A 112,274-nucleotide genomic window follows, 5' to 3' on the forward strand; every position below is an offset into this window, starting at 1 on the left:
CCTATCTGCCACGCGAAGACGTACGCGATGCCTTTGTTTCACCCGGCAACTCGTCTCTGGCTAAACTCGCTGCCGGGGCCGTGGTTGGCACCTCGTCGCTGCGCCGCCGCGCACAACTGCTGAACCGCCGCCCTGATCTGAAAGTGGTGGAGTTCCGCGGCAACGTGCAGACACGGCTGAAAAAACTGGGCGATGGCGTTGCGGATTGTACCTTCCTTGCCATGGCCGGCCTGAACCGGCTGGGCATGAAGGATGTTCCCGCCACTGCCGTAAGTGTCGAAGATATGTTGCCCGCCGTTGCACAGGGTGCCATCGGTATTGAACGTCGTGGCGATGACAGTGCCACCGCTGAACTGCTGGCTGCTCTCCACCACGCAGAAACCGGCCAGCGCTTGGCGGCAGAACGTGCGTTCCTGGCGGCACTGGATGGGTCCTGCGAAACGCCCATCGCAGCATTGGCTGAATTGGACGGCTCCACCCTGCGGCTACGTGGCGAAGTTCTGCGCCCGGACGGAAGCGAATCCATCGCAGCGGATGAGACATGTGCAGTTGAAGATGGTGCTGCACTGGGTCGCGAGATGGCTGCAAACCTGCTGAAACGCGCTGGTGAGGGCTTCTTTGACTGGCGTTGATCAGCTCAAAAGCAAACACAACATATTGAAAAAAGGGAGCGACGACGCCGCTCCCTTTTTTGTTCCTCTACCCTTCGACTGGCTCAAACTTACCACGGAAGAAGCGCAGGTATTCAGGCTCGTAGGTGAACTTCAGGCCTTTGATCTCGCTCGCCTGCTTCATCACGCGTTCAACACTTTCGGCGACCACATCCATATGGGCCTGCGTGTAGACTCGTCTTGGCAGGGTCAGACGCACCAGCTCCAGTTTAGGCATGAAGTTTTCACCAGTTTCCTTGCTACGCCCAGCTGACACAGCACCACGCTCCATCACCCGAACACCTGCATCAACATACAGGGCTGCGGCCAAGGCCTGAGCCGGGAACTGATCTTGCGGGATATGCGGCAGGATTGCCCGCGCATCCAGGAACACCGCATGGCCGCCAATGGGGTTCACAATTGGCACCCCCATCATCTTGAGCTTGTTGCCCAGGTATTCAACCTGACCAACCCGCGCCGAAATGTGATCATCCTGTACGCTTTCGGTGATGCCGATCGCCAGCGCCTCCATATCGCGGCCGGCCATGCCGCCGTAGGTGTGCAGCCCCTCATAGACCACAACAAGGTTACAGGCCTTCTCGTAGATGCTGTCATCGTTCATTGCCAAGAAACCACCGATGTTGACCAAAGCGTCTTTCTTGGACGACATGGTCGCCGCATCGGTCAGATCACACAGCTCATAGACAATTTCGCGGATCGATTTGTCGCGATACCCATCTTCGCGCTGCTGAATGAAAAAGGCGTTTTCAGCGACGCGGGTCATATCGTGCACCAACAGGACATTGTTCGCATCACACCAAGCGCGAACCTCTTTCAGGTTGGCCATCGAAATAGGTTGGCCACCGGCCATGTTCACACAGGTGGCAATACAGACATAGGGGATCTTATCTGCGCCAACCTCTTTGGCCAGCGCCTCTAGCTTGGCGATATCTACGTTCCCCTTGAACGGGTAGTCAGACGCTGGATCATGGGCCTCATCCACGATCACATCGACAAAGGTTGCCCCGGCCAGTTCTTGATGCAGGCGTGTCGTGGTGAAGTACATATTGCCCGGCACATAGTTTCCGTCCGCGATCAGGATCTGTGACAGAATATTTTCTGCCCCACGGCCCTGATGGGTTGGTACTGTGTATTTGTAGGAATAGTATTCCTCGACGGCATCGCGCATTTTGTAGAAGTTGGCACTGCCGGCATAGGCCTCGTCCCCTGCCATCATGCCAGCCCACTGACGGTCCGACATCGCACCGCAACCGGAATCGGTCAGCAGGTCGATATAGACATCCTCGGACGGTAGAAGAAAGGTATTGTATCCCGCCTCCACAATCGCCGCTTGGCGCTCAGACTCAGTGGTCATTTTCAGGGGCTCGACCATTTTGATTTTATAAGGTTCGGCCCAGCTACGGTTTTGCAAAGTCATTTTATGGCTCCAGTTTCAACGTCACATGAGTGGGTATCGTGGAGCCTCGAGGAGGTGTGCCACGGATAACCCGTGGCATTTCATCCCTCCGGCGCATGGTGCGCTTGAGTGGCCAAGTAAAACGCTAGCGGCGGATTTTCTAACGCACAAGCGCCTGCAAACACGGCCGGACGAAATGTCGCAATCATCCGCACTGGCCATTTAACATGTTATGTTAAAACACCAATTCCTCTCGGCTCGACGAACTGATCCGCAAATCAAATCTATTGGAGTGATTGACCACTCCACTGCAGCCAGCTTTCCGGGCTGCCTCTAAACACGTTCACATCCACATCGCCTTCAACACCTGGCACCCTGCCAGTGCCGCTGTATTGCCAGAAGTTCCAAGAGGCTCCGGGGTAGACTTGGGCTGGATGACCGGCAACAGAGCGCAACCAAAATTCTGTTCCCGGCAACCGGCCGATCCCGGTATCCTGATAGAAATCCACGGTAGTATAAACAACCGGGCGACGCCCGTAGTGGGCCTCCAACATGCTCAGAAACAGCGTCGCTTCGCGCCGGATATGTGAACCGTCTGGGCGTTTGGTGCAGGTCGGAGAATGCGGGGTCCATTCCATGTCCAGCACATGCGGCAGCGCGTTTGCTTCGCGCGGCACATGTTTGATAAACCAGCGCGCCTGTTGTGCGGCGGGACGGCAAAAGTAGAAATAATGATAGGCCCCACGGGGCACCCCAGCTTGGCGCGAGGCGCGCCAGTAACTATCGAACTTTGGATCTGCCACATCACCGCCTTCAGTCGCTTTGATGTAGGCAAAGGACACCCCGGCTGACCTGGCCTGCCGCCAGTTGATGTCACCCTGCCAACGCGATACGTCGATACCATGGATTGGATAGGATGTTGGCTTGCGCCGTTCCCAGTCATAGGGATCACTGTCTCCGAACCGGGGATAGGTCACCAATTGAGCGACAGCCGTACCTGTCGAGGCAGGCACAGCCTGCACCAGTTCAGGTTCAACCCTGCGACCACAGCTGACCAGAATTGACACGGCTACAATCAGATAAATAACTTTACGCATAAACCTGCCTTACCAAAGCGACACCAAAACGGAGCACTAGGTCCAACATAGCTCGGACTGGGAGATCGCTTAGTTTTTTGATGACTATCGGCGGGGTTTCGCTCTCAATCAGTATGTTAGCGCCCTGCCTAAAAGGCCACCGCCTCTTGCTGTGCAGAAATGCGTTTGCGTACCAATTCTATATGGATGCGAGCATTGTAGGCCGTTTGCCGGTACAGAGGTGGCAGACGGACCTGTGCAAGCCTTTCATCCAGTTCAACCAAACGCTGGTCCATCTCTACCAACAAGGACAAATCCGGAGCCTGAGCCAGGTCATCCTCGATCTGTTTGATTTCTGGGTAGTGTTGCAACACCCGCCAACGCATTAAAAACGCATAGAGCGAAGGCACGGCCCGCAGCATTGGAAGCAACAGGAACAGAATAGGCAACATGAGCAGGAACAACCGATTGACCTGCGCCGCCATCCAGTAGGGCAACCAGTCATGCCAAGTCGAGGGGCCATTCAAGATCAATTGGCGCGCTGCATTGTTCACGGACAGGCCTGTCCCTTCGACTGAGGGAAACTGACCTTGGTCCGTGATAATGTCCCGAGCGCTGTGCAACTCGATAGCTGCCATGGTCAATCGATTGACCAAGGCCGGGTGCAGGCCATCGCTGATCGCCAAGCGAGCCTCAAGCGCCAGTAACTGGCGCGGCACAGGGGGGACCACAGGCTTCAGGGAAATCGCGCCGGTCGGCACTGTCACTGTATTGGCATAATTCAGGCGTCGAGATATTGCCTCGCTATAGTCCAGCGGCAACAAACGTATCCTGTGATCTGCATAGGCTGCCACCAGATATGGGGCGTCAATTGGTGCAACAAAAACAGCGACATCAATGGTGCCCTTTATCAGCGCCGAAACGGCATCGCTGTAGCCCATATCAAAATGCTGGTTCAATGACGGGCGCAAACCAACCGCCGTTTGAAAGTCATCAAAGGCGGCCGCAGTGCCAGATCCAAGCCGCCCACTGCTGATGCGCAGATCTGACCACAATGCTGGATTGGCCGGGACTTCGATATCCTGCCGGGTCAGGAACACCATCGGTTCAAAGAAAATAGCACCGATGGCTTCAGTGCTTTGCCCTTGCACCCCAATACCACCCTGAAGAAATGCCGCATCAACCTGTGTGGTTTCGATCAGGCCCGCATTCTCGGCAGACCCGGCGGTGTCGACAACAACAAGATCAATCCCATCACGGGCCAAAATGGCACGGTAGCGCCCTGCTAACTGATGATAGGCCCCTCCAGAGGGACCTGCTGCCAATGTCATGACAATCGGCGGATGTAGACGAAACAGCATCACAACAGATCCGGTTAGGATAGCCGCAACCCCCAAAAGGGCCCAAAACCGGGTGTTGTTCAGCCGCTTCAGCATCTGCTGCTTCTTATATCCACTTGGCCAGAGGTGGCAGACTCATCAGCACGGCATTGGCGTCATGGCCTGTTTCAAGGCCGAATTTGGTTCCCCGGTCATAGACCAGATTATATTCAGCATAGAGCCCACGATGCACCAGCTGGGCCTCTTTGTCGGCGTCCGACCAATTCTGCACCCGGCGCTTTTCCACCAAGGGGACAAAAGCGGGGAGGAATGCACGGCCGATGTCTTGTGTCAGGGCAAAATCCTGTGCCCAGTCGCCACTGTTGCGGTCATCCATAAAGATGCCGCCAACACCACGGGCGCGATTGCGATGCGGTATATAGAAGTACTCGTCCGCCCAGGCTTTCAACTCCGGATAAAGACGCTCGCCATGCGGATCCAAATGCTCTTTTTGCTGGCCGTGGAAATGCGCCGTGTCTTCGTCATATTCGATGCAGGGGTTCAGGTCCGACCCACCGCCAAACCACCAGGCATGCGGCGTCCAGAACATCCGAGTGTTCATATGTACGGCTGGCGCATGCGGGTTCTGCATGTGCGCCACCAAAGAAATACCCGAGGCCCAGAACCGTGGGTCGTCTTTCATCCCTGGAATGCCTTTGCGGGCTGCCATCGCATTTTGCGCCCGTTCGCCCAGTGTACCGTAAACTTCAGAGACATTGACGCCGACCTTTTCGAACACCCGACCGCCCCGCATCACGCTCATCAGGCCTCCGCCAGCGTCTGACCCGTCATCTGAGGTACGTGTGGTTTCAGACACCTCAAACCGGCCCGGCGTCTGGTCGGACAAAGGCCCGTCAGCATGGCTGTCTTCCAGCCCCTCAAACGCCGCTACGATTTGATCGCGCAATGTACGGAACCACGCGGCAGCCTGGGCTTTTTCGGTCTTCATTTCGCTACTCATAGAAAGTTCTTTCAATTAAGCTGCCAGTTGAACTTACCCGGCTAGTGCACAGGCGCATCCACTGGATCCAGCAAAGTGCGACCACCATCAAGCGTCACAATTTGCCCGGTCATAAAACTTGAGGCCTCAGACGCCAAAAACTGGGCCGTTTCGGTCAGTTCGGTTGGCGAAGCGATACGCCCCAACGGTGTGTGGTCTTCGATATCTTCACGATAGGAACGGTTGTCACGCAGGACGGCCTTTAACGAGGCACTCATCACCGAGCCAAAGGCGATGCTGTTGACCCGGATCCGATGTGGCGCCATCGCCACCGACAGGGATCGTGTCATCTGGTCCATCGCAGCCGAGGACACGGAATAGGCCATCAGTTCCGGGTGGGTCCGGCGGGCTGCAATTGATGACAGGTTGACGATAGACCCAAGCGGGCCCTGCGACTCGCGGCCTTCCCCCTGCTTAATCATCCGTTTCGCCACCTGCTGCGACAGCCGCAAGGTTGGCAGCAAGTTCTCAGTCAACAACATATGGGTAGAATCATCTTCTGGATCCAGCGGATCGCTGGTCACCACCTGACGGGCTCCGTTGACCAGAATATCAATCTGATCAAAGGCATCAATGGTGGCTGACAACAGATTGGCAATGGTCAATCGTTCTCGCAGATCGCCGGCAAAATACCGTGTGCTGCTGTCTTCGGGCTGGCTGCCCAATTCGCGGATCAGGCCTGCCTCATCCGCATCGGCAAACATTACGTTCGCTCCTGCAGCCGCAAACTGTTTACCGATGGCCAAACCAATACCATTGGCAGCGCCGGTCACGATGGCTGTTTTGCCGGAAATGGAAAAAGACATATACAGCCTCCGTCAGGATCATTCAGGCGGCAGGTTAGACCGCATTTGTCAGCTTGGAAACAGCCGCGTAACCCGCGCTACCGGCGTTGACGTTTTGGCCGGAAGGCATGCAACACCTTGAAACGGTTATCCCCCGCAATTTCCGAGACCTGTACAAACAGCTCCCCAAGGATTGTCTCATAAGGCAGGTGCCGGTTTGCTACTAGCCACAGGCTCCCCGAGGGCGACAACACCCGCGCAGCGGTTGCAATAAAGGCCTGCCCAAGCGAGGGCTCGGCGCTACGGCCAGTATGAAACGGCGGGTTCATGATCACACCATCCAACAGATGCGGAGGCTTCCACTGACGCGCGTCGGCCCAATGGAATTCAGCGCGCGGGTCGCTGACGTTACGCTGGGCACAGGCCAGTGATGTGTGGTCCGCTTCTATCAAATGCAGTTTTTCGATGACGTCATCACGCTGCAGCAGTTGCGCTGAGAGATATCCCCAGCCAGCACCAAGATCCGCCAGAGTGCGGCCAAGCTTTGTCGGCAGCGCTTCAGCCAGCAAGCGAGAAGCCGGATCAATGCCATCCGCCGAAAACACACCCGGAGCGGTGGCATAGCCATCGACGCTGGCAAATTCATCGACGTGCCAATCGGCAAAAACCTGCCCATCAGCCTCTACCCAGAACACTTTACCATGCGCCTTTGAGATCGGAGAAGACGGTTCGGTCAGCTTGCGCGCTGCTTTGAGCACCGAATCTATGCCATCGGTTTTGGCTCCATCGATCAAAACCGGACCAGAACTTAAGGCCACAGCCTGCGCAATCAAGTGCCGCGCCAGTGCCTTAGCCCGAGGCAAGAACACTATCGCGGCTGCGATTTCTGTGTCAGCTTCCAGGGCAGCAACACAGTCGTAACCACGGGCGACAAAAATATCGTGATCCGGGCGCATAGGCTGCACCACCAGTACTTGTTCGCGAGGTAGCACCGACAGGTCGTGTTCCTCGCGCGGATGAAACACTGAGATCTTGCCACTTTCTGGCACGGCAAAGCCACCTGACTCGATAGCCAGGGAAAGACGGATGGACATCAGAGGAGCCTCTTATTCTTCTTTTTCCATGGTGCATTGCAGCGGATGCTGCTGCCGGCGCGCAAAATCCATTACCTGACCAACTTTGGTTTCGGCAATTTCATGGCTGTAAACACCAACCACTGCCAGGCCCTTTTTGTGGACGATCAACATGATTTCAAACGCCTCGGCATGGGTCATGCCAAAGAAACGTTCCAGAACCATCACCACAAATTCCATCGGCGTATAGTCGTCATTCAACAACAACACCTTATATCGTGGAGGGCGTTGGGTCTTTGGTTTGGTCTTGGTGAGGACTCCGGTATCTGTAGAGTCATCCGACTGGTCTGACATGATATGGGGCAACAGTGTCATTAGCGGTTCAATCCGGGTCAGGCATGGGAATTCTTCACTGGCATATATAGCCTCTATCTCAGCGAGGAAAAGAGAAAGCGAGCAATACAATGGCACGCACTTTAACGACTATCGGGTTTGATGCCGATGATACCCTTTGGCACAACGAGCGTTTTTTCCGGATTACGCAGCAAAGATTTGCCGAATTGCTGGAAGATCACACGCCTTTAGACATGGACCCTGAGCTATTGAGCGAACGGCTTTTGGCTGCCGAAAAACGCAATCTTGGACGCTATGGGTATGGCGTCAAAGGATTCACCCTGTCGATGATCGAAACCGCCATCGAAGTCACTGATGCAAGGGTTCCGGCCAGTGTAATTCACGAATTGATTGAGGCAGGGCAGATGATGCTGTCTTTTCCAATCGAACTTCTTCCCCATGCCCGTGACGCAGTGACGGCGGTGGCGAGCAGTCATCGGGTGATCCTGGTGACCAAAGGTGACCTACTGGACCAGGAACGCAAACTGGCGCAATCGGGCCTGGGTGATCTGTTCTCCGCGGTTGAAATCGTGTCGGAGAAAACACCCGAAGCATACAATGAGATATTTCAGCGCCACGGTGACGGCGCAAGTCGGGCGATGATGGTCGGGAACTCCATGAGATCAGATGTGATGCCCGTGTTGGCGGCGGGGGGCTGGGGCACCTATGTGCCGCATGGTCTGACCTGGGAGATAGAACAGGCATCCGCTCCCGAAGGCGACCCGCGATATCGGGAAATTGTTGATCTATCTGAATTGGCCAATCTTGTGGACCAAATTGGATGAAAGCCTCAGGGACAGATTGACATCAGGTGACCAACCCTTCTTTCTGCGCTTTGGACAGATCATACATCTAAACTAGCCGGAGACCCCGATGCCACATGCCGAAGTTAAATACTCCTCAGATCTCGACATTGATACTCAGGCGATCCTGACCAAGATTGAAGCTGTCATTTTAGAACACGATGATGGTGCCGGCGACTGCAAGGGACGTGGCTACCCCACCAGTGAATACCAGTACACGCATATTGATATCTCGGTTTCAGTATTGTCGAAACCACATCGCGACGCAGCCTTCTCCAACGCACTGCTTGCAGATCTGGAACACAGCATCAAAGCCCTGATCCCAATGGCCTGCGAGTTCTCCCTTGGACTGCACTATATTACCCCGTTTTATATCACGGGTAGCCACCGCCCCTGAGAATGGGGAGCATGATTCTTGTGGCACAGAAACACCAGTTGGGCGGTAAAATGCCCAAAATTGCGGTAACACTTATTTAATGCTTCCCCCATGTAGCGGCCACATTGGTTAGCACCCACCAGATATTGCCTGTTCAAGCATTCTCATCACCAGCCCCCAAAAAGCATTAGTTTCTTCCGAAGCCCCTTTGTGCTAGCTTTGCGTTAGGTAAAAAAGTCAGCCGGACAACCGGCGGCATGAGGCAGACATGGCAAAATTCGCGCAGGTTCGGTGCATCTTTCCGGCCCGTTTGGGCTTGGGAATTCTGACAGCTTTCTGGCTGTGTATTCTGGTGCCGATGGCGGCCAGTACCGCCCCATATGCGGCATTGGTGATGGATGCGCGCACTGGCGAGGTTCTACACTCTCGCAACGCTGATACCCGCCTTCACCCTGCATCCCTGACCAAAATGATGACGCTCTATATCGTTTTTGAAGCGGTGCGGAACGGTGAAATATCTTTGGACACCAAGGTCAAGATCAGTCGCAACGCCGCGTCTGAACCCCCTTCTAAGCTGGGCTTGCGTACCGGTCAGACGATCGCACTGCGCTATCTCATCAGGGCAGCAGCCGTGAAATCCGCAAATGATGCCGCCACTGCACTGGGCGAAGCCATTTCGGGGTCCGAGGCTGCTTTTGCACGCCGCATGACCCGCACAGCAAAATCACTGGGCATGACACGTACCACCTTTCGCAATGCCCATGGGTTGACCCAATCCGGGCACATGTCGACCGCCCGTGACATGACAACGCTGGGGCGACATATTCTGTATGACTACCCCGAATACTATAACCTGTTCTCTCGCCGCTCGACTGATGCCGGAGTAAAGCAGGTGAACAATACCAATCGACGCTTACTGGCAGCCTACCGTGGCGCCGATGGCATCAAAACCGGCTATACCAATGCTGCTGGGTTTAACTTGGTCGCCTCTGCCAAGCGCGGTAACGAACGCATCATCGCAACAGTGTTTGGCGGCAAATCCACCGCCTCACGCAATGCCAAAGTTGCCGATCTTCTTGATCTAGGGTTTCGCAGGGCACCGTCGCAGGCACGATTGCGCCGCCCCGGCCTGCCGCAATATGTCGGCAATATCGAAGCCCCTGTCGCCGCCAGTGCAGCCGGTTCGGGTAAGACTGTCAGACCCAACGGGTTAGTCACCACCAGCCTTCGCCCCAAAACCCGCCCTGCGGCCAACAGTGACGAAACCGTTCTACGCCTGGCCGAGGCCGAAATCCCTCCGGAACCCAGCGCAGATCCTGCAGCTGCAAGTCCGGTTGAAACAGATCAAAACTTGCTGCGTACAAGCATTCAGGCCGCTTTGGCTGAAGCGGAAGAAAACCCTGTAACTGAAGCTTTGGCAGAAGCACTCCAGATCGAAACAGCCACACTAACTGAAACAACCACAGAACAGGTGGTTGCAGCGGTGGCCGCGGCACCACAGCCTGCGGTTTATACCGGATTGCGGCCTACAGCGCGCCCCGCCAACCTTAGGACAACTCCGGTGGCAGCGGCGGATCCAGTTGTTGTGACTCGCTTGTCCACCTCAGGAGGACGTCACTGGGGCATCAATGTTGGTCGTTTCAACACCCGGTATCAGGCAGAAAAAGTACTTCTGCGGACTGCACTGGCTGAAATGGAGACGCTGGATGGCAGTCTGCGCAAGGTGGCCCAGTCTAATCGTGGGTTTGAAGCAAACTTCCTCGGCATGACGCAGGAAGGCGCAGATCTGGCTTGTCGCCGTCTCAGTGCCCGCAACGTGGCCTGCACCCCCATCGGGCCATCCTGACCGCACAAACTCCCGGTGCGTGCAAGCACGCACCCTACACAGATTCAGAGGTTGTTGACCATGTTGGCTGATGCTGGGGTATGTCCCGGTATCTACGCCCTCGCGCGCCCGGCGCCACAATCTATTTCGTAGTTTGCCTGGCGCAGCGCGGTTCAACTCTTTTGATTGACGAAATTGACGCCCTGCGCGCCGCTGTTGGCCTGACCCGTCGCCAGCACTCCTTCCATGTTGATGCCTGGGTGGTGCTACCTGATCACATGCGATGCATCTGGACATTACCCGCTGGGGACTGCGATTTTTCGACACGCTGGCGCCAGATCAAAACCCGGTTCTCACGTGCTGTACCGCGCCAGATCACCAGCGCAAGCCAACTGGCGCGACGCGAACGCGGTATCTGGCAACGCCGATTCTGGGAGCACCACGTCCGCAACCCGCCGGACTATTGGCAACATATGGACATTTGCCGTGACGCTCCGGTCAATCTTGGTCTCGTCGAGAAGAGTGCCGACTGGCCTTATTCATCCTTTCGCATCTGACCGTGTAGGGTGTGTGCTTGCACGCACCTTTGATGTCTCAAAAAGGCTCAAGGCTTGGGATGATCATCCCATTCATCACTGAGTATCCTTTGTGAATCACCTTCCGGATCATCATATTGATTGCTGCGCACGGTATATAGAAAACCAAGCAACCCCAGCCCCCCCAGAACCAGCGAAATCGGGATCAAATAAAACAAAACTTGCATGTGCTTACCTCAACCGAAGGGCATTCAGGGACACTGTAATTGATGAGGTCGACATCGCCAAGGCGGCGATCAGCGGCGTTGCCAAGCCTGCCACCGCCAGCGGCACTGCAATCACGTTATACAAGGTGGCCAAGCGGAAGTTTTCACGAATGCGCTTGGTGGCACGGTGTGCAACATCACAGGCCTCTGCTATCGGGGTCAGATCCTGGCCCAACAGCACTATGTCCGACGCAACGCGCGCAGCGTCCAATGCCGAGGCAGGTGAGATCGACACATGCGCAGCCGCTAACGCAGCGGTATCGTTCAGACCGTCACCAACCATCAGCACCTTGTGGCCTTGCTCGGACAAGACCTTGATCCGCTCGACTTTATCTTCCGGCAGAGCTTCACCAACCCAATTGGTAATCCCCAAACGCGCCGCTAAAATCTGAACAGCCCCTTTAGAATCACCTGACACCAGTTGAACCTGTTTACCAGCGCCCAGCAGTGCCTGTACTGCCGCCTCTGCTCCGGGACGCAACGCATCGGTAAACATAAAGCCCTGCGGGTATTCATCACCGATATCCAACCACGCCGCAGTTACATCGCTCTGCTGCGCCCCAACCCAAGCCGCGCGGCCCAAACGAACGCGAGAGCCACGAAACGAACCTTCGGTGCCATAGCCTGGCACCTCGTGAATATCGCTGACCGCTGCAGCAGTTATGCCAGCCTCACCTGCAGCCTGCGCCAGAGACTTTGACAACGGATGCGCCGATGCTTCGGCCAGAGCCAGCGCAATCTCCAGATCGGCTCGCTTGAAATCTGCCAGATTGGTCAATTGCGGTGTTCCAGCTGTCAGCGTACCAGTTTTATCGAACACCACTGTGTCCACCTGTGCCAAACGTTCCAGTGCAGTGGCATGTTTGATCAACATCCCCTTGCGAAACAACCGCCCCGAGGCCGCTGTGGTCACCGCAGGCACCGCCAGTCCCAGCGCACAGGGGCAAGTGATGATCAGTACCGCCGCAGCAATGTTCAGCGCCGTGCGCAGATCCCAAGAGTACAGATACCAGCCAGCAAAGCTGAGCGCCGACAGGATATGCACCCCCGGCGCATACAGTTTCGCTGCATTATCCGCCAAAGACGTATAGCGCGACCGACCGCTCTCAGCGATCGCCACCAAATCGCCCATCCGGTGGAGTGATGTATCTTCACCCACTGTCGTGACCCGAATGGTCAACGGCCCGGTCAGGTTGACCTCACCTGCCGAAACCCCCTGCCCCTGCTCAGCAAACACCGGCAAGGTTTCCCCGGTCAGCAGCGAACGATCCAGCTCAGATTGTCCCGAAACCACCTCACCATCTACAGGCATACGGCCGCCAGGGCGGACCAGGATCAGATCACCAATCGACAGTTCACCAACGGAAACTTCGCTTTCAACACCATCACTCAGGCGAATGGCACGGGGAACCTCCAACGCCGCCAGTTCCTCGGCGGCAGATCGCGCCACAGCGCGGGTGCGAAAGTCCAGATAGCGCCCAGCCAGCAAGAAAAAGGTCAGGGTCAGGGCCGCATCGAAATAGGCGTGTTCCCCCGACAGCGTAGTCTCCCACAGCGAGGTGACCAAGGCCAGCACCAACGCCAGCACAATTGGCACATCCATGTTCAGCCGACGCACCCGCAAGGCACTCCAGGCGCTTTTGAAAAATGGCTGCGCGGAGAATGCAATGGTTGGCAGGGTGATCGCGGCAGATATCCAATGGAACATGTCACGGGTGGCATCCGTCGCCCCGGCCCAGACAGAAACCGACAGCAACATCACGTTCATCGAGGCAAAACCGGCAACGGCCAACCGCATCAGCAAATCACGGCCTGCCTTGTCACCCTGGGTTGCCGTTAACGTGCCGAGATCCAGCTCATGCGCCTCATAGCCCAAATCACCCAACACCGGGATTAAATCGGCGGCGCGCACGTCAGGCTCCGCCTCAATCATTGCCCGCTTCAGGGTCAAGTTGACCCGCGCCGAAGTTACTCCGGGCGTAGCATTCAAACCCCGTTCCACAGCAGAAATACAGGCCTGGCAGTGAATACCAGGAAGTGACAGCGCCAGCCGGGACGACGTGGGTGCCTCGTCAACTGCATCTCGCGGAACCGCCAGGCAACCCGGGCAGGCCGCCGCAGAGGGGCGGATTTGAGCCGTCATCGTGACTTACCCTTTCACATGCAGGACAACCCGCTGGGTAAACTCGGTCCCGTTTTTGGCACGGGCCACCATGCGAATGTTCCAGTTTCCTGCCCCCAGTTGAACCGGTGCCACATAGGCCTTGCCGTCAAATTGGAATTCTGGGTTCTGATCATCCTTTACATGGGTGGCCCGGCCCAAAGTCGCGCTCAGCTTGACGACCTCAACTGGATTGCCTTGCGCATCAGTGATCTCCAGCTTGACCAGATCATCTGTAGCTGAGGCATAGACGGACCAGCCCAGCGCCTGCTGGGCGGTTCGACGGAGATCAAATTCCTGACTGGCAACATATGAATTGCCCACCTCCAGCCCCGGAAAGGTTCTGACCGCGTTCACAGCCAGCGTGATGTTGACCCCGATGATCACTGCAAAGGCACCTCCAAAGACCATCAGAGCATGTTTGCCGGTGAATTCACGTTGAGGTTTAGGCGTCGTCATCACTCAGTTTTCCTTACCGTTGAAGGTGGTATCGCGATAAGCGCGCTCACCATTGGCATTGTCCTCGACCCAGATCCGGAACGGAATCGCACTGCTGGTCGATGGCACTGTCCCTTTTGGACTGATCACATAAACGCGTTGCAGGTGCGCGGCGTTTGCAGGGACCGGGACCGACGCATAAGGCGTGCCTTCCAACTGCACCCGCAACGTCGCGTCGCCTGTAACGGATAGCTGGAACTGGCGTTCTTCACCATGCTTGTTGCGCAGTCGTACGTCATAAGTATTCCGGACCGAGCCATCCGACAACACAACATATGTCGGGTTACGTACAGGCGCGACCGTCAGCTCAATATCTGGACGAATGAACAGGGCAAACACCAATCCAAACCCGACCAACAACCACATCACGGTATACATGATAGTGCGCGGTCGTAGGATGTGTTTCCAGATATTGCGGGGCTCCTGCCCAACCCGACCATCAGTTTCATCGCTGACCGCCATATAGTCGATCAACCCACGTGGCTTGCCGATCTTGGCCATCATATCATCGCAGGCGTCGATACACAGGGCACAGGTTATACATTCCATCTGCTGACCGTCGCGGATATCGATCCCCACAGGACACACATTGACACAGGCCATGCAGTCAATGCAGTCACCCTGAGGCTCTGCGGCCTGATCTGCGGTTTTGCGCAGCTTGCCACGCGGTTCGCCGCGCCACTCACGATAGCCAACGACCAGTGTGTCTTCGTCCATCATTGCCGCCTGAATGCGCGGCCATGGACAGGCGTAAATACAGATTTGTTCGCGGGCGAAGCCCCCAAAGAAAAACGTCGTAAGTGTCAAAACCGCCATCGTGGTATATGCGATTGGATGCGCATTGCCGGTTATCAGATCAACCAACAGCGTTGGCGCATCTGCAAAATAGAACACCCAAGCCCCGCCGGTGGCCAAACCAATCAACAACCAGCTTACCCATTTGGTTAGTCGCAACCGCACCTTGCGAAAGTCCAGTTTCTTCTGGTGATGCAGGCGCAGGCGCGCATTGCGGTCGCCCTCTATCCATCGCTCCACCAGTATATAGAGATCAGTCCAAACTGTCTGCGGGCAAGCATAGCCGCACCAAACCCGACCCAAAGCCGAGGTGAACAGAAACAATCCCAAACCAGCCATAATCAGCAGGCCCGCGACGAAATAAAATTCGTGCGGCCAGATTTCGATCCAGAAAAAGTAAAAGCGCCGGTTGGCCAAATCCAGGAGTACTGCTTGATCCGGAAGGCTTGGTCCGCGATCCCAACGGATCCAGGGGGTCAAGTAATAGATCCCCAGCGTCACGGCCATAATAATCCACTTAAGATTGCGGAAAGGGCCCGACACCCGTTTCGGAAAGATTGGCTCCCTAGCTTGGTATAGGCTGGGGGCTGGATTGGAATCGCTCACGGAATCACTCCGGTTGTTGGCATGCTGCCAGCCTTGTCCCAGAAGCAGTTCACGTCAACTTTGACGTGGATCAAAAACTGCATCACAAACACATGTTTATGAGCTCATGTTCTTTTGGCGCCGTAACCATTGAACAAAGCTCCGCGCAGAGGGGCGCAACACTCCTGGACGGATCACAATATGATATCCACGTTGGTCCGTTTCACAAAACAGCTCCACCAATCGTCCAGATTTAAGATCATCCTCAACAAAATGCCGCACCGTCACCACCACCCCCTGCCCGGACCTCACCCCATCCAACAACAAATTCCCGGGCACCTGCACCCGGCTGACCCAACCTGAGGGGCTCACGCCATAAGATTCCAGCCAGTTGGTAGATTCAGTCGTGCCCAACTCATCCAACCAAGGGTAATTGACTAAATCTGCAGGCGTTCTGCCTTCCTTGACCGGCACCAACCCAGGCGCGGCAACGATGACCATTGGCGAGGCCAACAACATTTCCACGTCATGACCTGGCCAGCCCCCCTGCCCATACCGAATGGCTATATCAACCCCACCAGGGGTTAGTGCGACCAGCTCTGGTGAGGGATCCAGCATCAAATTAATTTCGGGGTGCAAGGCGCGAAACCCAGGCAGGCGCGGCATCAACCAAGACGCCGCGAACGAAGATGTGCAAGAAATATGCAGTGGCCGGTTGGCGTCAGCCCCCTTTAAGTCCTGAACAGCCGCACCAATTGCACCAAAGCCGAGATCCAGAGCACGGGCCAGCTGTTCGCCCTTTTCGGTCAGGGACAAAGCGCGCCCCGAGCGATCTAGCAACCCAACGCCCAGATGGGCCTCCAGTGCTCTAAGGTGCTGACTGATGGCAGCATGGCTTACATTAAGCGCAGCACCGGCAAGTTTAACATTTCCGGCCTCTGAAAAGGCTGCAAACGCCCGAAGCGATGCCATTGGGGGGATATCACGCCAGTTCATCTGTAAGCTGTCCTTACATTATGCCATTCGTATTGAGTCGCATTTTCCGCTCAAAATATCAACAGTAAGGACAGGATCACCCAAACAGAGGACATCACGATGCTGAATATTTTTGCCAACACATTCCGGATCGCCACTGGCCTGGAGCAGGCTCACACGCAGAGCAGACCCTTTGCAGACGAAAAACCGCAGGAAGCCTGGCTGCCTGAGGGGCACTGGTGGCGGCGCTCCGATCGCAACCTTAGCTCTGCGGAACACCGGTCAAAGGAAACCAAACGGCACGCAACACGCGAAACCAGACCAGATCCGCAGGATGTTTGAGAAAAAAGCGTCGGCCTTCCAGGAAACGCGCGAACAGATCGGAAAGCCGACGCTTAGCCCAAACCACTTGCGAACAAGCGAAATGGGTATTTTTGACACCCCCCAGACCGTCAAGGGGGATGGCCGCCCCAGGAAGTGTCGTTGCAGTTATTAAATCACCAATTTGTCCAGCCTTATTTGATCCGGATCAAACACCGAACAAAGTTTGACCCTTTGCCCCCAGAAACTACCCTTTTACTGAACAGGGGCTGGAGGACGGGGAGTGGAGGAGCAACACATTGAGCGCAAAACCCTGAACCAGGCCGAAATTGGCGCTGTGGCGCACCTCTATCGGGGCGAAGTCTATCGCAGCACCATTTGGCGCACCCGACTCGACACCACCACCAATTGGGCAGTCGTAACACTGGGCGTGGCGCTGTCGATCACCTTTTCTTCCCCCAATGCATCACCTCTCCCTCTGATCTTGGTCGGTATTCTGATTATTTTCTTCCTGCTGCTCGAAGCCCGGCGCTATCGCTATTTCAACGTTTTCCGCGCACGCGCACGCTGGTTGGAGCGTCACTTTTACGCACCACTGCTGTATGACGGCGACCTGCATATGGAGGAAAACTGGCAGAAAGTACTGGCAGAAGACTACCTGCGGCCAGAATACCACGTCAGCTATATGACCTCGGTAGGGCGGCGGATCCGGCACAACTACCTATGGATCCTGCTCATCCAGTCACTCGCCTATGCGGGAAAGCTGGTGGTGCACCCGACCCCTATCACCTCACTCCTGCAAGGCGTAGAGCGAGCCGATGTTGGCCCACTGCCGGGTGAACTGGTAATAGGCGTTGGTGTGATCTACGTGGTGACCTGGAGCAGCATCGCCTTGTGGAGTGGATGGAGCGACGCAGCCCGCGCTGAAGTCCGCCACTCAAATTCTTACATGGGATAGACAGTGGCGCCCTAGCAAGCGTTCGCATGCTTAGGGACCTCTTGAATCAGGTACTCCACAAAGGCACGCACCTTGGGCTGCACAATACGGTGATAGGGCTGCACCAGATAGATGTCTTGCACCTGTCGCGGCAACGATGGCATCGCATCCTCAACCTCTCCACTCATTAACGCATCTTGCGACAGGTAGTCAGGCAGGTAAGCAATCCCAAGTCCGGCAATGGCAGCGTCCAACTGGCACTGCCCATCATTTATGCACAATCCGCCTTTGGCACGCACCTGCCGCAACTCGCCATTTGGCGCTTCCAGTTTCCACACACACCGACTGGAGATATTGGAGGCATGGATAAGGTTGAAGTCCGTCAGTTGATTGATAGTTTTAGGGCGCCCTCGCTGGGCGAGGTATTCAGGGCTCGCCAGCAGGCGCATCCGGGTTTCTGTCAATTTCCGTGCTCGCAGACTGCTATCTTCCAGCGGCCCAACCCGAATTGCCAGATCAAACCCTTCGGACACCAGCTCCACCCGGCGTTGGCACAGGACGACATCCAATGTCACCTGTGGATATAGATTTAGGAATTCCGGAAGCAGTTCCGAAAGGTGTTTGACGCCAAAATCCGTCGCACAGGTGACCCGCAACAACCCAGCTGGTTCGCTTTGCATGGCCGAGACCAGCGCATCTGCTTCACCTGCGTCGTTCAGCACGCGGCGAGCCCGATCATAATAGGCCATCCCAATGTCGGTTGGCCCGACCCTGCGAGTGGTCCGGTTCAGCAACCGAGCACCCAATCTGTTTTCCAGACTGGAAACGTGTTTGGAAATTGCAGATTTGGAGAGGCCCATTTTATGGGCCGCATCCGTGAACCCACCCTGGTCCACTACCTCAGCAAAAGCTTCCATTTCAGTCAGTCTGTCCATTCACAACTCCTGTGCTTGCAGGATGCATTTGTGTCCGAGGGGCAACGATTTCAATCGAAACTAATAAAATTGTTTGACAATTTATATAGATTTCGAATCGACACATTTGGTGAGTGAGAAACGGCGATCCTCCGCCGATCCAAAGGCAAAACGCAGCGCCAGGGCGCTGCGTTTTCCTTGGCTATGATCTACATCAAAGCCCCTTGTTTTGTTGACCGAAGCAATCAAGCCAGATCTGGCTGTCTCACCCTACTCGCCACCACCCAACTGGTGGACATAAGCTGTAACAGCGCGAATCTGCCATTCGGTCAGGCGTGTGTTCCAGGCTGGCATCACACCATAACGTGCGTTACTCACGGTCTCTGTCAGTGTTTCGTGATCACCGCCATACAACCACAGTGCATCTGCCAGATTTGGCGCACCCTGATCCCGATCACCAGTGCCGTCTTCAGCATGGCAGGATGAACAGTTGTCTTCAAAAACAACCGCGCCATCAGCCACTTTGGATGCATCCACCGGATCACCGGACAAAGACATGACAAAGTTCACAACCTGATCGATCTCTTCCTTCTCCAGAAGCTCATCGCGGCCAAAGGCAGGCATTTCTGAATAGCGGGTCTCGTCATTATCATCGCTACGAATACCGTGGGTGACAGTTGTATGGATCGCCTCCATATCACCGCCCCACAACCAGCTATCATCCAAGAGGTTCGGGTACCCCTTGGCGCCAGCCGCACCAGAACCATGACACTGGGCGCACCAGGTCATGAACACTGCGTTACCCGCTGATGAAGCATAGGCATTTAGCTCGGCATCACTGGTGATCGCAGTCAACTCAACCGAAGCCAACTTGGCGTTGATCGCCGCATTGGATTCTTCAACCGCTGCAATCTCAGCCGCGACATTGGCGCGTGTTGACCAGCCCAGCATACCAGTTGTGGCTTGGTTGATCATCGGCCAGGCCGGATAGGCAATCGTATAGCCGATACCCCAGATGATGGTCAGATAGAGGCACCACAACCACCAGCGTGGCATTGGGTTATCGAACTCTTCGATCCCATCCCACACGTGACCGGTGGTATTCGGATCGCCCTCGAACTTTTTAGATTTTTTTGTCATGTCCTCGCCTCCTTGGATGCGGCGGGTGTGTCTACGCCCGACTGGGGCGCAGGTGCGTCAACGTGGCGAAACGGGATATTGGCAACGTCCTGATAGACCTTTGTACTGCCAGGGCGAAACGCCCAGAGGACAACAGTCACAAAGACAACAAACAGGAACAATAACATCCAGCTATCTGCGAATTCCCGAAGGAGAGTATAGATTTCCATGTTCCCCTCCCTTAGCGGCTTGCAACAGGGGTGAAGGTCGAGAAATCAACCAATGTCCCCAGCATCTGCAAATACGCCACCAGCGCGTCCATTTCGGTCAATTGCGGCTGACCGTCAAAGTTGCGCACACTCACTTTGTCACCATAGCGTTCGAGTAGACCATCATAGTCACTGTCCGGATCGGCCTGAGCCCTAAAGTCAGCCTGCGCACTGGCGATCATCTCATCTGTGTAAGGAACACCCACCATTGCGTTAGTAGCGATAAGATCAGCGACATATTTGCCATCAATCACGGTGCGCTCCAAGAAGCCGTATTTTGGCATCACAGACTCCGGCACCACAGACTGCGGGTCACGCAGGTGATCTGCCTGCCACTCATCCGAGTAACGTCCCCCAACCCGAGCCAAGTCCGGTCCGGTCCGTTTTGAACCCCACTGATGCGGGTGGTCGTACTTGGACTCTGCGGCCAGTGAGTAGTGACCATAGCGTTCCACTTCGTCACGCATTGGGCGAATCATCTGGCTGTGGCAGGTGTAACACCCTTCACGGACATAGATATCCCGCCCTGTCAGCTCCAGCGGAGTGTAGGGGCGCATGCCCTCTACATCTTCGATGGTGTTTTCCAGCCAGAACAGTGGTGCAATCTGCACCAGACCGCCGATGGACACGACCAGCAAGCTGCAAACCAGCAGCAGGGTCGCGTTGGTCTCGAGGACCTTGTGTTTGTCGAGAAATGACATTGTTTCAGTCCTCCTTATTCAGCTGGAACCGCGACGGTAAGGCTGGCCTCTTTGGCCGGCGCCCGACGAACGGTCATCCACAGGTTGTAACACATGACCACAGCACCAGAGAGGAACAGAAGCCCGCCCAATCCACGCACGATGTTCATAGGAGTTTTGGCAGCAACGGTGTCAGCGAACGAGTTCACCAGGAAGCCGTTGGCATCTACTTCACGCCACATCAGGCCTTCCATGATACCAGTGACCCACATCGACGCGGCGTACAGAACGATACCGATCGTGGCGAGCCAAAAGTGCCAGGACACTAGGCTAAGGCTATACAGACGCTCACGCTTCCACAGAACCGGAACCAGATAATACAGCGCACCAAAGGTGATCATACCGTTCCAGCCCAAAGCGCCGGAATGCACGTGGCCAATGGTCCAGTCAGTGTAATGGCTCAGCGCGTTGACGGCGCGGATCGACATCATTGGACCTTCAAAGGTCGACATACCGTAGAAGCCAAGCGAGATAACCATCATCCGGATCACCGGATCGGTACGCAGCTTGTCCCATGCACCAGACAGGGTCATCAGACCGTTGATCATACCGCCCCAAGAGGGCATCCACAGCACAATCGAGAACACCATGCCCAGCGTTGTCGCCCAGTCAGGCAGCGCTGTGTAGTGCAGGTGGTGAGGGCCAGCCCAGATGTACAGGAAGATCAGCGCCCAGAAGTGGATGATCGACAGCTTGTACGAGAAAACCGGGCGTTCCGCCTGTTTCGGGATGAAGTAGTACATCATGCCCAGGAAACCAGCGGTCAGGAAGAAGCCAACAGCGTTGTGGCCATACCACCACTGAACCATCGCATCCTGCACACCCGAGAAGACCTGTACCGACTTGGAACCCCAGATCGAAACCGGGATCGACAGGTTGTTGACCACGTGCAGCATGGCAACGGTGATGATAAAGGCAAGATAGAACCAGTTGGCCACATAGATGTGCGGCTCTTTGCGCTTAATCAACGTTCCCAGGAATACAGCCAGATAGGCTAACCACACTACGGTCAACCAGATGTCCACGTACCATTCGGGTTCAGCATATTCTTTAGATTGGGTGCCGCCCAGCAGATAGCCGGTCGCCGCCAGAACGATGAACAGCTGATAGCCCCAGAAGACAAACCATGCTGTGTTGCCCCCCCAAAGGCGCGCGGCGCAGGTGCGCTGCACCACATAGAACGACGTGGCGATCAACGCGTTGCCACCAAAGGCAAAGATCACCGCAGAGGTATGCAGCGGGCGCAGGCGCCCAAAGTTTGCATAGCCTTCTGCCCATTCAAAATTCAGCCCGGGAAAGGCCAATTGAAAGGCAATAAAAACACCAGCCAAAAACCCGACAACGCCCCAAAAGGCGGTCGCGATTACGCCTGCGCGCACCACACTGTCAAAATATTCGTTGGCAACTGCCCCAGCCGCCACCTGCGGCTCGTCAGTTTGGCGAAGAGTGTGGAGAAACAGCCCGGCAGACACGACCATGATAATGATCGCATGAACCAAATAAGCCATATCTCGCGCATAGTTGGTTGCAAGCATTGCAAATAGCACAACCAAACCAAGCACTATCAGCTTGATATAATTAGACATCTTATGTCCCTTTACCTTGTCCCGCGCGATTCTTGTGCCGCGCCAGACGGTTTTAACTGAGCGCTTGATGCAAAATGAAAGGACCTCGTGCTTTGATCTGCATCAAGACATAATGCCTCTAACTATGTGAAGCCTCACACAGAAAGCAATTAGTGCGACCAATTTGAGGTCACACATTCTGCAAGTGAGGTGGAAATGTCCTATAAATCTTTGCTCACCGTTTTGACCGAGGCCAAAACATCCACTGCGCCTCTGGCTCAGGTCTCTGCTCTGGCCGAACGGTTCAACGGGCACGCCGAAGCGCTTTGTCTAGGTGTCGACCGAACCCAGACCGGATACTACTACGCCGGAGCCAACGCTCTGGTGTTGCAAGAGTCCCTGGCCCGCGCCAAAGAAGAAGCCTCCGCCGTTCAAGCCTATGCCAGTGATGTACTGGAAAAGGCCGGTGTGACATGGTCAGCGGAATCCGGCGTCGCACAAATCGCTGACTTAGGTCGGCATGTTGCGCAGCGGGCGCGGTTTTCAGATCTTGTCGTGCTGGGCAAACCCTATGGTCGCGATCGAAATGTCGAAGCCGAGCCCATCGTCGAGGCTGCCCTGTTTGAAGGCCATGCACCCGTTTTGGTGGTCCCGGACGAGATCAACGTGGTTACACAGCCAAAAACTGTCACTGTAGCCTGGAACGAAAGTGTTGAGGCACTGACCGCAATTCGCAAAGCCATGCCCTTCCTGACAGGTGCAGATCTGGTACGGGTGGTGGTGATTGATCCACCAACACACGGGCCTGAACGCTCCGATCCGGGTGGATTGCTAAGCCAGATGCTGTCGCGGCACGGGGTCTCTTGCGAGATTGATGTATTAAGCAAAACCCTAAGCCGGGTCTCCGATGTGCTGAACCGCCACGCCACCGACACCGGATCAGAAATGATTGTGATGGGCGCCTATGGTCACTCTCGCTTTCGCGAAGCAATTCTCGGAGGCGCCACCCGCAACATGCTGGAACAGGCCAAGGTTCCAGTCTTTATGGCGCACTAAAATTTGGCGTAGGGTGTGTGCTTGCACGCACCCATACTTAAAAAGTCCCAAACGGGTCAGAACCTGCGGCCAGTCATGCCGTCGGGATGGTCGGTTAGAAACTTCAGGACAATAGGTGGTAAACGGCTCGGTCCAACGATGCACGTCACTGCACGTTCCAGTGGCTGCACCGCCCCCTTGCTCAATCGATTTGCCTCCGTCTTGGCAGCAGAGGTCGCGCTCTCAACTTCACGCAGATGAAACACCAGAAAGTGACGAATACGGCATGTGTCCATGTGGATCTCCCTCCCTCTGTTGCACCATAGATTCACAGATCATTTGGTTATGGAAACCATAGCCAAAACTCACCACCGCCCTCCCTGTTTTGTACGAACGTGAATTCGCCAAGGAACTGGTGATGATCCAGACCGGTGATGGCACTGATCTGGAGGGGGAGGGATGATGGTCAAAGATACTCGAGGCCGCTTTGCCGACAATCCAGCTTGGGGTCAAATTCAAGGCGGTGATACCCTGACCAGTATTGCGCCAGACTATCAGGAAAGCTGACTGAGTTGCCACAGTCCAGCACAAGGCAGCGACTGGATTCATACGCAGGCTTATCAGGTCTTATCTGAAGCTCGGTGAAACCGAACCGTGGGGGCCGCGCAGATGATTTACACTGCGGGCCCCACGTTTTTGCTATGACCTTACAAAATGCATACCCTGAAACTCTGCTCTAAACGCCGCGACCTCATTGGCCAGTGTTTCCGGTTCAGATGACCGCAGTGCTTGGGCCACCAAAGACGCCAGTGTCGCAGCGTGTTCTGATGTTACCCCACGACGCACCAATTCCGGCGTACCAATCCTCAGCCCGTTCATATCCCCTGCCACCTCGGTGATTGGCAGACCAATACCACAGGCCAAGAATCCCGCCTTACGCAGCTTCTTCGAAGCCCTCTGTCCGCCACCAAATTGTGCAGCTTCTAGTGCAAACTGATGTGACTGAGTTCCCCCGTGAGCTGCCGCAAAGATTGGTAGATCCAACGCTGCCATCTCTTGGGCCAGGGCTTGCGACAGATTTATCATCGCCTGAGCGTATCCCTCTCCGTGCTCGATCCAATCCAGCATGGTCAATGCCAGCGCCGCTGACTTCGCCGCATCAAAGTTTGCCGTCATGCCGGGAAATGCGATGGCATCCAGCTTTTGGGCAATCTCAGCGTCGTTGCTCACAATCAACCCGCCAGCAGGGCCGCCCAGACTTTTGTAAGTGCTCATCGTCATCATATGGGCGCCTTGGTCCAGAGGATTGGCCCAAGCGCCACCAGCAATGATGCCGCATTGATGCGCGGCGTCAAATAGCACCTTAGCGCCCACCTCGTCGGCGATCTGCCGCACCTCTGCGACCGGATGTGGAAACAGGTTCAGGCTGCCGCCAATGGTGATCAGCTTGGGGCGCACCCGCAGTGCCAGATCACGCAATGCGTCCAGATCAACGGTATAGCCATCCGCATTCACCGGTGCCGGGTGGCTTTGCACCCCGTACAAACCCGCACAGCCATCGCCGTGGTGAGTCACATGCCCACCAATTGCAGCTGGCGGCGCGATGATGCTGTCGCCGGGTTGGGTCAACGCCATAAAGCCATAGAGGTTCGCCAATGCGCCAGATCCCACCCGGATTTCGGCATAGCGCGCGTTGAACACCTGCGCCGCCAATTCCGCTGCGATCACTTCAATTTCTTCAATCGCCTCCAGCCCCATCTCGTATTTATCTCCGGGATAGCCGAGCGACGGACGGCTGCCGAGTCCCTGTGCCAGTACAGCTTCGGCCGCTGGATTCATCACATTGGTGGCCGGGTTCAGATTGAAACACTCACGGTCATGGATTTGGGTGTTGCGGGCGATCAGCGCGCCGACCTTTGCTGCGATCTGATCCGAAGAGGCAGCCGCAGTGCGCATTGCCAGCTCTTGTACTCGGGTTTCACACTGGGCAGGCACCCAATCACGTGGGGCAAGATGTATCATAGTAGCCTCCAATTTGGCACATAGGTTTATCTAACCCCACTCAACACCCCAAGCCCCCTTGCCAGCAAATCAGTTTTGCGAAAAAATAGGCTTAGAAAAACTAAGGCTAAGCTCATGCCCGTCTCTCCTCCCAGACCTAAGCAACTACCCATGACTGCGCTGCGCGCCTTTGAAACAGCAGCCCGGCTGGGCGGCTTTGCTGCCGCTGCACAAGAGTTGGGCATTAGTCCCGGTGCCGTGTCCGCCCATGTGAAAACACTGGAAGATAGCCTGCGTGCGCCACTCTTTCTGCGCAGCGCCAAAGGCGTCACACTGACGGCGCTAGGGGCGCGGGTGCTACCCGATTTCACCTCAGCGTTCGATCAGATGGGACAGGCCATGCAACTATTGCACAGCGAGGCCGCGCCGCAGGTTGTCCATATTGCTGCCCTGCCCGCCGTCGCCCAATTCTGGTTGTCGCCACGATTGCCTGCCCTGCGTGCAGCAGCGCCGGACATCGAAATCTCCATCACTGCAATGGAAATGCCGCCCAACTTAAAACGTGCGCCCTATGACTTGTGCCTGTTCTATGATGCCGCGCTAGGCGAAGAGGTCGCCCAAGATGGGATAACGCCGGTCTGCGCTCCTTCCTTTGCCGACCAGCTGCGCAGTCCCGCCGACCTGCAGCATGTCCCATGCCTGTCTGACAGTAGCTGGTCTAAGGATTGGGATCACTGGCTGCAGGCTGCCTGCCCCGACACCGCGATCACCCCGCGTGGACCAGAGTTTTCACTGTATGCCTTGGCGGTTGAGGAGACGGTAAATGGAGCGGGAGTGTTGATTGGCCATACAGCACTCATTGAGCGTCAGTTGAACAGTGGCGCGCTGGTTGCGCCATTCGAAACCGTGGTTTCGCTCCCACTTAGTTTGCGCCTATGGAGCCCTCGCCGCCATCGGCGCGGCAGCCCAGCCGGACAGGTGGCGCGCTGGCTAACTGGGGCTGGCCGTGTCCCCGATCTCTAGATCAGGAACCCGCCATCAGTGTCATCCCCAGCTTCTTCCATCAGCCGTGTCATATCTGGCACTGTAACATGACGCTTGCCTTGCAACTGAATGACGCCATCACGTTTTAGCGCCGACACCTGGCGGCTGACGGTCTCAAGGGTCAGACCCAAATAGTCGGCCATCGCCTCGCGGGTGAGAGGCAGGTCAAAAACCGTAGACACGCTGTTATTGTCAGGCGTCGTATTGCGGCGAGCAATAATGGACAAAAGGCTGGCGATTTTTTCGCGCGCGGTTTTACGCCCCAGCACCAACATCCATTCGCGGGCGGCGTCCAGCTCATCCAGCGTCATTTCCAACAACCGGTGTGCAATGTGCGGTGTCTTGCTCATCAACTCTTCGAACGGCTTTTTGCGGAAACAGCACATGACCACATCAGTTGTGGCCACAACATTATAGGCAGCCCCGTCACGTCCTGGCCGACCAACAAAATCGCTGGGCAGCAGTAGCCCCACCATCTGGGTCCGGCCGTCCTCCATGGTTTGGGTCAGGGTTGCAACCCCCGACACCACGGATCCGACAAAGCCCATTTTATCGCCGGACCAGATTACGGTCTGGCCCGCCTCATAGGTGCGGTAATATTTGATCGCGTCCAGCTCGACGAGCTCATCAGCGTTGCAGCGTGCGCAGACAGCGCGGTGACGGATTGGGCAATCACCGCATTTGCCTGCTGTAAAGTTTGGGGTATTCATCATCGGTCCCAATTGATCTGGGTCAAAGTTAGTCCTGTCGGACTTGAAGTAGATTATCCAAATGACACAGAAATCACAATTGGCCAAGCTCGGTTTATTCGATGCCAAAGTGCCGCGGTACACCAGCTACCCAACCTCACCTCATTTCAGCAACGATGTCGGGCCGGATCGATTTTCCGATTGGATTTCAACGATTAAGCCCAATAGCTCAATCTCGTTGTACATACATGTGCCGTTCTGCCGCAGACTTTGCTGGTTCTGCGCCTGCCGCACACAAGGCACCCAAAGTGATTCTCCGGTGCGCGCCTATCTAGAGGTGCTGAAAGCCGAGATCAAAATGTTGGGGCATATCCTTCCCGAAGGCGTAAAGCTTTCCCGCCTGCACTGGGGTGGTGGCACCCCGACCCTGCTGGCGCCAGATATGATGACGCAATTGGCCGGGTCCATTGCCGAGATCGCTCCGTTTGCCCCGGATGCTGAATTTTCAGTTGAGATCGATCCCAACGAGATCGACGAGGCCCGTCTTGATGCGCTGGCCGCCGCAGGCATGAATCGTGCGTCAATTGGGGTTCAGGATTTTGACGACGAGATACAAAAGACCATTGGCCGGATCCAAAGCTATGACATCACCCGCGACGCGGTTGAGATGATCCGAGCCCGGGGCATCACCAGCCTGAACGCTGATATTCTTTACGGCTTGCCGCACCAGTCACAACAACGGATGACAGAAAGTGTACAAAAGCTGCTGTCACTCAACCCAGACCGGGTGGCGCTATATGGCTACGCGCATGTTCCGTGGATGGCCAAACGCCAGCAGATGATCCCCTCCGAGGCCCTGCCCACACCGCAGGAACGGCTGGACCTCTATGATACCGCCCGCAAGCTGTTTCTTTGGGATAACTATGCAGAAATTGGCATCGACCATTTTGCCACTCAGACAGATGGCCTGACCGTTGCTCAGCAAACCGGCCAACTCAAACGCAATTTTCAGGGCTACACTGATGATCAGTCAGAAGTTCTTATCGGGTTGGGTGCCTCGTCTATTTCTCGCTTTCCGCAGGGCTACGCTCAGAACGCCTCTGCCACGTCGGCCCATACAAAGGCGATTCGTGCGGGCACGTTCTCGACGAGTCGCGGCCATACATTCCGAGGTGAAGACCGCCTACGCGCGCGACTGATCGAGGTCCTAATGTGTGATTTTCGGATCAACTCAGCAGAGATCCTGGCTGATTTCGACATCACACCAGCGGCGTTGCATCAGCTATACACAGACGCCACCAATCGCTTCCCCGAGATGCTGCAAATCTCGTCTCAGGGACTATACATCCCTGAAAAAGCCAGACCGCTCACGCGGATGATTGCCCGCAGTTTTGATGCTTACGATCTCAGCAAGACTGGACACTCTTCGGCGATCTGATGATTTTAAACTATTAACGTAACTAAGCCCGGCCAACACTCGGCCGGGCAGATCCTGTCACCTTGCCGCAGTCAGCAATGTACGCGTGTACTCATGCTTAGGGTTGGCAAAGACATCCTCGGCCATGCCAGTCTCCACCACATCGCCTTGCTTCATCACCATCACTTTGTGCGACATCGCCCGCACCACGTTCAAATCATGCGAGATAAACAGATAGGCCAGCCCATGGCGCCGCTGCAGGTCCCGCAGCAAATCAACGATCTGTACTTGCACAGTCATATCCAGCGCAGACGTCGGCTCATCCAGAACCACGAGCTTGGGTCGCAGCACCATCGCGCGGGCAATGGCTATGCGCTGACGTTGACCACCTGAAAACTCATGTGGGTATCGATCCATCGCAATCGGATCCAAACCCACCTCTGTCATGATATCTGCAACCAAATCACGTGGATCACGGTCTGGCTCGATTTTATGTATCCCCACACCCTCAGCAATGATCTGGGCGCAGGTCATCCGTGGCGACAACGATCCAAACGGATCTTGAAATACGATCTGCATGTCCTTGCGAAGCTGCCGCAAATCTTTGGTCGAGTACTTGCGCAGATCGTCACCGTGAAAGCTCACTCCACCCTCAGAGGCGATCAATCGCATAATGGCCAATGCCATTGTTGTCTTGCCCGAGCCACTTTCGCCGACAATGCCCAATGTTTCGCCAGCCCGAACGGAGATCGACGAGGCGTTGACCGCCTTGATGTAACCAACTGTCCGCTTAAAAAACCCGCGTTGAATGGGGAACCAAACTTTCAACTCGTCGGTCCGGATCAGTTCCTGAGCTTTTTCGGGCACCGGCTCCGGATGGCCAGAAGGTTCGGCCGCCAGCAACATCTGGGTGTAAGGGTGTTGTGGGTTACCAAAAATCTCAGCCGTTGGGCCGGCCTCCACGATCTCGCCATCCTTCATCACGCAGACCTTATCGGCGATGCGGCGCACGATGTTCAGATCATGGGTAATGAACAACAACCCCATGCCTTCGCTGGCTTTCAAGTCGCCCAGCAGGTCCAGGATCTGAGCTTGGATCGTCACATCCAGCGCTGTGGTTGGTTCGTCGGCGATCAACACGTCTGGCTTGTTGGCCAACGCCATCGCAATCATCACACGCTGACGTTGTCCGCCAGATAGCTGATGTGGATAGGCCCCAAGCCGATCCTCGGCATCCCGGATGCCAACCTTTGCCAATAGTTCCAGGATCAGCGCCCGCGCCGCCGCGCCCGCCAAACCCTGATGCAACGCAATAGACTCGGCCAGCTGCTTTTCGATCGTATGCAGAGGGTTCAACGAGGTCATCGGTTCCTGAAAAATAAAGCTGATGTCATTGCCACGCACCTCCATCAACCGCTGGTCATCAGCGCCAATCATTTCCTGACCGTCGTAGAGAACAGATCCCTCAACAGAGGCACTGTCACCCAGCAACGAAACCGTCGACAAAGCTGTGACAGATTTTCCTGAGCCACTTTCCCCAACCAGCGCCACGGTTTCACCACGATCAACTGTAAAGGAAACACCTTTGACCGCCATCGATGACTTGCCGTCCTGGCGGAATGAAACACGCAGGTCGTTCACTTGTAAAAGCGCGCTCATGAGAAGGTCTTTCTGGGATCAAATGCATCGCGCACGCCTTCGAAAATGAAGACCAGCAGCGACAGCATGATGGCAAAGGTGACAAACGCAGTGAACGCCAGCCAGGGCGCCTCAAGGTTCTGTTTCGCCTGCAGGGTCAACTCACCCAGTGATGGCGCAGACGCAGGCAGACCAAATCCTAGGAAATCCAGCCCTGCCAGCGTGCCAATGGTACCGGTGATAATGAAGGGCATAAAGGTCAGCGTTGCCACCATCGCGTTTGGCAGCATGTGCCGGAACATAATGGTCACGTTGCTTACCCCGAGCGCCTTGGCAGCCCGGACGTATTCCAGATTTCGAGCCCGCAGAAATTCAGCGCGCACCACGCCCACAAGGCCCATCCATCCGAACAAGATCATCAACCCAACAAGCAACCAAAAGCTGCGACCAAGAATGGCAAACAGGATAATGATCACATAGAGTTGCGGTGTTCCTGACCAAATTTCGATAATCCGCTGGAACACCAAATCGGTCCAGCCGCCAAAGTAGCCCTGTATTGCGCCAGCCAGAATGCCAATCACGCTGGAGACGCCGGTGACGATCAGGGTGAATAAGATCGACAACCGGAACCCATGGATCACCCGCGCCAGTACATCGCGCTTGGTATCGTCAGTCCCCAACCAGTTCTGTGAATTGGGTGGCAGAGGCGCAGCCCCGGGGCGGTCTACGGTCGTGTTGTAGGAATAGGGAATGAGTGGCCACAGGGTCCAGCCTTTGTCAAACCCTTCCGCTTGGTAACTGCCTGCGCCTATCTCTTCAATGATACCCTCGGGATCATCAAAACAGTCTTGGATCCCGCCCGATACGATCAGGCATTCAACTTCGGGATCACGATAGATAGCTTCTGTCTGAAAATCGCCACCAAAGGCGGTTTCAGGATAGAAGTTGAACACCGGCGCAAATATTTCGCCGCGATAGCTCACCAGAATCGGTTTGTCGTTGGCAATAAACTCGGCAAAAAGGGTGAGGCCAAACAGCACTGAAAAGATGATCAGCGACCAGAATGCACGTCCATTACGGCGAAAATTGCGCCAACGGCGTTGGTTAAGCGGAGACATAGCCATCTGTTATCCCTCCCGCTTTTCAAAGTCGATGCGCGGATCAACCAGCACATACATCAGATCGGAAATAATCCCTACAACCAGTCCCAAAATGCCAAAGACAAACAATGTGCCAAAAATCACCGGGTAATCACGGGCAACGGCGGCCTCAAAGCCCATACGCCCAAGGCCATCGAGCGAGAAAATGGTTTCGATAATAATCGATCCACCAAAAAAGACGCTGACAAACACCGCAGGGAAACCGGCAATCACAATAAGCATCGCGTTGCGGAACACATGGCCGTACAACACTTTGCTTTCGCTTAGCCCCTTGGCCCGAGCAGTGATCACATACTGCTTCTTGATCTCATCCAGAAACGAGTTCTTGGTCAACAGCGTCAGGGTCGCAAAAGCGGCGATTGTCGACGCCAAGACGGGCAGCGCAATGTGCCAGGCATAATCGGCAATCTTACCAAACAGGCTCAGGCTTTCCCAATTGTCTGATGTTAAGCCCCGCAGCGGAAAAATCTGCCAGTATGACCCACCGGCGAACAGGACCAGCAGCAGAATGGCAAACAAGAAACCGGGAATAGAGTAAGCCGCGATGATTGCTGCGCTGGTCCATGTATCAAAACGGCTGCCATCACTGATTGCCTTGCGAATGCCCAGCGGAATCGACACCAAATAAGCGATCAATGTTGACCACAGGCCAAGCGAAATCGAAACTGGCATTTTTTCCAGAACCAGATCCAGCACGCTGATTTTGCGGAAATAACTCTCGCCAAAATCCAAACGTGCATAATTCCCCAGCATTAGAAAGAACCGTTGCAACGGTGGCTTATCCAGCCCGTATAGTTCTTCCAGTTCTTTGATTAGCTCGTCTGGCAAGCCACGAGACCCGACATAGCTATCATTTCCACTGTCTCGCATGGTCTCCACATCCGAGCCCCCGCCGGCAAACCCTTCGAACACATCTCCCCCGCCCTGCATTTCGGCGATTGCCTGCTCAACGGGACCACCTGGAACAAATTGCACCATGGCAAAATTGATCACGAGGATGCCAAACAGCGTGGGAATCACCAGAAGCAAGCGGCGGAGGATATAGGCGGCCATGACCGGCGCCTACCGCAACACGCCAGAGGTAACCAACGCCGCAGCGCGGTCCTCGTCGATCCACCACAGGTCATCAAAGCCCAGCGCATACGGCGGCAAGTTGTCCGGGAAGCTATACATATCCCAATAGGCCACCCAGTACTTGCCCAGGTACCAGGTCGGAATCATAATCCGTTTGGACAACAATACCCGGTCCAGCGCCCGCACATTTGCATGTAGTTCTTCGGTGGTTTTTGCTTGGACAATATTGTCGATAAGCGGCTCGATATCAGGACCATGCACACCAGTTGGGTTGAACAGAGAGTAGGACGCCGCCTCTTCGCCGAATTTCTGATACAATCCCGTCGAGGGTTGCAAAGAATTTCGATAGCCCGCCACCATCATGTCAAAATCACGGTCACGACGCCGTGCAGTAAACTGCGCATTGTCGATCCGGTTGTATTTAGCATCGACACCCATAACGACCAGATTGTCGACATAAGGCTGAATGATCCGGTCTAGCGTTGGCTGATCCGATAGGAATTCAACTGACAGGGTTTGGCCATCCGCATTGCGGCGAATACCATCATCCCCGACAGCCCATCCCGCTGCGTCCAAAAGTTTCATGGCCTTCCGTATATTACGACGATCATTCTGACGTTTGGAGCTGGATTCATGGGCGGTGATAACCTCCTCAGTCAAGATCGCTGGGTCGAGAGCATCACCTAAACTTTGCAACACTTCCAACTCGCGACCTTCTGGCACTCCCGTGGCCTGAAGCTCACTCCCCTGCCAAAACGAATGGCGCTGCTGAAAGAGCCCATACTGCAAGCTTTCGTTGGTCCATTCAAAATTATAGGCCAGCTGCATTGCCGCTCGTACTTGAATGTCCTGAAACTGTGGCCGATCCAGATTGAACACAAAGCCACTTGCACCCGGCACGTCGCCGTCAAAGAAATCACCTTTCACAACGTTTCCAGCGTGCATCGCAGGGAAGTCATAGGCGGTCGCCCAGCTTTTGGAGTTATTTTCCTGACGCAGAGTAAAGGCCCCGGATTTGAACCCCTCCATGGCCGCAACAGAATCGGTGAAATATTCAATGCGGATACTGTCATAGTTGTGGCGACCAACATTCACATTGATGTTGTCGCCCCAATAATCCGGGTTCCGCTTATAGACCACACGCCGGTTGATGTCATAGCTGTCCAGCATATAGGGGCCCGACCCGATACCCGGATCTAGGCGTGGCTCATCCAAACGGCGGTTTTCGGGATCTGCTTCAAACCAGGCTTTGGAGTAAATCGGCGTTCCACCAACCTGTGAAATCATCGCACGCTTGGGGAAATCAGGAGAAAAATAGAATTTCACCCGATGTGGACCCAACGCCTCGGCCTTGGGGATACGTTTACGCACTGCATCAGCGTAAGATTTCAAACCTTGGTCCAGCAGCAGATTATGAGAGAACACCACATCATCGGCGGTGACCGGGGAACCGTCAGAGAATACCGCCTCGGGGCGCATATTAAAAATGACCCAATCCTGGCTTTCAGGGTACTCTAGGCTTTCCGCCACCAACCCATAGTATGAAGCCGCTTCATCATAAGATGGCGTCAACAGTGATTCAAAATGCTCGGTCGAGCGCGCAGCACCACGCCCTTTGCGGGTGTAGGGGTTAAAGCTGTCGAACGTCCCCTGCGCCCCATAAGACAATTGGCCACCGCGAGGTGCATCTGGGTTCACATAATCGAAATGTGCAAATCCTGCCGGATACTTCAAATCGCCAAATTCAGAAAACCCATGGCTGGTGATGATTTTCTCTTCAGCTTGCAAGAAACTGGCAAACCCCAGAGCCAATATCAGCCCCATGACCATCACACTCAGGGCCCGCTGTCGCGCCCTATTGTCAATCACGCGGGCTCGTACAACGCTACGGGGTGTGCTCATCTGCTAATCCTCCGATGCCCGCGTCTTTTTGATCGGGCCTGTCCCGGTTAAGCTAAAGGCCGGGCGTGGTAACTTTCAAGTTGAAATAACGTGATTTTTTCCCGCAGCAACCGCAATTGACGAATGAATTTAAACGCTCTGCGCGGAAAATCGCTGCAAATTACCTGCCAAATTCAAGCAACAAATAGAAAAGGGCCGCAGCAAAAGCAGCGGCCCTTTGATCTTAAAGTCCAGTAAGACAGAACGGCTTAACCGTCCAGGCTGTCCAGATATGCGATCAGGTTAACCCGGTCGCTCTGTTTTTTCAGGCCCGAGAAACTCATTGTTGTCCCGGACACATAGCTTTTTGGTTTGGCCAGGAAAGCGTCCAGACGCTCAGCGGTCCAATCACCGCCAAAGCCAGCCATTGCAGCCGAGTACCCAAACCCAGCAGCGCCGCCAACTGCGCGGTCAACCACGCCATACAGGTACGGACCAGTGGCGTTATCGCCATCTTCCAGTTTGTGACAAGCTGAACATTTCTTGAAGACTTTGGCGCCTTTGCCAACGTCAGCCCCAGCCATCAACTCCTCAAAGTTGACCTCCGCCACTTCTTCTTGTTCACCTGCCTCTTCCAGCTCAATCACATAGGACGCCTCACCGTGGCTATCCATATGATAAATTTCTTCTGCAGCCCATTTGCCCAAAAGGAGAACCAGGAACGCGCCGCAGAGTCCTGCAGCCGCTTTGGTAAGGGTCATCGTGTCAAACATGATCGCGAGTCCATTTTCTATAACTGAGGGGGTGTCTAAGGCTTCCCCCGGCAACTGGCAAGGTATAGACAACGCGACGAAATGCCCTTTTAAAGATCTTTTGCACGGAAGTCGCACAAATGACCCGGAAAATTGCCATTCAGGGGGAGCTGGGCTCCTATAGTCACGAGGCCTGCCGCAATGCGCGGCCCGGATTTGAGGTGCTGCCCTGCCGTACATTTGAGGATGCCATCGATGCCGTCCGCGGTGGGAACGCTGATCAGGCGATGCTACCAGTTGAAAATTCGACCTATGGTCGGGTCGCTGATATCCACCGCCTACTACCTCATAGCGGGCTGCATATCGTCGACGAGGCCTTTGTTCGCGTTCATATCAATCTGCTGGTGGTACCGGGGGCAACCTTGGAAGACGTACAGGAAGCACATTCGCATCTGGTGCTCTTGCCGCAATGCGCCGGCTTTCTGCGTGAACACAGTATTCGCGGTCGTGTCAGCCCCGACAACGCCCGTGCCGCCCGCGAAGTCGCTGAACGTGGTGACATTCACCACGCCGCTCTGGCCAGCGAACTGGCAGGTGAAATTTATGGGCTGGACGTGAAGGCCCGCCATATCGAAGACGAAGGCAACAATACAACGCGTTTTGTGATTATGTCACCCGAGCTCGATACAAGTCGGCGTGGCGCCCATGGCATGATCACCAGTTTTGTATTTCAGGTCCGCAACATCCCTGCAGCGCTATACAAAGCGATGGGCGGTTTTGCCACCAATGGCGTCAACATGACCAAACTGGAAAGTTACATGGTCGACGGTTCCTTTACCGCCACCCAATTTTATGCTGACATCGACGGGCACCCGGACGATGCAAATGTCCAGCTGGCGTTGGATGAGTTGGCATATTTCACAACCAACATCGAAATCCTGGGCGTGTTTCCAGCCGACAACGGCAGATTCTAACGATCAAAGTTTGTGTAGGGTGTGTGCTGGCACGCACCTGCCCTGCACCGCCTTTTGTGTAAAGGTGCGTGCAAGCACGCACCCTACATTTTTCAGGCCGTCCGGCTCAGCCGCTCTTCGGTCAGTTTGGCAAATTCCGCGACACGCAACTTGTAGCGCTTGGTCAGCTTGCTTTTGGCCAGCTTCAGCGATTGCACCAGCAACCGCCCGGGCAGAGTTCTCGGCTTCAGCTCAAGCGTAACCACCATCCGGGTGCGCCGGGGAGACAAGGCCAACAACTCCACGTCGAGCCCGCCCTCAATCCCGCCGCCTTCTGCGGACAGCCGCATTCCGGTCACCGGCTCGTACTCGGCCAGCTTCAGGTGCAATTCACGGCTCTTACCGCGATACAGAAACTGCACATCCCAGCCAAGTCCGCTGGCCGGCGCCGCGACATCGCCCATGCGCTGCACTTCAACCCCGCGGCGAATAGCCGACCGTTCAAAGCTTTCAAATTCACTGAGAACGGCAAAAACCTCGGCAATGGGAGCCTCGATGTCTTCCTTGCTCACAAATTTCATGGTGTCCCCATCAATTTAATTTTCATCACAACTATCGAATGTGACGTTCTTATTCGTCTCAATCCAGCCTATCCGCAAGCCAGTTCTGTAACAAGAAATGTGCAATTGAACCTTTTCGGGCCGCACTGATTCTGGGATGTTCGCTGGCAAACACCATCATCATATCAGCGCGACTGACCCAAAGCGCATCTTCAATCTCTGTGGTATCAATGGTTAATTCGCGCTCCAGCGCAAGACCTGCACAGCCAAACATCAACGACATTGGAAACGGCCAGGGCTGGCTGGACAGATAGCTGACAGCCCCCACTCGTACGCCTGCTTCTTCAAACACTTCACGACGCACGGCGGCTTCCAGGGTTTCGCCAGGTTCAACAAAGCCGGCCAGTAGCGAATACATCCCTTCGGGCCAACCCGGTGACCGCCCCATCAGCACCGAATCTCCATGTGTGATCAGCATGATCACCACCGGATCCGTGCGTGGAAAATGTGAGGCGTTGCAGTCCGGGCAATTGCGTTGCCACCCCGCCTGAGCAACCGCGCTGGCTGCACCACAGCGGGCACAGAACTGGTGGCTGTGGTGCCAGGCCAGAACGGCCTTGGCCGTCGCTGCCAGTTCGGCCTCAAGTGGCGTCAGGAACGCCATCATCCGGCGCAATTCAGTAAACACGTCACCAACCGGCAGGTCGGGGTGATGCTGTTCGCTGGCATCGGCAAAGCTGGCCAGCATGGCCTGATCCAGCGCATCAGGCTGCCAATCGCTCATATCGCAGGCGAACTGTGGTGCACCCTTCGGTGTCAGCCCCAGAAAAATTGCTTGGCTTTGGCGCGCCTGCGCCAAGGGGTGATCTGTTGGTATCATAGCCAGTTGATCCGGAGACGATCCGCGCCCGCTGCGGCGGGAAAGTGGTTTACCCTGCCATATCAACATCACCTCAGCCTGCGGATCTGCCCAGGCCGCTGCCAGTGCTTTGGGATCTTCACGCAAATGAGCAGCCCGATCCAGACCTCCACCGCCAAAGGTCACCTGTTCTGCTCGCTTCACCTTGCGCTCCCTAGACTATTCTCAAGTAACAGCACCGCCTCTTGGCAGCACACTTGCCGATATTTCTGCCAGATGTGCACTTTTAACGTAACACTAACAGTGTCGCACCTTGCACATGGACTGCCACACATTAAGATCAAAGTCCAAGCCGGAACCCGCGAGAATAAGCATCTCGGGATTGGCCTATGGGCAGTTTGTGTTAACTTTTTTGTAATTGTGGCTGGGCAGAGCCCCGGATCACTGGTTTCAACACATGGAAGGACGGCGTCCAGTAGGACGTCGCGAACAAATCAGGCGTCAGGCGCATCGAACAGTGACAGAACGTGACCTCTCCAACCCTAATCACCCGGTCTCATTGCGAGTTCTGGCAACAACCGATCTGCACATGAATCTTTTGGGGCACGACTATTATTGCGATCGAACGAACCCTGGCATTGGCCTGTCACGTACTGCCAGTCTGATTTCCCAGGCCCGATCCGAAGCCGCCAGCATGGGCGCGGCCACCTTGTTGCTGGACAATGGCGATGGGTTGCAGGGCACACCACTTGGAGAGCAGCCCGATGCAGCGTCCCAGCATCCTTTGATGCGGGCGTTTCAGGTGCTGGGCTATGATGCGATTGGCCTTGGAAACCATGACTTCAACTACGGGATCGAAGCTCTGAGCCGGGCATTGCAGACTGCACCTTGTCCGGTGATCTGCTCAAACATGACAGCGGCAGACGATGCAACACAGCTGCCATTTGTCGGCTCAGCCATTCTAGAACGCGAGATTCTAGACGCGCCCAAGGCGCCACCCATCAAAATCGGCCTGTTATCAGTGTTGCCAGTGCAAACCCTGCGATGGGACGCACATCTGCTCGAAGGACGGGTGCAGATTGCGGATATGGTGCAGGCGGCACGACAAACGGCAACCACTCTGCGCGCTGCGGGTTGCGATCTGGTCATCGCTCTGGCGCATACCGGGCTGGGTCACGTTACTGGCCCGGGCTGCGAAAACGCTTTGCGTCCACTGGCTCTGGTTGGTGAAATAGACGCCTTGGTCGGTGGTCACACCCACTTGCTCCTGCCCGATCCCGACACAGTTTTCACCAAACCCGTTGTCATGCCCGGTGCATTTGGATCGCATTTGGGGGTCATTGACCTGCAAATGCAACATGGCCCCGACGGGTGGCAGCTTGCAGGATGGGACTGCGCGTTACGGGCCATTGCTCACCGTGATAGCGAGGGTCGGCTTACCCCATTGGTAGATGAAGATCCGGTGCTCACCACTGCCCTTGCAAAGGACCATATCGCCACCCGTGCCCGGATGGATCAGCCCGTTGGTCACAGCTCGCAAGCACTGCACTCATACTTTACCTTTTTTGCGCCAGATCAGGCTCTGGCTCTGGTAGCCAACGCGCAGGCAGCAGCGCTTCGCCCGTTGCTTTCGGATCGCGCCGAGGCCGATCTGCCGCTGCTGTCAGCGGTGTCTCCCAACAAGTACGGTGCCCGTTCCGGCCCGGATTATTACACCGACGTGGCCGCCGGCCCGTTGTGTCGCCGTCATGTGGCGGACCTGCATGTATTCCCCAACGAATTACGCGCGGTTGTTCTTTCTGGGGCGCAAGTTCTGGATTGGCTTGAAATGTCAGCGGGCCTTTTCAATCAGGTTTCCCCCGGGACCAGTGACACTGCACTGGTCAACCCAGACCGGGCCGGGCATCACTTTGATGTCTTACATGGGCTCCACTATCAGATAGATGTTTCAGCCCCTCCCCGCTTTCATGCCTCAGGCCAGCTGGCTGATATCCAGTCCCACCGCATTCGCAACGCCACCTGGAACGGGCAACCATTGGATAAAACCCAGCAGTTCGTGGTTGCAGTCAACAGCTACCGCGTGGGTGGTGGTGGCAATTTCAACATGGTGCAGCAGGCACGACAAATATCCCTGCCCCGGCGACCGATACAGTTGGCGATCTACGATTACCTGAACAGCACCCCACCAGCCGAGCCTTTGGCCATAGCCGCCTCCCCTTGGCAACTGGCCAGCCTCCCCGGAACCGAGGTTCTCGCTTTTACCGGCCCCGCCGCCCGGCCCCACCTAGGCGAGTTGGACCATCTGAGCCTCCCACCAGCGGAGCCAACCGCAGACGGTTTCCTCAGGTTGCGACTGCCGCTGTAGATGTACCCGACACGCCGCTTGTCTTTCGCGGCGCAGCACCCTATATCGAGATTCGAGAGGTTGGCGCGGGCAAGCGCCTCGCCAACCTGGTCAGATCCGGAAGGAAGCAGCCACAACGAGCCCCGCTTGGGTCGATGTCCAGCCTCTCACTTTATCTCTGCGCAGCACGCGCAGGTTCGCAAAACCGGGGCTTTGCTCCCACAGCCTGATTGGAGGGCCTGATGATTGTAGCAGTACCGACCCCTCAGGCAGCGCACTCCTGATCCGGCCATCCGCCGTTTCCCTGCCTGAACACCACTCCTGTTGTGATGCGCTATCGCCATCACTTGGGTCTTTCTACGTTCAATTGCAGGCAGAGCCATGACTCTTACCTATACAGACCTTGGATGGTCTGACTTTTTTCAATCTCAACAAGACGCTGACGGCGACCTAACGCCCTATCGCATCTCGGCTGTTCACCGCGACAAACTAACCGGCCTTTCACCTAACGGCCAAATCCAGCTACTGCCCGACCGTCTGACTGGCGAATTTGCAGTGGGCGACTGGGTTCTGGCCAATGCGGCAGATCAGGTTTGCGAACGGTTGGAACGACAAACAGAGCTAAGCCGCCGCGCCGCCGGAACCGACGCCCGCGTGCAGCTGATTGCCGCCAATGTCGATGTGCTGTTCATCACCACGTCCTGCAATGCTGACTTCAACCTTGCCCGGTTGGAACGGTATTTGGCTCTGGCACATCAATCTGGTTGTTACCCGGTAGTCGTGCTCACCAAAGCCGATGTTGGCGAAGACGCTGCCGACTTCCGGGTCAAGGCAGAATCCCTAGCCCCGGCCCTCTCGGTGCTGACACTCAACGCCAAAGATCCTGACGACCTCAAACAGCTGTTAGACTGGGTCAAGCCCGGTCAAACAGCCGCTTTAGTTGGGTCATCCGGTGTTGGCAAAACCACCCTGACCAACGGCCTGACCGGCAGCGCAGATGCGGTGCGTGATATCCGCGAAGATGACGCCAAAGGCCGCCATACCACCACCGCCCGCTACCTACGCCGCATGGTCCACGGTGGCTGGCTGATCGACACCCCCGGGATGCGCGCCCTGCGAATCAAGGACGCCGACGAAGGGGTTGAAGAGGTCTTTTCCGATATCACCGAAACCGCCCAGAGCTGCCGGTTCAGCGATTGCGCCCATAACGGCGAGCCCGGCTGCGCCGTCGTTGCCGCTGTTAAGGACGGCTCTTTGGAACAGGAACGCGTGGTTCGCTGGCAAAAGCTACAACGCGATGAAGAGCGAAATTCCGAAACCCTGCTGCAATCGCGACGTCGCGACAAAGGCTTCGGAAAGATGGTCAAATCGATGAAACGCGACCACAAAGGGCGCAAGGGGTACTAGCCTCACCCCAAAGGCGTGCCCGTTTGGGCGCGCCTTATTCCGGTATCAATGTCGGCCAAAGGGCTGCATTTCGGCGGGCAAAAGCCCCTAAGTGACCCACCTTCTTCAACCCAAAATCCTGCGGCTTCAGTTCTGTTCTGGTCTGCTCCACATCACCATAAACCTCTCCCAACCGCCATACGCAGGCAGGGGGAATCATTTCGTCGTCACTCAGCGCAAATAAATCCACCGGGACATCCCAGCTCTGCCAGTCCGGCAGCGGCAACCCAGCCCCGACCTCGGGCAGATAGCTCCCCGGTGTGGTGCACCACTTGCGCCATTGCCAGTAAACGCTGGCCGGCAGGTCCGCGCCCAATCCTAATGCCCGACCCGGCAAATAACCCATCAGTTTGACCGCCAGCGGAACATGCCCAAACCAAAAACTCAGTGCCAAAGCACGATACGGCCATGGGTGGTCATTGTGATGGACCAATCCACCAGCGACCACGATCATTCTGGAAATATCCTCAATCCCGTCCTGTAACGGCATCAACATCGCCCCTAGCGAGTGTCCAATGACCCACAGTGGCGCTTCAGGATAATGACGCCGCATTTCGTCGCGCGCTGCTGGCTGCTCTACCATCGACCAGCGCGCCATCGTGGCATCTGAGCGACGTATAGAGCGTTGTGCAGACTCGCCAAAGTCACTGTAATCATAAGTCAGGCAGGCCATTTCCCGCTCTTCCGTCAGCCAGCGGGCAAAATGCCGATAAAACCTCTGCGGTACCCCGGTTGCCCCATTTAGGACCACCACAGCACGCGGAATTCCCTTGGGCCGATAAAGGCGCCCTGTCAGCTCGACCCCGCCTGCATCAAAGCGCAATTGGTCAGCCTGATCCTCGGCATCCGGATCAAAGTTTTCGAAATCTAGCACATCACATCCCTTCTAGACCGATTGGTCCACACGACATCTCTGGACCAATCGGTCTAGGCATGTCAAGGTGGCAAAATGAATGATGTATCCCCTCCAAAAAAAGCCGCCAAACCCAGGCCGACCAAAGATCGACTGATCCGTGCAGCGGCGCATTTGTTTAGCAATCGGGGATATCACGGGGTTGGCCTGGCCGAGATCCTGGCCGAAGCTCAGGCCCCTAAGGGCTCGCTGTATCACCATTTCCCAAATGGAAAATCTGATCTAGCCATGGCCTCGGCGACCTGGGCATCGGATCAGATTTTGCTGCTGGTTGCCGCATCTTTTGAACCCTCCGTCAGTTTTAAAGATGGTGCGGAAACCCTCTGTCAAAAGCTGGCGGAGTTGTTTGACTCAGCAGGAAAATGGTGTGGCTGCCCGGTCTCTTCAACCCTGTTCGAAGGGCCCGACAACTCAGAGTTCCACCGCCATGCGGCCCATCTCTTTGAAGGCTGGATTACAGAAGTCGAATACCACGCCCATCGTCTCGGATTGGCCGAGGAGGACTCCGTTGCAACTGCACAGAAGTTCTATATCCTGTTGCAAGGCGGCTGGCAGCTGGCACGGATGCGCCGTTCTGCCGATGTGCTCCGGTCCCTGCCTGCGATTCTATAGGGAAGCCTTAGGGGCCTGCCATTTGCACGATCCGAAACGGTCAGATCCCCTTCACTCTTCGCCGACCATAGGCCCATTGCAACTGTTCGGGGGTCTCGACAGCGCAGGGCCGAACAGCCCGTAGTCGGTCCAGTGCCAGCTCTGGTCGCTCGCCACATTCGATCATCAACCGCAGAACCACCATCCCCGACCGACCACAGCCACCGCGGCAATGCACCAGAACCCGGCCACCCCCGACCAAGGCCTTACGCGCCATATGGCTGGCGGCTGGCCATTTCGACAGAACTTTGGCGGATGGCGTGCCGAAATCAGGCACCGGCAAGTGCACCCAACGACTGGCCATGCTCTGAATGTCAGTGCCCAATGTGCCCCCACCCACGGCAACGTGCTCGGCCTCGGTGGTCATTGAGATCACAATCCCCGGCTTCCAGTCGTGAATATGCTCCAGATCGCCACGGTAATCTCCTCCAGCACCAGGCAATGGGCAGAGCGCCAGAATGCCATCCGCCACCGACAGGGCGTGGATCACCAAACTGCTGCCGCCCTGATTGCTTTCCTCGCCCAGCATCGCCTCTCCTGCCACTGCCATCGCCGCATGCCTATTGAAGACATTGCGCCCGACTGTAGCCCGACCAATCATTTGTACCAAAACAAATTCACCATGCAGCCCGCAGAGCCGCAACAGCGGTGGACGAAACCGTCAGGCTTGCATACCCTGCGCCAAACAAGATTTACCCCGAATCCGGCACGAGTACATATGAGCGACACATCCAACGACGCAGGCATTGAGGCCGGACCTAGCCAATACCAGGTTCTGGCCCGCAAATACCGCCCCGAGACCTTTGCCGATCTCGTCGGTCAGGATGCCATGGTGCGGACGCTGAAAAACGCATTTGAGGCCGATCGTATTGCCCAGGCCTTTATCATGACCGGGATTCGCGGCACCGGTAAAACCACCACGGCCCGGATTATCGCCAAGGGGATGAACTGTATCGGCCCGGATGGCACCGGCACCCCGACAACCGAACCCTGCGGTGTTTGCGAACACTGCACCGCCATCATGGAAGGCCGTCATGTCGACGTGATGGAAATGGATGCCGCCAGTCGCACCGGCGTTGGTGATATTCGCGAAATCATCGATTCGGTCGCCTATCGCGCTGCCTCTGCCCGTTACAAGATCTACATCATCGATGAGGTCCACATGCTGTCGACCAGCGCGTTCAACGCGCTGCTTAAGACGCTGGAAGAACCGCCAGCACATGTGAAATTCATCTTTGCCACCACCGAAATCCGCAAGGTGCCCGTTACAGTTCTATCGCGCTGCCAGCGCTTTGACCTGCGCCGGATTGAGCCCGAGGTGATGATTGCTCTGATCAGCAAGATCGCCAATGCCGAAGGCGCGCAGATCTCTGACGACGCGCTGGCGCTGATCACCCGCGCCGCCGAAGGTTCGGCTCGCGATGCGACCTCCTTGCTGGATCAGGCGATTTCTCATGGCGCAGGCGAAACCAGCGCCGACCAAGTGCGCGCCATGTTGGGCCTCGCCGACCGCGGCCGGGTGCTGGACTTGATCGACATGATCCTGCGTGGCGATGCAGCCGCCGCCCTGACCGAGCTGGGCTCGCAGTACGCCGAGGGTGCCGACCCGCTGGCAGTGTTGCGCGATCTCGCCGAAATCACCCACTGGGTATCGGTCGTGAAGATCACCCCGGACGCAGCCGAAGACCCAACAATTTCACCAGATGAACGCGCGCGCGGTAGCAAAATGGCTGAAGCCCTGCCGATGCGGGTGCTGACCCGCATGTGGCAGATGCTGCTCAAGGCGCTCGAGGAAGTCTCGGCTGCACCCAACGCCATGATGGCGGCTGAAATGGCAGTGATCCGCCTGACCCACGTCGCTGATCTGCCCAGCCCCGAAGAACTGATCCGCAAGCTGCAGGACATGCCAACCCCACCTCCTGCCGCCCCACCATCTGGGCCTGGCGGTGGTATGGCAAGCGGTGGCGGCGCCGCCCAAGGGAGCGCATATTCCAACGCCCTATCCGGCGCCGGTGGCCCCGTTGCGTCCGGCGGCAACGGCACAACGCTGGCCCTTGCGCCACAGGCTGATGCCGCTTTGGCCAAATACCCAACATTTGAACATGTGGTCGAACTGATCCGCACCAATCGGGACGTAAAGCTGCTGGTCGATGTCGAAACCGGCGTACGACTGGTGTCTTATCAACCGGGGCGCATCGAATTCACACCGACGGACAGCGCACCCTCCAATCTGGCGGCGCGGCTAGGATCAAACCTGCAAAACTGGACCGGCAGCCGGTGGGCCGTTGCAATTGTCTCGGACGGTGACGCCCAGACCATTGCGGAAAAAAGCGACGCCGCCGAAAACGCCCTGCGGGCCGAAGCAACCTCCCACCCGCTGGTGCAGGCCGTTTTGGAAAAATTCCCCAAAGCCAAGATCACTCGCATCCGCACCGCCGAGGAACTACAGGCCGAAATCGCCGCCGATGCGCTGCCAGAGGTCGAGGACGAATGGGATCCGTTCGAGGACGGCTGATTTTCAGCCGCCCCCTCAGGTAGGCCATCAAGCGATAGCGTCATCCGTTTTCACCACTTTGGCGTAGCCCATTGCCAGTGGTGCCATAAAGGCAGCGTGAACCTGAACCGCGCTCAACTCCACTTCATCAAAACTCATTTCTTTGGCCCCGCAGGCGTCCTCAACCACTGTGACATGGAACCCAAAGTCAGACGCCGCCCGCGCAGTTGCGTCGATGCACATCTGGCTCATCGCGCCGCAAATGGTGACAGCTTCGACCTCGGCCTCGCGCAACAAGTCTAGCAGCCCTGTTTCGTAGAAACTGTTGGCGCGCGCCTTGGTCAACACGGGTTCGCCCGTTTTCGGGGCCACCGAACTATGGATCTCGGCACCCTCAGTTCCCGGCCGGAAAAACGGTGCTTCGGGTGAGGCATTTTCATGCCGGATATGAACCACCAAATAGCCCTGCTTGCGCGCATCAGCCAGCAGGGTAGCAGCATTACCTGAAACGCGCTCCATCTGGTGCAGCGTCCAATCGCCGCCTTCAAAATAGTCATTCTGGATATCCACAATTATCAGCGCTGTCTTGGGCATCGTTCTCTCCTTGATGCGGTTACTCCTCCTTTTTGGACCGGGTTGACCCGTGGAACGATTGGCAGATATGACAATTTCTATGCCAAACACGCCAAACCCCATCCTTACGCTGGTAGACTACCCCGGTGTCCAACGCTCTGCCCTTTGGGGGCTGGCGGATATGTTCGCGCTGCTCCCGCGTTTGCAGGACGAACAATCTGGGCCTGATGTCCGCATTGTCAGCCAAGTCGACCCTGCCCCCAGCCCCTGCGACGCCTTTGTCTTTCCGCCCTCAATTGACAACAGTCAGGGCACCGAAGCACCGCAACTCCTGGATTGGGCCGTCACGCAACATCACGCTGGCGCACTGGCCTGTTCCGTCTGTGCCGGTGCCTTTTGGTTAGGCCACGCCGGCCTGCTGGATGCCCGCCCTGCCACCACGCACTGGGCCCTCGAAGACCGATTTAGAGCCGCTTTTCCCAAAGTTGACCTGCGCCCTGAACACATTCTGATCGACGATCACGACGTCATTACCGCTGGTGGGCTAATGGCCTGGCTGGATCTCGGGCTATACCTGACAGGGCGGTGGTACGGCAGCGATGCAGTGTCACGGCTGGCGCGTCACCTTCTGATCGACCCAGCGGGACGCGAGCAGCGGCACTATTCCAGCTTTCGCGCCAACCGCAGCCATGGCGATGCGCAGATCCTGACAGTGCAGCGCCATATGGAACGGCAGGTTCAAGACCAAATGCAAACCGAACAACTGGCAGTGCTGGCGGGCATGTCTCTGCGCACTTTCATGCGCCGGTTTCAGTCCGCCACCGGGCATCCCCCGGCCACCTATCTGCAGGCCCTGCGCATCGAAAAAGCACGGGCGGCTCTGGAACGGGGCGGCGAAAGCGTCAGTGAAATTGCCTGGAATGTCGGTTATCAAGACCTGTCGGCTTTTTCACGCGTATTCAAAGCCCGCACAGGCCTAAGCCCCGGAACCTATCGTCGCCGGTTCCATATCCGACCTCAATACCACCCATAATGGAATGGCCCCCGCTTTCCCCTTGTATGGTGGCTACAGCGACCGTATTTAGCGCTCATACCCATTCTACAGGAGAGAACAGATGCTCAAAGGCCTCGGCGGTCTTGGTGATATGGCCAAGATGATGAAATCCGCACAGGAACTGCAAACCAAAATGGCTCAGATGCAGGACGAGTTGCACAATGTCATGGTTGTTGGTGAATCCGGTGCTGGCCTGGTCAAGGCAACAGCCAGCGCCAAGGGCGACCTCAAGGCTCTGGATATCGACCCCTCTATCTTTAACGGCGACGACAAAGAAGTGGTCGAAGACTTGATCCTTGCTGCGATCAAAGACGCGCAGAGCAAAGCCTCGGAAAAAGCTAAAGAAGAAATGGCACAGCTGACCGAAAGCATGGGCCTGCCCAAGGACGTCAAACTGCCGTTCTGATCCCGCTTCCAACTTGGCAAAGGCGGACTGCCCGCCCTTGCCCTTGGTCGCCTGCTCGGGTCTATATAACGGGCATTGCAAAGGCCAAATCATGATCAGAAATTCTACCGACGAAATCGAGGTTTTGATTGCTCTGATGGCCAAGCTGCCAGGGCTTGGGCCGCGCTCGGCCCGGCGTGCAGTGCTGCACCTGATCCGCAAACGCGCCCTGTTGCTGACCCCGCTGGCTGATTCGATGAGCGAGGTCGCGCTCAGCGCCCGCGAGTGCCTGAATTGCGGCAATGTCGGCACCAGTGAAATCTGCGACATCTGCACAGATGACCGGCGCGCCAATGGCGAACTTTGTGTGGTCGAGGATGTTGGCGACCTCTGGGCGATGGAGCGCGCGGGCGTGTTCAAAGGCCGCTATCATGTGTTGGGCGGCACCCTATCGGCACTGGACGCCATTGGCCCGGAAGAGTTGCGCATCCCGCGTTTGGTGGACCGGGTCACAGCCGAGGCCATCAGCGAGGTCATTCTGGCCCTGAACGCCACCATCGACGGCCAGACCACAGCCCACTACATCGCCGACCAGTTGCAGGATCAGGTCAAGCTGACCACGCTGGCACAGGGTGTGCCAATTGGTGGCGAGCTGGACTATCTGGACGACGGCACCATCACCGCCGCCATGCGCGCGCGCAAAGAAATCTGAACTGGCCTGATCAGGTAGGAATATGTTTCGCTGAGAACGGTGCCCATTGATCAGCCCATGGCTGCGCCTGTTCCAACTCGTACGCCAACTGGAACAACAGCGCATCATGACCCATCGGGGCATGGAACATTGACCCCACAGGCATTCCTGTCTCAGCGGAAAAGCCCAACGGAACATTCATTGCGCAATCCCCAACTGCATTCACCGGCGAGGTCATGCTCAGGATATGTTCCAGCTCTACACCTTTGTGGGCAAAATCATCCTGATGACGGATGGCTCCGTACTGCGGCGTTTCCACCGGTGACGTTGCGCTAAAGATCACATCAAACTCGCCAAAGACATCGGCATAGGTGCCCGCCATACTCTCAAAATAAGCCAGCCCCTGCGCAATCTGATCAGGCGTATAGCTCAGCCCTTCGACCATCATAGTCGCAGCCATATGGGACAACAAACCAGTCTCTAACGGCCCTCGTCCACTGATCTGCATGGCGCGTTCCAGCATTGGCGCAAACTTGGGTAAAAAGGCCCAGCGAAACTTCTCGGCGTATTCTTCACCATTGATCGGGTGGGCGATTTCTACCACGTCGTGGCCAAGGCCCTGCAGTAAGGCCACAGCATTGTCCTGAACTGCAGTAACCGACTCGACAGGTGGGGCAAATCCACTGGCCCCTTGCCGGGTATAAGCAATGCGCAGTCGCCGCGATGAAGGGCCTTCAACAAACCCCATCGGTGCAAGCTCCCCTTTGGGGTCTTCGCAAACTTCCATCAAGGCGGCAGCGTCGCGAACAGTACGTGAAATTGGACCATTGGTCTTGAACACGTCATGGCCGCCATAGGTTTCCCCCGACAACATCCGCCCCCGGCTGGGTTTGAACCCAAACAGATTACAGGCGCTGGTTGGCAATCTGTTGCTGCCGCCACCGTCAGTTCCATGTGCCAACGGAACAATGCCTGCTGCCACCGCACAGGCAGAGCCCGAACTGGACGCAACGCAGGAATACTCCAAGTCCCAGGGATTACGCGCCGCGCCATACAGCTCGCTATCGAGCCCATTGGCAAATTCCGGGACCACTGTAGTTCCAACAATGTTCAGTCCCGAAGATTCGAGCGCAGCAGTATAGGCCACGGACTGCGCCGGCACATTCGACGCCAGGAACCGCGACCCATCAGTGCGCCGCACACCACCAACGTCCACCATATCCTTGACCAAGACGGGGACACCGGCAAACCGTGTTTCACTCGACATCTTGGTCGCGTTCTCTCTGGCCCGGTCAAAGGTCGGAGTGGCCATAAAATTCAACGCCGGGTTCAACATCTCAGCCCGCTGGATCACCACTTCAGCTAACTCAGCGGCAGTAACGTCACCGGATTTAACCAGTTCCGCCATTCCCACTGCATCATAGGCAATGAATGGGTCATCCAACTGACGTCGCGCCTGAGAAATTCCAGGTACAGCGACAACTGTAGCTGCGGCGCTCGAAGACGCTAAAAATGCACGGCGGCTCAACATTTTCAAACTCCAGAATTTTCAAATTCTGTTTCAAGCTAAATGGCCGGGCCGTTAAAACAACCGCCAAAACGTAAAACCATCACTAGGCTGCATCGTTACAAGCATTGTAAGAGGATCGACGCCCGTATTGAGCTATCGTCATCCTCGTCTTCAGGACTTGTGCGGACGGTTTTTCAGGACAGCTAATAGCGACCATGCACTCCATAAGCTAAGCCAAGCAGGCAGTTGTATAAGGACAAGATTGGTTGCCGCTACGAAATCAACGGGCATCCCGCGTTGGAAAAATATCCACGCATGAAACAGCGCATGCAGAGCTGGCCAAAGACAGCCGAACACTGCGACCTGTGGGGCTCGAATTCCATAAATCAAACCCAGACCAGACACGAGATAAACCAATCCGATGTCGCGCACAAAATGAAGATTGAACGGCCCCATCATGGTGATTCCGGGTACGGTGACGTACCACCACTCTGGCAGGAACCACATGACCAGCGCATTCAGGGCATAGATCACGCCAATGCCAGACAGCACCCACTTATGCATTTGTATTCTCCTCATTTCAAACCGGCGCGGGCTTAACGTCCCAGCAGTCTGTTTCTTGCAAAAACTGATGGATGCACCTGATCAGCTGGCCAAGCTCACACAAACAGTCCAGCCGCCATGCAGATGATGGCAATCGCAGCGAAGAGCGATGTTGAGGGAAACCGGAGCGGTCCAATCCCGGCCTTCAATGCAACAGCAGCACTTAAGACTGAGAGCGCAAAAGCCAAAGCGCCGAGAAACACCAGCGACGGCACGTGCGGATCGAACGCAAGCCACAGAAACCCGCCCGCCATAAACGCAATCAGAACCGTCGTGACATGCCAGCAATAGTAGTTGAGCCATTTCGACGGTTTCGGCAGGGATCGATCCGCCAGTAAAGGCGCAGCAACGCGCCGCCCCCCAACAAAGGTATGCACAAGAAACGTCACAACTGAAGCAGCAGCCGCGAGGCTGGTAAACATCATGAGCATAAGTTTTAGGCCTTTACTAGAATCATTTTTCTACTATAATTTATCTTATGGGGAGAAAGTCAACATTTTCAGATCAAAAAGTGTTTTCTGCCGTGAGCAATCAGGTCGGCAGTGGCGTCGGGTTCCGCATTCAGGATCTGGCGGTTGAAACTGGCATCTCAATTGGATCGCTCTATCACCGCTATCAATCCCGCGAAGGTCTGCTCGCAGCGGCTTGGCTTGATGCCCTGCGATCATTTCACACGGTATTCTTAGCCGCGTTGGATACCCCTGGGCGCGAGGCGGGAGAGCTTGCTGCCATGGCCACGCCGCGCTTCTCAAGGCAGCACCGGGGCAAAGCGATCATCCTATGCCTGGGTCGCCGCGAAACCATGATGGCTGAAAACGCGCCTCAAGAGCTGCTCGCAGATACTGAAGAAGAGAATGCAAATATGAAACGCGGGCTCGAAATCTTCGCCGCGCGTGAAAACCTCAGCCATCAAGCCTGCATGCATGGTATTATTGGGTTCCCTCTGGCCGCGGTGAAACTCTATTTGCCCCACACAGAGGTCCCAACGTCGGTTGATCACTATGTCAAAGCGGCCTACCGGTCGGCGATTGAACTCAATCTATAGCCGCTAGTTTTGTAAGAGATCATCAGGGCCCACGCTTTATAGGCAACACTCCCGGCACGGTGAAAGTGCGCCAATCACTTTGCGCAACAGCCGCCTTCTCAAATGAAACAAGCCTTCCGAGTTCCGAAAGGCCTACAACGCACCGCTGAACAGACTAATTCCCGGATCTGGCATTTCCCGGAGCCGCCGAGAAAATCAAAACCCTGACCGAGGCCGCCTCAAATGCCGGTGTTGATCGCTTGGTCCGGCTGTCAGGCCGGGGAGAAAGCCATGCCAAGACCTGCGAAGACATCGTGCGCAACTGCGGCATCGACTTCACGCTGATACGGTCTTCATGGTTCGCCCAGAGTTTTAGTGAAGGCCGCCCGCACGGTCCGGTCCTTCAGGGCGCGGTTACTCTACCTGCAGGACAGGTTCAGGAGCCCATCATCGTCATCAATGATATCGCCGAAGTCGCCATCCGCTTGACCTCACAACTGGGGCGACAACCAAGTCACTACCCCTCAGGAACAGAAACAAATGCAAAACGGCGACCAAATGGCCGCCGTTTGACTGTATCGAATGAAAGATAGGCCGCTTAAGCCTTCTGATCATCCTCTTCTTCCTCATCGCCGCCACCAGCGGGCAGGTTGAAGAAGCTATCTGCATCTGCGACCGGCTCTTCTTCTGAACGCTGATTTTCATCACCCCCGCCCAGAGTAAAGGTTTCAAGACCTTCGATGCTGCCAGGAATTTTTGGCTCGGCTTCCATACCCAGCGACTGCTCGGTGCTGACCAGTTTGCGACGCTCGTCATCGCTCATCACGCCACCTTCGGCGGCCTTTTTAGCAGCTGCTTTCTGCACCGCCTGATCCAGCTCGGACTGTTTGCACAGACCCAAAGCCACCGGATCGATCGGTTGGATGTTGGCGATGTTCCAGTGGGTACGCTCACGGATGGCCTGAATCGTCGGCTTTGTGGTGCCCACCAGCTTGGAAATCTGGCTATCTGCCAGCTCCGGATGGAACTTGACCAACCAATAGATCGACGCCGGGCGGTCCTGACGCTTGGACAGCGGTGTGTACCGTGGCCCACGACGTTTTTCTTCACCTGCAGCAGCGGCATAAATCTTAAGCCTCAGCTTGTGCAGCGGGTTGCCCTCTGCTGCTGTGATCTCTTCCTGAGTCAGCTGATTGTTGGCAACCGGGTCAAAACCCTTAACGCCCTGGGCCACATCGCCATCTGCGATACCCTGTACTTCCAGCTCATGCAGGCCAACAAAGTCCGCAATCTGTTTAAAGCTGATGGTGGTATTGTCCACCAGCCACACAGCGGTTGCTTTGGCCATCAACGGTTTTGCCATGTGCTCATCTCCATTTACAACACATCTTCCCCGCCGCCTGAAAATAGGCTGCCCCGTCTTTGGGGTCTGGTTTCCATTGTCGGGGAATTTGAACCCTATATAGTCGCGATATTTCAATTTGGGAAGAGCCGAATGCGCAGGATGATTTTGACAGTTGGATTGGCCCTTTGGGCCCTAGGTTCCGGAGTAGCACAGGCCGATGGTGAAAAAGCCGGAGTATTCGACTATTACGTCCTCGCGTTGAGCTGGTCCCCCAACTGGTGTGCGCTGGAAGGTGACGCCCGTGATTCTGACCAATGTGACGCGCGCCATGATTATGGCTGGACTCTGCACGGGTTGTGGCCACAATTTCATCGCGGCTGGCCCAGCTATTGTCCCACCTCTGTCGCGCCTCCGTCGCGTCGGATGAGCGGCGAAATGACAGATCTGATGGGAAGCCCCGGTCTGGCCTGGCACCAGTGGAAAAAGCACGGTACCTGCGCCGGCTTGCAGGCCCAACAGTATTACGACCTAATGCGTGAAGCATACAGCCGCGTGGAGCGCCCAGCCATATTCCGTAAGCTGGAAAAGGAAGTCACCCTACCCGCCTCACTGATCGAAGAGGCGTTTCTGAAAGCCAACCCGGATCTGGACAAAGACATGCTAAGCGTCACCTGTCGCGATGGCTATATCCAAGAGGTCCGCGTCTGCCTGTCGCGCACATTGTCGCCTGTGCCCTGTGGTCGTGATGTGATCCAGGAATGCGGGCTGAAAAACGCGCGCTTCACACCTGTACGCTAGCCCCACATAGGCCATTCCATGCGCGAGGCATTACTGTCTCGCGTATCTCAGGTCCTTGGCATAACACCCCAGCTTATGCGCCACTGAATGCTTCAACATGTTCCGCCGCCATCATGCCCTTGAATTGGTGCACGTTTTCCTGCGCCACTCCGGCAGCTTCAAAAACCGCGGCAGTAAAGCTAACGGGTGCAGTTCCCGCTGCGGAAATAACCCGACCCATCGAGACCGCCGTGGCTCCCCCGCGGAACAACGCAGATCCAGCATAGTTTTCCGCATGCTGCGCCAAAAACTCCGCATTGTTCGAAGTATGCTCAACCGCATTCAACAGGCCAGCACGGGCGAGAGCCAATGTCCCACCGCAGATGCCCGCAACTGTCGCCCCCTGCGCGTGACGATCCCGCAGGTATGCGCTGATATCAGGCGCATCTCCACTCTCCCAAATGGTGCCACCAACAATAACGACAACGGCAGGCTGCCACTCCAAAAGCTGCTTCATCCCTTGTGAAATCATCGTCGTAAGACCTCCTTGAGAGGATATTTGCCCCACTTCAGGTGAAAAATACTGGATCTCAAGCCCATAAAACGGCCCGCCGGTTCCAGCAATCAAAGCGTATTCCCAATCCGCAAACCCAGAGGTGAGGACCACAGCTATCTTTGTCATTTTGTCATTCCCAAAGTCATTTTCAGGAACGCAACGGGAACAAACTAACTTTGCAATCGACCGCTCCATTGATGAAGCTGAACGCAGAATCAGCACAGCCAGCCCAAGTAACCCAGCTGAAACTGTCTGCTTTCCAACTTAATCCACTGGCGAACTGGGTTAAATTTCTCTGTAAAATCAGCGAGCAACGACCCGGAACCCAGCCGAAAAAGGAAATGCGGGCCTTTTATGCTATACTTAAACTTAAGTGCCGCGCCCGGCGACTGCCCAGACGGCACCCTCCGTCATGGCTAGTGAAAGGAGCCCGCTCATGGCAAAAACGATTGGAAACCCTCTCAGTTGGCTGTTCCAACACACCGAAACCACCAGCCACCATATCGCTGCCTCGGTCGAACAGATGGGGAGCGAAGACAGCCGTGCAATGCCGCGTGTCCGAGAGTTGACGATGGCCGACCTGAAATATGCGCTTAAGGCGGGGGTCGATGATTTTGCCGCTTGCCGCAGTGATGCGATGTTTCTGGTGTTGTTCTATCCGCTGATCGGGCTGGTCATGGTGGTAATGGGATTCTCGATGAACCTTTTGCCGCTTTTGGTTCCGATGATCATGGGATTTGCCCTGATTGGCCCGCTGGCCGCTGTCGGACTGTATGAAATGTCCAGTCGCCGTGAAGCCGGTTTTGAACCAAAATGGGGGGATGCCTTTGACGTCATCCGCTCACCGTCCTTTGGGGCCATTCTAATGCTCGGGATCTATCTTGCTGCATTGTTCTTTGTCTGGCTGATCTGCGCCAATTCTGTCTACGCATGGACCCTCGGACCCGAGCCTCCCGCCTCACTTGGTACCTTTATCTCCGCAACCTTCACCACATCTGCTGGCTGGGTGATGATCATCTTCGGCAGCGGTCTTGGCGCGCTATTTGCACTGGCTGCCCTCGCCATCAGCGTGGTGTCATTCCCGCTGTTACTGGACCGTCACGTGGGCCTGCCAGTTGCCGTCGTCACCTCGGTTAAAGTGCTGCGCGCCAGCCCGGTTGTGACCCTGACATGGGGTGCACTGATCGGGACCAGCCTGGTGATCGCCGCAATACCATTCTTGTTGGGTTTGGTTGTTGTGGTGCCTATCTTTGGCCATGCCACCTGGCACCTGTATCGCCGCGCCGTAGAGTAACAACTGCTTACAGATTTTGGCCACATCCCAGTGGCCAAAACCCCCAGTTTCACTACTGTTTTACCCCGCGACCTTCAGCACAATCTTGCCAATATGCCCCGAGCCTTCCATCCGGGTATGTGCCTCTGCAGCCTCTTCCAATGCAAACTCGCTGTCCATCACCGGCGTAACCCGCCCAGCTTCGATCAACGGCCAGACCACTTCACGCAAATCATCCGCAATCCGCGCCTTGGCCAAATCGCTTTGCGGGCGAAGAGTGGACCCGGTCACCGTCAGACGCCGCATCATGATCTGGGCAAAGTTCAGCTCCACCTTGGGTCCGGACAAGAACGCGATCTGCACCAGACGCCCGTCATTGGCCAGAGTCTTGATGTTGCGCGGGATGTAATCGCCGCCCACCATATCCAAAATCAAGTCAGCCCCCCCCTCAGCGCGCAGCACTTCGACAAAATCCTCATCGCGGTAATTGATCGCCCGCTCTGCACCAAGATCAAGACAGGCCTGACACTTCTCATCCGATCCAGCCGTGGTAAACACCCGCGCGCCCAGTACGTTTGCCAGCTGAATCGCCGTTGTTCCAATGCCGCTCGATCCGCCATGCACCAAAAACCGCTCACCAGCCAGCAACCCACCGCGACTGAACACATTCGACCAGACTGTGAAAAAGGTTTCCGGCAGGCAGGCCGCCTGCTTTAGATCCAGCCCCTTGGGTACCGGCAGGCAATGCGCCGCTGGCGTCGCAACATATTCGGCGTAGCCGCCACCGGGTAACAGCCCGCAAACCAGATCACCCAGCGCATATTCACTGACCCCGGCCCCAATGGCGACCACCTCGCCCGAGGCCTCAAGCCCGGGCAGATCACTGGCACCCGGAGGCGGCGCATAGGCCCCTGCCCGTTGCAACGCATCCGGTCGGTTGACCCCGGCATAGGCCACCTTGATCACCAGCTGTCCATGACCCGGCTCTGGCACGGGTCGCTCCGTCAGCTTCAATACATCGGGGCCACCAGGGGTGGAAATCTCAACAGCACGCATCACTTGGGTCATCAGGGATCCTTTCTTTTGCCCTATGCCTAACACCCCAGCGCAGGTCTGCAAACGCTGATCCCTCAACCGTAGCATGACCTGGCAAACGTTACGCGCAGTTGCGCCGCGTCTGCGCGGCGCCAGGCCCAACGGGAGGAGGGTATGGCAATACCCGACACCGGGCGGGAGCCCCTGTCAGATCAGGAGCTAGAGTCTGAAATCAGCGTCGCGGCGTCAGGGACCCTGGCAAATCGTCTCGCCCAACGGGACGCTTGATCTGATCAGCCAACCAATTCGGTCCGGCTAGAAACGGTTTTAGCAGCGGGTTCGCCTGCACCTGCGCCTTCAGCTTTTCAAACTGCATGACGTTATCGATCCGGCGATCCAGAAAGTCCCATGTGGCCTGATGCTCCAAACTGTCGTCTCCCAGCCAGTATAACACGGTGGCTGTATAAACCGCCGACAGCGAGGCCCGCTTGGTATACCAGTTGATATCATCTGACCCGTCGCCCAACGCGGTCCAGATCGCATCAACCGTACCCCAAATCGCCCGTGCGCCATCGCCCGCATATTGCGGCAGTGTCAGCAGGGTCGTGCCCCGTCGCACCGCCTCTTTATCGTCCACAACTTCCAATCGAAATCGAACGGCCGCTGAAATTTTGTCGCGAAACCGCAATCCCGTCAGATCCTCGGTTGCCAACCGCTGCAACATCAGCGCGTCACCACGGGCGTGATAGGCCAGCGCCAGATCAACTGCGCCGCGCGGGAATATCGCCTGTGCCAGCACTTGATCCACGCCACAATCCTGGCAAGCGGCCTGAAAAGTTACTTCGGTCCAACCATCAAACGGCACATGCATCAGAGCTGCGTCCAGCAGTGCCACCTTAGTGGCACTTTGCGCATCATCGTGCTCGGTTTTCATCCTGCGTCTCCTGCATGCACTGCCTATGACCAACTAACTCCAGTTCTAAACAAACCAGCGGTGCTTTGCCATAGCGCCATTCCCGCAGCTCTGCGCAACTCGACCTAAAAATTGGAAAACCGCATACAGGCTAGCGCCCGCAACAATACTGGCGATCAGTCGCGATGGTCTGTAACCCCCCGGTCCCGGCAGTAGAGACTCTCTGTTTTCCAACATGCCCAACCACGTCACAGCGTGTTGCATAATCGGCGGAGCTCTGCCGATACACGCAAAAAGTGTTTTAGAGATCATAGATACTCGCTAAACTGATTCCATCGCAGCTATGGCACCCCCCTGTCACAACTGCTTGGGCTGTTGGCCTTTTTAGGCTTCCAGCCACTTCCCGAAGTTGACCGCGCAGTCCCCCAATTGCGTAAACCTTGAATTATTTGATCAAGGAGGCGGTCACTTCGGGACCACCTCCCAGAGCCGAATTGCCAAATATCTTAACATCGCCCCCGTCAAACTCAGATTTCTTCCCAAAAACCCAAATTTGCCCTAGTCTGTCGTTACAAGATCACGCTGGACGTCACGTTCCCAAGCCTCGCACCGCTCATTTTAGCACGCCAACAGCTTCACGATATTCGCTGAGATTCGCATAAACAGAGAAGGCAAAAGATGTTTCAACCTGTGCTTACGCTCATTCTCTCCCTCTTTATTGCCAGTGCATCTTATGCGACCGAACGGGTGGCGCTGGTTATTGGGAACTCTGACTATCAACATGCGACGGTCAAGGACCTGCCAAATGCTGCGCAGGACGCACGCGACGTATCCCAAAGGCTCAGCTCATTGGGGTTTCGTGTTCACTCAGGTATCGACCTGACCCGCTCAGAAATTCTCCGGCTCACACAGGATGTGCAAAAGTCGCTAAACGCGGGTGATATTGCCCTGTTCTACTTTGCCGGACACGCGGTCCAGCTCGGTGCTGAAAATTTTCTGATCCCCGTCGATGCCTATGGAAACGATAAAGAAACATTGAGGCAGAGATCCGTTAAACTGCAGACAATCCTTGCTGAAATGGAAAGCCGGGCAGATCGCAACATCGTCATCCTCGATGCCTGTCGCGACAACCCCTTTGACCTTGCCACCTCAACACGGTCAGTTGGCGGCGCCACACGCGGGCTGGTGAAAATCGATGCCGGGGTTGGTTCCTTTGTTGCGTTTTCCACCCAGCCAGGCAACGTCGCGCTGGACGGGCAAGGTCGCAACAGCCCCTTCACCGCCGCGCTATTGAAACATCTGCCATCCACAGAAGACGACCTGCACGAGGTCATGCGCAAGGTGCGCCGCGATGTTGTAGAGCAGACCAACGGCGCGCAAATCCCTTGGGAAAACTCCTCACTCATAGATCGGATCTATCTGGCTCCGCGCATTACATCTGTGCCAAACGCCCCACCGCCTCCAACACCGGCTCCAAAACAGCCTGTCGCAACCGGTCAGTTCACCCATCAGGTTGCCGGCCTTGATCCCAACGGCGACGGATTTCTCGCCCTGCGCAATGGCACAACTTCCTCCGCATCCCGTCTGATGAAAATGGTCGAGGGCACGCGGCTTCAGGTTCTCGAACAAAATGGGGTCTGGTTCAGGGTCAGAACCGAAACAGGGGCTCAGGGCTGGGCTCACTCCAACTGGATTCGCTTTGTCGGTGTCAGAAGCGCGCAACCACAAGAAACCTGCAACTCCCTCTGGCTGCAGCGAAACGCCATCTTTGCCCGCAACGGCTATTGCTTCCAAAGCGCACGCGGGCAGCAGGCCTTTTCCAACCTCGGCTGCCGCATTGGCGTACCTGCCGGCCAGATACCCCTATCAGCTTCTGAGCGGCAGGAAGTGCAGCATCTGCGGTCCCGAGAAACGGCACTGCAGTGCCGCTAACAGGACGGCCGAAGCGTCACCAGCGAACCGGCACCTGCAACGGTCCGCGAAATGCCCAGCCACCAAACCGGGCCTCCCCGGCCAACTCGATCTTAGGGAAACGCTCAAACAGCATTGGCAGCGCCACCTCAGCAATCAACGCCTTAGAGATCCACGCTCCGGCGCAGAAATGTGGCCCGGCCCCAAATGAAATCGCAGCTCTGTTGTCCTGATGCAGGTTGAAAACGTCTGGCTGCGTAAAAATCCTTTCGTCCCGGTTCCCGGAGCCAAACATCAGAAAGACCCGATCTCCGACGTTCAGCGTCACCCCGTGCAGCTCATAAGGCTGCGCTATTTGCCGTGGTGACATCCCAATAGGCGAGATCCAGCGCGCATATTCTTCAAACGCCTGCAGCCAGTCAGCCCGCCCAGCCTTCACATCCATCAACTGCTCGGGATGCATCAACAGGGCCCAGACGGTGCCCGCAATCGCATCACGTGGTTCGTTCTGTCCACCCGAGATCGCCAATTTGATGTTCGCCCGCACCTGTGCATCGCTCAACCCAGCTCGTCGCTGAATCGCCAGCAGTGACAAATCCTCCGCGTCTCCGGTATGCGGAGGACAGCCATCAATATGTCGATCAATCGAGGCGGTACAGTCATGGCATCTGGCTTCAACAGCCGCATCCCCTGTATAATTGGCACAGCCGTCAATCATGCCCTGACTGACACGGTCCATTTCAATCGCGCTCATATTGGTCAGCCCGGTGACCAGCTTCAACGCCTCTGCCGACAGTGGCAGAGCATAGTCCTGCACCAGATCGCAGCTTTCGGTCATTGCCAGCTGCTCCAGGATCTCCTGCGCCGCTGTGCGAAACTGTGCCAACCAGTGTCTCTGCACCGTTTTTGGCGACACTGTGGGGAAGATTGCCCGCCGCTCATCCATATGATCCGCCCCATCGCGGCGCATCATATTTTGCCCCATCAGTTGTGTCATCAAACCGCCGGGTTGCTCAGACGAGAACACCTCGATCTTCTTTTCCTGGGCAAAAATATCATCACGCCGGGTGATCAGCGTCGCATCCATCTGCGGCACATAGACCAACGGCGCTAGGTCCCGCATTTTGGCAAGGTCAGGATATGGATTTTGCCAGAATGCAGCAGGATCGATGTCATACACTGGGGCTTCGGGCATTTTTCACCTGTTTCTCAGGCGGCAAAGTCCTAGCCCCTGCGTTTCCTGTAGGGTGCGTGCTTGCACGCACCAATCGCCGGTCTCAATACACCTTTGGCACATATAATTCATCCGGCAGCACCTGCCGTTCATACTTGGGATTATACTCGCGGTCCGGCAAATCGACCTTCTCGCTCGGTACATCGCTATATGGAATCTGTGACAACAAATGCTCGATGCAATTCAGCCGTTCACGTTTTTTGTCGTTGCCTTCAACCACATACCACGGCGCCTCGGGGATATTGGTTCGTGCCAGCATGTCTTCCTTGGCCTTGGTGTACTGTTCCCAACGCACCCGGCTCTCCAGATCCATAGGCGACAGCTTCCACTGCTTCATCGGATCATGAATCCGCATCATAAACCGCAACTGCTGTTCTTCATCGGTGATTGAAAACCAGTATTTCAGCACGATGGTGTTCGACCGCACCAGCATTCTTTCAAATTCGGGAACATCTTTGAAGAAAGTTTCGACCTGATCATCATCAGCAAAGCCCATCACCCGTTCGACCCCGGCCCGGTTATACCAGGACCGGTCAAACAGCACGATCTCGCCCCCCGATGGCAGGTAAGGGACATACCGCTGGAAATACCACTGGCTTTGTTCGCGCCGACTTGGCGCGGGCAAGGCCACCACCCGTGCCACCCGTGGGTTTAGCCGCTGCGTGATCCGCTTGATCACCCCACCCTTTCCGGCTGCATCCCGGCCTTCCATGATCACCAACACCTTGGCGCCAGTCTCAACCACCCAGTCCTGCAGCTTGATCAACTCAGCCTGAAGCCGCAAAAGATTGCGGAAATAGACTTGCCGGTCGAGCATCTCGGGGTGTTGTGCGCGGTAAATCTTGCGCAGCTCCATCGACAACATCGGTTCAGCGGACTCAACCTCGATCCCCTCATCCAGCATGTCCTGCAGTTCATCTTCCAGCCAGGCCAGAGTTGTGTTGTCGTCATCGCGATTCACAGAGGGCTCCTTTGGGTCATCACACACACCCAGGAACAAGCTTGGCTTGCCGAGTTTGCAACATAGCTGGTGTTAAGTATTCCACTAGGGAAACCGGAAATCACCCAAGGTTCAACCCGAAAGCGATATTGGCGGGCTCAGGACCCCAAAAATCACAAAATCGTTTCATTCCACTGGTGAAATCGACCCAATCCTCTAACGCGCGGCTGCCAAAATCATATCCGCCGCCTTTTCAGCAATCATAATGGTCGGTGCATTGGTGTTGCCACTGGTGATGGTTGGCATCACCGAGGCATCCACCACCCGCAATCCAGTCACCCCGCGCAACCGCAGTTCAGGGTCCACGGGGGCACTTTCCTCGGCGCCCATGTGCACCGTACAGGTTGGGTGAAAAATGGTGGTGCCGATGTCCCCCGCGGCCCGCGCCAGATCAGCCTCATCATCCGAAACTATGCCCGGACTAATCTCTTCTGGTGTGTACCGTTGCATCGGTCCCTGCGCCATGATCGCCCGCACCTGACGAATGGCCGACACAGCCACCTGCTTGTCGCCTTCAGTGGATAGATAGTTAGGGGCAATCCGAGGCGCATCTTGGGCATTGGCCGACGTAATCTGCACTGTTCCGCGACTCTCTGGGCGCAGATTACATATGCTGGCCGTCAATCCCGGGAAATCATGCAGCGGCTTGCCAAAGGCCTCCAACGTCAAGGGTTGTACGTGATACTCCAGATCCGGCGTCTCCAAGCCGGGCCGCGAGCGCGCAAACGCCCCGAGTTGACTGGGCGCCATCGACATCGGCCCCGACCGTTTCAAGGCATATTCCAGCCCAATCTTCGCTTTTCCCCACAGCGAGTTGGCCAATGTGTTCAGTGTTTTTGCACCGGTCAATCGCCAGGCGCAGCGCAGTTGCAGGTGGTCCTGCAGATTTCCACCCACTGCAGGCATATCCCGCCGCACGTCGATGCCATGTCTCCGCAGCAGGTCCGCTGGACCCAGCCCCGACAGCTGTAAAATCTGCGGTGAGTTCACCGCACCAGCCGACAGGATCACTTCACCTTGGGCCTTTGCGGTTTTTACCTTCCCCCCTTGTTCATACTCAACCCCAACCGCGCGACCATCCTCGACCAGAACCCGCCGGGTGTGGGCCTGGGTTTCCACCTTCAGCGTCTCGCCAGTTGAAGTACGCAAGAACGCCTTAGCTGTGTTCATCCGCCAGCCGCTGCGCTGATTGACCCGAAAATAGCCAACCCCTTCGTTGTTGCCGGTGTTGAAATCTGTGACATGTGGCAAGCCCCAGTCCTGCGCAGCCTCAGACCAGTGATCAAGCACATCCCAGTGAAGGCGCTGGTTCTCGACTCGCCACTCGCCACCTTCGCCGTGCATTTCTGACGGGCCATCGACGTAGTCCTCGGACTTTTTGAAATAGGGCAGCACATCGTCCCAACCCCAACCGGTGTTGCCACGCTGTCGCCAGCCATCGTAATCCGCCGCTTGCCCGCGCAGGTAAAGCATGCCGTTGATCGACGAACATCCACCCAACACCTTACCCCTTGGGTAGAGCAATGAGCGCCCATTCAGCCCCGGTTCTTCGGCAGTACGGTACATCCAGTCCGTGCGGGGATTATTGATGCAGTACAGATATCCCATCGGGATATGCACCCAATGGTAGTTGTCCTTACCGCCAGCTTCCAGCAGCAGTACCCGGTGCCCAGCTTCACTCAGCCGTTTGGCCAGCACACAACCCGCGCTGCCCGCGCCAACAATAATGTAATCCCAGCTCATGCCTGCCCCCAACGTTTTGCGGCATCAGAGCATATCTATGCATCGGATAACAGGCTGAGACTTGATGCTGTAGAAATTCACTCGGGCCACAAAACATTTGGAGAGACCGTCAGTTCGGCTCCGTGCCTATGACGGTACCAGCCAATTGCTATGAACATACCCGGTAACATCATCCTTACCGCTCACAACTTCCGCAACTAACCACCACTTAGATGTTTTTTCAATCACGTGCACAACCGTATCATCCGGCAGGTTTTTAATAGGTTTTTGAGACAGATCGGGAGTTGCTCGTAAGTTTAATCCACTCGCTGAGTTCACCTTGTAGCGAAGATCATTCCAGCTATCTTCTTCACGTCCAAAAATCAAAGACCGGAACTTATCCATATCGAACGCCGGGCCGGGATCAATTTTCCGCATAGGTGAAATGTCATCATGACCGACGACATCGGAAGGTTTGATATCATATTCCTCAACGATGGCTTGCGCTGCGGCTACCGTTGCGTCCCACTGTTCTTCGCTAAACGTTTCCCATCCGTGTTGTTTTCCAGGGGAGTTTCTGTGTTCATCCAAAACAACACGTTCATTGGAGACAGCCCTTCCAGTACGCGAAACCCAACCGCCACTTGCAGAGGGCTTTAGCTTTCCCCAGTTTGCAATTTCAATTCCAATTGAATGGCTATTTAGACCTTTTACATTTTTCCATCGGCTCTTGCCAGCATGCCAGCCCACTTTGTTGAAATGCACCATCTGGGTCACTCCACCATCCCGACCAACGACCAAATGCGCCGACACCTTGGCCTTAGGATTTTGAAACCAGTTAATCGAACCGGAGGCCGCTCCTCCAGCGGTATAATGGATAACCAAAAAGCGTGGTGCCCCGCCAACCAGGCTGCCACCATGATTTGGTGACTCTACAAACGGGACCATCTTATTGTCGCCTGCAACCAATCTGAAATTCTTAACTTTCACAATCTTTCTCCTATAAAATTAGGATAAGATCCTCAGCCTTCCTGCCTTCCGAAATGCGCCATATTCTCAACGCTTATGCGAATCTGATCATGCCGCAACACAACCAATAAGGGAAGGTGTCTCTAGACCGGCAACGCGGTGGTCTTGAACACAGTCCTTAGGGCAAACGAGCTTTGCATCTGCGCGACGCCCGGCAACCGCGCCAGATACTGTCGGTGAATGCGGGCAAAGTCATCTGTGTTTTCTGCCACCACCTTTAGCAGGTAGTCCGCCGTTCCTGCCATCAGATGACATTCCAGAACATCCGGTATTCGCGCGACCGCTTTTTCAAACGCATCCAGCACTTCATCCGCCTGCCCCGATAGGGTAATCTCTACAAACACGGTGCTGGGCACCTGCATTTTCCGCGCATCCAACAAGGCCACATAGTCGCGAATATAGCCATCCTTCTCCAACCGCTGCACGCGGCGGTGACAGGCCGAGGCCGATAGATTCACCAATTCACTCAGGTCAGCATTGGAAATCCGCCCCTGTTTTTGCAATACTGTGAGGATGCGGCGATCCGTCTGATCAAGTGACATTTCTGCGAAGATCCTTGCTAGGTTTAGGCCTTATAATCGAAGAATCTTCGAAAGACATGTTTTTATTTCGCTCAACAAAGCAGCAAATGGCGTCAAAGGGCGCGTATTATTCAGGCAAGTTTAGGAGGATAAACTCATGAAAATTGGCTGCCCCACAGAAATTAAACCCCAGGAATTCCGCGTTGGCATGACGCCCGACGCTGCGCGTGAAGCGGTCAATCATGGCCATCAGGTGCTGATCCAGAAAGATGCCGGCATGGGCTCCGGCTTTTCCGACGAAGATTACACCACGGCTGGCGCACATATCATCGCCACCGCTGAAGAAATTTTTGCCACTGCGGACATGATCGTAAAGGTCAAAGAACCACAGGCCGTCGAGCGCAAGATGCTGCGCCCTGACCAGCTGCTGTTCACCTATCTGCACCTGGCTCCGGATCCCGAGCAAACCCACGATCTGCTGGAAAGCGGCTGTACTGCTATTGCCTATGAAACCGTAACTGACGACCGCGGCGGCCTACCGCTGCTGGCCCCAATGTCCGAAGTCGCCGGTCGTCTGGCGCCACAAGTCGGCGCATGGACCCTGCAAAAGGCCAACGGTGGCCGCGGCGTTCTGATGGGTGGCGTCCCCGGTGTTGCCCCTGCCAAGGTTGTCGTGATCGGCGGCGGTGTTGTTGGCACCCACGCTGCAAAAATTGCAGCTGGCATGGGCGCTGATGTCACTGTTCTGGATCGCTCGTTGAACCGCCTGAAATATCTGGACGACGTGTTTGGCCGTGACTTCAAGAACCAGTACTCCACTGCAGGTGCCACTCTAGATCTGGTCCGCCAGGCTGACATGGTCATTGGCGCTGTGTTGATCCCCGGTGCTGCCGCACCAAAACTGATCAGCCGTGCACAGCTGTCCGAAATGAAGCCCGGCGCGGCTATCGTCGATGTTGCCATCGATCAGGGTGGTTGCTTTGAAACCTCCAAGGCCACAACACACGGCGACCCGATCTACAATGTCGATGGCGTTATGCACTACTGTGTAGCCAACATGCCCGGTGCTGTTGCACGGACATCAACCATCGCCTTGGGCAACGCCACCATGCCGTTCATGCTGGCACTGGCAGACAAGGGCTGGCGTCAGGCCTGTGCCGACGACGCACACCTGCTGAACGGTTTGAACGTTCACGCTGGTCAGCTGACTTACTACGCAGTTGGCAAAGCACTTGGGATCGACGTCGTCTCCCCTAGCCTTGCGATCAAACAGTAAAACGCATCACATCGGCCTTCCTCCAAACCTGGCGGAAGGCCGATTTTCCTTATCTTAGCCAAAACACTCATCTCCCCCTGTTGCTCAAACGCGCGAGGAATGGAAAAATAGAGTGAATTCCAACCTTACGTTGGGGAAAGCCTGCACTTTGCGGGCGTTTTTGCGTTATGACGCCCCAAATTGACAAACTGGAGAAATTTTCATGGAACAGATTGTAGAACAAAGCTTTGCTTACTGGCCTGTTGTGTTGAACGGGGTCAAGGCGCTGACCGTTTTGATCATTGGTTGGATGACCGCAGGCATGATCAGCCGCGCCATTCGCAAACGTATCAATGCCACCCCTGAAATTGACCCGACACTGGGTAACTTTGTCGCCAGCATCATCCGCTGGGCACTGATCGCCGTTGTGCTAATTGCGGTCCTGGGTCTGTTCGGCATCGAAGCCACCAGCCTAGTCGCCATGATGGGCGCCGCCACACTCGCCATTGGTCTGGCCTTGCAGGGCACACTCAGTGATCTGGCAGCTGGTTTTATGCTGGTGCTGTTCCGCCCTTACAAGCTGGGCCAATACGTCGATATTGGTGGCACAGCCGGCACTGTCAAAGATCTGAACCTGTTCATCACCGAACTGACCACCCCTGACAACGTACAGATCATCATCCCCAACGGACAGGCCTGGGGAGCCGTCATCACCAACTACTCTCACCACGAAACCCGTCGCGTTGATCTGGTGTTTGGCATCGACTACGGCGACAACGCCGACACCGCCAAAGAGATCATTCTGGCACAGGCCAATGCCGACACACGAGTCCTGCAAAACCCGGAACCCTGGGTGCGTGTGACCAACCTGGGCGACAGTTCGGTGGATCTGACTACGCGGATCTGGTGCAAGGCCGAAGATTATTGGGAACTGAAATTTGCCATGACCCAAGCGGTCAAGGAAGCTTTCGACGCCAAAGGCATCTCGATCCCCTACCCCCATCAGGTGGAAATCAAACGCGAGGCCTAAGAGTGTTTAAGACAGATGTGAGGCGGCAACGCCTCACATCAAACCAAGAATTTTAAACCACATCTGACTTTTTCCAAAATACAAATCACACCAATTAGGGCTCTCGTCTCATGTCTCAGAAGTAGGGGCGGACTTACCACCTACCAACCTACCAACCTCTCCCGGCGCGACATCTGACGACAAATTCATGCGTGATTTGTCGGTTATTATGGCGGCACCAGACGTTGTGGCAACCGAGAAAATAGATGGGGAAAACACCACAATCTTCTCAGGCGGTTGCCATCCACGAAGTCCCGACGCGAGGTATCACCCGTCACGAGATTGGATCAAAGCCTTTGCGGCGGGTATCTCTCCGCGACTGGCCAATAACGAGCGCATAGTTGGAGAGTATCTATATGCGCGTCACTCCATCCAATATCATTCTCTCCCGTCATATTTTTTGGGTTTTGCATGGATGTTGGGCGACGAAATTCAAACTTGGGATGACACGCAAGCCAGATTCAACGAACTCGGTATATGCAGCGTGCCACTTCTATATCGCGGTCCATTTTCCAAATCTCTGATCGCAGAACTGGTGTCTCAAATGGACTTCGCAGCTCAAGAAGGTTTCGTCATTCGCACGACTGAAACGTTTCCCGAAGCCCAGATGGATATGAACCTTGGCAAGTAAGTTCGCGCGGATCATGTTCAAAGCGAAACGCACTGGATGAACGCAGAGATAGTAAAGAATGGCCTTAGGTCGTAGCCATCAACTGTGAAACCACGCTCACCTAATCGGAAGCGTGCCAAATTCTGCCGGATTTCCAGCTTCATCCGTAAAGGTCCATTGCGCCACCAAAAACTGGTAGCTTCGGGTCTCCCAGCCGGACAGGTCACGCAGGAAATGCGGGCGCCATGATCCTTCGACCTGAACCGGAAACCGGACGTTATCCACATTGGGCGACTGCGTATTGGAGCGGATTGCCATTCGTACGGCCTGAGCAAACAGTCGCTCCAGACACAGTTCTAACGGCGCTGTTTCCATCGCACGCCGACCGGCAAAAATAACATCAACCTGCGTGTTATTCTGGAAAAACCCTTTGACCACCAGATCCCCCCGACTGGTGCGGGCCTTATAAGGCACCAGTTCCATGTCGAACTTTACAATGCCTTTTTTGAACAGGCCCGCGTCTTCTCGCTTAGGGGTGATTTCCGAGACTGGAGCACGGCGGTTCTGCATTAATTTGTCCAAAGCTAAAGGCCAACAGGAAATCCGCCAAATTGCCTGACGCCAAATGTGAGCGGATGCCGTACTCTATTCTGACGCCTGTTAATGAACAGTTGCCGCGACCGACGATTAATCAATCATTTCGTTGTTCGACGCATCACCAGAGTTGGCAGATCTCCCAAAACGGCCTCACCACTCACTTCATAGCCATTTTTTCTGGCCACGTTATGAGACGCTTTGTGATCCGGATCGAAAATGCTGACCGTCTCTTTCCAGCCCTTCACCCCATCCGCCCACTGATGGATGCGGGCCACGGCTTCGGTTGCAATCCCCCGGCCATGGGCCGCAGAGGCCATCACCCAACCGCATTCGGGATGCCCACCTAATGATGGTTCAATCTCCCGCTTGAAATCAGCAAAACCGACCTCTCCCAGAAACGCACCTGTCTCCTTGTCAGTGACCGCCCAAAAGCCGTAATCAAGCGCATGCCAATGGCCGATGTAACGCAACAAACGCGACCATGACGCTTCGCCAGTAGAAGGTACTCCGCTGATGAATTGCACGACAGCAGGATCAGCCCACATGGCCGCGACATCGTCAAAATCCTCAACCCGGTGTGGGCGAAGGATCAAGCGTTCGGTTTCTAAAATTGGCGCGCTCATGATGGCAATTTTCCGCTAAGCACATAGGTCAGGATTTCGACCACCTGGCGAGGTTCTTCAGCTACGGCAAGCGCAGCGGCATGAACTTCTTTCAGCGCGTGCTGATGCTCCGGCGGGTTCAGCACGATAATCGACTTTCCCAGCGCCGCAGCATATCCCGCATCAAAGGCCGCATTCCACTGCTTGTATTTCTCACCAAAGCGCACAACCACCACATCGGCATCCTCGATCCCCTTACGGGTACGGATCGCATTGACCATCGCCCCCTTGTGATCGTGCCAATATTTGTTCTGTTCAGCACCCAGTATCGCCACGCCGCAATCGTCGCTGGCATCATGATCAGTGACTGGGCTGTTAAAACTCACATCCAGTGCCTTCGCCCCTTCTGTGATCTGTTCGCGCCAGTCAGAGTGGATTTCTCCTGAAAGATAAACGTTCAATGTCACGTGTTCAGTCCTTTGTTGTTCCCGGCCCTTCAGCCTCGGCAAGCATCCCTGCGACGTCTTCATCATCCACTTGCCGGAAATCTCTGTAATGCGCGCCAACTGACCAGAACGGTCTGGGGCAAAGCGGGCAAATCACAGTATCCACCAGACCGCGCAGTTCGTCCACCGTCTCTGGTGGGGCGACGGGCACGCCACCACGCGGCAGTGCCAAAACTATAGGTTCGGTTAAACCCAGCACCTTCAGCTCTGCTGCCAAGACTTCCCCGGCTGATGTGCGATTTTCATACATGTAAACCCCGACCTGCGATCTAGCGCAAAGCGCGGTCAATTCACCCGTTACAAACGGCGCGCCACTACAAAACGGCTGGGAGGTTTCGCCGGGTAGTTGCCGGTCTCAAGGATCTCAAAACCGCTTTCACGGATTTGCTTTTCGAAATCCTCCATCCGACGAAAGGCAACATACGGAGCCTTGCCCAGCATTTGCATCAGCGGAATCGCTGTCCGCAGAAGACGAAACTTCCAGCTTGCCCCCTCCTCCGGCTCACAGAGACTTTTGGATATGAACAACCCGCCGGGCTTCACCAACTGCTGGATACTGCTCAAGGCGCTGTCCAGATCTTCGACCAGATGCAACAGGTTAAAGGCCAGGACCACATCAAACGGCCCCTGCGGCGCACCGGTGATATCACAGACCGAAAAATCAAGGTTTGTAGCCCCGGCATCCCATGCCTTTTCACGCGCAATGTCGATCATCGCTTTGGATCCGTCACTCACCGTATAGCGCGCTACCGATGCCGCCAAATGCAACGCCGTAGTGCCGGTCCCTGCGCCCAGCTCCAACACTTGATCTTCCGCCTTCAGATACGACCGGGTCCGAGCCAACGTCGTCTCATAGGCCTCGGGGTCACCGATCTTGGATTTCGCGTATTTGGCCGCGGCATTGTCCCAGAATTGAGCACTCTGTTGCATGACTGTCTCCTTTGGGCGGAAACTAGCCTTTAAGCATCCATACGGGAATTGCCGAAAATCGCAGTCTGCTTATACATTAATGTATGTCCATTCTGCCCAAGGACCTGAACTGGAACCACCTGCGCGCCTTTTTGACCACGGCTGAAGCCGGGTCACTGTCTGCGGCCGCCTGCCAGCTCGGCCAGACCCAACCCACGCTTAGCCGTCAGGTCGCTGCGCTAGAGACTGAACTGGACATGCTTCTGTTCGAACGTATCGGTAAGCAACTGGAACTGACACAGGCCGGGTTAGATTTGTTGGAACATCTGCGTCCGATGGCAGCCGCCGCCGAGCAAGTCGCCCTGACCGCATCCGGACAATCACAAAGCATCGCCGGACGGGTCAAGATCACCGCCAGCGATGTCTTCTCGGCCCACCGCTTGCCCGACGTCGTGCATGCCCTGCGGCACAAGGCACCCGACCTTCAGATCGAGATCATCGCCGCCAATGACATCCGGGACTTGATGCGCCGCGAGGCCGACATCGCCATTCGCCACGTACAACCGGAACAACCTGATCTGATTGCCCGAAAACTGAACGACCTGCCCGCCCATTTCTATGCCAGCAAGGATTATCTGGCCCAACACGGCACACCGTTGACGCTCGCAGACATGTCCCAGCACGATCTTATCAGCTTTGGCTCTGCTGAACGAATGATCGAGGCCCTTACGCCGCTGGGTATGACCGTGACCGAACGAAACTTCCCCTGCGGCTCGGAAAGCGGCTTGGTAGGATGGGAGCTGGCGAAACGGGGGCTTGGCATTATCCCGATGAGCACCATTCTTGGCGACAAAACGCCCGAGATGGTGCGGGTCCTGCCCGATGCCGATCCGTTTATGATCCCGATCTGGTTGGTCACCCACCGCGAATTGCACAGCAGCCGCAGTATCCGGTTGGTGTTTGATACACTGGCAGAGTTTTTGTCGGAAAACTGAACCACAGCCCGGCACTGCCGCGTCTGACCTTCCCCGTCAAACCGGAGGTTTGCTTCCAGCAAAACGGGAAGGCGCTTTGCACCTCCCAAGGTCAGCCGCGGCCCTTTGGTGGATAGACATTACCAATACAAAAAACGCGCCCCAATGGGACGCGCTCTCTACTCTCAATTCAGGCTTAGATTAACCCCGCAGCGTACCGCCGGTTGCCTTGGTCACCTTGGCCACGATCTTCTCGCTTACGGCCTCGATGTCCTTTTCCTTCAGCGTCTTGTCCTTGGGCTGCAACCGCACAGTGATCGCCAGTGATTTCTTGCCCTCACCCAGGCTGCCGCCGATGAATTCATCGAACACACGCACATTGGTGATCAGCGCCTTGTCGGCACCACCAGCAGCATTGACCAGTGCCAGCGCCTCGACGCTGTCATCCACCACAAAGGCAAAGTCACGTTCAACAGCCTGCAAATCACTCTGGTTCAGAGCGCCACGAGACGCACCAGATTTGCGCGGCATCGGGATTTCGTCTGGCCAGATAGTAAACGCCATAGCCGCGCCTTTGATGCCCATCTCGCTCAGCACCTTGGGATGCAGTTCGCCAAAGACGCCCATGACCTTTTTTGGCCCCAGACAAATCTTGCCGTGACGTCCCGGATGCCACCAGCTCTGCGCGCCGCGCAGGACCTGCACCTTGGCAGGTGCCCCAATCGCAGCCAGAACGGCCTCGATATCCGCTTTGGCATCAAACACATCCACCGCGCGCGAGTCGCCGTGCACATCCTTGGGACCATTGCGACCAACCAGCAGGCCTGTGATCAGATTGTGCTGTTCACCCGGCTCGCCGCCATGAAACGCAGGGCCAACCTCGAACAAGGCCAGATCCATATAGCCACGCGCCTGATTGCGGGCAGCTGCCTGTAACAGACCGGGCAATAAGGCCGGGCGCAGGTGTGACATCTCGGAGGAAATCGGGTTGGCCAGCATTGTCGCATCGGTGCCACCACCAAACAGCTCTGCCGAGGGTTGGTCGATGAAGGTGTAGCTGACCACCTCGTTGTAGCCCAGTGCAGCACAGGTGCGACGCGCCATCTGCTGACGGCGCTGCTGCGGTGTCATTACTGGCTTGGGAATACCATCCGTGATACGCGGTAGCGGCTTGCCAACCAGCTTGGTCAGCGATGCAATCCGCGCCACTTCTTCCACCAGATCAGCCGATCCCTGTACGTCAGGACGCCAGCTGGGCACATGCGCCTGGTTGCCCTCTAGGCGGAAGCCAAGATGGGTCAATGTTTGGCGCTGTTCGGCCTCAGGGATGTCCATCCCAACCAGTGATTGCACCCGTGCGGCATCCAGCTTGTAAGCACGCGCATGGTTCGGCACCTGCCCGGCAATCACCACCTCAGACGCTTCACCGCCGCAGAGATCCAGGATCATCTGCGTTGCCAGCTCCAGCCCCTCCAGGGTGAACTCAGGGTCCACACCCCGTTCAAAACGATAGCGCGCGTCCGAGTTGATCTTTAGCGCCCGACCGGTCAAGGCAATCTGCACATGATCCCAGAACGCACTTTCCAGGAACACATCTACAGTGTCCTCGGTACAACCGGTTTCCAGACCACCCATGATACCAGCAACGCTCTCGGCGCCTTTGTCATCAGAAATCACCATCTGCCCGGCGGCAAAGGTGTATTCCTTATCGTCCAGCGCCACCAAGGTTTCGCCACCTGTCGCGCGGTGCACCCGCAGGTCACCCTGTACCTTGGCCGCATCGAATACGTGCAACGGGCGGTTTTGGTCATAGGTAAAGAAGTTGGTGATATCCACCAGTTTCGAGATCGGACGCAGACCAATCGCGGTCAAACGATCTTGCAACCACTGCGGGCTGGGGCCGTTCTGCACCCCCTTGATCAGACGACCGGTGAACAGCGGGCAGCCATCCAAGGTATCTTCATCAATGGTCACATTGATCGGGCTGGCAAAGCTGCCTTCAACCGGAGTGAAATCTTTGGTCTTCAGTGTACCCAAACCACGAGCAGCCAGATCGCGGGCAATACCAAAGACCCCCAATGCATCCGGGCGGTTTGGCGTGATCGCAATCTCGATCACCGTATCCACCTTGGACGGGTCATTCTCGGCCAGCCAGTCGATGAACTTGTCACCCACTTCGCCCGAGGGCAGCTCGATGATGCCGTCATGTTCGTCCGATAGCTCCAGCTCACGCTCGGATGCCATCATGCCATAGCTTTCAACGCCACGGATTTTGCCAACGCCGATGGTGATATCCAGACCGGGAATATACATGCCCGGCTTACAGACCACCACGGTGATGCCTTCACGGGCATTGGGCGCGCCACAGATGATCTGCATCTCACCTTCATCCGTGTCGACCTTACAGACCCGCAGCTTGTCAGCATCGGGGTGTTTTTCGGCGTGCTTGACGTAGCCCAGTGTAAAGTCCTTGAGCCGCTCAGCCGGGTTGCTGATCTCTTCAACTTCCAGACCCAGATCGGTCAGAGTCTCGGCGATTTCGTCCACTGATGCGTCAGTGTCGAGGTGATCTTTCAGCCAGGAAAGAGTGAATTTCATTTGGCTATCCCGTCGCTACATCTTTGTATAGACACACTTGTGCCATCCATTTTCTCAAACTCAAGACTAACTTGCTGAGTACAAACAACGGGTGTTGAAGTACCAGCAAGCAGCCCACTATCCCATAGGAATTTGCCTGCAGACACGATAACTAACAAAACCCCTGCAAGAAGGACGAACTCAACCCCCCGCAATACACAGGTTTGTCGGTCGATCCATTTTCTTAGTGTTTTCTCTCCACGAAAAAAAACAAAGGTTGGTAGATGCTGAACTCCTACAAACAGCAATAGCAGCCCCAGCAAGAAAAGGCTTTTTGTCAGAAGCGGGACCTCAACAGATATTTTCCCGCTCTCAATCAAAAAAACACTCAAAGCACCAAGAACTGCCGAAAACTGAAAAATTCTGAGAGCGCGTTCTTGAGCGCCATTCAAAACTTCTCGGATTAGGGCACTGTCTTTTGTACCTCTAATCCGGTGATACGGGATCTTTATCTTGTCTTCAGGATACGCCATTCTAACGGCTCAAACCACCGTGCAGGCTTGGCATGTCCAGACACTGGAAGCCGTAATGGCGTAGCCAGCGCAGGTCGCTGTCAAAGAACGCACGAAGATCAGGGATGCCGTATTTCAGCATCGCCAGACGGTCGATACCGATGCCGAACGCAAAGCCCTGATAAACATCCGGGTCAATGCCACCAGCGGCGATCACCTTGGGGTGCACCATACCGGAACCTAGGATCTCCATCCAGTCGTCGCCTTCGCCAATCTTCAGCGTGCCGTCTTTCCAGCTGCAGCGAATATCGACCTCGGCCGATGGCTCGGTGAAGGGGAAATGGCTGGCGCGGAAGCGCAGCTCTACGTCGTCGACCTCAAAGAACGACTTCACAAATTCTTCCAGCGTCCATTTCAGGTTCGCCATCGAAATGTCTGTGTCCAGCGCCAGGCCTTCGACCTGGTGGAACATCGGTGTGTGGGTCTGGTCATAGTCGGCGCGATACACGCCACCCGGACAGATGATACGCAGCGGCGCGCCCATCTTCTCCATCGAGCGGATCTGAACCGGCGAGGTATGGGTGCGCAGCACATGCGGTGGGCGGTCGTCGCCCTCGGCGCGGTGCATATAGAACGTGTCCATTTCGGCCCGCGCAGGGTGGTGGCCGGGGATGTTCAGCGCGTCAAAGTTATACCAGTCGGTATCAATGCGCGGCCCTTCGGCAACCGAGAACCCCATCTCGGCAAAGATCGCTGTCAGCTCTTCGCTGGCCTGACTGACCGGGTGTAGGGTGCCAGTGCGGCTGGCGCGGGTTGGCAAAGTGACGTCCAGCCATTCGGTGCGCAGTCGCTCGTCCAGTGCGGCATCCGCCAGACCAGCCTTTTTGGCAACCAGAGCCGAGTTGATCTCGTTCTTCAGTGCGTTCAACGCCGGGCCTGCGACCTGACGCTCTTCGGGCGTCATCTTGCCCAGTTCACGCATTTTCAGCGCCACTTCGCCTTTTTTGCCCACGGCAGCGACCCGGATGGTCTCCAGCGCGTTCTCATCGGCGGCATCGGCAATTTGGCTTAGATATTTTGACTTAAGATCGTCCATGACGGTCCCCTGAATTTCGCTTAGGCCCTGCTACCATAGCGGTCAGTGAAAGCAAGTATCCCAGATACGTCATTATGACACTGTGCCCGATATGTGCCCCTACCTTGCAAGATCACCTGTCACAGCCCATGTTGCCGTGATTGATAGTGGAGAATTACAAGATGTCCGAGAAGCTAACCCGCAAGCTGACGACAATCCTTGCAGCCGATGCTGCCGGGTTCAGTCAAGCCATGGGAACGGACGAGGTTCGCACCTTTGCCGAGCTGAACGCCGCCAAGGACATTTTTCGCAAACTAATCACCCACCACGGCGGGCGCATCGCAAATACTGCTGGTGATGGGTTCATCGCTGATTTTCCATCAGCCGTCGAAGCCACCCAATGCGCCATCGAAGCACAGCGCGAGCTGGGCACCCGTGATGGCAGTCTGAAATTTCGCATTGGCGTGCATCTGGGGGATGTGATCGTCGACGGGGATGACCTGATTGGTGAGGGTGTGAACCTTGCCGCCAGATTACAAAGCATGGCCGAACCCGGCGGCGTTCTGATTTCGCAACAGGTCTATGATCAGGTGCACAGCAAGCTGACCATCGGGTTTGAATATCTCGGCGAAAAACGCCCCCGCAACCTGTCCACGGATGTCCCCGTTTATCGTATTGCCATGAGCAAGCCCGGGTTCTCTTTTCGCCGTAAATCCGAACCAGCCGCGCCTCACCGGGGAATCAGACTTCATGACGACGAGATATCCGTCGCGCCGTCAGAGCTCCCCCCGCCACAATCCATTTTGTTTGCAGCCCTTGTTGCCGGAGCGCTTGTGCTGATCAATCTGGTTACGGGAGGTTCAATCTGGGCACACTGGCCAATCCTAGGCGTGGCAACCATCGCTGGCCTTAGGTGGGCCCCACAATTCATCCCCCCCCGGATAAGTGCCATCCTTCCCGCCCAGACAGTGGTGATTATCGCTGCTCTCGCGCTGATAAACATATTTAGCTGGGGTGGATACCCTTGGTCGCTTTGGCCAATCGGGGCTTTGGTGATTGTGGGACTGGGGCGCAAAATTTTGTCACAGCCAGAATAAACCACCAGCTCCGGCAGTTAGTTCAGACTGTGACAGATGACACTTAGGCAAGGCCGAACCGTGCGCCACAGTTTGGGAAACGCAGCACACAGTCGCTTCTAATTAGAACCAGCTAACGATTTCATCCATGCCCCGGCGTGTTTTTGGGAACATTGGCGGCCCAGCCCGATAGCCAAAGGCAACCATCACGGCAGGCCTGTATAGCTTGGGATCAATCCCGAAATGCTCTTCCAGAACAGCGCTGGTCTGGTCCGCGTCGAACCCTTCGATCGGACAGGTATCAATGCCCATCATTGCTGCAACCGTCATCACGTTACCCAGCGCAATATAGGCCTGACGCGCGGCCCAGTCTGTGGTTTCACGCTCGCTCTCGATCTTGAAGTCATCGGTGCGGAACTTGGAATAGGCCGCATGGAACCCGTCCAGGAATTCAGCAGGGAATTTTTTGACCTCAGCAGCGTGTTGTCTTGGATAGTCCGACTCATGTGACATTGTTGCTCCAGTGTGGGACAGGAAGATGCCAAAATGGCTGGCGGTGCGCAGCTGGCCCTCGGTTCCGTTCATCTCACCACTGGCGCCCCAGGTAAAAGGGCGCAGCAACTCACGCTTGTCGGGATCCTGAACAACCAGCAGCTGCCAGGGCTCCAGACCAAACGACGACGGTGACAGCCGCGCAGCATCCAGAATAGTGCCAAACTCGCTCTCGCTGACCCTGCGCTCGGGGTCAAAGACTTTGGCCGCGTGACGGAATTCAAAAGCCTCGATAATCTGGTTTTGAACGTCGGTGCTGGTGACGGTATCTTTCATTGGATGGTCTCCGATTTGATCTGTCACGAGACCTAATCCATCCCTAAACGGGCCACTATCGGTCCATTCAGGAAATCATTTTCCCAAATATTGGGATAATTCAGAAAGGATAGCGCCGTATTGTTTCTGGTTTGTCGCGATGAACCGAGCCTGCATGAAATCCAGAAACACCTTGACCCGCAGCGGCATCAACCGTCCCGGCGGACGCACAGCCCACATCTTCATATCGAAAAACACACTGTATCCCGGCAGGATCGGCACCAGGTGCCCCGCCTCGATAGCAGGCCCGGCATGCCACAGTGCGGCATGGGCAATCCCCATTCCGCCCACAGCCCACTCCACCAATGCATCTCCAAGATTGCTCCGTGCGGTAAAGTCACTGCGGATCCGATGCTCGGCACCATCCGGCCCCCGCAAGTGCCAGCCGTGCCGTTCCCCCAGTGTCAGGCAGTCGTGATTGCGCAAATCATCGGGATGTTCGGGATATCCTTTTCGTGCCAGATAGTCGGGCGAGGCCACCAGCAACACCGGATTATCATCCAGTTTTTGCGCCAACAGGGACGATGGTGCCAATTCACCCATCCGAAACGCCAGATCATAGCCCTGCTCAACAATATCAACCAGATTATCCGTCAGGTTCAGATCCAGTTTCACATCCGGGTACAGGCGCGAAAACTCGGGCACGAAGGGAACAATATGGGTGCGCCCCAACGAGGCCGAAGCCGTCACCCGCACCACGCCTGACACTGTGGCTGTCGTTTGCGACAATACCGTGCGGGCATCCTCGACATCGTTCAGAATCCGCTTGGCGTAATCCAGAAAGATTTCACCATCCGGGGTCAGCGACACCGCCCGTGTCGTACGGTTCAGCAGCTTCACCTGCAGGTCTGTCTCCAGCGCCTTGATCCGGTGGGTCGCATTGGTCGAAGACAGATTGAACTCCATCCCTGCCCGGCCAATGGCACCCAGTGCTGCAACGCGGACAAACAGTTCCAGACTTTTCAGATCAAACGACACATCCGCCCCCGGTCATTTCCATCGTGTAAGCTTAACCTGAACCATGCAAACGAAAAAGGCCGCCCCGGATGGAGCGGCCTTAAATCTGTCAGTGTGCAGCTGGTGCTTAAGCAGCCAGAGCCGACTGTGCCTGGCGAACGATCGCACCGAATGCTTCGGGCTCGTGTACGGCCAGATCAGCCAGAACCTTACGGTCAACTTCGATGCCGGCCAGGTTCAGACCGTTGATGAAGCGGCTGTATGTCAGTGCTTCGTCGTGGCTGCGAACTGCGGCGTTGATCCGCTGGATCCACAGTGCGCGGAAATTCCGCTTACGATTCTTCCGGTCGCGAGTTGCGTACTGGTTGGCCTTATCGACGGCCTGAGTAGCTACCTTAAAGACACTTTTGCGGCGGCCGTAGTAACCTTTGGCTGCCTTGACGATTTTCCGATGACGGGCGTGGGTTTTAACACCACCTTTTACGCGGGACATATTACGTGCTCCTCTTAACGGTCGTAGGGCATAAAGCTCTTGATGATCTTCGCATCAGGAGCTGAGAGGGCAGTAGTGCCGCGTGCGTTACGGATGAATTTCTTGGTACGCTTGATCATGCCGTGCTGTTTGCCAGCCTGGCTTGCAATGACCTTACCGGTCGCGCTGACCTTAAAGCGCTTTTTAGCGCTCGACTTAGTCTTCATTTTGGGCATTTCCGTCTCCTATGGTTCGGGTTCGGTTTTCACACAACACGGCATGCCACATTCGGCCGGTCGCGCGATAAGAACTGCCCTTTACGAAAGCCTTGCGGCAAGAGCAAGATGATTCTTAGAAATAACGCCCCAGAACCGAGAAAAACACGTTTGGGATCTGATCAATCTGGTAGCCGCCCGGTTTAGTGGCGGTGGCGTAATACAACAGCCCACAGGCAATCAAAACTGTAAGCACCGAAGCCCGTGGAGATCTTCTGTCGCTAATGGCAGACATGATCGACGGGATGGAAAGCCCGCCGACCACCAAACCCAAAATCAGGGCCAAATCGGTATCCATGTGACATCACCTCATTAAATGAGGATCAGCCTATTCCGGATCTGTGCTGTAAATCAAACGTTCATCACAGGGCGCAACCCGCAGGATGTTGGTGGTCCCAGGCACGTTAAACGGCACACCCGCAGTCACCACGATCTGGTCCGTCTCTGCAGCAAAGCCCCCTGCCCGTGCCGCACGAGCCGCGCTCACCACCGCGCCTTTGAACCGTTCCTGACCCGGAGTCATCACGCAGTTACAGCCCCAGCTCAGCGCCAGACGCCGTGCCGTCCCCTCCATGGACGTCAGTGCGATGATCGGCACTCCCGGACGCTCGCGCGCGGTCAACAATGCGGTTGTGCCGCTCTGGGTGAAACAACAGATCGCCTTGATGTCAGTCTTTTCAGCAATCTCGCGGGCGGCAGCTACAATGCCATCCGCAATTGAGCTGCCCTTGGCAGAACGCGACGCCGCGATGATCTGAGTGTAGGTTGGATCGGCTTCAACTTCGGTGGCAACGTTATCCATCGTCTGCACCGCTTCGATCGGATAGCTGCCAGCTGCGGATTCCGCACTCAGCATCACCGCATCAGCGCCTTCATAAATGGCCGTGGCCACATCCGACACTTCGGCACGGGTTGGCATTGGGCTTTCAATCATGCTTTCCAGCATCTGAGTTGCCACGATCACCGGCTTGGCTGCAGCGCGACAGCTGCGGACAAGCCGTTTTTGGATCGGCGGCACTGCAGACACCGGGAGTTCAACCCCCAGATCACCACGCGCCACCATAATGCCGTCTGAAGCGTCCAGAATCTCACCAAAATTATCAACGGCCAGTGGCTTTTCGATCTTGCTCAGCACGGCCGCCCGGCCATCTGCCAGCCCGCGTGCCTCAAACACATCTTTGGCACGCTGCACAAAGGACAGCGCCAGCCAGTCCACACCTAGGTTGCAGACAAACTCCAGATCCTCGCGGTCCTTGTCTGACAAGGCCGCCAACGGCAGCTCTACGTCCGGGACATTAACGCCCTTGCGGTTCGAAATAGTGCCACCGATTTCGACGGTGCACTCCGCAAAATCTTCGCCACAACTGTCGACAACCAGTTTAATCTTGCCGTCGTTGACTAGCAGATGAGCACCAGCTTCAAGCGCTTGGAAAATCACCGGGTGTGGCAGGCAAACGCGAGAAACATCGCCCTCTGCCTCGTCCAGATCCATGCGGAATTTTTCACCCGGCACCAGTTCTTCAGACCCATTGGCAAACACACCAACCCGCAGTTTCGGCCCCTGCAGATCCGCCAGAATACAAATCGGGCTGTCCAGATCCTGTTCCACGCGGCGAATAATGGCGTGTTTCTCGGCAATTTCTTCGTGGCTGCCGTGCGACATGTTCAGACGAAACACATCCGCGCCTGTTTCATGCAATGCTCGAATGGTCTCGTAGGTCTCCGAGGCCGGCCCCAAGGTGGCAACAATCTTTACATTGCGCTGACGTCTCATAGGGCGGCTCCTTCGGATTTGTTATTGTTATCGCAAACACTGCAGGGCTGCTTATCGCGCAATTCCCCTTTTACCGCAACTCCCCTATAGATGCGACAAAAGAGATGACAGGCAGATGACATACACACCCTATTTTATTCACGGCGCTGACCGTCCCGCCCGCTGGCTGATCACATGTGACCACGCCACCAATGTTGTACCCCCTTTTGTCAACGATGGCGACCTGGGTCTGCCGCGCGAAGACATGGAACGCCACATTGCCTATGACGTTGGCGCCTACGAGGTTTCCAAACACCTTGGCGAGATGCTGGATGCGCCGGTGATTGCATCGAATTTTTCCCGTCTAGTGATCGACCCCAACCGCGGTGATGACGACCCCACCCTGCTGATGAAGCTTTATGACGGCACCATTATTCCCGCCAACCGCCACGCTGACGCCGCCGAGCGTGAACGTAGGCTGAGTGAATGTTACCGCCCTTATCATTCTGAACTGTCAAAACTGGCGGACCGTGAAGATGTTGTGATCATCTCGGTTCATTCTTTCACACCACAGCTGCGTGGTCGTCCGCAACGACCATGGGAAATCGGCATCCTGTTCCCCAAGGATGAGCAGTTCTCGCCACATGTGGTTGAACATCTCAAACCCCATACCGATGCGCCTGTTGGTGTGAATGAACCCTACAAGGGGTATCTGCCCGGGGATGCCATCGATACCCATGCCTCGACCCATGGGCGTCCCAACACCCTGATCGAGCTGCGCAACGACTTGATCGCGGAGCAAGCAGGCCAGATTGCCTGGGCCGAGAAACTGGCGGTGGCCCTGCCCTGCGCCCTAAGCAGTGCGGGCTTCTGACTCAACCTAACCCTACGTCAACTTGCATGTATTTCAGGCCGCACATCATTGTGGCACAGGCCTGAAATACCCATATTCAGAGTATAGGAAACACTGGCGAACACTCACATAGGAGAGACCCATGACCCTTGTTACATTGACCACTTTCTTTGGTTGGATGACTGTTCTGAACATTGGCTTCTTGACCATCACAGCGCTGGTTTTGCTGGCTGGTCACGAGAGGCTGGCCACCCTGCATGCGGGCATGTTCAACATGGAAACCGCGGATGTGAAAAAGGCCTATTTCAAGTACATCGCCAATTATAAGATCCTGACGCTTGTGTTCTGTCTGGCACCCTATATCGCGCTGAAGCTGATGTAGCCCACAACCAACCCGCATTGAACGACCGACGTCCGTTTGCTAGTCACGCAGGCGGACGTATTTGTTTTGAAGGAGCGCATCGATGGATCCGCAGACCGAGATTGAACTCCAGGCCGCTGCATTCCGCCGCCTGCAGAAACACCTGATGGAAGACCGCACCGACGCGCAGAACATCGACCTGATGAACCTGGCCGGGTTCTGCCGCAACTGCCTGTCGCGCTGGTATCAAGAGGCTGCAAACGAACGTGGAATCGAGATGGACAAAACCGAAGCGCGTGAGATTTTCTACGGCATGACCATGGACGAGTGGAAAGCCAACTATCAGACCGACGCCAGCCCGCAAAAGCAGGCCGAGTTCGACGTCGCGTTCAAAGAGAACGTGACCGATAAAGGCTAAGCGAATTAATGAAGAGCGGAGGCCGAACTCCGCTCTCCACTGACCTCAGCTACCTTGCGATGCCAACAGTTGCGCGCCATGAGGGTTATCAATCACCATGAGCCAGGTCCCACCTGGTTGACGGCGCAACACTGCAACTGACAGCCCCGATTGGCTGATCTCTGTTCCATCCGGCGCACGACCCGACATTTGCCATGGCGTGATGTGCAGGGCAGTATCCCCCGCGATAAACACCTCATGTTCGCCAAATTCGAAAATCGGGTCCACAGCCGACATCCCGGTGAACATGGCCCGCAATGTATCCGGGTCAGACACCGGTTGTCCAGGTTCGAACATCACCGTTGCTGTGTCCTCGTAGGTTGCCATCACCCCGTCAATATCCTTGGCCATAAAGGCACTGCTCATCGTGGTGATTGTTTCCAGTACTTTTTGCTGTTCAGTGGTCATTGGCTTTCCTTCTGCTGCCAGTGTGATTGGGGCCGACAAGACAAGCGCCATCAGCCATGCAAATGCATGTTTCATAAGTGTATTCCTTTGGTTTGGGTTTAGGGTGGAGGGGTTAGTTAGGGTCCGGAGGGTTCACAATCTGCAGCACCTTGGCCGCCAGATTATCGGTTGCCGCCAAGGCGCCAGTGGCCTGTTGCAACTTCTGCGCCACCAGGGCGGCTTCGGTCTTGGCCGCGACTTGACGGACATCCCGATAGCTCGGTGCATCCTGCAACATCACTGAGGGGCTGTCGCCAATCCGCCCCGATGCCAGCGCTGCTGGCAAGCGACGTGGACAGGAACACGGCGCATCTGAATTGGCCAAGCCGCAGCTTTTAGCGGTGAAGGCCAGAACCTTGGACCGCGCCCGCGACAGTCTTTGGCGATAAGTCGCAGAGGGGATATCCAGGGCAGTCGCCGCCTCTCGGTGGTCCATTTCAAGGATTTCTCCAAGCACATAGGCCGCGCGATGGTTTGCATCCAGACACAGCAGCATCGCCATGGTGCAGCGCACCCGCAGCTCATTCAGCATCACATGGTCTTCGGGGGCAGCGGCAGAGTCATCTGCCAACCCGTCCAATAGGTCCTGAGCAAAGAACTCAAACGTCAGACCGGGATCGCGCGCCATCACTTTCTTCGCGGTCAAAAGGTAATTGGTGGCGACCCGGTAGACCCATGTTTCAAACTTGCTGTCACCCTTGAACGTCGACAGTTTTGTCACCACCCGGATCAGGATCTCCTGCGTCGCATCCTGCGCCAGGCTGGCATCCCCCACCATTCTAAGCGCCAAACGGTGCACCCGGTCCTGAATGTGCAGAACCAACTGCTCCAGCGCGGCAGCCTCCCCTTGCTGTGCCTTGGCGACGATACTGTTGATACTCTGACCCATCCGGCTGTCCTTTGCTGTTGTCTGATAGGTTAGACAATCCGCAGCCCGGATGTGTGACAGAATTTTTGAATCTTTTTCAGGTGCTCAGTTGTTCGGCACCAACTAAGTGCTTCATCAGACCTGTCAAAAGGTCAAAGTGAACCCGTGCGGATAATTTCGATAAATGCAGACAGCACCGTATCTGCGGCAACAGAGGCCAAGATCATACCCATGACCCTGCTAACAATAGCAGCGCCCGAGTTGCCGATCACCCGAATGATGGGGTCAGCCAGCATCATGAACAGGCAGGCGATAGCCATGACGCCCGCCATAACCACACCCGTTATTGCCTGATCACTGACCCCGAATTGAGCGTTGTCCGTTAGCATGACAATAGCCAGCATCGCACCCGGAGAGGCAAGCGACGGCACTGCCAGTGGGAAAATTGCTGGGGATGGCGCGGTGTCTTGCGCTTGTTCCTCCTCCTCGACAGATCGCCTGTCGCTTGCCGGTTTTGAATCGCCAAAAATCATGGTCAGAGCAAACAGGAACAATACGATACCACCCGCCACCTGGAACGACAGCAGGCTAATCCCCAAAGCATCAATCAAGATCTGACCGAGCATCAGGAAGAACAACAGCACGCCAATACTGACAACCGTTGCCAGCAACGCCGTTTTGCGCCGCTCTGACGCGGCCATGCCGGCCGTCACCGCAATAAACACGGGGATGGTGCCAATCGGGTCGATGACAACCCACAGGGTGATAAAACGTTCGAATAAATCCATAGCCGCACATGAACCACATGCATCAGTCCGATGCACGACCAATTGCACAGCTCGCAACTATAGCCGCAAGATCTCGCCCACGTAAAAACGCCAAGCTCAAAGTCGCGGTCAAAGAGAACATGGCGGATAAGGCCTGACATCAGGGCGATCCTACTGAAGCAATCGACATACAGAATTTCCCCCTAGCAATGTCGGAGGCAAAACCTGTTTCAAGGGAATCTGTTTCGGGAGTCCTGCATAGAAAGTTTTTTACTCAACAGCACGATCATCGCCGCCAAAACCGCCAGGAACAAAAACGCCACCCTCAGCGATGTCGCCTCGGCTAGGAAGCCGATAACCGGCGGGCCAAGCAACAACCCGCCATAGCCAAGGGTAGAGACAGCCGCAAGTGCAGCCCCCGGTAAAACATGCGGATCATTTGCGGCCCGGCTAAAGGCCAGTGGCATGATCATCGCATAGCCAACTCCCATCAGGAAAAACCCGGTCAACGCCATACCGAAGGTACCAAAGCCCACGGCACACAACACACCGACCGTAGCCACTGATCCAGCCAATCGCGCCGCACCAACGGCTCCCAACCGCAGGGTGATGCCATCCCCAAGCAGTCGCATCACAACCATCGCTATCGAAAATACAGTATAGCCCAGAGCCGCCTGAGCCTCGGTTGCACCGGATGAATGCACCAGAAAGATAGCGCTCCAGTCGGCCATGGCGCCCTCGCCCAAGGATGAGCAAAACGCGATAAACCCAACCGCAAACAATGGCCCCTTAGGCAGCCTGAAAATCGGGCCTGCCGGGCCTGTTTCCCGAACATCTGAGGTCCACTCGGCCCGTGCCGACGTCAGGGTGATGGCAGCAGCCACGGTCGCGGCTATGATGAAATGAGGGGTGATCCCAATGTCATAAGTCTCGGCCACAAAACCGGACCCTGCCCCCAAGCCTGCCCCAAGACTAAACATCGCATGAAAAGATGACATCACCGGTCGACCGATATGTCGCTCTGCCTCTGCGGCCCAGACGTTCATCGCCACATCCATGCCGCCATGTGTTGCCCCAAACAGGAACAAAGCAGCAGCAAGTGCCAGATTCGTCGGGGCAATAGCGATCAAGAACAGTGTTCCGACATAAGCTATTGCCACCCTCCGAGTGACTTTGGCCGCACCGACCCTGTCCGCGAACCGACCGGCCAAAGGGAAGGACGCAATGGCTCCCGCTGCCAGTAGCAACAACAACCCACCCAGATCAGCCGGACTCAGGTTGAAGCGGGCTGCCACGGCAGGAATGCGTGATGCCCAAATGCCAAACAGTGCGCCGTTCAAGATGAACATGGCGGTCACAACCCGCCAAGCTGTCCGGGGATCAGGCATCTATGATGGCTCCTCGGCGGTCCTTGGCGGGTCAGTCTTAGTTAGATCAGATCGCTGCTTTGCGGCTCTCATCCAGATAGATCTCGCGCAGACGTGTGGCGATTGGGCCCGGTGTCCCATTGCCCAGCGCAACACCGTCAATCTCAACCACCGGCATCACAAAGGCAGAGGCCGAGGTGACAAAGGCTTCATCCGCCTCTTTGGCTTCGTCAATGGTGAAGAGGCGTTCCTCGATCTCCATCTGTGCCTCAGCAGCCATACGCAGCACCGCCTTGCGGGTGATACCATGCAGGATGTCGGTGGACAGCGGCCGCGTTACGATCTTGCCGTCTTTGACCAAATAGGCGTTGTTACTGGTGCCTTCGGTGACATGGCCATCTTCGACCAGCCATGCATCATCACAGCCAGCTTTCTTGGCCATCATTTTACCCATCGACGGATACAGCAACTGCACGGTTTTAATATCCCGGCGGCCCCAGCGGATGTCTTCGATCGAGATGATCTTGGCGCCCTTTTTGGCAGCAGGGTTATCGGCCAGACCGGGTTTGTTCTGGGTGAACAGCACAATAGTCGGCTTGGTGTCCGCCGATGGGAATACAAAATCCCGGTCGCCGTCAGAGCCACGGGTAACCTGCAGATAGACCAGCCCCTCGACAATGCCATTGCGTTCAACCAGCTGACGGTGGATTTCCAGCAGTTCATCCTTGGAGCAAGCCGCCTGCATCTCCAGTTCGTCCAGCGAACGCTGAAGGCGCACAGCGTGCCCGTCAAAATCGATCAGCTTGCCGTCCAGAACTGTGGTCACTTCATAGACGCCATCCGCCATCAGAAAGCCGCGGTCAAAGATCGAGACTGTGGCCTCATTTTCCGGAAGATATTCACCGTTTACATATACGGTACGAGTCATCGTGGTCTCCTCAACCCCAAAGTGCCGGTTTAGGCGGGTGCACGCCGGCAGCGTCAAAATGCAATGGTTCGTCTCGGTCTTCGGCTAACAGCAGTGGCCCGTCAAGGTCCGTAAACACCACACCCTGCGCAAGAAGTGTCGCCGGCGCCATTGCCAACGAGGATCCGACCATGCAGCCAACCATAACATCATAACCTTCGGCTAGTGCGTCCTCGCGCAGCTTCAGCGCCTCGGTCAACCCGCCGGTTTTGTCCAGCTTGATATTCACCACATCATACTTGCCTTTTAGCTTGGGCAGGCTTGTACGATCGTGACAGCTCTCATCCGCGCAGACAGGCACTGGGCGGTCCATGCCAATCAGCGCGTCATCTTCACCGGCAGGCAAGGGCTGTTCAACCAATTCAACGCCCAAACGCACCAGATGCGGCGCAAGGTCGGAATAGACCTTGGCGCTCCAACCTTCGTTGGCGTCGATGATGATCTTGGACTCAGGCGCGCCCGTGCGAACAGCCTCCAATCGGGGCATGTCATCCGGAGTGCCCAGCTTGATTTTCAACAGGGGGCGAAAGGCGTTTTCTGCCGCCTGTTGCTGCATCTTTTCAGGTGTATCAAGCGACAGGGTATAAGCGGTAATTTCCGGTCCCGGCGCTGGCAGACCAGCCAATTCCCATACAGGTTTACCAGCTTGTTTTGCCTCAAGATCCCACAGCGCACAGTCCACCGCATTGCGGGCTGCACCAGCGGGCAGAAGCGACTGCAATTCGTCCCGTGTAAAATCAGCGGGCAAACCGGCAATCTCAGCGGTCACGCTATCCAGTGTTTCATCATAGCGCGCATAGGGCACACATTCGCCCCAACCAGTCACGCCGTCTTTTTCGACCTTAACGGTCAGTACTTTGGCCTCGGTCCGGGACCCGCGCGAGATGGTAAAGACCTGCGCCAGTTTGAAGACGTCCGGCGTCACGGTGATTTTCATGTCTCTATCCTTTTGACAGAAAAAGGGCGTCTGTTGCCAAACGCCCCTTACAAATCAGACTGCGGCCAGCGCGTCTACCAGACGTTCTGCACCGTGACGATATGGGTCAACTGCTGGCAGTCCCATGCGCGCTTCGACCTCAGCCAAATAGCTGACAGCCTCATCTTCGCTCAGGTGCTGGGTGTTGACCGAAATGCCAACAACCTGACAGGCAGGATTGGACTTGCGGGCCAGTGGAAGCGCGGTATCGCGCAACTCTTCCAGCGACGGCAGATCATAGCCCGGCAGACCACGCATATGTTCGCGGGTTGGTTCGTGACACAGGATCAGCGCATCCGGCTGACCGCCGTGTACCAGCGCCATAGTCACGCCAGAGTAGGAGATGTGGAACAGGCTGCCCTGCCCTTCGATGTGATCCCAGTGATCCGCATCATTGTCGGGCGTCAGGTATTCAACTGAACCCGCCATGAAATCGGCAATCACCGCGTCCAAAGGTACACCGTGACCAGTGATCAGGATACCGGTCTGGCCGGTGGCGCGGAAGGTGGATTTCATACCCCGTTTCTGCATTTCAGCGTCCACAGACAGGGCGGTGTACATCTTGCCGACCGAACAATCGGTACCCACTGCCAAACACCGCTTGCCGCTGCGCTTGACACCATTGGCAATTGGATATCCATCGGTTGGAACGCGCACATCGTGCAGAGTGCCGCCATGGGTCTGTGCCGCAGCGACCAGATCACCCTCGTCGCGCAGCAGGTTGTGCAGGCCCGACGCCAGATCATAGCCCATTTCCAGAGCCTGAATCAGCACTTCTTTCCACGCGGATGAGATCACCCCACCGCGGTTGGCCACACCAATCACCAATGTCTTTGCACCGGCGGCTTGGGCCTCGGCCAGAGACATCTCGGTCAGACCAAGATCAGCACCACAGCCAGGCAGGCGAAACTGACCTACGGCGTTTTCAGGACGCCAGTCACGGATGCCAATAGCAACTTTGGCAGCAAGCATATCGGGTGCGTCACCCAGGAACAGCAGATAAGGGGTCTCGATCATCTTGGGGCACTCCATGGAATTTCTTTGTCCGCGCGACTCTAATTGAGCCCCTGCGCGATGAGTTCCCAAATTACCTTTCGCGCCCCACGTCACACACACAATACTCCCGCAGAATCCGAAGTTGTTCGAAGATTATCCCGACAATTGGCCAAGCACCACTAATCCTTGTGCTTGATAGCGCAACCACGACCATTGCTGCGTTCGCAATGCTGCACCCGCACAATTGAGCTTGCGCAGGTCAACGCAATTTAATAACACATGGCAAGATAGATTTGTAACTTCCTTACCCATACAGGTGATCCGCACATGAGCTTTCGCATCCAGCCCACCGCCCCGGCCCGCCCAAATCGCTGCCAGCTGTTTGGCCCCGGATCGAACACCAAACTGTTCCCCAAGATGGCGGCTTCGGCAGCGGATGTGATCAACCTTGACCTCGAAGATTCAGTTGCCCCCAGCGACAAGGATACCGCCCGCGCCAACGTGATCGAGGCGCTGAACACCGTGGACTGGGGCAACAAGTACATGTCGGTGCGGATCAACGGTTTGGATACGCCCTACTGGTATCGCGACGTGGTAGACCTGCTGGAGCAGGCCGGTGACCGGATTGACCAGATCATGATCCCCAAGGTGGGCTGCGCCGAAGATGTTTACGCGGTGGATGCGCTGGTCACGGCCATCGAACGCGCCAAGGGCCGGACCAAGCCAATTTCGTTTGAGGTGATCATCGAATCCGCTGCTGGTATTGCACATGTCGAGGCGATTGCCGCCTCCTCTCCTCGCTTGCAAGCGATGTCGCTGGGCGCTGCGGATTTTGCCGCCTCAATGGGAATGCAGACCACCGGTATCGGTGGCACGCAGGAAAACTATTACATGCAGCGCGAGGGCGAAAAGCACTGGTCCGACCCTTGGCATTGGGCACAGGCCGCAATTGTTGCCGCCTGCCGCACCCATGGTGTGCTGCCGGTTGATGGGCCGTTTGGTGACTTTTCCGACGACGAAGGCTTCCGCGCCCAAGCGCTGCGCTCGGCCACCTTGGGCATGGTCGGCAAGTGGGCTATCCACCCCAAGCAAATCGCGCTGGCCAACGAGGTGTTCACCCCCTCTGATGCCGCCCTGACCGAGGCGCGCGAGATCCTGGACGCGATGGAAACCGCCAAAGCCAATGGCGAAGGGGCCACCGTTTACAAAGGCCGCCTGGTCGATATCGCCAGCATCAAGCAGGCCGAGGTGATCGTGGCCCAAGCGGAACTGATCGCCGGGAACTGACGCCCTTTACTTTCATGGCAATCTGGGGCGTCCTGCGGGGCGCCCTTTTGTTTAGGACAGATCATGACCAAACTAACCCTGTTTCATACCGCCCATGTTCATGCTGATACATTCAACACGCTGGCGCCAAATGCCGAGCTGGATCACACCGTGCGCGAGGATTGGCTGGCGCGGGCGCAAGACGGTATCGACGAGTTTCTGGCGACCGAGATCGCATCAGCGATCCAAGCGGCTGATGGCCCGGTCCTGTGCAGTTGCACCACCATTGGCGAAGTCGCAGAACAGGCTGGCGCGACCCGGATCGATTGGCCAATGATGCAAGAAGCGGCACAGATCGGTGGGCCGGTACTGATGGCCTATTGTCTCGACAGCACCGCCGCCCCTTCCGAAGCTCTGTTGCGGCGTGCCTTCGGCGAAGATGATCCACAACTGACCTGCCTGAAACTGGCGCAGCACTGGCCCCTGTTTGAGGCAGGGGAGATTGACGATTTTGCCAATGCGCTTGCTGCTGACATCAAGGCCACGCTGGAGCAAAATCAGTTCAGCTGCGTGGTGCTGGCCCAAGCCTCGATGGCGGGAGCAGCGAAAGTGTTGCGCGCGATTACAGATGTGCTGGTGTTGGCCTCGCCAGAAATAGCAGTGCGGTATTTACTGACAGAGGGCTAGGATCGGTTATCGCCTCCTGCGTCACAATATGACGCAGGCCACAACCCGCGGCCCATCTTTCGCAACAGCACCATAGCCTGTATCGCAAAGGGCGCGATCCTTAGCCTGTCGCCGGGGTTGCACTCCTTACTTTGCAATCATGGAACTCCAAATGTCGCAGGCTATCTCCTTCTTTCAGCGCAGACGAAAACAGCTGGCCCTGGCGGCCAGCCTTTATGTGATCCTCCTGATCCTCTTCCATTGGCAGTTGCCGCCGGTGCACGTCTGGCTCATCGCCGCGTTCTTTTCGATCATCATGAACTTCACTTATATGACCGAGGCCTATGCGCGGCAGGAGTGTCTGAAGCTGGAGGTTCTGGTTGCCAGTGTTCTGATCCTTGCGTCCGTTCTGGGCGCTGCGGTTTGGCCCCTGTTCGTCATTGCCGCGATCTTTGGGCATGGGGTTTGGGATATCTTCAAACACTACGGCGCCGGTGTTCCGTTTTTCTCTTGGTACACCTTGAGCTGCTTTGCGGTGGATACGCTCTATAGCGGCGCGTTGCTGGTCTATTGGATGGAATTGTAGCACGCTAAAATGGCGGACCATGGCACGGGGCCGTGGTCCGGTGCCGCTGGGCTGACCGGTGCTTGGGCTAGTTGAACACTAAGTCCTGTTCGGTAGTAGAAAAGGCGGTACCGCCAAAAAGCGGGGATGAGAGGGAGATCAATCCCACAAGCTAAACGTTGTCTCTGCCTGCCCACAATTGGGGCTCTGTTCCTGATGCCGGAGGTACTAGGCCCGGCAGTGATCGCGATCAATCAAGGTTTTGCCAAAGGATAGAAAATATAGCATTACAGAGGCGTACGCCGGGTGCGCAACCCCATACCTCATTCCGCCCGCCTGTCGCAAAGGTTTCGCAGTGAGTATTTTCGGCAAAAAGAAACATCGGTGTTGCGCGAAGTCTTGGGCTTCTTTTTGCTGGAAATACTCAAATCCCAGAGTTGCCACACTCACGCGCGCAGGTCCTTGGGCGACCCCATCACAACATAGGTGGTAATGGCCGTTACATAGGGCGAGGTGCCCAGAATATCGGTGTGAAAGCGTTTGTAACTGGGCAGGTCCGGACATTCGACTCGCAACAGGTATTCAATTGTGCCGGTGATATTGTGACATTCCACCACTTCGGATGCTGCATCCATCGCTTGTTCAAACGCGTGTTGCGCGTGTTTGGTATGATCGCCCAGCCCGACGGCGATATAGGTCACAAACCCCGTCCCCATTGCCTCGCGGTCCAGCACAGCGCGGTAGCCGGTAATGATGCCTTTTTGCTCAAGATCCTGCACACGACGCAGACAGGCCGAAGGTGACAGGCCCACCCTGTCGGCCAGTTCCAGATTGCTGATACGGCCATCCAGTGAAAGCTGATGCAATATCTGTTGGTTTATGCGGTCCATTTTCGCCATATATTGCAGAAATAGACCAATCACGCCGCGTAACGCAATTACATTTGGTGCATTTATCGCAAACCTTAGCGCATGACTTATGATATATTCCTTGCGCTTGCGCTCTTCGCCTTTGTTTCGTCCATCACGCCGGGACCAAATAACCTCATGCTGATGGCCTCGGGGGCCAATTTCGGTTTTCGCCGCACCATCCCGCATATGTTGGGCGTGGCGCTGGGGTTTGTGTTCATGGTGCTGCTGGTCGGCGCTGGGTTGGTGCAAATCTTTGACGCCTATCCGGTCAGCTATACGGTGCTGAAAGTCGGTTCTGTGATCTATCTGCTGTACCTCGCCTGGAAGATCGCCAACGCGGGGCCTGCCGAGGCGGGGGAAGCCAGTGGCAACCCAATGACATTTCTGCAAGCAGCAGCATTTCAGTGGGTGAACCCCAAGGCCTGGGCCATGGCACTGACCGCCATCAGCGCCTACACGCCAGACCAAACCCTAACCGCGATCTTGCTGGTGGGCGTGGTGTTTGGCGCGGTCAATCTGCCCTCGGTGAGTTCGTGGACCGTGCTGGGCCAGCAAATGGCGCGGGTGCTGACGAACCCACGCCGCCTGACCGCCTTCAACTGGACTATGGCGGTACTGCTTGTGGCCTCGCTATATCCAGTGATCTGGCCCAGCTAACAGACCTACCTCACAACTTCCTGAACTAAGCCCGGCGCCCACGTCGGGCCTTTTTTCATTTTGGCACAACTGGTTGGCGCAAAATTGTTTTTAGCTTTTCAGGAGCAACGCGCCGCGCGTCGCTCAGATAAATCTCATGATGTGGCCCGTTAAAGGTCAGCCCTTGCCCCGGCATCAGCTCATCATACAAATGCGCCAGCGTTGCGGCCTCATTGGTATAGGGGCCAACATGCAGGGTTTGCAGGCAGCGCCCCTCTTCCAGCCTGCCGTGATAGACGCGCCCCAATGTATCGGCATCCGTTGGTGGGTCTTTCTTTTTGGCCAGCTTGCCTAAGGCTGTTTCACGCACCTGCTCAAGCATATCTGGCAACACATGTTTTGGCAGGCGGATCATAGCAGTCCAGACCCAAGCCGCGCGATCATTGCGCACAAATGCGGTTGGGTCATCCGCCATCCACTGCGCCTCTAACGGTGGCACGGTGAAATCCTGCTCTGCCGCCTTGCATTTGAACTTCACCCCGTAAGCCACCGAATAGAGTGCCGCGATGGCCTTGCTAAAATCCGGCCCGCCGGGATCGCCCTGCCCGTCGACCATCACATAGGGCATGGAGGGAATCACGAGATCATCCCAGCGCCCGACTTTGCCGGTGTATTCAGATTTATAGGCGCGTCTAAAATCAAGTTTTTTGGTCATGAGGTTCACTTTAATGGCAAACAAATTTCTGTCAGCAGATCCTCGGGCGCGGTGTTACGCGGCGAGTTCAGCGAGATCTCGTAGCAAGGCATATCGGCAGGTTCTTCACCTGAGTTGGGCAACCAGTTCCCAAACAGGGTTTGATAGGCTTCGGCCAGCCCGGCATACGGACCTTTGTAGGTCATCACCGCGGTTTTGCCACCGGGCAGGTTGTATTCCTCTAGCCCTTCGGGGATCACATCCCCCTGCCAGATCACCCCGGCACGGCTGTTTAGTTTGTCCTCTGGGATGACTTCGGGGTTGTCACAATAGACACCAACAAAGCCACCAACATCGGGCCACAGATTGCGCGAAATGCAGATGGCCACGAGATTTTCGAACACCTTACCGATTTTGTAATAGGCGCCAACGTGGCGGATTGAGGCGAGACGACGTTTTGGTTCTTGGCGTATGGCAACTGGGTACATTCTGAAATCTCCTGATTTGAGTGTCGACACAGGAGGCAGTGCACGGCCCGCAGCGCGAAACGATGCCGGACGCGCGCCGAACATCTCGGCAAAGGCGCGGGCAAAGCTGGCAGTGTTGGGGTAGCCAATATCAGCGGCGATCTGGTCGATTGACCGGTCATCGTTCACCAGCCAGATCGAGGCCCGGTGCAGACGGATGCGGCGCACAGCCTGGGCGCAGGTTTCACCTGTCATAGCGCGAAACACCCGGTGCCAATGAAACCGCGACATGGCAGCGACATCGGCAAGGGTATCGAGTGACAGGTCCCCGGCAGGGTTGTCATGGATGTAGCTCAGCACCCGAAGGATCCGGTCTTCGTAACTGTTTGGCATTTGGTCTTACTGCTCCTTAGTCGCCGGAGATGTGCCACGGCGGCAGGTTACAAATCTTGCTGAGTTGAAGCAGACATTCGCTCAGGTTGGTAGCTTTCTCTGCTTCAAATTGGCCAACCGCCAAATCCAAAGCCTGCCAACAGTTGCATCTGACCCGCCCTAGGGTCATATATCGGGAAATTCCGCGCGTGTGAGGCGATATGACCCAGTACCTGAACTTTGAAAAACCCCTGGCCGAAATCGAAGGCAAAGCGGAAGAGCTGCGTGCCCTGGCGCGGGCCAATGAAGAGATGGACATTGAGGCCGAAGCAGAAGCGCTGGATGCCAAAGCAGAACAATTGCTGGTGGACCTGTATAAAGACCTGACCCCTTGGCGCAAATGTCAGGTGGCACGCCATCCTGAACGGCCACACTGCAAAGATTACATCAAAGCTCTGTTTACTGAATATACGCCACTGGCCGGCGACCGGAACTTTGCCGATGACCATGCGGTTATGGGTGGCCTAGCGCGGTTCAACGATCAGCCCGTGATGGTGATTGGCCATGAAAAAGGCAGCGACACTAAATCGCGTATTGAGCGCAATTTTGGCATGGCCCGCCCTGAGGGCTATCGCAAAGCCATTCGACTGCTGCAGATGGCGGACAAATTTGGCCTGCCGGTGATCACACTTGTCGACACACCCGGTGCCTACCCCGGCAAGGGTGCCGAAGAGCGGGGCCAGTCCGAGGCCATTGCGCGTTCAACTGAGGCCTGCCTACAAATCGGCGTGCCGTTGATTTCGGTGGTGATCGGTGAAGGCGGCTCTGGCGGTGCAGTGGCTTTTGCCACAGCCAACCGTGTGGCGATGCTGGAGCATTCGGTTTATTCCGTAATCTCACCCGAAGGCTGTGCCTCAATTCTGTGGAAAGATGCCGAAAAAATGCGCGAAGCCGCCGAGGCACTGCGCCTGACCGCGCAGGACCTGCAGGAACTGGGTGTCGCTGACTATGTGGTGAGTGAGCCCAATGGCGGCGCCCACCGTGACGCAGAGACCGCTATAGCCGCTGTGGGTGATGCCATTCAGAACCTGCTGGACGAGATGAAAGCCATGGACGGCCCGGCACTAATCAAAGACCGCCAACAGAAGTATCTGGATCTGGGGTCCAAGGGTCTCGCGGCCTGATCCTCCTGTTTGGTTAGCTATTGAGAAAGCCCCAGCCCAAGAGGTTTGGGGCTTTTTGTATTCATGGACATTTCAACTTGGGTGCACCAACCGTGCGCGTGACTTGAACGTCACAAATACCCTAGTGCATTATGGTTCAGCTATTGATCCTAATTTGAGTGGGGCAGATAGGGCGGCATGCTCAAGCTTGATCGTATCGATTTTCAAATCCTTAGAGTTCTGTCCAATAATGGGCGGATCACTAAGGCTGCTTTGGCTGAACAAGTTGGCCTGTCACCATCGCCGTGCTGGGAACGTCTGCGACGGTTAGAAAAATCCGGGCTGATCTCGGGATATCGGGCAGAGATAAATCTGCGGAAAATACCCGGGGCCGTGACCGTATTTGTAACGGTAGAGTTGGATTCCCATGCCGTGGCCCGGTTTCAATCCTTTGAACGCACCATTGGCGACCATCCGGAAATCACCGGATGCTGGGCGATTGGTGGCGGCTATGATTACCTCATTCAAGTCGTCGCACCTACAATTGAAGCCTATCAGGATCTGATTGAATCCGTACTGGAAGCCTCTGGCGATATTGCGCGCTATTACTCCTATGTCGTGACAAAAACCGTTCGTCAGCCAGGGCCACCACTACACCTACTTGCCGGCAATTCAGACGAATAGGCTGCAAAAGAGCCAATCGACGGTTGTTTCATCTGAATTGACAGGCATTTTCGGCCTCATCATCTGTTGCAAGCGCCTAAGCTCCCCCCCCAAATGAGGGGTTTTGTCATGTTGGTCACGATGGTCACGATGGTCACGATGGAAAATACGCAGGCGGTATCGCTGAAACAAATGCCTTTGGTGAAAACCGGGGGCTATATTGGGGGGATCTGGCATCAGTCTGGTGCCACGTTTAGGGTCACGGATCCGGCAACCGGAGATGAGATCGCTGAGGTGTCCGCGATGGAAGCGAATGCGGCCACGGATGCTGTTCGAATCGCCCAGGATGCGTTTGGCCCCTGGGCAGCACTTTTACCGCAAGATCGCGCTTTGGTTTTAAAGAAATGGCACGCAAAAATCATAGAAAACCGGGAAGAACTGGCCTGGATCATGGTTGCGGAACAGGGCAAGCCCATTTCAGAAGCCCGTGGAGAAATTGACTATGCGGCCAGTTTTGTTGAGTTTTATGCAGAAGAGGCCAAGCGCACCAACGTCGAAGGGATCACCAGTCATCTCGTCAATGCCGAGGTTGAACTTTGGCGCGAACCCATTGGTGTTGTGGCGCTGATCACGCCATGGAACTTTCCTTCGGCAATGTTAACACGCAAAGCTGCCGCAGCTTTGGCCGCGGGTTGTACAATTGTTGCACATCCTTCTGCTGAAACACCATTGTCCGCCCTTGCATTGGCCCAGCTGGCAGATGACGCAGGCGTTCCCGCAGGTGTGTTCAACGTATTGCCGGGAGACGCAAAAACCATTGTTACCCCTTGGTGTGATGACACCCGTGTGCGGGCTTTGTCGTTCACGGGGTCAACCGAAGTGGGTCGCCTGCTGTATCGTCAATGTGCCAATACGGTTAAGCGGCTGGTGTTGGAACTTGGTGGCCATGCCCCGTTCATTGTCTTTGAGGATGCGGATCTGGACCGCGCCGTTTCCGAGGCAATAAACGCAAAATTCGCAACCAGTGGTCAAGATTGCCTTGGCGCGAACCGAATGTTTATCGCCCGTGCAATCTATGATGAATTTTGCGAGCGGTTCACGCAGGCAGCCCGTCAGCTGACGGTCGGGGCGGGAAAAGATGATCCAGATATTGGCCCTCTGATGCATGACCGCTTGGTCCAAAAACAGGCTGAGCAAGTTGCTGATGCTGTGTCGAAGGGCGCGCGGCTAACTCTGGGAGGTAAGGTGCACAGCGCCGGGCCGCTGTTCTTTGAACCGACCGTCCTTGTTGATGTGCCCAGCACCGCAGAAATCATGCGCGACGAGACATTTGGCCCGGTTGCTGCATTGACGCCATTTGACACCGAGGACGAAGTCATTGCTCGGGCAAATAACACTGAATACGGCCTTGTGGCTTATGTTCACACACAGGACCCCAAGCGCATCTATCGCATGTCCACATCGCTTGAATTTGGCATGGTCGCGATCAACCGCACGTCAGTGACTGGCCCACCGATTCCGTTTGGTGGCGTGAAACAATCTGGACTTGGTCGCGAGGGTGCACGCCATGGTCTGGAGGAGTTTACCGAGCTTAAATATGTGTGTCGCGACTGGAGTTGAGGAACCAATACACAGCGCAGGCAAATAATTGAATTACCGGGTGGTAACGCGGTTGGCTTGCCAATCCACCGGGTAAATACCCCCATTGGGGTGCTGGGGAAACCCTGCGCTGGGGTGATCCGTTGCGCAAAGAATCGCTTGCGCCAGTTTTATAGGAGAAAACTGGCGCCAAATTTGCTATTATAGTGGGGTCATGTTTCCGGGTTCCTCAAAAAAGAAGAAGGGCGGCGCATCAATTGCGTTCCCTGATGTGTGCAAAGTCCCGGCCCCACCAGCCCCATTTGTGCCGGTTCCTTTCCCCAACATCCAGATTGCATCGTCAAACTTCAAAAGTGCGTCGGTCAAAATTGAGAAATTCAAGACAAATTTCAAAAAGACGAAGGGCGACGAGGCCGGAACAGCAAAAGGTGTAACAGCGTCGATCGCTAAGATGGCGACCATTTTTGCGAGACACGCGGTCACGGTTAAGGCCACCGGGAAGAAGGCATCAAAACTGATGTTCCCGAATCAAGCGGCCAAGGTTTTTCAGCAGGCGCAGAAACAGCAAAAGACCTTCGAAAGTCAGCTTAAGAAGGAATGCAGCAAACTGCTGAAGGCCTGTAAGGATGACAAAGATCAGCAGAAACTAGCAAAAACGCTCATATCAATGGTTGGAAGCGCCGCCCGCGGTCATCCCGTGTAGCAATCTGTGCAGCGCAGCAGTTTTACGATCAAAAACCGGTGGCTCAATTGATGGCCCCTGTCTTGTCGCGTGCGAAGCATCGGGTTTCATTTTTCTCACAAAGAGATCAGACCACGAGACATGGCCAGTGCCAGCGCGTGTTCACGGGTGTTCGCGCCCAGAGATTTTCGAGCCTTGGCAAAGTGTTGCGACACGGCCGTCTCACTGATGCCAAGGGTTTCTGCAATGCGAGAGGTCATCATGCCTTCGGCCAAAAGGCTTAGAACTTCTCTTTGTCGGATGGACAAAGGAGGGTGCTGCTTTGTGTGGTAGGTTAGATCGTGCGGGATCACTTCCGGGGACAGGGTAGATGCTAGCAATGCTGCCAAAAGGTCTTTGCTGGCCATATCGGACTGTATTTGATCAGGACGTTCATGTTCGAATGCCAAAGAGACAAACCGCCCGAACCCGCCACTTTCGCCAAACCGGCTACAGTGCAGAGTTTCATACCCGACACTTTTCAATCCATGGTTTATTGCCCAGACCTTTCGGTTTTCCATCTCGCTTTGTCGGGCTTGCCCGCAGTGCAGCAGTATGCGTCCGGGACCTCGCGAAAGACCTTCGACCAGAGGATCATGAGATAGGTAGTCTTCGCCCAGATATTCCTCCATCCAACTCACAGGCATATTTGTCGAAATCCAGGCAACCTCTTTTAGCGACGCTTCGACCTCAGCCACCAAAATGCTTTTGACACCCATTTGGTCGGCAATTCTCTCAGCTGCCAGCCAGCGCGAGTTATTCTGGTCAGCACTAAGAAGGGCGTTCAAACTATCAATCAGCTCGTTCTTCTTCATTAACCAAACCCAACCTGACGCAACAATTTACCATCATTTGATTGAATCGAACAAAACTCAGCGGGTGCAACCCCTTGGCGACTCAATCACCGATCTGCAGTACAACTATCAATGTTGATAGTTGCGTAGTCATCAATAATTTATCAAGAATTAAAACGTGCTGATCTGCATTGACAGCATCCGGGCTGCCGTCAGAAAAACAATTTTTTGACGAGTGAACCTTTATTGGTCATGTGACGCAAGAGTATCTTGTTCACCTGGCTGGATGTTTGGGCAACCAAATGTCTGTGTAATTTGTTTGGGGCTTTTTCGGTGCCTATAGCGAAGCAATATTACTGTCGGTAACCCGGTTACTTTACGCATCTGACTACCCGGTGCAGGCCAGTCATTTAACCAATGGCCCCGGCCCCTACCCCGCCAGCATCCGCAGCCCCTGGGTCACGTCTGACCGAACCGCCAAACGCAGGCCCGGTTCATCCCCAGCTTTGAGTGCGGCGATGATGAGTTTGTGATTGTGTGGAGGTTCAGTCCGGCGCAGGCGGCCGTACAAGGCGCGCATTGTGGGGCCCAGCTGCAACCAGACAGTTTCGGCCATCGCCAGCATCGCCGGGGCCTGAGCACGCAGATACAGGGCACGATGGAATTCCAGATTGGAGCGAATATAACCCACTGCATCGCGTTTCGAGATCATTTCAGCCACAGTCATATTGATGTTCTGCAACCTGTCGATCAGCGCCATATGGGCCCGCGGCAGGGCCCTACTGGCCAGCTCCACTTCTAGCAGGGCGCGCAGGGCAGCCAGCTCTTCAATCCGTTCATTGCTGAGTTCGGGCGTCGAGACCCGGCCCGAAGAGGTCAGGAACAATGCGCCTTCGGCCACCAGCCGTCGCACAGATTCACGGGCGGGGGTCATCGAGACTTCAAATTCCCGGCCAATACCCCGTAGTGTCAGCGCCTGCCCCGGTGCGATTTCTCCATGCATGATCCGGGTGCGCAGCGTGCGATAAACCCGTTCGTGGGCCGATGTCGAGATTTCGGAGGGGCGTGGAGAAACCATCATACGCCTTTGTGATCACATAGACACCTGACGTCAACACCTTGGGGTCAAGGATTACCGTTTAACCCCGCCAGCCGCAGTCCGGTCAGAATCCTATGCGCAGCTGCAGGATCCGAATAGGGAACGAGATCCGTAACTTCGCTCAGCCCAAGGTTTCGGTCGCGTTCTGTAAGGATGCGAAGCTCGGAGGCGGCATCATCGAACGCGCCGTCATTGGCCAGTGCAGCAACCCGAAACAAACGCGCCCTCTGCGTACTGGGATCCATTGCGATAGCTTGGTCGGCAGCAGTCAACGCTGCCTCGTCCTTGCCCGCAAGAAACAAGAGCTCGGCCTCAATTGCATGATAGAAAGCCGGCGCCAGGGGATTTAACTGGTTGGCTGTCTTTAGCGCCTCAGTCGCCAGTTCCTGTTCCCCCCGGAAAGTCAGAACCCAGGCAAGCGTCGCGTAGCCATCCGCATAGTTTGGATAGGTAGCCACCATATCCTGTGCCTGTGCCAAGGCGGTCTCCCCCTCATCATCATTCAAAGCTGCAACAATAGCGACCTGTTGCTCCTGCCGACTGAACGGCGGGCTGCTCAGCATAAGCTGGGCTTCAGAAATACGCTGTTGTTGGCCTGACAATGCGCCAGAAAATAAATCCATATGGGCCATCGCCAGCAATCCGCGGGCCTCTCCCATCGCTGGATCCAGCACCAATGCATTTTGCAACGCCTGCTTGGCCTCAATCTGGTTGTCTGCCCGCAGATGACTGCGCGCCTGTATCAAATGTTTATAAGCGTTGGGGTTTTGGGTGGTGGGTATAGGCGCCCCAGACGATGCGTCATTGTTGGGGGGCGGGAGATTCTTCAGCAAGTCCTGAACCAACGACGCTTGCAATGACAGCACGTCCTGCTGCGGTTGGGCTGGAAGCCTGAGGTAGTCCTGCTGAGAGCCGCTTAGGTCCAGAATATCAAGAGCAACCCCGAATCCGGACCGGTCTTCGACTCTGCCGCTTATCACAAAGTCTGCATCAAGCTGCGCTGCAATGTTTTGGTCTGAAATTTCCGGCCGCGCAAAACTGCTATGTGGCGCTATCACCACCAGATCAGGCCTTTGGGCCAATTCCGCAATCACCCCTTCGGCCAGGCCAACCGCCAGACCTGTATTCTGACTGTCAGTAAAAGCCCGGACGACAATCCGCGAGGGTCCGAGTTCAACCTGTGTTGCGGCGCTCTCCGCCCTCGGCTCGCCCCATGGTGCCAAGCTGGGGAGCAACCAGGCACCTAATACAGCCGCTAAAGCAAGCACCGAAGAGGAGGCCCAGATCAAAGGGCGTTGAACAAAAGGTGCCTGGGATGCCTCAGCCGTTTTGGGAGGGACGGTCTTTGGGATAGAGGTCAGCTCTTGCCCCAGAAGGTAGACCTGAACAGGGTCAGGAATGTTTTTGACCGAATGGGTGCCAAAGTTTTCAAACGCATAGGGTATTTTGTTGCGTACCTGTTCATGAGCGGAGGCTGACAGCGCCACCCCACCAGGCGGGGCCAGTGCTTCGATGCGTGAGGCCACATTGACGCCATCGCCGTATATATCACGCTCAGCAATCATCACTTCGCCAAGGTTGAGACCAATACGAAGTTGAAGCCGCTTGGAGGCGGCCACATTGTTCACCCGTCGCTGAATTACCGCAGCAGCCTCTACCGCGGAAATAACGCTGGGGAACACCGCCAGAACCCCATCCCCCATCAGCTTTATCACGCGGCCATCATGGCGTTCAATTTCGGGTGCAATCACGGTTTTCTGCTGATCCAGAATACGTTCCAGCGTGCCTGCCTCATCTTCGGCCATCATGCGGCTGAATTCGAAGACATCCGCGACAAAAATGGCGGCAAGGCGCCGTTTCGGTTTGAGGGTCACATTGGGCCTCTGGCAAGGGACTGGGCAAAAAACGCGAGTGCTAATAAGCAATTGTTAGCTGATACGGCACGTTCCGCCAAGTCTGCAGGGATGTTTGACCGACTATCATTGAGCTCGTAAGCTCCAATACAACGTCAAAACCTAATCAAACCGGTAGCGGTGCAGACTGCCCCCTTGGGTTTTCAGCCAGTTGCGGGGGGGCTGGTACGCGCCATACAGGGCTTCGACCTGCGCCCAGAACGCGGCCGAGTGGTTCATTTCAGCAAGATGTGCAACTTCATGCGCCGCGACATAGGTCAGCACATCGGGGGGTGCCAGGATCAGCCGCCACGAATACATCAGTGCCCCATCTGAGGAACACGACCCCCAGCGCGAACGGGTGTCACGCAGGGTGATGCGGGTATAAGATCGCCCCAGTGCAGCGGCGTAATGATCTGAGGCCTCTGCCAGTCTGTCCCGGGCCAGTTCACGCAGAAACCTCTGCAAGGCACGCCCTGACCATTTTGCAGGCACTTCGATCTCGTCATCCAGCAACTTGAACCGTTTTGTATTGCTGACAACGATCGCGCGATCGCGCCCGTCAATCGGCAAGCGAGCGCCTGCTTGCACAATCACTACATCTGAGTGTTTCGCCAAATGCGTTCTGATCCAATCTTCCTTTTCAGCCGCGAACTCCAGCGCTTCGCTTTCATGCAACCGCTTTGGTAAAGTCAGAGTCACCCGTCCATCCAACGCCGAAATGCGCAGGCTAATCCTGCGAGCCCGCGCTGAGCGGCGCAAAACCAAGGGAACCGGTGGGTTTCCGGGCAGGTTATGTTCGGCCATACGCGCCCCTCATAAGACTAAAGGCTTTGACAGTTCCTACCTCATATGGCACGTCACCGGAATCGTCGATACGACTCATGCATTAATCAAGGGGATACACATGCCCAAGGAAGAATGGGGTGTAAAGCGCATCTGCCCAACCACCGGCAAGCGCTTTTACGACCTGAACAAGTCTCCCATCATCAGCCCCTACACGGGCGAAGTGGTGGAACTGGCAACCGGCAAAAGCCGGATGATGGCCGCTGATGAAGAAGATGCGGTGACTAAGAAGGCCAATGAAAACACCGAATCGGATGATGTGGTTCTGGATGATGACGACACATCTGACATCGATCTGGGTGATGATGTACTGGATGATGACGACGAAGAGGATACTGTTCCTCTCGAAGAAATCGCCGATGTCGCCGCAAATGACGACGATTCCTGATCGTTTCACACCGAATTAGGGCGTGCTTTTCGACCCGCTAGGCTGATTTTCAGCGGCTCGGAAAAAAGCTTAGATGATGGCGCATTTTCCGCTTGCGGAGTGCGCCATCGTCCCTTAAATCAGCCACACACCGCGAGACGGCAACGTCGAACGGAGCAGGTTGGGGCCTTAGCTCAGCTGGGAGAGCGCCTCGCTGGCAGCGAGGAGGTCAGGAGTTCGATCCTCCTAGGCTCCACCAACCACCCTACTAGGCGTTATAAAGATATCATGTACCTATGAGGTTCGTGTCCTATGCAGTATTGCGCTTGTGCGCAGTAAACCCTGCATGGATGGCCTTTCGATTTACATTGCCCAGAGCCAGTAATACTCTGGGGAAATGGTAACGATACATATTGTTGATGCATTTACTGACACTCCGGAAACAGGAAACCGCGCAGGCGTTGTTCTTGATGCGGGCGGGTTGAATGCAACTGAGATGCAGGACATTGCAGCCTTTGCTGGATTTTCGGAAACCGCGTTTGTTTTGCCTGCGCAGGGACCGGATCACGATTTGCAGGTCCGCTACTTTACCCCGCAGATCGAAGTGCCGATTTGTGGGCATGCCACGATTGCGACCCACTTTCTAAGGGCCTCGGTCTCGGGCGATGCGTCGTACCCGCTGAATGTGCTCACTGGAGCTGGAATTCTACCAGTTGAAGTCAGCAAGGACGATGAAGAGCTCCGAGTCTCGATGACCCAAGGTGCGGTTGAATATGGGCAATTTCTGAACACAGAAGAGTTGGACCTGCTTGCTGCTGCATTGGGTCTAGAGCAATCTGACTTTGCCGACGGGTTACCGGCACAAATTGTCTCAACCGGGCATTCCAAGGTTATCATTCCAATCCAGTCGCGTGACGTTTTGGATGGACTAGAACCAGATGCGGAAAAGTTGACGTTGTTGAGCAATAAGATCGGCTGCAACGGCTTCTTTCCAGTGGTGCTGGATAAATCCGGCGGCGCACTAGAGACCTATGGCCGGATGTTCGCCCCTGCAATTGGCATTGCCGAAGACCCGGTCACCGGCAATGCAAACGGCCCAACTGGCGCCTATCTGGTTAAACACGGGGTGATCAAGCTCACCGGCAGCTTTAGCTACCAAGGGCATCAGGGCCACAAGATGGGTAAACGCGGAACCGTTTTTGTGACACTTTCCTTGGATGGCGAGAACCTGAAAGTGCAGGTCGCCGGTCAGGCTGTTCGCGCAGGGGAACTGGAATATCCCGCCTAGCGCAAAGTCAGCCCGATGATCTTTCGGAACTTCATCGCATGTTCGCCCGAATAATCGAGGCAAGCGTTTTGCGGATCATAGAACGGAAGCCATTGCCAATCTTCACCACCAACACCTGCCAACATGCTCCAAGAGTGGATAAAGTCGTCAAAAGACTTGGCCAAACGAACCCCATGACCCTGGCCATCATCGTGGCTAAGGTAAACCACTTCTCCATGATGTGTTGCGCTAAGGTCTAGTGAAATAAAATCACCATTCTCTATCTCGTAAAACACCAGCTTATTGTGCCAAACCCGATCGTATGGATCACTTGGGTTAGGGAAACACTCACGTATCCAGTCCTGACGGGCGCTTTCTAACTTCTCAAGCTGATCGAGAGACCAATGGATATTGCCCCGAAAAATCTCTGAGAATGGGTCGGCTAGCTCTAGTTCCTCCGGCAATGACCAAGTCATTTCAACGGATTTTGAAAACCCCGTCAGCATGCGCCTGAATGATTCGGGAAGCCTGTGGCCCAGATTGCTCTCAACCTGTTGAACTTCGTCCTGTGTGGCAGCCCGTTCTATCACCAAGTCTTCGACTTCCCCTCCAAAACGGTCTATCGATTTCAAGGTTTCTTCCCAACAGCTTCCTAAATTTCTATATTGAAAATCAGACATAACTCTCCCCTAAAAATTGGGACGGCATCCAAGCACTTCTGGCTCAGATGCCTATTTTATCAAATGATCAGCCGCACATAATTGTCCGGTGTATAGTACTAGGACGGGAGAGACTTTCCTATCGCCAGCTCCAGCTTGTCCACCACCTCGGTGATCTGCTCATCCGTGATGATAAACGGTGGGGCCAGCAGGATGTGGTCGCCGTTGACGCCGTCGCGGGTGCCGGACATCGGGTAGCAGATCAGTCCCGCCTCAAACGCTGCCTTTTTGACTTTCTTGGCCAGCCCAAGTGAAGACGCGAAAGGGGTTTTGGTTTCGCGATCCGCGACCAGTTCGATTCCACGGAACAAGCCACGGCCACGAATATCTCCCACATGAGGGTGCTGACCAAAGCGTTCGACCAGTGCTGCCTGCAGTTTTTCCCCCATCTCACCGCTGCGCTTTACCAACCCGCGATCCAGCATTCCACGTACCACCGCCAATGCGGCCGCGGTGGCGACTGGGTGGCCGATATAGGTGTGGCCGTGCTGGAAGAAGCCGCTGCCCGCCTCGATGGCCTGATAGATCTGTTTAGAGCAGAGCATCGCACCGATGGGCTGATAGCCAGCGCCCAACCCCTTGGCGATACACAGGATATCGGGTGCCACATCATCAGCGTCGCAGGCGAACAGATGACCGGTACGACCCATGCCACACATGACCTCGTCCAGAATCAGCAAGACGCCATACTGATCACAGATTTCGCGGACCCGTTTGAAGTAGCCCTCAACCGGTGGCACAGCACCCGATGTGGCCCCAACCACAGGTTCAGCCATAAAGGCCATTACCGTTTCAGGACCAAGGCGCAGGATTTCGGCTTCCAGTTCGTTGGCGACACGTTGGCCGTAGTCATAGGGCGTTTCATCCTCGGGGCGCTCAGCGTATTCATAACAAGGCGCAATGTGAGAGATGTCGATCAGCAGTGGCGCAAACTGCGTGCGGCGCCATTCATTGCCGCCTGCGGCCAGCGCCCCCAGCGTGTTGCCATGGTAGCTTTGGCGTCGGGCAATCACATGGCGGCGCTCTGTCTCGCCCTTTTCCAAATAGTATTGCCGCGCCAGTTTGATGGCCGATTCTGTGGCCTCGGAGCCGCCGGAAACAAAATAAACCCGATCCAGATCCCCCGGCGCATTGGCAATCAACAGATCTGCCAGTTCTTCGGCGGGATCTGAGGTCAGGAAGCTGGTGTGGGCAAAAGCAAGCTTGCCAACCTGATCCTGCACCGCCTTGATCACATCAGCGTCTGAATGCCCAAGGCAGGACACAGCCGCGCCGCCGGAGCCGTCAAAATACCGTTTGCCATCCGCATCAATCAGATAGCAGCCATCTCCGGCCACTGCCGTGGGCAGCTGTGCTTTGGTGTGGCGGGGAAAAACATGGCTCATTGTTAACTCTCCTTCAGAGTATGGCCAGCCGCAGTGGCGGCGGTGATCAGGGCAGCAACCGAGGCTGCATTGTCAGGCAACAGATCCCCGCTGGGGGTCTCTATGTTGTTTTCAAATCCAATTCGGACATCGCCGCCTGCCGAGATGGCTGCCAGCAGGCAGGCCTGCTCGTGGCGACCAAATGCGCAAACGGTCCAGTTCAGGTTCAAATCATCTGTGGCGGCAAGAAACAGTTGCAGATCCTGCGGCTGTGCTAATACCTCGGGCACGTATTGGCCCAACACAAAAATCACATCGCGCATTGCGTTCGGCACCGTGCCATCCACATACCAGCGGCGCAAAAGCTCAACGCAGGACGGCCCGTACAAAATATGCTGTACCTGAGTTCCCGCCTCTGCACACAGCGCATAGGCCTGCGCTGCCATGTCCGGCTCCCGCGCCATTTCCCGCAGCGCAACGGAGGCCGAGGCAGGGCGCAGAGCCTTTAGGCAGTCAAGCTGCTCGGCCACGTTGAACAAACCAGCACTTTCAGTGGTGATTTGTATCGCCATCCCCGGCGCCGCATCAGCAACTGCCGCCATAGCATCGCGATAACGTTCGGCATCCAGAGAATGGGCACCTGCTGCGTCCCGTACGTGGAGGTGAATACCATGCGCACCAGCCGCCTTGCAGGCAACTGCGGTTGCGACAATCTGATCCTGCGTCACAGGCAGTTCCGGGTGATCATCCCGCCCCCGTCGTGCCCCATTGGGGGCAACAGTGAGAGTATATTCAGCCATCATTCTTCTCCAAGCTGGCTTTTGCCCGCGGGCAAGCTGCAAGTGCGCAAATGGTCGCATGTATCGGATTTCGCAAGCCCTGAAACTACAAATACTATTTTGTGGTGTGAGATCAGCCACATTTTCTGTGGCAGGTGGAACATCGCCGATGGTGCGATCAGCTTCGTTCTGGATACAAAACAGGGTAGGATCTGGACCTAGAGCTATCCCGAAATTTGGCGTCTCTGGAAGGAGAAGCGACTCTGACCACAAATGTGGGTGGCGCGCGAATCACGAACACTCTTATCGCGGAAAGGATTTGTCATGGACGGCAATTTCAATGAAAACGACATCAGCCACATTGTTGACGCTGACAAAGCCCACGTCTGGCACCACCTGATCCAGCATAAGCAGTTTGAAACCAAGGATCCGCGCATCATTGTTGAAGGCAAAGGCATGCGCGTCTGGGATCAGAACGGCAAAGAATTCCTGGATGCCGTTTCGGGTGGCGTCTGGACGGTAAACGTAGGCTACGGACGCGAAAGCATCGCCGATGCAGTCCACGCACAACTGATGAAGCTGTGCTATTTTGCCCAAACAGCTGGCTCCATCCCCGGTTCGCTGTATGCAGAAAAACTGATCTCGAAAATGCCGGGCATGAGCCGAGTCTACTACACCAACTCTGGTTCCGAGGCGAACGAGAAGGCGTTCAAGATGGTGCGCCAGATTGCGCACAAACGTTTTGGCGGCAAGAAACACAAGATCCTGTATCGCGACCGTGACTATCACGGCGGCACTCTGGCCACCATGTCGGCTGGCGGTCAGGACGAGCGCGTCATGCAGTACGGCCCTCTGGCCCCCGGTTTTGTCCGTGTACCTCACTGCATGGAATACCGCGCCCACGAGCAAGACCTGGATCACCTGTCGAGCGAAGAATACGGCGTAGCATCCGCCAACCTGATCGAAGAGGTCATCCTGCGCGAAGGTGCAGATACTATCGGTGCGCTGTGCCTGGAACCAGTGACTGCTGGCGGTGGTGTTATCACCCCTCCCCCCGGTTATTGGGATCGCGTGCAGGAGATCTGCAAAAAGTACGACATCCTGCTGCACATCGACGAAGTGGTCTGCGGCGTCGGCCGTACCGGTACTTGGTTCGGCTATCAGCAGTACGGCATTAAGCCGGACATCGTCACCATGGCCAAAGGCGTTGCCTCGGGCTATGCGGCGATTGCGCTCTGCGTCACTACTGAGGCCGTGTTTGACATGTTCAAAGACGATCCAAACGATCCGCTCGGCTTCTTCCGCGATATCTCGACCTTTGGTGGCTGTACCGCCGGCCCAGCTGCGGCGCTGGAAAACATGCGCATCATCGAAGAAGAGAACCTGCTGGACAACTGCACCAAGATGGGTGAACGCATGATGGGCAACCTTCAGGCGCTGATGGAAAAGCACGAGGTTATCGGCGATGTGCGCGGCAAGGGCCTGTTCCTAGGCGTGGAACTGGTTGCAGACCGTACCTCCAAGGAACCGGTCGCCGAAGCGCAGGTGGCGCAAGTGGCCGCCGAATGTGGTGCGCAGGGCGTGATCATCGGCATGTCGAACAAGTCCGTTCCCGGCCGCAACAATGTGCTGTGCTTCTCGCCTGCGCTGATTGTCACGGCGGATGACATCGACCTGATAACCGACAGCGTCGACAAAGCCCTGACCAAGGTCTTTGGCTAATATTCTCCTCGCCAACCCCGAGTGGGCTGGCAAGAACCACCTAACGCTCCGTCTTTGACGGGGCGTTTTTTTGTTCAAGATCTTATCGTTGCAAGTCACTGGATCACAATTCGCCCCGCGTTAACGTGATCCTCAACTTTTTTTATAAAATTTATCTCGAGACTGTACCCAATCCCTGAGCGACAAGGCATTTCATGAACGACTGGACCTCTGGCTACGTGGCCGACATCGACTATACATATGATTTCTTTCGCGAGCTAACGCCAAGCCACCTTGGTTTTTGCGCCCATTCCAAGGGTCATGATCACGCCCTGGATCGACCCAATCTGACCTATTGCGAGTTGGGCTGCGGCCAGGGGTTTTCTGCCAACCTGCTGGCAGCCGCCAACCCACACATTCAGTTCCACGCTATGGATTTCAACCCGGCCCATATGGCTGGCGCCGCTAATCTGGCCCGCGACGCTGAACTGGACAATGTGCATTTCTATGAACGCTCATTTGACGATTTTGGCGATGCGCCCGGCCTGCCACAGGAATTCGACGTCATTGCGCTGCATGGTGTCTACAGCTGGGTGTCCAAAGAACACCAGCAGCACATCACCAACTTCATTTCCCAACGGTTGAAGTCCGGCGGGCTTGTCTATCTCAGCTACAATGCCCTACCCGGCTGGGCTCCTGCCCTACCGCTGCGCCGCATCCTGACCAACAGGGCTGAACAAGGCTCGGGCCCACTGAGTGAACGCATTGCTGAGGCTGTCGAGTTTGCCCATCAGCTGGAACAAAACGGGGCGGATTACTTTACCGGAAATCCTGCGCTGACCAAACCGCTGAGCAAGATGAAATCCATGCCCGCCAGCTATTTGGCACATGAATATTTCAACAAGGACTGGACGCCGTTTCATTTCGAAGACATCGCCAGTGACATGTCGCAGGCCAAGCTCAAATTCCTTGGCGCAGCAGAACCGCGGGACCATGTGGACGACATTTCGTTCTCAGACGAGCAACAAGCCTTGCTGAAGATGGAAAGTGACCCGGTGCACCGCGAAAGCCTGCGTGACATCTTGCTGAACGAACAGTTCCGCACCGATCTCTTTGTAAAGGGCAAGCTGCCAATGACCGAACGAGGGTCGGTCGCAGCCTGGTTCAAAACACCTCTGGCATTGACCCGGCATTACGGCGGCGGCACCGTCAAACTGTCGTGGCGGCGGGGCGAAATTCCGATGGATCAGGAGCAGTATGGCCCGGTTCTGACCGCGCTGGCACAGGGGCCGATGACCACGCGCGAATTACTGGAACTTGGCGTGTTTGGACAGATGCCCTGGGGCGAAATCACCCGCATGCTGACCCTGCTGATCGGCGATGGGTATCTTGCCCCCAGCCTGTCGAATGAGGGCCTGGAAGATCGCCGCGAACGCTGTCGTATCTTTAACGCCGCGGTTGCCAAGCGATCCGAAGAAAGCGAAACCCTGCAGTTCTTTGCTTCCCCGGTCACAGGGGGCGGTATTGCGTTGGACCGTTTTGAACAGCTGTTTCTGCTGGCCCGCAGCGAAGGCAAGGAAACCCCCGCCGACTGGGCCAATCTGGCCTGGCAAATTCTGGCCCCACAGGGACAGCGGTTGCAGAAAGATGGTCGAGTGTTGGAGACAGCAGAGGAAAACCTCTCGGTATTACGCGCGCGTGCCAATGTTTTTGCCGCCCGCCGACTGCCGCTGTGTGAAACCCTGGGCCTTACACTCGAACCAACATCGGCTTTGGGCACACCTCGGCAGGGCAAGGCTGCCGCCTAAAATTGGTCTGAACAAAATTGGCAAAAGCGGATCTTTTTCAAGATCCGTTTTTGCTCCATTGGTAAGACGACACCTCTGGAAAAGGACCGATCCAAATGTGGGCGACCCCAGTCACACTAAAAGGCGGCTCAGTTTGCCTTGTCCCCCTCACGCATGACCACGCAGCAGACTTGGCTGAGGCCAGCGCCGACGGAGATCTGCATAAACTGTGGTACACGGCCATACCGTCCCCCGATGGTGTCGCAGCTGAGATCGACCGACGCCTCGCCCTGTGTGAAAGCGGCAGCATGGTGCCCTTTGCCATTCTTGATGCAAATGATCGCGCTGTTGGCATGACCACCTATATGAACATCGACCACATCAATCACAGGTTGGAAATTGGCTCGACCTGGTACCGCAAATCAGTACAGCGGACCGGGATGAATACCGAATGTAAGTTACTGATGCTAAGGCATGCTTTTGAAACACTGAATGCCATCGCCGTCGAATTCCGCACCCATGTTATCAATCACCAAAGTCGACGTGCAATTGAACGGCTGGGTGCCAAACCCGATGGCATCCTGCGGGCCCATATGATCATGGCGAATGGCACCATTCGCGATACTGCTGTCTATTCCATCACCGCCGCTGAATGGCCTACCAGCAAGGCACATCTGGAGTTTCAAATGCAGCGGCACGCCAGTTCATAACGCTACTTCTATCCGCCTTCATCTAGCCAAAAATATCCTGGGGGAGCCGCGGCCTGCCGCGGCGGGGGCAAAGCCCCCACCTTCACCAGGTCACTCTCAAATCAACTGAAACACAACTCCAGACACAATGGCGCCGCTGACACCCAAAGCCAGATAGGTGGCAAAGACCTGTGGCTTCACCAGCGACCAGACAGCCAACATCGCCGGGATAGAGCTGACCGCGCCAGCAACCATAAACGACATCGCCGCACCATTGCTCATGCCCTGATCGATCAGGCCAGCCAGCAAGGGCGGCGCGACATAAGAGTTCAGATAGGCAGGCATCCCAACCAGAGCTGCGATGGCAATAGGCACCACGCCCTCACCACCAACCAACGTGGCAATCAGATCTGCGGGAACATAGTAGACCAGCAGCGCTTCGAGCACATAGGCCAGCGCCAGCCATTTCAACAGGAAGATCCCGTTTGAGACAAACTCGGCTTTGAAGTGATCGCGGCGGGGCTGTTCCTGCCAGAACTTCCAAACTGGTTTTGTGTCCAGCTTTGGGCCACCACAG

Annotated in this window: 118 protein-coding genes, 1 tRNA gene and 1 other RNA gene (2 of these 120 cut by a window edge); 46 read left to right on the plus strand and 74 right to left on the minus strand. The window is 55.9% G+C overall.

Features of this window, described 5'->3' with window-relative positions:
• Window positions 1-632, plus strand: the 3' portion of a protein-coding gene (gene hemC / locus GO984_RS05055; RefSeq protein ID WP_157021470.1) for a hydroxymethylbilane synthase. 325 nt of this gene lie to the left of the window's left edge; only the last 632 of its 957 coding nucleotides appear in the window; its start codon lies off the left edge, out of view; its stop codon occupies window positions 630-632.
• Window positions 633-699: 67 nt separating this feature from the next.
• Here the strand turns inward: hemC and GO984_RS05060 are convergent, their stop codons facing one another.
• From GO984_RS05060 to clpS, 7 genes are all read right to left on the minus strand, one after another.
• Entirely contained in the window at window positions 700-2,088 is a 1,389-nt protein-coding gene (locus GO984_RS05060; RefSeq protein WP_157021471.1) for a tyrosine phenol-lyase, read from the minus strand.
• Between the two features lie 263 nt (window positions 2,089-2,351).
• Window positions 2,352-3,164, minus strand: coding sequence for a glycoside hydrolase family 25 protein (locus GO984_RS05065; RefSeq protein ID WP_157021472.1), 813 nt, complete (start codon window positions 3,162-3,164; stop codon window positions 2,352-2,354).
• Between the two features lie 128 nt (window positions 3,165-3,292).
• Window positions 3,293-4,579 (minus strand): TAXI family TRAP transporter solute-binding subunit, encoded by a 1,287-nt coding sequence (locus tag GO984_RS05070; protein ID WP_157021473.1) that lies wholly within the window; start codon window positions 4,577-4,579, stop codon window positions 3,293-3,295.
• Between the two features lie 10 nt (window positions 4,580-4,589).
• The gene (gene hemF / locus GO984_RS05075; RefSeq protein WP_157021848.1) at window positions 4,590-5,483 is read right to left on the minus strand and encodes an oxygen-dependent coproporphyrinogen oxidase; all 894 of its coding nucleotides are present in this window, start codon (window positions 5,481-5,483) and stop codon (window positions 4,590-4,592) included.
• Between the two features lie 41 nt (window positions 5,484-5,524).
• Window positions 5,525-6,328, minus strand: a complete 804-nt coding sequence (locus tag GO984_RS05080) for an SDR family NAD(P)-dependent oxidoreductase (protein ID WP_157021474.1) — start codon at window positions 6,326-6,328, stop codon at window positions 5,525-5,527.
• 77 nt (window positions 6,329-6,405) lie between these two features.
• Entirely contained in the window at window positions 6,406-7,401 is a 996-nt protein-coding gene (locus GO984_RS05085; protein WP_157021475.1) for a class I SAM-dependent methyltransferase, read from the minus strand.
• Window positions 7,402-7,413: 12 nt separating this feature from the next.
• Window positions 7,414-7,755 carry an ATP-dependent Clp protease adapter ClpS gene (clpS, locus tag GO984_RS05090; protein ID WP_138161327.1) on the minus strand — a complete coding sequence of 114 codons (342 nt, stop codon included), beginning with the start codon at window positions 7,753-7,755 and terminating at the stop codon, window positions 7,414-7,416.
• A gap of 89 nt (window positions 7,756-7,844) precedes the next feature.
• Between clpS and GO984_RS05095 the strand changes: the two genes are divergently transcribed.
• The 4 genes from GO984_RS05095 to GO984_RS05110 all read left to right on the plus strand — a co-directional run bounded on the left by GO984_RS05095 (window position 7,845) and on the right by GO984_RS05110 (window position 11,334).
• Window positions 7,845-8,558 carry an HAD family hydrolase gene (locus GO984_RS05095; RefSeq protein WP_157021476.1) on the plus strand — a complete coding sequence of 238 codons (714 nt, stop codon included), beginning with the start codon at window positions 7,845-7,847 and terminating at the stop codon, window positions 8,556-8,558.
• 88 nt (window positions 8,559-8,646) lie between these two features.
• Complete coding sequence (locus GO984_RS05100) at window positions 8,647-8,973, plus strand: hypothetical protein (protein ID WP_157021477.1); 327 nt, start codon at window positions 8,647-8,649, stop codon at window positions 8,971-8,973.
• 247 nt (window positions 8,974-9,220) lie between these two features.
• Window positions 9,221-10,798: a D-alanyl-D-alanine carboxypeptidase family protein gene (locus GO984_RS05105; protein WP_157021478.1), complete on the plus strand. Its 1,578-nt coding sequence runs from the start codon at window positions 9,221-9,223 to the stop codon at window positions 10,796-10,798.
• Window positions 10,799-10,878: 80 nt separating this feature from the next.
• Window positions 10,879-11,334: an REP-associated tyrosine transposase gene (locus GO984_RS05110; RefSeq protein WP_157021479.1), complete on the plus strand. Its 456-nt coding sequence runs from the start codon at window positions 10,879-10,881 to the stop codon at window positions 11,332-11,334.
• 47 nt (window positions 11,335-11,381) lie between these two features.
• Here GO984_RS05110 and ccoS read toward each other — a convergent pair whose 3' ends face one another.
• From ccoS to GO984_RS05135, 5 genes are all read right to left on the minus strand, one after another.
• Window positions 11,382-11,540, minus strand: coding sequence for a cbb3-type cytochrome oxidase assembly protein CcoS (gene ccoS, locus GO984_RS05115; RefSeq protein ID WP_157021480.1), 159 nt, complete (start codon window positions 11,538-11,540; stop codon window positions 11,382-11,384).
• 4 nt (window positions 11,541-11,544) lie between these two features.
• A complete protein-coding gene (locus tag GO984_RS05120) occupies window positions 11,545-13,722 on the minus strand; it encodes a heavy metal translocating P-type ATPase (protein WP_157021481.1) in 2,178 nt (725 codons plus the stop codon).
• Between the two features lie 6 nt (window positions 13,723-13,728).
• Window positions 13,729-14,199, minus strand: coding sequence for a FixH family protein (locus GO984_RS05125; protein ID WP_157021482.1), 471 nt, complete (start codon window positions 14,197-14,199; stop codon window positions 13,729-13,731).
• Between the two features lie 3 nt (window positions 14,200-14,202).
• Complete coding sequence (ccoG, locus tag GO984_RS05130; RefSeq protein WP_167740228.1) at window positions 14,203-15,639, minus strand: cytochrome c oxidase accessory protein CcoG; 1,437 nt, start codon at window positions 15,637-15,639, stop codon at window positions 14,203-14,205.
• Between the two features lie 96 nt (window positions 15,640-15,735).
• Complete coding sequence (locus GO984_RS05135) at window positions 15,736-16,614, minus strand: LysR family transcriptional regulator (protein ID WP_157021484.1); 879 nt, start codon at window positions 16,612-16,614, stop codon at window positions 15,736-15,738.
• A gap of 99 nt (window positions 16,615-16,713) precedes the next feature.
• Here GO984_RS05135 and GO984_RS05140 point away from each other — a divergent pair, with 99 nt between their 5' ends.
• Both GO984_RS05140 and GO984_RS05145 read left to right on the plus strand, forming a co-directional pair.
• Entirely contained in the window at window positions 16,714-16,935 is a 222-nt protein-coding gene (locus tag GO984_RS05140; protein WP_138161318.1) for a hypothetical protein, read from the plus strand.
• A gap of 262 nt (window positions 16,936-17,197) precedes the next feature.
• The gene (locus tag GO984_RS05145) at window positions 17,198-17,872 is read left to right on the plus strand and encodes a DUF2270 domain-containing protein (RefSeq protein WP_246079242.1); all 675 of its coding nucleotides are present in this window, start codon (window positions 17,198-17,200) and stop codon (window positions 17,870-17,872) included.
• An 11-nt stretch (window positions 17,873-17,883) separates the two neighbouring features.
• On the opposite strand, the gene GO984_RS05150 is transcribed toward GO984_RS05145, so the two are convergent.
• The 5 genes from GO984_RS05150 to ccoN all read right to left on the minus strand — a co-directional run bounded on the left by GO984_RS05150 (window position 17,884) and on the right by ccoN (window position 22,479).
• Entirely contained in the window at window positions 17,884-18,786 is a 903-nt protein-coding gene (locus GO984_RS05150; protein ID WP_157021485.1) for a LysR family transcriptional regulator, read from the minus strand.
• A gap of 249 nt (window positions 18,787-19,035) precedes the next feature.
• The gene (ccoP, locus tag GO984_RS05155; RefSeq protein WP_157021486.1) at window positions 19,036-19,905 is read right to left on the minus strand and encodes a cytochrome-c oxidase, cbb3-type subunit III; all 870 of its coding nucleotides are present in this window, start codon (window positions 19,903-19,905) and stop codon (window positions 19,036-19,038) included.
• Complete coding sequence (locus GO984_RS05160) at window positions 19,902-20,114, minus strand: cbb3-type cytochrome c oxidase subunit 3 (protein WP_157021487.1); 213 nt, start codon at window positions 20,112-20,114, stop codon at window positions 19,902-19,904. Before GO984_RS05160 ends, ccoP begins: the two co-directional genes overlap by 4 nt.
• Before the next feature lie 11 nt (window positions 20,115-20,125).
• Entirely contained in the window at window positions 20,126-20,854 is a 729-nt protein-coding gene (gene ccoO / locus GO984_RS05165; protein WP_157021488.1) for a cytochrome-c oxidase, cbb3-type subunit II, read from the minus strand.
• A gap of 14 nt (window positions 20,855-20,868) precedes the next feature.
• A complete protein-coding gene (gene ccoN / locus GO984_RS05170; RefSeq protein ID WP_157021489.1) occupies window positions 20,869-22,479 on the minus strand; it encodes a cytochrome-c oxidase, cbb3-type subunit I in 1,611 nt (536 codons plus the stop codon).
• Window positions 22,480-22,674: 195 nt separating this feature from the next.
• Here ccoN and GO984_RS05175 point away from each other — a divergent pair, with 195 nt between their 5' ends.
• Window positions 22,675-23,514 (plus strand): universal stress protein, encoded by an 840-nt coding sequence (locus tag GO984_RS05175; RefSeq protein ID WP_157021490.1) that lies wholly within the window; start codon window positions 22,675-22,677, stop codon window positions 23,512-23,514.
• Window positions 23,515-23,570: 56 nt separating this feature from the next.
• Here GO984_RS05175 and GO984_RS05180 read toward each other — a convergent pair whose 3' ends face one another.
• On the minus strand, window positions 23,571-23,789 hold the full coding sequence (locus GO984_RS05180; protein ID WP_157021491.1) for a hypothetical protein: 219 nt from the start codon (window positions 23,787-23,789) through the stop codon (window positions 23,571-23,573).
• Between the two features lie 403 nt (window positions 23,790-24,192).
• Window positions 24,193-25,515, minus strand: coding sequence for a serine hydroxymethyltransferase (locus GO984_RS05185; protein WP_157021492.1), 1,323 nt, complete (start codon window positions 25,513-25,515; stop codon window positions 24,193-24,195).
• 150 nt (window positions 25,516-25,665) lie between these two features.
• Here GO984_RS05185 and GO984_RS05190 point away from each other — a divergent pair, with 150 nt between their 5' ends.
• Complete coding sequence (locus tag GO984_RS05190; RefSeq protein WP_245231009.1) at window positions 25,666-26,517, plus strand: LysR family transcriptional regulator; 852 nt, start codon at window positions 25,666-25,668, stop codon at window positions 26,515-26,517.
• Here the strand turns inward: GO984_RS05190 and fnrL are convergent.
• A complete protein-coding gene (gene fnrL / locus GO984_RS05195) occupies window positions 26,514-27,248 on the minus strand; it encodes a transcriptional regulator FnrL (protein WP_157021850.1) in 735 nt (244 codons plus the stop codon). The genes GO984_RS05190 and fnrL overlap by 4 nt on opposite strands.
• Before the next feature lie 61 nt (window positions 27,249-27,309).
• On the opposite strand from fnrL, the gene hemN reads away from it, so the two are divergent.
• On the plus strand, window positions 27,310-28,665 hold the full coding sequence (gene hemN, locus GO984_RS05200) for an oxygen-independent coproporphyrinogen III oxidase (RefSeq protein ID WP_157021494.1): 1,356 nt from the start codon (window positions 27,310-27,312) through the stop codon (window positions 28,663-28,665).
• 57 nt (window positions 28,666-28,722) lie between these two features.
• Here hemN and GO984_RS05205 read toward each other — a convergent pair whose 3' ends face one another.
• The 5 genes from GO984_RS05205 to GO984_RS05225 all read right to left on the minus strand — a co-directional run bounded on the left by GO984_RS05205 (window position 28,723) and on the right by GO984_RS05225 (window position 35,170).
• Entirely contained in the window at window positions 28,723-30,303 is a 1,581-nt protein-coding gene (locus tag GO984_RS05205) for an ABC transporter ATP-binding protein (RefSeq protein ID WP_157021495.1), read from the minus strand.
• Window positions 30,300-31,406: an ABC transporter permease gene (locus GO984_RS05210; protein WP_157021496.1), complete on the minus strand. Its 1,107-nt coding sequence runs from the start codon at window positions 31,404-31,406 to the stop codon at window positions 30,300-30,302. The genes GO984_RS05205 and GO984_RS05210 overlap by 4 nt, the downstream gene beginning before the upstream one ends.
• A gap of 3 nt (window positions 31,407-31,409) precedes the next feature.
• On the minus strand, window positions 31,410-32,495 hold the full coding sequence (locus GO984_RS05215; RefSeq protein ID WP_157021497.1) for a microcin C ABC transporter permease YejB: 1,086 nt from the start codon (window positions 32,493-32,495) through the stop codon (window positions 31,410-31,412).
• Window positions 32,496-32,504: 9 nt separating this feature from the next.
• The gene (locus GO984_RS05220) at window positions 32,505-34,418 is read right to left on the minus strand and encodes an extracellular solute-binding protein (protein ID WP_157021498.1); all 1,914 of its coding nucleotides are present in this window, start codon (window positions 34,416-34,418) and stop codon (window positions 32,505-32,507) included.
• 248 nt (window positions 34,419-34,666) lie between these two features.
• A complete protein-coding gene (locus GO984_RS05225; protein ID WP_157021499.1) occupies window positions 34,667-35,170 on the minus strand; it encodes a c-type cytochrome in 504 nt (167 codons plus the stop codon).
• 119 nt (window positions 35,171-35,289) lie between these two features.
• Here GO984_RS05225 and GO984_RS05230 point away from each other — a divergent pair, with 119 nt between their 5' ends.
• Complete coding sequence (locus GO984_RS05230) at window positions 35,290-36,123, plus strand: prephenate dehydratase (RefSeq protein ID WP_157021500.1); 834 nt, start codon at window positions 35,290-35,292, stop codon at window positions 36,121-36,123.
• 92 nt (window positions 36,124-36,215) lie between these two features.
• Here GO984_RS05230 and GO984_RS05235 read toward each other — a convergent pair whose 3' ends face one another.
• Window positions 36,216-36,683 (minus strand): SRPBCC family protein, encoded by a 468-nt coding sequence (locus GO984_RS05235; RefSeq protein WP_157021501.1) that lies wholly within the window; start codon window positions 36,681-36,683, stop codon window positions 36,216-36,218.
• A 58-nt stretch (window positions 36,684-36,741) separates the two neighbouring features.
• Window positions 36,742-37,725, minus strand: a complete 984-nt coding sequence (gene nudC, locus GO984_RS05240; RefSeq protein ID WP_167740229.1) for an NAD(+) diphosphatase — start codon at window positions 37,723-37,725, stop codon at window positions 36,742-36,744.
• 313 nt (window positions 37,726-38,038) lie between these two features.
• On the opposite strand from nudC, the gene GO984_RS05245 reads away from it, so the two are divergent.
• From GO984_RS05245 to rsgA, 3 genes are all read left to right on the plus strand, one after another.
• Window positions 38,039-39,886, plus strand: a complete 1,848-nt coding sequence (locus tag GO984_RS05245; protein ID WP_342448060.1) for a 5'-nucleotidase C-terminal domain-containing protein — start codon at window positions 38,039-38,041, stop codon at window positions 39,884-39,886.
• Between the two features lie 53 nt (window positions 39,887-39,939).
• Window positions 39,940-40,038: signal recognition particle sRNA small type (ffs, locus tag GO984_RS05250), an RNA gene on the plus strand.
• A gap of 208 nt (window positions 40,039-40,246) precedes the next feature.
• The gene (rsgA, locus tag GO984_RS05255; RefSeq protein ID WP_157021503.1) at window positions 40,247-41,272 is read left to right on the plus strand and encodes a ribosome small subunit-dependent GTPase A; all 1,026 of its coding nucleotides are present in this window, start codon (window positions 40,247-40,249) and stop codon (window positions 41,270-41,272) included.
• Window positions 41,273-41,306: 34 nt separating this feature from the next.
• Here rsgA and GO984_RS05260 read toward each other — a convergent pair whose 3' ends face one another.
• Window positions 41,307-42,185, minus strand: coding sequence for an alpha/beta fold hydrolase (locus tag GO984_RS05260; RefSeq protein ID WP_167740230.1), 879 nt, complete (start codon window positions 42,183-42,185; stop codon window positions 41,307-41,309).
• A 75-nt stretch (window positions 42,186-42,260) separates the two neighbouring features.
• Here GO984_RS05260 and GO984_RS05265 point away from each other — a divergent pair, with 75 nt between their 5' ends.
• Window positions 42,261-42,836 carry a TetR/AcrR family transcriptional regulator gene (locus GO984_RS05265; protein ID WP_157021504.1) on the plus strand — a complete coding sequence of 192 codons (576 nt, stop codon included), beginning with the start codon at window positions 42,261-42,263 and terminating at the stop codon, window positions 42,834-42,836.
• Between the two features lie 40 nt (window positions 42,837-42,876).
• Here the strand turns inward: GO984_RS05265 and GO984_RS05270 are convergent, their stop codons facing one another.
• Window positions 42,877-43,425 (minus strand): protein-tyrosine phosphatase family protein, encoded by a 549-nt coding sequence (locus GO984_RS05270; RefSeq protein WP_157021505.1) that lies wholly within the window; start codon window positions 43,423-43,425, stop codon window positions 42,877-42,879.
• Window positions 43,426-43,593: 168 nt separating this feature from the next.
• On the opposite strand from GO984_RS05270, the gene GO984_RS05275 reads away from it, so the two are divergent.
• Window positions 43,594-45,390 carry a DNA polymerase III subunit gamma/tau gene (locus tag GO984_RS05275; RefSeq protein WP_157021506.1) on the plus strand — a complete coding sequence of 599 codons (1,797 nt, stop codon included), beginning with the start codon at window positions 43,594-43,596 and terminating at the stop codon, window positions 45,388-45,390.
• 27 nt (window positions 45,391-45,417) lie between these two features.
• Here the strand turns inward: GO984_RS05275 and GO984_RS05280 are convergent, their stop codons facing one another.
• Entirely contained in the window at window positions 45,418-45,963 is a 546-nt protein-coding gene (locus tag GO984_RS05280) for a cysteine hydrolase family protein (protein ID WP_157021507.1), read from the minus strand.
• Window positions 45,964-46,030: 67 nt separating this feature from the next.
• Here GO984_RS05280 and GO984_RS05285 point away from each other — a divergent pair, with 67 nt between their 5' ends.
• The 3 genes from GO984_RS05285 (at window position 46,031) to recR (ending at window position 48,093) form a co-directional block, all read left to right on the plus strand.
• A complete protein-coding gene (locus GO984_RS05285) occupies window positions 46,031-46,975 on the plus strand; it encodes a GlxA family transcriptional regulator (protein WP_157021508.1) in 945 nt (314 codons plus the stop codon).
• An 82-nt stretch (window positions 46,976-47,057) separates the two neighbouring features.
• The gene (locus tag GO984_RS05290) at window positions 47,058-47,402 is read left to right on the plus strand and encodes a YbaB/EbfC family nucleoid-associated protein (protein ID WP_157021509.1); all 345 of its coding nucleotides are present in this window, start codon (window positions 47,058-47,060) and stop codon (window positions 47,400-47,402) included.
• A gap of 91 nt (window positions 47,403-47,493) precedes the next feature.
• A complete protein-coding gene (gene recR / locus GO984_RS05295; protein WP_138161288.1) occupies window positions 47,494-48,093 on the plus strand; it encodes a recombination mediator RecR in 600 nt (199 codons plus the stop codon).
• A 10-nt stretch (window positions 48,094-48,103) separates the two neighbouring features.
• Here recR and GO984_RS05300 read toward each other — a convergent pair whose 3' ends face one another.
• The 3 genes from GO984_RS05300 to GO984_RS05310 all read right to left on the minus strand — a co-directional run bounded on the left by GO984_RS05300 (window position 48,104) and on the right by GO984_RS05310 (window position 50,610).
• Window positions 48,104-49,603: an amidase gene (locus tag GO984_RS05300; protein WP_157021510.1), complete on the minus strand. Its 1,500-nt coding sequence runs from the start codon at window positions 49,601-49,603 to the stop codon at window positions 48,104-48,106.
• Between the two features lie 150 nt (window positions 49,604-49,753).
• Window positions 49,754-50,146, minus strand: coding sequence for a hypothetical protein (locus GO984_RS05305; protein ID WP_157021511.1), 393 nt, complete (start codon window positions 50,144-50,146; stop codon window positions 49,754-49,756).
• A 95-nt stretch (window positions 50,147-50,241) separates the two neighbouring features.
• Complete coding sequence (locus GO984_RS05310) at window positions 50,242-50,610, minus strand: hypothetical protein (RefSeq protein WP_157021512.1); 369 nt, start codon at window positions 50,608-50,610, stop codon at window positions 50,242-50,244.
• 98 nt (window positions 50,611-50,708) lie between these two features.
• Between GO984_RS05310 and GO984_RS05315 the strand changes: the two genes are divergently transcribed.
• Together GO984_RS05315 and GO984_RS05320 are read left to right on the plus strand one after the other, a co-directional pair.
• Entirely contained in the window at window positions 50,709-51,230 is a 522-nt protein-coding gene (locus GO984_RS05315; protein WP_167740231.1) for a TetR family transcriptional regulator, read from the plus strand.
• Between the two features lie 239 nt (window positions 51,231-51,469).
• Window positions 51,470-51,802, plus strand: a complete 333-nt coding sequence (locus tag GO984_RS05320; protein ID WP_157021514.1) for an SDR family oxidoreductase — start codon at window positions 51,470-51,472, stop codon at window positions 51,800-51,802.
• Window positions 51,803-51,807: 5 nt separating this feature from the next.
• Here GO984_RS05320 and GO984_RS05325 read toward each other — a convergent pair whose 3' ends face one another.
• Window positions 51,808-52,572 (minus strand): DUF1013 domain-containing protein, encoded by a 765-nt coding sequence (locus GO984_RS05325; protein ID WP_157021515.1) that lies wholly within the window; start codon window positions 52,570-52,572, stop codon window positions 51,808-51,810.
• Between the two features lie 132 nt (window positions 52,573-52,704).
• On the opposite strand from GO984_RS05325, the gene GO984_RS05330 reads away from it, so the two are divergent.
• Complete coding sequence (locus tag GO984_RS05330) at window positions 52,705-53,352, plus strand: ribonuclease T2 family protein (protein ID WP_157021516.1); 648 nt, start codon at window positions 52,705-52,707, stop codon at window positions 53,350-53,352.
• Between the two features lie 73 nt (window positions 53,353-53,425).
• On the opposite strand, the gene GO984_RS05335 is transcribed toward GO984_RS05330, so the two are convergent.
• Entirely contained in the window at window positions 53,426-54,013 is a 588-nt protein-coding gene (locus GO984_RS05335; RefSeq protein WP_157021517.1) for a DJ-1/PfpI family protein, read from the minus strand.
• Between the two features lie 310 nt (window positions 54,014-54,323).
• Between GO984_RS05335 and GO984_RS05340 the strand changes: the two genes are divergently transcribed.
• Entirely contained in the window at window positions 54,324-55,181 is an 858-nt protein-coding gene (locus GO984_RS05340; RefSeq protein ID WP_157021518.1) for a DUF2189 domain-containing protein, read from the plus strand.
• 60 nt (window positions 55,182-55,241) lie between these two features.
• Here the strand turns inward: GO984_RS05340 and GO984_RS05345 are convergent, their stop codons facing one another.
• Both GO984_RS05345 and GO984_RS05350 read right to left on the minus strand, forming a co-directional pair.
• Entirely contained in the window at window positions 55,242-56,228 is a 987-nt protein-coding gene (locus GO984_RS05345; protein WP_157021519.1) for an NAD(P)H-quinone oxidoreductase, read from the minus strand.
• A 199-nt stretch (window positions 56,229-56,427) separates the two neighbouring features.
• On the minus strand, window positions 56,428-57,129 hold the full coding sequence (locus GO984_RS05350; protein ID WP_157021520.1) for a COQ9 family protein: 702 nt from the start codon (window positions 57,127-57,129) through the stop codon (window positions 56,428-56,430).
• Between the two features lie 657 nt (window positions 57,130-57,786).
• Here GO984_RS05350 and GO984_RS05355 point away from each other — a divergent pair.
• Window positions 57,787-59,040 carry a caspase family protein gene (locus tag GO984_RS05355; protein WP_157021521.1) on the plus strand — a complete coding sequence of 418 codons (1,254 nt, stop codon included), beginning with the start codon at window positions 57,787-57,789 and terminating at the stop codon, window positions 59,038-59,040.
• A gap of 16 nt (window positions 59,041-59,056) precedes the next feature.
• On the opposite strand, the gene GO984_RS05360 is transcribed toward GO984_RS05355, so the two are convergent.
• From GO984_RS05360 to GO984_RS05380, 5 genes are all read right to left on the minus strand, one after another.
• Window positions 59,057-60,214: a cytochrome P450 gene (locus GO984_RS05360; RefSeq protein ID WP_157021522.1), complete on the minus strand. Its 1,158-nt coding sequence runs from the start codon at window positions 60,212-60,214 to the stop codon at window positions 59,057-59,059.
• An 82-nt stretch (window positions 60,215-60,296) separates the two neighbouring features.
• Window positions 60,297-61,157 carry a polyphosphate kinase 2 gene (gene ppk2 / locus GO984_RS05365; RefSeq protein WP_157021853.1) on the minus strand — a complete coding sequence of 287 codons (861 nt, stop codon included), beginning with the start codon at window positions 61,155-61,157 and terminating at the stop codon, window positions 60,297-60,299.
• 252 nt (window positions 61,158-61,409) lie between these two features.
• Complete coding sequence (locus GO984_RS05370; RefSeq protein ID WP_157021523.1) at window positions 61,410-62,996, minus strand: GMC family oxidoreductase; 1,587 nt, start codon at window positions 62,994-62,996, stop codon at window positions 61,410-61,412.
• Window positions 62,997-63,122: 126 nt separating this feature from the next.
• The gene (locus GO984_RS05375) at window positions 63,123-63,965 is read right to left on the minus strand and encodes an N-acetylmuramoyl-L-alanine amidase (RefSeq protein ID WP_157021524.1); all 843 of its coding nucleotides are present in this window, start codon (window positions 63,963-63,965) and stop codon (window positions 63,123-63,125) included.
• 122 nt (window positions 63,966-64,087) lie between these two features.
• Entirely contained in the window at window positions 64,088-64,546 is a 459-nt protein-coding gene (locus GO984_RS05380) for an Lrp/AsnC family transcriptional regulator (RefSeq protein WP_138161272.1), read from the minus strand.
• Between the two features lie 136 nt (window positions 64,547-64,682).
• On the opposite strand from GO984_RS05380, the gene ald reads away from it, so the two are divergent.
• The 3 genes from ald to GO984_RS05395 all read left to right on the plus strand — a co-directional run bounded on the left by ald (window position 64,683) and on the right by GO984_RS05395 (window position 67,480).
• Window positions 64,683-65,801 carry an alanine dehydrogenase gene (gene ald / locus GO984_RS05385; RefSeq protein WP_157021525.1) on the plus strand — a complete coding sequence of 373 codons (1,119 nt, stop codon included), beginning with the start codon at window positions 64,683-64,685 and terminating at the stop codon, window positions 65,799-65,801.
• A 202-nt stretch (window positions 65,802-66,003) separates the two neighbouring features.
• Complete coding sequence (locus GO984_RS05390) at window positions 66,004-66,810, plus strand: mechanosensitive ion channel family protein (RefSeq protein WP_157021526.1); 807 nt, start codon at window positions 66,004-66,006, stop codon at window positions 66,808-66,810.
• A 187-nt stretch (window positions 66,811-66,997) separates the two neighbouring features.
• Complete coding sequence (locus GO984_RS05395; protein ID WP_245231010.1) at window positions 66,998-67,480, plus strand: RNA ligase family protein; 483 nt, start codon at window positions 66,998-67,000, stop codon at window positions 67,478-67,480.
• A 96-nt stretch (window positions 67,481-67,576) separates the two neighbouring features.
• Here the strand turns inward: GO984_RS05395 and GO984_RS05400 are convergent, their stop codons facing one another.
• From GO984_RS05400 to GO984_RS05420, 5 genes are all read right to left on the minus strand, one after another.
• On the minus strand, window positions 67,577-68,029 hold the full coding sequence (locus GO984_RS05400; protein ID WP_157021527.1) for a hypothetical protein: 453 nt from the start codon (window positions 68,027-68,029) through the stop codon (window positions 67,577-67,579).
• Window positions 68,030-68,154: 125 nt separating this feature from the next.
• Window positions 68,155-68,679 carry a GNAT family N-acetyltransferase gene (locus GO984_RS05405; RefSeq protein ID WP_157021528.1) on the minus strand — a complete coding sequence of 175 codons (525 nt, stop codon included), beginning with the start codon at window positions 68,677-68,679 and terminating at the stop codon, window positions 68,155-68,157.
• A complete protein-coding gene (locus GO984_RS05410) occupies window positions 68,676-69,125 on the minus strand; it encodes a YtoQ family protein (protein WP_167740232.1) in 450 nt (149 codons plus the stop codon). Before GO984_RS05410 ends, GO984_RS05405 begins: the two co-directional genes overlap by 4 nt.
• A gap of 4 nt (window positions 69,126-69,129) precedes the next feature.
• A complete protein-coding gene (locus GO984_RS05415; protein ID WP_209279378.1) occupies window positions 69,130-69,414 on the minus strand; it encodes a hypothetical protein in 285 nt (94 codons plus the stop codon).
• A gap of 47 nt (window positions 69,415-69,461) precedes the next feature.
• Window positions 69,462-70,094, minus strand: coding sequence for a class I SAM-dependent methyltransferase (locus GO984_RS05420; protein ID WP_157021529.1), 633 nt, complete (start codon window positions 70,092-70,094; stop codon window positions 69,462-69,464).
• 83 nt (window positions 70,095-70,177) lie between these two features.
• Between GO984_RS05420 and GO984_RS05425 the strand changes: the two genes are divergently transcribed.
• A complete protein-coding gene (locus tag GO984_RS05425; RefSeq protein WP_157021530.1) occupies window positions 70,178-71,068 on the plus strand; it encodes a LysR family transcriptional regulator in 891 nt (296 codons plus the stop codon).
• A 180-nt stretch (window positions 71,069-71,248) separates the two neighbouring features.
• On the opposite strand, the gene pheT is transcribed toward GO984_RS05425, so the two are convergent.
• The 3 genes from pheT to pheS are packed head-to-tail and all read right to left on the minus strand — an operon-like array spanning window position 71,249 to window position 75,232.
• Window positions 71,249-73,645 (minus strand): phenylalanine--tRNA ligase subunit beta, encoded by a 2,397-nt coding sequence (pheT, locus tag GO984_RS05430; protein WP_157021531.1) that lies wholly within the window; start codon window positions 73,643-73,645, stop codon window positions 71,249-71,251.
• The gene (locus GO984_RS05435) at window positions 73,642-74,157 is read right to left on the minus strand and encodes a hypothetical protein (RefSeq protein WP_157021532.1); all 516 of its coding nucleotides are present in this window, start codon (window positions 74,155-74,157) and stop codon (window positions 73,642-73,644) included. Before GO984_RS05435 ends, pheT begins: the two co-directional genes overlap by 4 nt.
• 1 nt (window position 74,158) lies before the next feature.
• Entirely contained in the window at window positions 74,159-75,232 is a 1,074-nt protein-coding gene (gene pheS, locus GO984_RS05440) for a phenylalanine--tRNA ligase subunit alpha (protein WP_157021533.1), read from the minus strand.
• A 161-nt stretch (window positions 75,233-75,393) separates the two neighbouring features.
• On the opposite strand from pheS, the gene GO984_RS05445 reads away from it, so the two are divergent.
• Window positions 75,394-76,308, plus strand: coding sequence for an adenylate/guanylate cyclase domain-containing protein (locus GO984_RS05445; protein ID WP_157021534.1), 915 nt, complete (start codon window positions 75,394-75,396; stop codon window positions 76,306-76,308).
• Window positions 76,309-76,410: 102 nt separating this feature from the next.
• Here GO984_RS05445 and GO984_RS05450 read toward each other — a convergent pair whose 3' ends face one another.
• The 6 genes from GO984_RS05450 to pyk form a co-directional block, all read right to left on the minus strand.
• Window positions 76,411-77,115, minus strand: a complete 705-nt coding sequence (locus GO984_RS05450; RefSeq protein WP_157021535.1) for an NAD(P)H-dependent oxidoreductase — start codon at window positions 77,113-77,115, stop codon at window positions 76,411-76,413.
• A 75-nt stretch (window positions 77,116-77,190) separates the two neighbouring features.
• Window positions 77,191-78,132 carry a LysR substrate-binding domain-containing protein gene (locus GO984_RS05455; protein ID WP_167740233.1) on the minus strand — a complete coding sequence of 314 codons (942 nt, stop codon included), beginning with the start codon at window positions 78,130-78,132 and terminating at the stop codon, window positions 77,191-77,193.
• 106 nt (window positions 78,133-78,238) lie between these two features.
• On the minus strand, window positions 78,239-78,604 hold the full coding sequence (rplT, locus tag GO984_RS05460; RefSeq protein WP_127750233.1) for a 50S ribosomal protein L20: 366 nt from the start codon (window positions 78,602-78,604) through the stop codon (window positions 78,239-78,241).
• Window positions 78,605-78,618: 14 nt separating this feature from the next.
• Window positions 78,619-78,819, minus strand: coding sequence for a 50S ribosomal protein L35 (rpmI, locus tag GO984_RS05465; protein WP_157021536.1), 201 nt, complete (start codon window positions 78,817-78,819; stop codon window positions 78,619-78,621).
• A gap of 115 nt (window positions 78,820-78,934) precedes the next feature.
• Window positions 78,935-79,156, minus strand: a complete 222-nt coding sequence (locus GO984_RS05470) for a hypothetical protein (protein WP_157021537.1) — start codon at window positions 79,154-79,156, stop codon at window positions 78,935-78,937.
• 30 nt (window positions 79,157-79,186) lie between these two features.
• Window positions 79,187-80,632 carry a pyruvate kinase gene (pyk, locus tag GO984_RS05475; RefSeq protein ID WP_157021538.1) on the minus strand — a complete coding sequence of 482 codons (1,446 nt, stop codon included), beginning with the start codon at window positions 80,630-80,632 and terminating at the stop codon, window positions 79,187-79,189.
• 115 nt (window positions 80,633-80,747) lie between these two features.
• Here pyk and GO984_RS05480 point away from each other — a divergent pair, with 115 nt between their 5' ends.
• From GO984_RS05480 to GO984_RS05490, 3 genes are all read left to right on the plus strand, one after another.
• Window positions 80,748-81,485: an N-formylglutamate amidohydrolase gene (locus GO984_RS05480; protein ID WP_157021539.1), complete on the plus strand. Its 738-nt coding sequence runs from the start codon at window positions 80,748-80,750 to the stop codon at window positions 81,483-81,485.
• Window positions 81,486-81,606: 121 nt separating this feature from the next.
• Window positions 81,607-81,846, plus strand: coding sequence for a DUF6868 family protein (locus GO984_RS05485; RefSeq protein ID WP_157021540.1), 240 nt, complete (start codon window positions 81,607-81,609; stop codon window positions 81,844-81,846).
• Window positions 81,847-81,928: 82 nt separating this feature from the next.
• Window positions 81,929-82,243 carry a DUF1244 domain-containing protein gene (locus GO984_RS05490; protein ID WP_157021541.1) on the plus strand — a complete coding sequence of 105 codons (315 nt, stop codon included), beginning with the start codon at window positions 81,929-81,931 and terminating at the stop codon, window positions 82,241-82,243.
• A gap of 45 nt (window positions 82,244-82,288) precedes the next feature.
• On the opposite strand, the gene GO984_RS05495 is transcribed toward GO984_RS05490, so the two are convergent.
• The 7 genes from GO984_RS05495 to dgcN form a co-directional block, all read right to left on the minus strand.
• On the minus strand, window positions 82,289-82,765 hold the full coding sequence (locus tag GO984_RS05495; RefSeq protein WP_157021542.1) for a YybH family protein: 477 nt from the start codon (window positions 82,763-82,765) through the stop codon (window positions 82,289-82,291).
• Between the two features lie 37 nt (window positions 82,766-82,802).
• Window positions 82,803-83,618 carry an RNA polymerase sigma factor gene (locus tag GO984_RS05500; protein WP_157021543.1) on the minus strand — a complete coding sequence of 272 codons (816 nt, stop codon included), beginning with the start codon at window positions 83,616-83,618 and terminating at the stop codon, window positions 82,803-82,805.
• 131 nt (window positions 83,619-83,749) lie between these two features.
• Window positions 83,750-84,385, minus strand: a complete 636-nt coding sequence (locus GO984_RS05505; protein WP_157021544.1) for a MarC family protein — start codon at window positions 84,383-84,385, stop codon at window positions 83,750-83,752.
• A 209-nt stretch (window positions 84,386-84,594) separates the two neighbouring features.
• Window positions 84,595-85,752: an MFS transporter gene (locus tag GO984_RS05510; RefSeq protein ID WP_167740234.1), complete on the minus strand. Its 1,158-nt coding sequence runs from the start codon at window positions 85,750-85,752 to the stop codon at window positions 84,595-84,597.
• A 46-nt stretch (window positions 85,753-85,798) separates the two neighbouring features.
• Window positions 85,799-86,659 (minus strand): D-amino-acid transaminase, encoded by an 861-nt coding sequence (locus GO984_RS05515; RefSeq protein WP_138161248.1) that lies wholly within the window; start codon window positions 86,657-86,659, stop codon window positions 85,799-85,801.
• A gap of 10 nt (window positions 86,660-86,669) precedes the next feature.
• The gene (gene dgcA / locus GO984_RS05520) at window positions 86,670-87,635 is read right to left on the minus strand and encodes an N-acetyl-D-Glu racemase DgcA (protein WP_157021545.1); all 966 of its coding nucleotides are present in this window, start codon (window positions 87,633-87,635) and stop codon (window positions 86,670-86,672) included.
• Window positions 87,636-87,689: 54 nt separating this feature from the next.
• Complete coding sequence (gene dgcN / locus GO984_RS05525) at window positions 87,690-88,691, minus strand: N-acetyltransferase DgcN (protein ID WP_157021546.1); 1,002 nt, start codon at window positions 88,689-88,691, stop codon at window positions 87,690-87,692.
• A 306-nt stretch (window positions 88,692-88,997) separates the two neighbouring features.
• On the opposite strand from dgcN, the gene GO984_RS05530 reads away from it, so the two are divergent.
• The 3 genes from GO984_RS05530 to GO984_RS05540 all read left to right on the plus strand — a co-directional run bounded on the left by GO984_RS05530 (window position 88,998) and on the right by GO984_RS05540 (window position 91,188).
• The gene (locus GO984_RS05530; protein WP_157021547.1) at window positions 88,998-89,957 is read left to right on the plus strand and encodes an L-malyl-CoA/beta-methylmalyl-CoA lyase; all 960 of its coding nucleotides are present in this window, start codon (window positions 88,998-89,000) and stop codon (window positions 89,955-89,957) included.
• 63 nt (window positions 89,958-90,020) lie between these two features.
• On the plus strand, window positions 90,021-90,623 hold the full coding sequence (locus tag GO984_RS05535) for a hypothetical protein (protein WP_157021548.1): 603 nt from the start codon (window positions 90,021-90,023) through the stop codon (window positions 90,621-90,623).
• Between the two features lie 151 nt (window positions 90,624-90,774).
• The gene (locus GO984_RS05540; RefSeq protein ID WP_157021549.1) at window positions 90,775-91,188 is read left to right on the plus strand and encodes a hypothetical protein; all 414 of its coding nucleotides are present in this window, start codon (window positions 90,775-90,777) and stop codon (window positions 91,186-91,188) included.
• 425 nt (window positions 91,189-91,613) lie between these two features.
• Here the strand turns inward: GO984_RS05540 and GO984_RS05545 are convergent, their stop codons facing one another.
• Window positions 91,614-92,066, minus strand: coding sequence for an Lrp/AsnC family transcriptional regulator (locus GO984_RS05545; protein ID WP_157021550.1), 453 nt, complete (start codon window positions 92,064-92,066; stop codon window positions 91,614-91,616).
• Window positions 92,067-92,138: 72 nt separating this feature from the next.
• Between GO984_RS05545 and GO984_RS05550 the strand changes: the two genes are divergently transcribed.
• Window positions 92,139-92,735, plus strand: coding sequence for a LysE family translocator (locus GO984_RS05550; protein ID WP_157021551.1), 597 nt, complete (start codon window positions 92,139-92,141; stop codon window positions 92,733-92,735).
• 55 nt (window positions 92,736-92,790) lie between these two features.
• Here the strand turns inward: GO984_RS05550 and GO984_RS05555 are convergent, their stop codons facing one another.
• The gene (locus GO984_RS05555; RefSeq protein WP_157021552.1) at window positions 92,791-93,429 is read right to left on the minus strand and encodes a GyrI-like domain-containing protein; all 639 of its coding nucleotides are present in this window, start codon (window positions 93,427-93,429) and stop codon (window positions 92,791-92,793) included.
• 5 nt (window positions 93,430-93,434) lie between these two features.
• The gene (locus GO984_RS05560) at window positions 93,435-94,268 is read right to left on the minus strand and encodes an AraC family transcriptional regulator (RefSeq protein WP_157021553.1); all 834 of its coding nucleotides are present in this window, start codon (window positions 94,266-94,268) and stop codon (window positions 93,435-93,437) included.
• Window positions 94,269-94,468: 200 nt separating this feature from the next.
• On the opposite strand from GO984_RS05560, the gene GO984_RS05565 reads away from it, so the two are divergent.
• The 4 genes from GO984_RS05565 to GO984_RS05580 all read left to right on the plus strand — a co-directional run bounded on the left by GO984_RS05565 (window position 94,469) and on the right by GO984_RS05580 (window position 98,375).
• Entirely contained in the window at window positions 94,469-95,431 is a 963-nt protein-coding gene (locus GO984_RS05565; protein WP_157021554.1) for an acetyl-CoA carboxylase carboxyltransferase subunit alpha, read from the plus strand.
• A gap of 177 nt (window positions 95,432-95,608) precedes the next feature.
• Window positions 95,609-96,094 carry an Lrp/AsnC family transcriptional regulator gene (locus tag GO984_RS05570; RefSeq protein ID WP_157021555.1) on the plus strand — a complete coding sequence of 162 codons (486 nt, stop codon included), beginning with the start codon at window positions 95,609-95,611 and terminating at the stop codon, window positions 96,092-96,094.
• A 138-nt stretch (window positions 96,095-96,232) separates the two neighbouring features.
• On the plus strand, window positions 96,233-97,693 hold the full coding sequence (locus tag GO984_RS05575) for an NAD-dependent succinate-semialdehyde dehydrogenase (protein ID WP_157021856.1): 1,461 nt from the start codon (window positions 96,233-96,235) through the stop codon (window positions 97,691-97,693).
• Between the two features lie 193 nt (window positions 97,694-97,886).
• Window positions 97,887-98,375 carry a PAAR-like domain-containing protein gene (locus GO984_RS05580; RefSeq protein ID WP_157021556.1) on the plus strand — a complete coding sequence of 163 codons (489 nt, stop codon included), beginning with the start codon at window positions 97,887-97,889 and terminating at the stop codon, window positions 98,373-98,375.
• Window positions 98,376-98,470: 95 nt separating this feature from the next.
• Here GO984_RS05580 and GO984_RS05585 read toward each other — a convergent pair whose 3' ends face one another.
• The 4 genes from GO984_RS05585 to GO984_RS05600 form a co-directional block, all read right to left on the minus strand.
• Window positions 98,471-99,208, minus strand: coding sequence for a helix-turn-helix transcriptional regulator (locus GO984_RS05585; protein ID WP_157021557.1), 738 nt, complete (start codon window positions 99,206-99,208; stop codon window positions 98,471-98,473).
• A gap of 409 nt (window positions 99,209-99,617) precedes the next feature.
• Window positions 99,618-100,265 carry a GntR family transcriptional regulator gene (locus GO984_RS05590; RefSeq protein ID WP_425339640.1) on the minus strand — a complete coding sequence of 216 codons (648 nt, stop codon included), beginning with the start codon at window positions 100,263-100,265 and terminating at the stop codon, window positions 99,618-99,620.
• 47 nt (window positions 100,266-100,312) lie between these two features.
• Entirely contained in the window at window positions 100,313-102,160 is a 1,848-nt protein-coding gene (locus tag GO984_RS05595) for an adenylate/guanylate cyclase domain-containing protein (protein WP_157021559.1), read from the minus strand.
• A 141-nt stretch (window positions 102,161-102,301) separates the two neighbouring features.
• Window positions 102,302-102,985: a M48 family metallopeptidase gene (locus GO984_RS05600; RefSeq protein WP_157021560.1), complete on the minus strand. Its 684-nt coding sequence runs from the start codon at window positions 102,983-102,985 to the stop codon at window positions 102,302-102,304.
• Window positions 102,986-103,085: 100 nt separating this feature from the next.
• On the opposite strand from GO984_RS05600, the gene GO984_RS05605 reads away from it, so the two are divergent.
• The 3 genes from GO984_RS05605 (at window position 103,086) to GO984_RS05615 (ending at window position 104,679) form a co-directional block, all read left to right on the plus strand.
• Entirely contained in the window at window positions 103,086-103,412 is a 327-nt protein-coding gene (locus GO984_RS05605; protein WP_157021561.1) for a TIGR02300 family protein, read from the plus strand.
• Between the two features lie 162 nt (window positions 103,413-103,574).
• Window positions 103,575-103,650 (plus strand) — tRNA-Ala (locus GO984_RS05610).
• Between the two features lie 138 nt (window positions 103,651-103,788).
• The gene (locus GO984_RS05615) at window positions 103,789-104,679 is read left to right on the plus strand and encodes a PhzF family phenazine biosynthesis isomerase (protein ID WP_157021562.1); all 891 of its coding nucleotides are present in this window, start codon (window positions 103,789-103,791) and stop codon (window positions 104,677-104,679) included.
• Here the strand turns inward: GO984_RS05615 and GO984_RS05620 are convergent.
• The 3 genes from GO984_RS05620 to GO984_RS05630 all read right to left on the minus strand — a co-directional run bounded on the left by GO984_RS05620 (window position 104,676) and on the right by GO984_RS05630 (window position 107,541).
• Window positions 104,676-105,338: an SMI1/KNR4 family protein gene (locus tag GO984_RS05620; RefSeq protein ID WP_157021563.1), complete on the minus strand. Its 663-nt coding sequence runs from the start codon at window positions 105,336-105,338 to the stop codon at window positions 104,676-104,678. The genes GO984_RS05615 and GO984_RS05620 overlap by 4 nt on opposite strands.
• A gap of 98 nt (window positions 105,339-105,436) precedes the next feature.
• Entirely contained in the window at window positions 105,437-106,762 is a 1,326-nt protein-coding gene (locus tag GO984_RS05625) for an aspartate aminotransferase family protein (protein WP_157021564.1), read from the minus strand.
• A gap of 2 nt (window positions 106,763-106,764) precedes the next feature.
• Complete coding sequence (locus GO984_RS05630; RefSeq protein ID WP_157021565.1) at window positions 106,765-107,541, minus strand: beta-keto acid cleavage family enzyme; 777 nt, start codon at window positions 107,539-107,541, stop codon at window positions 106,765-106,767.
• A 303-nt stretch (window positions 107,542-107,844) separates the two neighbouring features.
• On the opposite strand from GO984_RS05630, the gene GO984_RS05635 reads away from it, so the two are divergent.
• From GO984_RS05635 to GO984_RS05645, 3 genes are all read left to right on the plus strand, one after another.
• Window positions 107,845-109,242: an aminotransferase family protein gene (locus tag GO984_RS05635; protein WP_157021566.1), complete on the plus strand. Its 1,398-nt coding sequence runs from the start codon at window positions 107,845-107,847 to the stop codon at window positions 109,240-109,242.
• Window positions 109,243-109,436: 194 nt separating this feature from the next.
• Window positions 109,437-111,029, plus strand: coding sequence for a methyltransferase regulatory domain-containing protein (locus tag GO984_RS05640; protein ID WP_157021567.1), 1,593 nt, complete (start codon window positions 109,437-109,439; stop codon window positions 111,027-111,029).
• 95 nt (window positions 111,030-111,124) lie between these two features.
• The gene (locus GO984_RS05645) at window positions 111,125-111,718 is read left to right on the plus strand and encodes a GNAT family N-acetyltransferase (RefSeq protein ID WP_157021568.1); all 594 of its coding nucleotides are present in this window, start codon (window positions 111,125-111,127) and stop codon (window positions 111,716-111,718) included.
• Window positions 111,719-111,814: 96 nt separating this feature from the next.
• Here GO984_RS05645 and GO984_RS05650 read toward each other — a convergent pair whose 3' ends face one another.
• On the minus strand, window positions 111,815-112,274 hold the 3' end of the coding sequence (locus GO984_RS05650) for a permease (RefSeq protein WP_157021569.1). 569 nt of this gene lie beyond the right edge of the window; 460 of the gene's 1,029 nt are visible here — the last part of the coding sequence; its start codon lies off the right edge, out of view; its stop codon occupies window positions 111,815-111,817.

The organism is Parasedimentitalea huanghaiensis, assembly GCF_009753675.1.
GTDB lineage: Bacteria > Pseudomonadota > Alphaproteobacteria > Rhodobacterales > Rhodobacteraceae > Parasedimentitalea > Parasedimentitalea huanghaiensis.

Excerpts from the sequence above, each read along its gene's own strand:
- GO984_RS05100 (WP_157021477.1), top strand. The coding sequence starts at position 8,647 with ATGCCACATGCCGAAGTTAAATACTCCTCAGATCTCGACATTGATACT.
- GO984_RS05230 (WP_157021500.1), top strand. The coding sequence starts at position 35,290 with ATGACCCGGAAAATTGCCATTCAGGGGGAGCTGGGCTCCTATAGTCAC.
- GO984_RS05625 (WP_157021564.1), bottom strand. The coding sequence starts at position 106,762 with ATGAGCCATGTTTTTCCCCGCCACACCAAAGCACAGCTGCCCACGGCA.
- rsgA (WP_157021503.1), top strand. The coding sequence starts at position 40,247 with ATGACTCTTACCTATACAGACCTTGGATGGTCTGACTTTTTTCAATCT.
- GO984_RS05060 (WP_157021471.1), bottom strand. The coding sequence starts at position 2,088 with ATGACTTTGCAAAACCGTAGCTGGGCCGAACCTTATAAAATCAAAATG.
- GO984_RS05605 (WP_157021561.1), top strand. The coding sequence starts at position 103,086 with ATGCCCAAGGAAGAATGGGGTGTAAAGCGCATCTGCCCAACCACCGGC.
- GO984_RS05500 (WP_157021543.1), bottom strand. The coding sequence starts at position 83,618 with ATGGGTCAGAGTATCAACAGTATCGTCGCCAAGGCACAGCAAGGGGAG.
- GO984_RS05220 (WP_157021498.1), bottom strand. The coding sequence starts at position 34,418 with ATGAGCACACCCCGTAGCGTTGTACGAGCCCGCGTGATTGACAATAGG.
- GO984_RS05180 (WP_157021491.1), bottom strand. The coding sequence starts at position 23,789 with ATGGACACATGCCGTATTCGTCACTTTCTGGTGTTTCATCTGCGTGAA.
- GO984_RS05065 (WP_157021472.1), bottom strand. The coding sequence starts at position 3,164 with ATGCGTAAAGTTATTTATCTGATTGTAGCCGTGTCAATTCTGGTCAGC.
- GO984_RS05305 (WP_157021511.1), bottom strand. The coding sequence starts at position 50,146 with ATGCATAAGTGGGTGCTGTCTGGCATTGGCGTGATCTATGCCCTGAAT.
- GO984_RS05380 (WP_138161272.1), bottom strand. The coding sequence starts at position 64,546 with ATGTCACTTGATCAGACGGATCGCCGCATCCTCACAGTATTGCAAAAA.
- GO984_RS05225 (WP_157021499.1), bottom strand. The coding sequence starts at position 35,170 with ATGTTTGACACGATGACCCTTACCAAAGCGGCTGCAGGACTCTGCGGC.
- recR (WP_138161288.1), top strand. The coding sequence starts at position 47,494 with ATGATCAGAAATTCTACCGACGAAATCGAGGTTTTGATTGCTCTGATG.
- GO984_RS05290 (WP_157021509.1), top strand. The coding sequence starts at position 47,058 with ATGCTCAAAGGCCTCGGCGGTCTTGGTGATATGGCCAAGATGATGAAA.
- GO984_RS05490 (WP_157021541.1), top strand. The coding sequence starts at position 81,929 with ATGGATCCGCAGACCGAGATTGAACTCCAGGCCGCTGCATTCCGCCGC.
- GO984_RS05630 (WP_157021565.1), bottom strand. The coding sequence starts at position 107,541 with ATGGCTGAATATACTCTCACTGTTGCCCCCAATGGGGCACGACGGGGG.
- GO984_RS05335 (WP_157021517.1), bottom strand. The coding sequence starts at position 54,013 with ATGACAAAGATAGCTGTGGTCCTCACCTCTGGGTTTGCGGATTGGGAA.
- GO984_RS05325 (WP_157021515.1), bottom strand. The coding sequence starts at position 52,572 with ATGGCAAAACCGTTGATGGCCAAAGCAACCGCTGTGTGGCTGGTGGAC.
- GO984_RS05415 (WP_209279378.1), bottom strand. The coding sequence starts at position 69,414 with ATGTATGAAAATCGCACATCAGCCGGGGAAGTCTTGGCAGCAGAGCTG.
- pyk (WP_157021538.1), bottom strand. The coding sequence starts at position 80,632 with ATGAGACGTCAGCGCAATGTAAAGATTGTTGCCACCTTGGGGCCGGCC.
- GO984_RS05080 (WP_157021474.1), bottom strand. The coding sequence starts at position 6,328 with ATGTCTTTTTCCATTTCCGGCAAAACAGCCATCGTGACCGGCGCTGCC.
- GO984_RS05480 (WP_157021539.1), top strand. The coding sequence starts at position 80,748 with ATGACATACACACCCTATTTTATTCACGGCGCTGACCGTCCCGCCCGC.
- hemN (WP_157021494.1), top strand. The coding sequence starts at position 27,310 with ATGACACAGAAATCACAATTGGCCAAGCTCGGTTTATTCGATGCCAAA.
- GO984_RS05110 (WP_157021479.1), top strand. The coding sequence starts at position 10,879 with ATGTCCCGGTATCTACGCCCTCGCGCGCCCGGCGCCACAATCTATTTC.
- GO984_RS05300 (WP_157021510.1), bottom strand. The coding sequence starts at position 49,603 with ATGTTGAGCCGCCGTGCATTTTTAGCGTCTTCGAGCGCCGCAGCTACA.
- ald (WP_157021525.1), top strand. The coding sequence starts at position 64,683 with ATGAAAATTGGCTGCCCCACAGAAATTAAACCCCAGGAATTCCGCGTT.
- GO984_RS05470 (WP_157021537.1), bottom strand. The coding sequence starts at position 79,156 with ATGGATACCGATTTGGCCCTGATTTTGGGTTTGGTGGTCGGCGGGCTT.
- GO984_RS05585 (WP_157021557.1), bottom strand. The coding sequence starts at position 99,208 with ATGAAGAAGAACGAGCTGATTGATAGTTTGAACGCCCTTCTTAGTGCT.
- GO984_RS05580 (WP_157021556.1), top strand. The coding sequence starts at position 97,887 with ATGTTTCCGGGTTCCTCAAAAAAGAAGAAGGGCGGCGCATCAATTGCG.
- GO984_RS05545 (WP_157021550.1), bottom strand. The coding sequence starts at position 92,066 with ATGGCGAAAATGGACCGCATAAACCAACAGATATTGCATCAGCTTTCA.
- GO984_RS05185 (WP_157021492.1), bottom strand. The coding sequence starts at position 25,515 with ATGATACATCTTGCCCCACGTGATTGGGTGCCTGCCCAGTGTGAAACC.
- GO984_RS05140 (WP_138161318.1), top strand. The coding sequence starts at position 16,714 with ATGCTGAATATTTTTGCCAACACATTCCGGATCGCCACTGGCCTGGAG.
- GO984_RS05215 (WP_157021497.1), bottom strand. The coding sequence starts at position 32,495 with ATGGCCGCCTATATCCTCCGCCGCTTGCTTCTGGTGATTCCCACGCTG.
- GO984_RS05265 (WP_157021504.1), top strand. The coding sequence starts at position 42,261 with ATGAATGATGTATCCCCTCCAAAAAAAGCCGCCAAACCCAGGCCGACC.
- GO984_RS05345 (WP_157021519.1), bottom strand. The coding sequence starts at position 56,228 with ATGACCCAAGTGATGCGTGCTGTTGAGATTTCCACCCCTGGTGGCCCC.
- GO984_RS05120 (WP_157021481.1), bottom strand. The coding sequence starts at position 13,722 with ATGACGGCTCAAATCCGCCCCTCTGCGGCGGCCTGCCCGGGTTGCCTG.
- ccoO (WP_157021488.1), bottom strand. The coding sequence starts at position 20,854 with ATGTCATTTCTCGACAAACACAAGGTCCTCGAGACCAACGCGACCCTG.
- GO984_RS05150 (WP_157021485.1), bottom strand. The coding sequence starts at position 18,786 with ATGGACAGACTGACTGAAATGGAAGCTTTTGCTGAGGTAGTGGACCAG.
- GO984_RS05270 (WP_157021505.1), bottom strand. The coding sequence starts at position 43,425 with ATGGCAGTGGCAGGAGAGGCGATGCTGGGCGAGGAAAGCAATCAGGGC.
- GO984_RS05540 (WP_157021549.1), top strand. The coding sequence starts at position 90,775 with ATGTCGCAGGCTATCTCCTTCTTTCAGCGCAGACGAAAACAGCTGGCC.
- GO984_RS05310 (WP_157021512.1), bottom strand. The coding sequence starts at position 50,610 with ATGATGTTTACCAGCCTCGCGGCTGCTGCTTCAGTTGTGACGTTTCTT.
- GO984_RS05235 (WP_157021501.1), bottom strand. The coding sequence starts at position 36,683 with ATGAAATTTGTGAGCAAGGAAGACATCGAGGCTCCCATTGCCGAGGTT.
- GO984_RS05190 (WP_245231009.1), top strand. The coding sequence starts at position 25,666 with ATGACTGCGCTGCGCGCCTTTGAAACAGCAGCCCGGCTGGGCGGCTTT.
- GO984_RS05355 (WP_157021521.1), top strand. The coding sequence starts at position 57,787 with ATGTTTCAACCTGTGCTTACGCTCATTCTCTCCCTCTTTATTGCCAGT.
- hemF (WP_157021848.1), bottom strand. The coding sequence starts at position 5,483 with ATGAGTAGCGAAATGAAGACCGAAAAAGCCCAGGCTGCCGCGTGGTTC.
- GO984_RS05645 (WP_157021568.1), top strand. The coding sequence starts at position 111,125 with ATGTGGGCGACCCCAGTCACACTAAAAGGCGGCTCAGTTTGCCTTGTC.
- GO984_RS05450 (WP_157021535.1), bottom strand. The coding sequence starts at position 77,115 with ATGAAAGATACCGTCACCAGCACCGACGTTCAAAACCAGATTATCGAG.
- ppk2 (WP_157021853.1), bottom strand. The coding sequence starts at position 61,157 with ATGCTGGATGAGGGGATCGAGGTTGAGTCCGCTGAACCGATGTTGTCG.
- GO984_RS05370 (WP_157021523.1), bottom strand. The coding sequence starts at position 62,996 with ATGAGCTGGGATTACATTATTGTTGGCGCGGGCAGCGCGGGTTGTGTG.
- fnrL (WP_157021850.1), bottom strand. The coding sequence starts at position 27,248 with ATGAATACCCCAAACTTTACAGCAGGCAAATGCGGTGATTGCCCAATC.
- GO984_RS05505 (WP_157021544.1), bottom strand. The coding sequence starts at position 84,385 with ATGGATTTATTCGAACGTTTTATCACCCTGTGGGTTGTCATCGACCCG.
- GO984_RS05530 (WP_157021547.1), top strand. The coding sequence starts at position 88,998 with ATGAGCTTTCGCATCCAGCCCACCGCCCCGGCCCGCCCAAATCGCTGC.
- GO984_RS05620 (WP_157021563.1), bottom strand. The coding sequence starts at position 105,338 with ATGTCTGATTTTCAATATAGAAATTTAGGAAGCTGTTGGGAAGAAACC.
- GO984_RS05560 (WP_157021553.1), bottom strand. The coding sequence starts at position 94,268 with ATGCCAAACAGTTACGAAGACCGGATCCTTCGGGTGCTGAGCTACATC.
- GO984_RS05330 (WP_157021516.1), top strand. The coding sequence starts at position 52,705 with ATGCGCAGGATGATTTTGACAGTTGGATTGGCCCTTTGGGCCCTAGGT.
- GO984_RS05125 (WP_157021482.1), bottom strand. The coding sequence starts at position 14,199 with ATGACGACGCCTAAACCTCAACGTGAATTCACCGGCAAACATGCTCTG.
- GO984_RS05615 (WP_157021562.1), top strand. The coding sequence starts at position 103,789 with ATGGTAACGATACATATTGTTGATGCATTTACTGACACTCCGGAAACA.
- GO984_RS05485 (WP_157021540.1), top strand. The coding sequence starts at position 81,607 with ATGACCCTTGTTACATTGACCACTTTCTTTGGTTGGATGACTGTTCTG.
- GO984_RS05425 (WP_157021530.1), top strand. The coding sequence starts at position 70,178 with ATGTCCATTCTGCCCAAGGACCTGAACTGGAACCACCTGCGCGCCTTT.
- GO984_RS05510 (WP_167740234.1), bottom strand. The coding sequence starts at position 85,752 with ATGCCTGATCCCCGGACAGCTTGGCGGGTTGTGACCGCCATGTTCATC.
- GO984_RS05590 (WP_425339640.1), bottom strand. The coding sequence starts at position 100,265 with ATGGTTTCTCCACGCCCCTCCGAAATCTCGACATCGGCCCACGAACGG.
- GO984_RS05175 (WP_157021490.1), top strand. The coding sequence starts at position 22,675 with ATGTCCTATAAATCTTTGCTCACCGTTTTGACCGAGGCCAAAACATCC.
- GO984_RS05205 (WP_157021495.1), bottom strand. The coding sequence starts at position 30,303 with ATGAGCGCGCTTTTACAAGTGAACGACCTGCGTGTTTCATTCCGCCAG.
- pheS (WP_157021533.1), bottom strand. The coding sequence starts at position 75,232 with ATGGACGATCTTAAGTCAAAATATCTAAGCCAAATTGCCGATGCCGCC.
- GO984_RS05275 (WP_157021506.1), top strand. The coding sequence starts at position 43,594 with ATGAGCGACACATCCAACGACGCAGGCATTGAGGCCGGACCTAGCCAA.
- GO984_RS05105 (WP_157021478.1), top strand. The coding sequence starts at position 9,221 with ATGGCAAAATTCGCGCAGGTTCGGTGCATCTTTCCGGCCCGTTTGGGC.
- GO984_RS05420 (WP_157021529.1), bottom strand. The coding sequence starts at position 70,094 with ATGCAACAGAGTGCTCAATTCTGGGACAATGCCGCGGCCAAATACGCG.
- GO984_RS05395 (WP_245231010.1), top strand. The coding sequence starts at position 66,998 with ATGCGTGATTTGTCGGTTATTATGGCGGCACCAGACGTTGTGGCAACC.
- GO984_RS05285 (WP_157021508.1), top strand. The coding sequence starts at position 46,031 with ATGACAATTTCTATGCCAAACACGCCAAACCCCATCCTTACGCTGGTA.
- GO984_RS05535 (WP_157021548.1), top strand. The coding sequence starts at position 90,021 with ATGACCAAACTAACCCTGTTTCATACCGCCCATGTTCATGCTGATACA.
- GO984_RS05350 (WP_157021520.1), bottom strand. The coding sequence starts at position 57,129 with ATGAAAACCGAGCACGATGATGCGCAAAGTGCCACTAAGGTGGCACTG.
- GO984_RS05095 (WP_157021476.1), top strand. The coding sequence starts at position 7,845 with ATGGCACGCACTTTAACGACTATCGGGTTTGATGCCGATGATACCCTT.
- GO984_RS05400 (WP_157021527.1), bottom strand. The coding sequence starts at position 68,029 with ATGCAGAACCGCCGTGCTCCAGTCTCGGAAATCACCCCTAAGCGAGAA.
- dgcN (WP_157021546.1), bottom strand. The coding sequence starts at position 88,691 with ATGATCGAGACCCCTTATCTGCTGTTCCTGGGTGACGCACCCGATATG.
- GO984_RS05070 (WP_157021473.1), bottom strand. The coding sequence starts at position 4,579 with ATGCTGAAGCGGCTGAACAACACCCGGTTTTGGGCCCTTTTGGGGGTT.
- GO984_RS05635 (WP_157021566.1), top strand. The coding sequence starts at position 107,845 with ATGGACGGCAATTTCAATGAAAACGACATCAGCCACATTGTTGACGCT.
- dgcA (WP_157021545.1), bottom strand. The coding sequence starts at position 87,635 with ATGAAAATCACCGTGACGCCGGACGTCTTCAAACTGGCGCAGGTCTTT.
- rplT (WP_127750233.1), bottom strand. The coding sequence starts at position 78,604 with ATGTCCCGCGTAAAAGGTGGTGTTAAAACCCACGCCCGTCATCGGAAA.
- pheT (WP_157021531.1), bottom strand. The coding sequence starts at position 73,645 with ATGAAATTCACTCTTTCCTGGCTGAAAGATCACCTCGACACTGACGCA.
- GO984_RS05160 (WP_157021487.1), bottom strand. The coding sequence starts at position 20,114 with ATGGAAATCTATACTCTCCTTCGGGAATTCGCAGATAGCTGGATGTTA.
- GO984_RS05085 (WP_157021475.1), bottom strand. The coding sequence starts at position 7,401 with ATGTCCATCCGTCTTTCCCTGGCTATCGAGTCAGGTGGCTTTGCCGTG.
- GO984_RS05210 (WP_157021496.1), bottom strand. The coding sequence starts at position 31,406 with ATGGCTATGTCTCCGCTTAACCAACGCCGTTGGCGCAATTTTCGCCGT.
- GO984_RS05565 (WP_157021554.1), top strand. The coding sequence starts at position 94,469 with ATGACCCAGTACCTGAACTTTGAAAAACCCCTGGCCGAAATCGAAGGC.
- GO984_RS05600 (WP_157021560.1), bottom strand. The coding sequence starts at position 102,985 with ATGGCCGAACATAACCTGCCCGGAAACCCACCGGTTCCCTTGGTTTTG.
- GO984_RS05435 (WP_157021532.1), bottom strand. The coding sequence starts at position 74,157 with ATGGCGTATCCTGAAGACAAGATAAAGATCCCGTATCACCGGATTAGA.
- GO984_RS05135 (WP_157021484.1), bottom strand. The coding sequence starts at position 16,614 with ATGAACTGGCGTGATATCCCCCCAATGGCATCGCTTCGGGCGTTTGCA.
- rpmI (WP_157021536.1), bottom strand. The coding sequence starts at position 78,819 with ATGCCCAAAATGAAGACTAAGTCGAGCGCTAAAAAGCGCTTTAAGGTC.
- GO984_RS05340 (WP_157021518.1), top strand. The coding sequence starts at position 54,324 with ATGGCAAAAACGATTGGAAACCCTCTCAGTTGGCTGTTCCAACACACC.
- GO984_RS05575 (WP_157021856.1), top strand. The coding sequence starts at position 96,233 with ATGGAAAATACGCAGGCGGTATCGCTGAAACAAATGCCTTTGGTGAAA.
- GO984_RS05555 (WP_157021552.1), bottom strand. The coding sequence starts at position 93,429 with ATGACCAAAAAACTTGATTTTAGACGCGCCTATAAATCTGAATACACC.
- ccoS (WP_157021480.1), bottom strand. The coding sequence starts at position 11,540 with ATGCAAGTTTTGTTTTATTTGATCCCGATTTCGCTGGTTCTGGGGGGG.
- GO984_RS05405 (WP_157021528.1), bottom strand. The coding sequence starts at position 68,679 with ATGAGCGCGCCAATTTTAGAAACCGAACGCTTGATCCTTCGCCCACAC.
- clpS (WP_138161327.1), bottom strand. The coding sequence starts at position 7,755 with ATGACACTGTTGCCCCATATCATGTCAGACCAGTCGGATGACTCTACA.
- ccoP (WP_157021486.1), bottom strand. The coding sequence starts at position 19,905 with ATGACAAAAAAATCTAAAAAGTTCGAGGGCGATCCGAATACCACCGGT.
- GO984_RS05360 (WP_157021522.1), bottom strand. The coding sequence starts at position 60,214 with ATGCCCGAAGCCCCAGTGTATGACATCGATCCTGCTGCATTCTGGCAA.
- GO984_RS05515 (WP_138161248.1), bottom strand. The coding sequence starts at position 86,659 with ATGACTCGTACCGTATATGTAAACGGTGAATATCTTCCGGAAAATGAG.
- GO984_RS05445 (WP_157021534.1), top strand. The coding sequence starts at position 75,394 with ATGTCCGAGAAGCTAACCCGCAAGCTGACGACAATCCTTGCAGCCGAT.
- GO984_RS05640 (WP_157021567.1), top strand. The coding sequence starts at position 109,437 with ATGAACGACTGGACCTCTGGCTACGTGGCCGACATCGACTATACATAT.
- GO984_RS05495 (WP_157021542.1), bottom strand. The coding sequence starts at position 82,765 with ATGAAACATGCATTTGCATGGCTGATGGCGCTTGTCTTGTCGGCCCCA.
- GO984_RS05280 (WP_157021507.1), bottom strand. The coding sequence starts at position 45,963 with ATGCCCAAGACAGCGCTGATAATTGTGGATATCCAGAATGACTATTTT.
- GO984_RS05550 (WP_157021551.1), top strand. The coding sequence starts at position 92,139 with ATGACTTATGATATATTCCTTGCGCTTGCGCTCTTCGCCTTTGTTTCG.
- GO984_RS05390 (WP_157021526.1), top strand. The coding sequence starts at position 66,004 with ATGGAACAGATTGTAGAACAAAGCTTTGCTTACTGGCCTGTTGTGTTG.
- GO984_RS05570 (WP_157021555.1), top strand. The coding sequence starts at position 95,609 with ATGCTCAAGCTTGATCGTATCGATTTTCAAATCCTTAGAGTTCTGTCC.
- ccoN (WP_157021489.1), bottom strand. The coding sequence starts at position 22,479 with ATGTCTAATTATATCAAGCTGATAGTGCTTGGTTTGGTTGTGCTATTT.